Raw genomic sequence first — 111,292 nt, 5'->3', positions numbered from 1 at the left:
CCGTGCGCATGAACATCCGGATCATCCTGGAGACGCTGTTCGGAACCGCCGTGGACGAGGAACGCTCCGTCCGCCTGCTGGACCTGACGGACCGGGTGTTCGCCGGCATGACCCGGCGGGTCTGGACGTTCTTCGTACCGTCGTGGCTGCCGACCCCCGGCGCCGCGGCGTACCGGCGCGCCATCGAGGCGCTCGACCAGGAGATCTACGCTCTCATCGCCGCCCGCCGTGCGGCCCTGGCCGGCGGCGACGCCCAAGAGGACCTGCTGAGCATGCTCATCCAGGCCGAGGACTCCGAGACCGGCGAGCGGATGAGCGACCGTCAGCTCCGCGACGAGATCTTCACCATCTTCATCGCCGGCTACGAGTCGACCGCGACCGGCGTCGCGTGGGCCTGGCACCTGCTGTGCCGAAATCCCGAGGCCGCGACCCGCCTGCGGGAGGAGGTCGACCGGGTCCTCGGCGGCCGGGCCCCCGGCTATGACGACCTCACCGAGCTGACGTACACCCGGCGGGTCGTCGACGAGACCTTCCGGCTGTACCCGGCGTTCCCGATGTACTTCCGGGGCTCCGTCGAGGACGACATGGTCGGCCCGTACGCGATCCCCGGCGGCGCGAACATCATCCTCAGCCCGTACGCCACCCACCACGACCCGCGCTTCTGGGATGACCCGGAGGCGTTCGACCCGGACCGCTTCGCCCCGGACCGCTACGACTCCCGCGCCCGCGAGGCGTACTACCCGTTCGGGAAGGGACAACGCCTGTGCATCGGCGAACCGATGGCGCTCACGATCGCGCAGTTGCTGATCGCGACGATCGCCCAGGCGTACGAGGTGCGGACCGCGCCCGGCGTTCAGGTCACCGGCCACTACGCCATGACCTACCAGCCGAAACACGGCCTCCCCATGATCCTCACCCCCCGCTGATCGGCCGCGTCAGCCCGCCGCGCTCATCCCAACGACGCTCACCTCGACGCATTGACCGCCATTTCCGGCACTGTGACTGCTCTTTCTCCAGATGCTGCCGGTCACGTCCACTGTTCCTCCAGGATTCGGCCGATGAGCTCTTTCGACATCCCCACCGGGAGAGCTCTTGACCGGATGTCGTCGTATACCTCCGAGAGTAGGCGAATATCCTCCGCTTCGCTCACGGTGATGCCGCGCAGGGCGGTTTCTACGTACGCGAGTTCGGTTCGATCCCGCAGAGTTGCGAGGACGAAAGCTCCGGCGGTGTCATCCAGACGGAGAGGGCCCGGAACCACCTGGACCGATATCCGCGGCGAGGTGATGGCCATCAGGTGTTCGAGTTGACCGCGCATGATGTCGCGGTCACCGACCTGGTTTCGCAGGACGCCTTCTGCGAGCAGGGCCGATATTCGCGGCGGCGGCGGATCATCACGCGAGAGGACCGCCTGGCGCTTCATGCGAGCGGCCGTCGCTGCCTTGTCGCCGCCCAGCAGCGCTGAGGCGTAATCCTCGGTCTGGAGGAGGCCGTCGACGACCAGGCACTGGTACGTGCCGAGGAAGTCGGCCTCGGACTCGACCTCGGGCCAGTCGAACCAGACCGGGAAGGCGGCGTCGAGGACGAGTTCGTCCCAGAGGGACGGGAGGGCGCCGCGGGTGTCGAGGATCTCGTCGAGTTTGACGGCGATGGCCCGGTCGCAGCGCGTTTCACCGCGCTCGATCTTGCCGATGTGGGAGCCGCAGACGGGGACCTTCTCCCCCAGTTGATCCTGGGAGAGACCGGAGATCGAGCGGTACCGCTTCACCTCGGAACCGAACAGTTCGAGCGTCTTGGGGCGCTTCTTGCCGATCGCCATTCGCCACTCCTCCTCGGTGTCGCGACTCTTCACAACTCGCGGCGCGAGAGTCGGCACGTTCGCCCCTGGATACGACAGTCCTCACCAGCGGCATCTCTGTCCACAGACCATGTCACCACACGTCATCACGCGAATGCAGGGAGTTTTCCCGAAAGGACGCCGCATGGTCACGACAAGTCCGGACGAATGGGTCCCGCCACCCCGCCTCACCCTTGAATTGCACGCCTGCGCCGAGAATGTCTACTTGGTGCGCAACCTTGTCGATCAGGCCGCCGACTCCTGGAGCCTGTCGCAGGAAGTCCGTCACCTCGGCCGGCTGATCCTCACGGAGCTCACGACGAACGCCTGTCGGCTCTATCCGGGCAAGGTGATCCACACGTGGGTCGCCACTCCGCGGTACGGAGTCGGCGAGGTCGGCGTGTGGGATCCCGACAATGTCAACCTGCCTCGGATCATCGCCGCCGACGAGGCCGCGGAGACCGGGCGCGGCCTGTTCATCATCAACGAGCTCACCGGCGGCCGGCTCGGCTGGCATCCCTCCCGGGAGCGCCCGGGCAAGGTCGTCTGGGCTCGTTTCGGGCCCTGAGCGGTCCGGGGGGCGTACGCGATGCTCGGTGAACGTCCTGGCCGGGCCGCTCGGCGCCCGGACATGGGCGCTTCGCGGCGGCGTTCACCGAGCATTGGTCACACGGTCTCAGGCCCGCTTCGGCTCGTAGTGCATCGCGGTGATCCCGCAGTCGAACGGCGTGGCGGCGACGAGGTTCAGCCGCTGGACACCGTGGGCGTAGGGGAACACCGGCAGTCCGACGCCGATCGCGCTCGGGTTGACGAACAGGTGCAGCTCGTCGATCAGCCCCTGGCCGATCAGGCCCGTCACGAGCGTGCTGCCGCCGTAGACGATGATGTCCCCGCCCGGCTCGGACTTGAGCCGCTTCACGGTCTCGGCGAGCTCGCCGCCCGCGACGACGGCGTTCTTCCAGGGCGACTCAGTGAGGCTGTCGGAGATCACGACCTTCGGCGTGTTGTTCATCGCGTCGATGGCCTTCTGGTCCTCACCGGGAGGGCCCGCCTCCCACGCCGGGATGAAGCCCTCGGCGAGCCTGCGGCCCAGCATGATGGTGTCGACTGGCTCCATCAACGCCGTGATGTACGCCTTGATGTCGTCGGTCCACGGGAACGTCATCCAGTCCATTTCGCCGTTCGGGCCTCCCATGTAGCCGTCGGCGGTGGTCTGAACCTGGAGCTTGAGCTTGCGCACGGCTGCTTCCTCTCGGGTGATGCGTGGGAGCGGCGGCTCCGTCCGGCCCCGCCGTCCTGATGCGCCTTCAGCGTGGCCGAACCCGATTACGGAATCTTTACGGCTTCCCTCCGCCCCGGAAGCATCCGATCGGGGCCGAAGGTCCGCGCCACGTCCGGCATCGTCCGGGCGTCCCGGCGGCCGACCGCGATGCCGCGTCGCCGATCCGCCCCGGCACCGGCTTCGGGACGGGGTGGCGGAAGTGTTGACGCAGCAGGACCACGTGTCCGGCACCGAAACCGAAGAAGGCCACCAGACGGCGCGGCGTCCACCGACACATCGTGGAAAACACTGACTCTCCGGCATTCGGGCGACCAATAGCGGACGACAGATATAGCCGCACTCATGCTAATTTCGCGACTAGTTATCATCCATCCGCGAAGGGAACGGTCCGTGCGAAAAGTCCAAATGCTCATCGCCGTGCTCGCGGCCTTAGTCGCAACGGTCTGCGCGACCGCGCCGACCTCATCCGTCGCGAACGCCGCCACGACACCGTCCGCGTCTTCGGCGCCCGTTCCGGGAGACCTGCCCATAAGCGAGGCCGGCGCGAAGTGGTATCACCTCTGGGGGCCGGCTGCGGCCTGGACGAGCGGCACCTACAACTCGTGGCGCTCCAATCGTTTCAAGACCCGAAGTAAGGTCCTGGGCATCATCTTCAGATGCTGGTACTGGAGGGGCGGCGACACGATGTTCGCGGCGATCTACGGTGCCACAGTCCCCGTGAAAAGCCATAATATGCGCTGCGATGGCCACTGGAAGAACCTGGTCTTCAAACACGCGAACACCCGGTCGAACTACTACGTCGGCGTGTACGTGATCGGCACGAAGACACTGGTACAAGTGGGAGCCGAATACTACAAATAGCACACGAGGCGGACCACCACGTGAACAGATCGGTGTCGCCTCCAGGGCGCCATAAGGCACCGTTTCGAGGTCGGCGCCATTCCGCCGGCCCACGGCGCACCGTACACCGCGCTCTCGGACGCACGGCGTACGGCGCGCTGGTCGGTTAGGGTGTGGCGTGCAGCAGGTTCCGGCCGGAGGGTTCTCATCGTGATCGCCGGGAAGACAGCCGAGCACCACGGGGTCGCACCGCCCCCCTACGTCGAGCGCTTCCGGCGCTTCGGGCCCATTGCGTCGGTCGCCGCAGGCGGGGTCGCAATCGTGCTGTCGTCCCTTTGGCTCATTCAGGCCGCGCGCGGCGCACATCTGGATGACGGCCCGCCGGCTCTCGCTCTGCTCTGCACGGCGCTCGGGATGGTCGGCTTCGGTACGGTAAGACTTTCCCGGGGACACTCCAAGGGCCGGGTCGCCTTTTCCATCGATGCCGATGGGGTCTACTTCGCCGACTGCGTTCACCCGGGATCTGAACCCGATGGACAGGCACGACGGATTCCCTGGGACGAGATCAACGCGCTGATTCTTTTCTCCCGACGTACAGAGTTCCTTCGTGGCGCCGTCGAATGCGTTGGAGTTCGATTGAATTCATCCGCTGCCGGCTCTCCCGAAGACCATTTCGCACGCCTCAAGCAGATCCTTGCCAAGCCTGATATAGAACTCCACGTGTGGGAACAGCTCCGGGAGCTGGATCGTGACCTGCCGGAAGCACGGATGAAGACGGCGGTCAGCTTCCACACCGAAGTTCACGGGTGGAGCTACCGCCATTCCTCCGTGTTGGAGGCGGTGCGCGCCCACGCGCCTGGTGTTCCGGTCATCAGCTTCCCCGCGGATGACTATTACCACCTGGTGGGGTGGCGCGCGGACCAAGAGAAGTTGCGGCAGATCCTGCAAGACGCCGAGCTGCGCCGTTGGGGTTGGTGACGCGTCCGCTCCGGTAGCCCCGCAGCTCGAGACGGCGCGGCGCTGACGCCGAGATCGCCGACGCACTCACGTGCCTAATGATGCTAGGTTGAAACCTAGAAACTCTAGGGAGGGGTGGAGGCGGCGGCGCATGGTCAGGGCGGGGCTCAGTGCGGCGAAGTTGACGGAGGCCGCCGCGGAGATGGCGGACGAGGTCGGGCTCGAGCAGGTCACCGTCTCCGCGCTCGCACGGCGGTTCGGGGTCAAGGACGCCAGCCTGTACTCGCACGTCAAGAACCTGCGGGAGCTGCGCGTCCGGATCGCCCTGCTCGGCGGCGAGGAGCTGACCGACCGCATCGCGACGGAGGTGGCGGGCCGGGCGGGCAAGGACGCGCTCGTCGCCTTCGCGAACGCCTACCGGCGGTACGCGCTCGAACATCCCGGCCGGTACGCCGCGACCCAGATGCGGTTCGATCCGGAGGAGGTCGCCGGCTCCGTGGCCCTGCGCCGCAGCGTGGAGCTGACCTACGGCATGCTCCGCGCCTACGGCCTGACCGAGCCGGACCTGACCGACGCTGGCCGCCTGCTGCGCGCGGCCTTCCACGGCTACATCCACCTGGAGCTCAGCGGCGGTTTCGCACACCCCCGCGAGGTCGAGGACTCCTGGTCGCGCTCGCTGGACGCGCTCCACGTGCTCCTGGAGAACTGGCCGACGCACCAGCCGCACGGGGATACGCCCCGGCGACCACGACAAGCATGACGACCACGCAAGGACGGGAACAGTGGAGCGGTATCACGGATGGGCCGACGAGCGCTTCGGAGCCGTAGCCGACGCGTTCGCGCGTAACTTCGCGGACTTCCCCGAACTGGGCGCGGCGGTCGCGGTTTACGCCGGTGGCCGCAAGGTCGTGGATCTCTGGGGCGGTGTCGCGGACGAGCGGACCGGCCGGCCGTGGGAGCAGGACACGGTCGTGCCGGTGTTCTCCTGCGCCAAGGCCATCGTGAGCGTGTGCGTGCACCTCCTCGCGCAGGAAGGACGCCTCGACCTCGACGCACCGGTCGGCCGGTACTGGCCCGAGTTCGCGCGGAACGGCAAGGAGGCGATCACCTCCCGCATGGTGCTCGGGCACCGGGCGGGAGTCCCCGTCCTCGATGAGGTGCTCTCCTTCGCGGAGATCGCCGCCTGGACGCCGGTGATCCACGCCATCGAGGAGCAGCGGCCGCTGTGGGAGCCGAACACGGCGTACGAATACCACGGCCACGTCTTCGGCTTCCTCCTCGGCGAGGTGATCCGGCGCATCACCGGGCTGACGCCGGGCGCCTACTTCCGCAAGGCCGTGGGCGACCCCCTGAGGCTACGGGCCTGGATCGGCCTGCCGGACGAGGAGATGAGCGGCCGGGCCCGGCTCGTCGAAGCGGAGGGGCGGCCCGGGATGCCAGGGCCCGAGCACCTGCTCACCCGCATGGTGACGATGAACGGCGCGCTGGTCTTCCCCGGCCTGGACGAACCCCACGGCTGGAACGACCCGGCGCTGCTCGGGATGGAGCTGCCCGGCGCCGGCGCCACCGCGTCGGCGAGCGGGCTCGCCGGGCTGTACGCGGCGGCGGTCACCGGAATCGACGGCCGGGAGCGGCTGCTCACGCCGGACACCGTGACGGACGCGGTCCGCGAGGTCTCCGCCGGGAAGGGCTGGCTGGGCTTCGACGCCGGGGCGCGCTGGGGCTCGGGCTTCCTGCTCGACTCGTCCTTCCGGCCGATGCCGGGCCGGCGCAGCTTCGGCAACGACGGGGCCGGCGGCCAGTTCGCCTTCGGTGACGACGAGTACGGCGTCGGGTTCGCCTACGTCGCCAACCGCATGGTCGGCCACGGCGACGCCCGCGCCACCCGCTTGACCACCGCCCTGCGCGAGTGCCTGGACCGCTGACACCGCCGCGTACGCGACGCTCGGTCAAGGCAGGGAATGGGGCGTGATCCGTCCCGATGCGTCCGATCGGGGGCAGCGGGTTCACCGAGCGTTCTGTACGCCCCGCCCACGCTGTCCTGGCCCCCACGTGGACCGAGGCCGGCCACGCGGCTTGCGCGCGGGCATCGCTTCAGGACGGTTCTGGTCGCTGGAGCGAACATGCTGCAGCGGCAAGAGCCGGACAAAAGGAGGACGAAGATGACCGGTATGTCTGGAGCCGGGATCGACGGCATGGTCACCGGCGGCCTGGCCGCCATCGAGGTCGCCCGGAGGGGCGTCGTGGCCCATCAGGCCCGTCGGGGTCAGAGCAACGACAAGACCACGGGCGACGAGAAGGGCCGGACCAGCAAGAAGAAGAGCTGAGCACGGCGAGTAACCGACCGGCCTCCACCCCCTTGGGGTGGGGGCCGGCGTCATCGAGTCCCGGAGGTCCACTCGTTGCGGCAGGGTGTGCCGTCGCTTCGACGCCGCGTCGACGACGCGATCCCGATCGTGGCTGATGCGCCCGGGACGCGACGCCGTTCGCGTTCCGTCCACGCGCCGAAAGGCTCGGGAAAGAGTCCCGTCCCCACGGGGCTTATCACCCTTTAGCACCATCCATACGCCCGCACACGCAGCCTTCACCGAGCATTCTGCGCGCCCATCCGGGCGACGGCACCGGCCGCCACGAGGACGTTCGCCACGTCGGCGACCCGTCTGACGGCGAACTCTTCTACGATCGGCGTGCGCGTTGCCCGGGGGGCGTCGCACCGACCGGCCTCACGGGCGGCCGAGGATGAGGCCGCTGGTCGGGACGCCGGTGCCGGCGGTCACGAGGACGTTCGCCACGTCGGCGACCTGGTTGACGGAGGTGCCGCGGAGCTGACGGACGGCCTCGGCGATGCCGTTCATGCCGTGGATGTACGCCTCGCCGAGCTGGCCGCCGTTCGGGTTGACCGGCAGGCGGCCGCCGAGCTCGATGCCGCCGTCCGCGACGAAGTCCTTCGCCTCGCCCCTTTCGCAGAAGCCGAGTTCCTCGAGTTGCACCAGGACGAACGGCGTGAAGTGGTCGTACAGGATCGCCGCCTGCACGTCGGCGGGCCGCAGGTCCGCCTGCCGCCAGAGGGTCTCCCCCACACGGCCCATCGCCGGAAGGGTCGTCAGGTCGCCCTCGTAGTAGGAGAACATCATCATCTGGCCGGGCCCGGAGCCCTGCGCCGCCGCCCTGATCACCGCGGGCGGGTGGGGCAGGTCGCGGGCGCGTTCGGCACTCGTCACGACGATCGCGACGCCGCCGTCGGACTCCTGACAGCAGTCGAGCAGGTGCAGCGGCTCGACGATCCACCGGCTGGCCTGGTGGTCCTCCAGGCTGATCGGCCGCTCGTGGAACCACGCCTTCGGGTTGGTCGCCGCGTGGCGGCGCATGGCCACGGCGACCCGGCCGAAGTCCTCGCTGGTCGCGCCATACTCGTGCATGTACCGCCGGGCGTACATCGCGACCCAGGCGGCCGGGGTCGCGAAGCCGTACGGCAGGTGCCAGGAGAACTCCAGGTCGGTGGCGCTCGCGGCGTGCTCCGAGCGGGCCGCCGCCTGGCCGAAGCGCCGCCCCGAGCGCTCGTTGAACGCCCGGTAGCACACGACCGTCTCCGCCAGCCCGGTCGCCACCGCCATGGCCGCGTGCGCGACGGTTCCGCAGGCCGCGCCGCCGCCGTAGTCCACCCGGGAGAAGAAGGACAGGCCGGGGATGCCGAGCTCCCGCGCCACCGCGATCTCGGTGTTGGCGTCCGCCGTGAACGTCACGAGGCCGTCGACGTCGGCCGGCGTCAGCCCGGCGTCCTTGATCGCGTCGATGCACGCCTCGGCGGCGAGCTGAAGCTCCGAGCGGCCCGACTCCTTGGAGAACTCGGTCGCCCCGATCCCGGCGATCGCCGCCGTTCCGGAGATGCTCATGATCGTTCCTCGAGTCGTACGGTGGCGATGGCGTGGTCGCCGAGGCTCACGGCGCCGCGCACCTCGACGGTGCGGTCGTCGACCACGCGGCCGGTCAGGGTCAGGGTGTCACCGGCGTACGCGGGGACGCCGAGCCGTACGGAGATGCCCTCGATGACGGCGTCCGGCAGGAGTTCGAGGGCGTAGCGCTGGACCAGGCCCATCGTGGTGAGGATGTTCAGGAAGATGTCCTTGGACCCCTGCGCCCGGGCCAGCGCGGTGTCGTGGTGCACGGGCGTGAAGTCGCGCGTCGCGAGGGCGGTGGCGATGACGAAGGTCGGCGTCAGCTCGATGCTCAGCGCCGCCGGCCCCGCCTCGTTCTCCGTGCCTGACGCCGCCGACGTGTCCGACCGGAGCGGTGTGACCGGCTGCGGCGCGGATCCGGCGGGGCGCCACTGGGGCAGGGTGAGGTCGTCGTCGACCTCCTGGAAGGCCAGCTCGAGCGGCATGCCGATGCGGACCTGGTCGAGCGGGCAGTCGAGGAGGTCGCCGACGACGCGCACGCCCTCCTCCAGGTCGACGAGCGCGACGACGAACGGCGGATCGAGCCCGGGAACCGGCGGGTGGTGGTGGACGACGTAGCTGTGGAGCGTGCCACGCCCGCTTGCAACGACGTGGCCGCGCTTGGTGGCGTGGCAGTCCGGGCACATCGGGCCGGGCGGATGGCGCAGCCGCCCGCACTCGGCGCAGCGCTGGATTCGCAGCTCTCCGGCGCGTACGCCGTCCCAGAAGAACCGGGTGTCCGGGCCGATCGCGGGCCGGAGGCGGCGGCCCTTCGCGGCCCGGCCGCCCGTCGCGCGCGGGCGGAACTTCAGCACCCGGAACATCATCTCGGCGACGCGTTCGTCCCCCGCGTACCAGGTCTGGTGCCAGGTGACGAAGTAGCCCTCGCCCAGGCCGGTGCGCTTGGGACCGGTGACGCCACCGAAGCGCATCGTCGAGCGCAGCTCCTCGCCGTGCCGCAGGTACCGGTCGTAGGTCTGCTCGCAGTTGGTCGCGACCACGCCGGTGAAGCCGGCCTCGTTCAGCAGGGTCAGGATCCGGTCGGCGACCGTGCCGGGCTTGTCCCGGGCCAGGCCGGGCATCGACCAGACCTGGATCATCGCGGGCGGCGCCGTCTCGGCCCAGCGGGCGCGGTCGCCGAGCGCCTGGGTCCAGTTGCGGATCATCGCGGCGTTCACCGGGTCCGCGCAGGGCGCGGCGGGCCGCTCCCCCAGTGCGGTCAGCTCCTCCGCGAGGGCCATCAGCCGTTCGTGCAACGTGACTCCTTACCGGGGGGCTCGCGGCAGGCCGAGGCCGATCATCGCGATCAGCTCCCGCTGGATCTCGTTGACGCCGCCGCCGAACGTCAGCACGATCGCGCCCTTCACGCCGTGGTCGAGGCGGTCGATGAGGTCACGGGTCTCCTCGTCGCCGGGATCGCCGTACCGGGCGAGGACGTCGCCGACGACGCGGCCGACGTCCTGCATGCGCTCCGACCCGTAGATCTTGGTGGCGGACGCGTCGGGCGCGCCGAGCCAGCCGAGGTCCATGCTCGCGGCGACCTGCCAGTTGAGCAGCTCATTGACCCGTAGGTACGCGTGCACGCGGGCGACCGCGCGCCGTACGTCGGGGTGCTCGATGAGCGGACGGCCGTCGCGGCCCGGCTTCGTCCGCGCCCAGTGGGCGAACCGGTCGTAGGTGTGCCCGATGTTGCCCGCCGGGCCGAGCGTGACCCGCTCGTGGTTGAGCTGGTTGACGATGAGGTTCCAGCCCTTGTGCTCCTCGCCGACGAGCAGGTCGGCCGGGACCTTTACGTCCTGGTAGTAGGTGGAGTTGGTGTGGTGGCGGCCGTCCATGGTGACGATCGGCGTCCAGGAGAAGCCGGGGTCCCTGCAGTCGACGATGAGCATCGAGATGCCCTTGTGCTTCTTGGCGTCCGGGTCGGTCCGCGCGGCCAGCCAGACGTAGTCGGAGTAGTGCGCGCCCGAGGTGAAGATCTTCTGGCCGTTGACGATGTAGTGGTCGCCGTCCCGTACCGCCGTGGTGCGCAGCGCGGCCAGGTCCGTCCCCGCGCCGGGCTCGCTGTAGCCGATCGCGAAGTGGCACTCGCCGGCGAGGATTCCCGGCAGGAACCGCTTCTTCTGCGCGTCGGTTCCGAACTGCACGAGCGTCGGCGCGACGGTGTTCAGCGTGATGATCGGGTACGGGACCTCGGCGCGGGCGATCTCGTTGGCGAAGATCTGCTGCTCGACGGGGCCGAAGCCCCCGCCGCCGTACTCCTTCGGCAGCGCGATGCCGAGCATGCCGTCCCGCCCGAGCCGCCGGCAGTGCGCCATGTACGCGGTGCCGAACGGGTCGTCGGCGATGTCGTTCCGCTGGTCCTCGGTCAGGCAGGAGGCGAAGTACGCGCGCAGTTCGGAACGCAGCGCCTTCTGCTCGTCGGTCAGGTCGATGAACATCAGGCCACCAGAGCTCCAATCGCGTCCAACTGCGCCTCGGCGCCGCCCAGCAGGTGTGCGTGGTGTTTGGCCCAGGCGAAGTACCGGTGCAGCGGGTAGGTGACGTCCAGGCCGAGCCCGCCGTGCAGGTGCTGGCAGGTGTAGAAGGCCGCCAGCGCGGGTTCGCACGCGTTGTACGCGGCGACGGCGAGCACCTCGGCCGCGTCGTCGAGCCCCTCGGCGAGCCGCCACACGCCCGCCCACACGGCCACGTCGAGCGCCCGCTTGGCGATGTACACGTCGCCGATCTGCATCGTGACGGCCTGGAACTCGGCGAGCGGCCGCTCGAACTGCTCGCGGGTCTTGACGTGCGCGGTGGTCAGCGTGAGCGCCGCGTCGAGCGCGCCGGACACGACGGCGACCGCGCCCGCCGTGGCGTACCCGGTGAGGGTCTCGTGCGCGCCGCCGCCGAGCAGCGCGTCCGCGCCGACCCGTACGCCCTCCAGACCGGCCCGCGACAGCGGCTCGCCGGTGGCCGACGGCTGCGGGGTGAGCGCCATCCGACCGGGCTCGACGAGGAACACCCCGGTCTCCTCGCCCATCCGCGCCGGGACGAGGACGGCGTCGGCCTGCTCGGCGTACGGGACGAAGGTCTTGATCCCGTCGAGGACGTACGTGTCCCCGTCGCGGCGCGCCGTCGTGGCCACGCCGGGACCCGGTTCGCGGACCGCCATGCTCAGGACCGATCCGCCGGCGGCGAAGCCGGCGAGCCGCCCGCGTTGGTCGGCGGTGCCGTGCGCGGCCAGGGTCGCCGCCGCGACGAGGGAGCCGTACGCGGGAACCGGGGCGACATGCGCGCCGACCTGGCGCAGGATCACGGCGAACTCCACCGCCCCGAGCCCGGCGCCGCCCACGTCCTCGGGCAGGCAGGCGCCGAGCAGGCCCGCCTGCGCCATCGCCCGCCACAGCGCGGTGTCGTACGGCGCGCCCGACCTCTCGTGCGCCTCCACGCGCTCCGTCGTCACCTCGCGGTCGAACAGGCCGTCCGCCAGGTCCTGCAGCTCACGCGCGCTCTCGTCCAGGTCGAAGTCCACGGTCCCCCTCCTCACATCGTGATTCCCACGGCCCGGCCGCCGAGCCGGTGCTCCCGGCGGGCCACAGGTGTCCCCTGCCCCGGCTCTCGAACTCCGCGCGCAGCCGGGCGGCGTCCTCGCCGGTCAGGCGGCGGTACCGGAGCTCCCGGCCGGGCCGCCACCACACCGGGTCCGTGGTGTTCCAGGCGTCCGCCGCCAGCGTCCGCCGGACGACCTTGTTCGACGCGGTGGCCGGCAGCCGGTCGGCGACCCGGACGTAGCGCGGCGTCCACTTGGGGCTCAGGTCGGCGCGCCCGCGCAGGAACGCGGCGAACCGTTCCGGGTCGAAGGCGCCGACCAGTGCCACCATCACCTGGTCGCCGGCCGCGACGTCCGGCACGCCGTACACGGCGAGCGCCGCGACGCCGGGCAGCTCGCCGAGCGCCCGTTCGACCTGGACGGCGCCGAAGTTCTCCCCGTCCACGCGGAGGCGGTCGGCGTCCCGTCCGGCGAAGAACACGAAGCCGTCCTCGTCCCGGTAGGCGAGGTCGCCGCTCCAGAACATGCCGTCCCGGAGCCGGTCGTCGGCGCGTTCGTTGTAGTAGCCGTCGAACAGGCCGAGCCCGGTCGTGTTCACGAGCTCGCCGACGGCCTCGTCGCCGTTGAGGACGCGGCCGGCGGGGTCCAGCCGCGCGGGCGGGCACTCCCGGCCGGTGGCCGGATCGAGGATCCGCACGCCGTCGCCGAGGCGGCCGAGCGCCCCCGGCGGGCCGGCCGGATCGGGCGACAGCGCGATGGCCGTCTCGGTCGAGCCGTACCCGTCGACGACCGCGCAGCCGAACCGCTCGGCGAACCGCCGCTGCTCCAGCGGCGCGGCCTCGTTGCCGAACGCCACGCGGAGCGGGTTGTCCGCGTCGTCGGCGCGCTCGGGCGTCGCCAGGACGTACGACAGCGCCTTGCCGACATAGTGCAGGTACGTGCAGCCGTACCGGCGGACGTCGGGCAGCGTTCCGGAGGCGGAGAACCGCGGGCGGAGGACGAGCTGCGCGCCGGCGGCGAGCGCCGGGGCGTACGCCGCCATGACCGCGCCGGAGTGGAACAGCGGCATGGGGCAGTAGACGACGTCGTCGGCTCCCAGCAGACGGTCGGCCAGCACCGCGCCGGGGACGACGACCTTGCGGTGCGTGACGCGGACCGCCCGGGGCCGCCCGGACGTGCCGGACGTGAAGATCAGCATCAGGAGGGTCTCCGGCGCGACCGGCGCCGGCTCCCCGGTGGGCGCGGCACGCCCCGGCTCGGTGATCGGCAGGCCGGTGCGGGCCGCGACCCGTTCCGCGAGGGCCACGTGGCGCGGCTCCGTCACGATCAGGTCGCAGTCGGCGCGGGTCGCGTCACCGGCCAGCTCGTCGGCGCCGCGTGCCGTGTTCAGCGCGACGATCACGTTCCCGGACAGGGCCGCGCCGCCGAGCAGGAACACCATCTCGGGGACGTTGTCGAGCAGGACGCCGACGTGCAGCGGCCGCGTCCCGGGCTCGTGACCGGCGGTCTCGGCCATCCAGCCGGCGCGCTCGGCGCACTCGCCGGCGACCTCGCGCCAGGTCCAGGCGTCGTCGGCGGCGCGGAGCCCGACGCGGTCGTCGGCGGACCGCGCCCAGAGCAGCTCGGCCACCGTTCCGGACACCGCGTCACCTCCCGGACTCACCCGGAAGAAAACTAGAACAGATTCTAGTATGTGTCCACCACCGATGATCTCCGACCGGGCCGCCGACCGCGTCAGGCTCCGCTTACCTCGGTGGAACGAGCGATCATCCGACAGGTCGCGGCATGCATAACGTGTTATCGCCGGGCGGTACGCTGATCTCCGTAACGCGCGGGCGGGCACCGCGCCCGCAGTATGAGGAGTCGTCGTGACGGCAGAGTCAACCGCCGCCGGCCACCCGGGGGTCCGCTCCCGCAGCCAGCACCAGCGCCGCCGGCGCATCGTCCAGGCGGCCGCCGCCCTCGCCTCGCGCGGCGGGGTGGAGGCGATGCAGATGAGGACCGTCGCCGAGCGCGCCGGCGTGGCCCTCGGCACGCTCTACCGCTACTTCCCGTCCAAGATGGACCTGGTCGTCGCCGTCGTCAGCGAGGAGATGGACACCCTCGAGGGCAGCCTGGAGCGCCGCCCGCCGCGCTCGGCGACCGCGGCCGGACGCGCCGTCGAGGTGCTGATGCGCGCGACGCGGGGGTTGATGCGCGAACCGGAGCTGGCCGACGCGCTGATCCGGTCACTGCTCCTGTCGGACGTCAAGACCGACTTCGGCAACCGCATGACCGGCCTGCTGGCCCGCGCCACGGGGACCGACCCCGGCGAGGGCGAGGAGACCCGCGCCCTCCTGCGGTCGCTCGGCAGCGTGTGGGTGATGGAGATGATCGAGATGCTCCGCGGCCACTCCACGAACGAGGAGATTCAGGCGCGCCTGGAGATCGCGGCGGCCCGCCTGCTCGCCGACCTCTGAGACGGGGTCGGCGACGCGGGCCGCGTGGGGTGGAAGACTCAGGCCGCCGAACGCGGGCGGCGCGAGGTCAAAGGCCCAGGCCACCGAACGCGGGCGGCAGCGAGGTCAAAGGCTCAGGCCGCCGCCCAGAGCTGCCGGTACATTCCGGTCTGAACCAGGTAGAGGGCCAGCCGGGTCACAAGGGCCTCGACGAGCATCACGAGGGCCTTGGCGAGGACGGTCGTCACGAGGTCAGGCATGGGGCACCTACGGGGTTGAGTGGGGATACCTTCGCCTGAATTATGCCTCCTTGTCCGAATCGATGGTCGCGCTGGGAGGTGACGGATAGGTGAACATTCTCCCAAGTCAGACGCTGGGTCGCCGGATCCGGGTGAGCACGACGGCCGCCAGGGCCAGGCTCACACCCGATCCGAGGGCGATGGCCCAGGAGTGCGGGAACAGCGGCCGGCAGCCGAAGAAGTGACTGAGGCCCGGCACCTGCACGATGAACGCGAGGGCGCCGAGTGACGCGAGGCCACAGCCGAGCACCAGGGGATCACGTCCGCCCGCCACGATCGTCTGCGCGAGCTGGGTGGTGACGAGCGCGACCAGGCCCGTCGTGTCCGCCTGACCGCGTGTTCCGGAGGCCCGGGCCAGCACCCACGCCGCCAGCGCCGCCCCGGCCGTGGCGCCCGCGCGGACCGTGACGTCCCGGGTGAGCGCGCCGCCGAGCGACCGGTCCGGGCCTTCGGCCAGCAGTTCCTCGTTCGTCACCCCGGACGGCGGGCGGGCCGCCAGGGCGATCGCCGGAAGCATGTCGGTGAGCAGGTTGACCAGCAGGAGCTGACGCACGTTCAGGGGACTGCGCCCGCTCAGGAGCCCCGTCCCCACGGTGAAGGCGATCTCGCCGAGGTTGCCGCCCAGCAGTACCGCCAGGGCGTCCCGCGTCGAGCGCCACATCGCGCGGCAGTCCGCGATCGCGTCGGTGATCGTCTCGATCCGGTCGTCGGTGACCACCACGTCCGCCGTCTCACGGGCGGCGGGAGTGGCCCGCTCGCCGAGCGCGATGCCCACGTCGGCGAGCCGGATGGCCGGCGCGTCGTTGGCGCCGTCCCCGGTGACGGCGACCACCCGCCCGGCGGCGCGCAGGGCCTGGACGACACGGGCCTTCTGCGCCGGGCTGACCCGGGCGAACACCGCGACCCCGGACAGCGCGTCGGCCAACTCCTCGTCGCGCAGTGCGTCGAGGTCCGGCCCGGTCATGATCCGGCCGTTCAGCAGCCGCAGCTCGGCGGCGATCGCCTCGGCGGTGGTCGGGTGATCCCCGGTGATCATGACGACGTCGACGCCCGCCTTGCGCAGCCGGCCGACGGCCTCGGCGGCGGTGGGCCGCACCGGATCGGCGATGCAGAGCAGGCCGAGGAAGCCCAGCCGGTCGATGCGCTCCGCGGTGAGGTCCCGGCGTCCCGACGCCGCGCGCTCCCCGACCGCCAGCACGCGGTACCCGAGGCGGGCCAGCCGGTCGATCTCCTGGTCGACCTTCTCCCGTGCCTCCTGGTCGAACGGAACCGGCCCGTCGTCGTGCTGCCAGGTGTCGCAGGCCTCCAGGATGATCTCCGGCGCGCCCTTCACGCTCAGCCGCTGCCGGCCGTCCGTACGGCCGAGCACGGCGTGGTAGCCGCGCGCGGGTTCGAACGGCAGCTCGTCGACCCGTTCCCACGACCCGAGCCCCTCCGCGGCGTCCATGCCGAGCTTGCGGGCGGCCCTCATGATCGCCCGGTCGGTCGGATGGGGCAGCCGGCCGCCCCCGCGATCCGGCGTCGCGCGGACGGCGGCCGCGATGATCTCCCGGAACGCGGGCGACAGCCGCTCATCGGCGGGACGGGACACGATGCCGTCGGACACCTGCCCCAGCCGCAGCCGCCCCTCCGTGAGCGTGCCGGTCTTGTCGAAGCAGAGCACGTCGATCCGGCCGAGCGCCTCGATCGTGCGCGGGTTGCGGACGAGCGCGCCACGCCGCGACATCCGCCGCGCCGTCGCCAGTTCGGCCGCCGTCGCCACGAACGGCAGTCCCTCCGGCACGGCGGCGACGGCGAGGCTGACCGCCGGCCCGAGGGCCCGGGCCAGCGTGGCGCCGCGCAGCAGATCCGTCCCGAAGAGCACCACGCCGGCCCCCAGGGCGACCGGCAGGGTCACCTCCGTCAGCGCGCGCAGCCGCGCCTCGACCCCGCCCGGACGATCCTCGGCGCCGCCCTGGCGCGCCGTACGCCCCACCTCGGTCTGGGCGCCCGTCGCGACGACCACGCCGACCGCGTCCCCCGCCGCGATCACCGTCCCCTGGTACAGCATCGAGTGCCGGTCGGCCACCGACCGGGCCATGCTGGGCCGCGGGTTCTTCGTGACCAGTTGCGACTCGCCGGTCAGGCTGGACTCGTCGACCTCCAGGTCCTTGGCCGACAGCAGGCGCAGGTCCGCCGGAACCGCGTCCCCGGCGGTGAGGACGACGACGTCGCCGGGAACGAGCCGGTCGGCGGTCTCCTGCGGCTCGGCACCGCCCTCGCCGGGCCGCCTGAGCCGGACGCGCACCGCGCTCATGTCGACGAGCTGCCGCAGCGCGCGGTCCGCGCGGACCCGCTGCAGGCCGGACATCATCGCGTTCACTCCGAGGACCGCGCCGATGAGCGCCGCGTCCATGATCGAACCGACCACCGCGGACACCCCGGCCCCGGCCGCCAGCGCGGGCGTCAGCGGGTTGTCCAGTTCGTCGACGGTCACCTGGGCGAGGCCGGGCGGACTGATCACCTCACCCAGGTCCGAGCGGCGCCGGGCGGCCTCGTCCTCGTCGATGCCGGACATCGACGAGCCCAAGCGGGTGAGCACGGCCTTGGCCGGCCACGCGTGCCAGGGCGTACGGTCCTGGGGCACCGGAGCGGGTCGCCGGGCCAGCGCCCGGGCCGACAAGGTGCCCATGACGAACGCCGACACGGTGGCGAGGTCGATCGCCAGCCGCGCCCGCCGGGGCGCGCGTGCCGGCGATCCCGCCACGGCCAGCAGCGCCCCCGCCACCGACCCCACATAGGCGATCCGCGCGGCACGCGCGCTGGTACGCCCGGCCGACGGGATCGACTCGAGGAGCAGGACCGCGTCGGCCAGGCTCGGACCGCACAGCAGGTGCGCGCCCCAGGGCGGGCGGTGGCCGGGACCGAGCACCCCGATCCCCACGTCCGCCGCCGCGAGCGGCGCGCCATCGCGCGCGGCGACGAGCGCGACGACACGCCCGTCCTCCTGCGCCTCGCGTACGGAGTCAAGAAGCCGGTCGCCGCCGGGGACCGCGCTGTCGACGGACAGCCGCTGCGCCAGCACGGAGGCGCCGGCCACGGCCACCGACCCCACGCCCCTGGCGGCGTCGATCAGGGCCTCGGCCAAGGGGTCGAGCTCGGCCACGACGGAGACGAGGGCGGCCGGTTCACCGTCGCGGGTCAGCAGGAGCACGGTCGCGCCGCGCTCGCGGAGTTCGGCCGCGCGTTCGCGGGCGTCCGCCGGGAGAGCGGCCGGCCGCAGCCGGGAGATCGCCCAGGGGCCCTCCCGCCGCCGGGCCTCCGGGCGATCCAGGTCCACCAGGGCGTGGGCACGTTCGTGTGCTTCTTCGGCGGTGACCGACGACGGGAGGGAGACGACGTCCTCGATCACCATGTCGCCGGTGCGCAGCACCGAGGCGTCCACGATCACGTGGTCCACCCGGTCGAACCGGCGCAGGCTCTGCAGGTCCATGACGACGACGTCCCGGCCGGCGACGACCATGCCGAGCTGGGTGGCGAACGCCTCGCGGCCCATGCGCGCCGCCCTCGGCACGCCCGCGGCGAGCACTCCCTGCGCCCGCGTCGCGTCGCGGGTCAGGACGTACGCGCCCACCGCCGCGGTGATCGCCGTGGGCACCGTCCAGGCCGCCCGCTCCACCGGGCCGTACGGCAGGGGGACGGGCCGCTCCGGCACCTGCAGCGGCGGGGCCTGGAAGGCGCCCTTCTCACGGATCAGGTGCTCGACGCGCCGGTGCCACGCGGACCGGTACCCGCGCGCCTCCTCGGCGCGGGTCATCCGGTGCACGAAGCCGATGATCAGGCCGGTCGGCTGCTGCGCCAGCGCCTGCAGGCTCGCCACGCTGCCGCCGAGGAGGAGGTCGGTGGCCGGGCGCCCGATCAACCGCGTCAGCCGGTCCCGGACCTGAGGCGTCGCGTCGGCCATCGCGATCAGGGTCCCCACCGCCGGGGGGACCGGCACGGCCCGCAACACCAGTCTGCCCGTGATCGCGACGCTCGCGCCCGTCAGGTACGCGGCCATGATCGCGCTCTCCCGCAGGACCGCCTGCCGGTGGCCCGGGTCGGGAGTCCGGGCGTACGGATCCGAGGCGGCGTCGTGCCGCTCCTCGACCGCGTCGACCACGGCGGTCAGCTCCTCGACGGGAACGTCACCGTCGTGGACCACCGTCACGGTGCCGAGAACTCCGTTCACCTCGGCCCGCCGCACCCCCGCCACCTCGTTCATCCCGGTGACGAGGTCGCGCGCCATGTCGGTACGGCCGACGTGGTGCAGGCCGCGAACCCGGATGCTGGTCCGCTCGTCGCCGCGGTGCACCCGGCGTTGTTCCGCCGTCTCGACGGCGGAGCGCAGCGCGGCGCCCGGGTCCTGCAGGACCGCGTCCGACGCCCGCGCGGCGACCGCCGGAAGCCGCACCAGCGCCCCCGGAAGCCGCGACATCTCCTCCGACGCCCGGACCGCGAGTCCCGGCAGAGCGGCGACCGCGCCCGGCAGTCGCGCGGCCGCACCCGGCAGCCGACCCACCGCGGGCAGACCCACCGCGGCGCCGGGCCGCATCAGCGCCATCCCGGACAGGCCCAGCACCGCACCGGACGCGCGCAGCGCCACGCCGGGCACGCTCAGCGCCGCACCGGGTAGACGCAGCGCCACGCCGGGCAGGCCCAACGCGGCGCGCGGCAGGCTCAGCGCCGCACCGGGCAGGCTAAGCGCCATGCCGGGCACGCTCAGCGCGGCGCGCGGCAGGCTCAACGCCGCACCGGGCAGGCTAAGCGCGGCCCGCGGCAGGCTCAGCGCCGCACCGGGCAGGCTAAGCGCCGTCTGTGGCAGGCCCAACGCGGCCTGCAGGCTCGCCGGCGCGCCGGACCCGGCTGCGGCAGCCGGCAGGCCCAGCACCGCGCCGGACAGCCGCGCCGCCTCGCCCGAGGCGCGCCGTACCGCGTGCGGCACCATCCCCGACGCCCGTGCGGCCGTACCGGGCACCGTCGTGGTCATCTGCAGCAGGCCGGTCGCGGTACGGAGAATGCCTCGCAGCGGCATGAGTCGAGGACCCGGCCGTCAGACGCTCTTGGTGGCCGTGGACCGGCCAGAGGAACGAGGCGTGGTCGCGGTACCGGCGGTCTCGGCCCCCGCTCCGCTCTCGCCCGCGGCCGCCGTCGTACGGGACCGGCTCGTACCCGCCGTCGCCTTGGACCGGCCGGCACCCGTCGTCTTGGATCGGCCGGCACCCGTGGTCGCCCCGGTCCGGCTCGTGCCGGCCGTCGTCCGGGCCCGGCTGGTGCCCGCGGTCGTCCGGGACCGGCTCGTGGCCCGCGCCGGGGTCGCCTCCGCCGACGTCGCCCGCGCGCCCGCCGGAACCGGCCGGGCCTTCTCGCGTCTGCCGACGGCGCGGCGCGCCACCATCGTCCCGACGCCGACGGCCGCGGCCACCGGCCAGTCGAGGACTCCGAAGGCGGCGGCGGCCGCCAGGCCGCCGTAGAACATCAGCCGGTCCTTGGGCGGCAGGTACCCGGCGGCGACCCGCCCCATGTCGCCGACCATGGCGAGTCCCCGAGTGGGGAGGGGCACCCTCATGACCTTGACGTGCGGCGTTAGCACGGGGACGGGAACCGCCGCCCCGTGCTCTTCGCTCTTGGTCGTGTCCGCCGTCGCCGGGGTCGCCGTTCGACCGCGCCGTGCGGTGGCCGTGGTCGTCGCCGACGCCCTCCGCGACGCGGGCTTCTCCTTCGTGGCTGTGGCTCTTCTCTCCGCGGCCATGCCGACCATCCCCCGATCGTGCCGGAACACCGTTTGCGCTCTCGAAGGTCCACGTTGCTCCGCAAAGGGCCTCGACACAAGCCCACAATGGGAGATCCGGACGGACCTTTTCCCTGCTCAGGGTCATACGGTGGGCAAATTTGAGCGTGTTGCCGCGTACGCCCGACTTGGTGCCCGATCCCACACAGGCCCCTCGGGAAACGAGCACCACCCGCAGACCTTCCCGGCTCGAGCGGATCCCATACCACCGCCGGGCGATCCGGCCGATCCGGAGCGGCGGCGGGCGCCCCGGATCGGCGCGCACGAGCGAGCGGAGCGAGTGAATCAATGGGCACGGCGCCTCCGGCCTCTCCACCGACGAAGGAGGTCCCGCATGCCCACCTGCGAATACCGGGGATAGGGAGAGGCATCATCGAGGTGCGCCTCGACCGTCCTGAGGAGGAAGATGTCGGACGACGAACCCGGGCACGAGCCCGACTACCGGTTCTCGCTCGCCAACGAGCGGACCCTGCTGGCCTGGGTGCGGACGTCCTTCGGACTGGCCGCGCTGGGGATACCGCTCGCGGGCGGCATCCAGGGGGTGGCCCTCCCGGGGTGGCATCGGGAGATCGGCCTCGGCGCGATCGCGCTGAGCGTGGCGATCGCGCCCATCGCCTATCGCCGGTGGCGGCGGGCCCAGGAGGCGATGCGGCTGGGGGTGTGCCTACCGCGTGATCCCCTTCCCGCCGTCCTCACGGTAGGCGTGGGGCTCCTCTTCACGCTGACGCTCCTGAGCGGGATCGTGACCCGTTGAGCTCCGGCCTGCAGGCTCAGCGTACGGAACTCGCCTGGCTGCGGACGGCGCTGTCGTGCTGGGCGGTCGGCCTGCTCGCCGTCAAGATCGCATTTCCGGTCGGGGTCGTGGCGCTGCCCGGCCCGCTGGTCGTGACGGTCGTCGCGTATCGCAGGCGGCGGTGGCTGCGCGGCCCCGGCGAACCCCCGACGATGACACGGATGGAAGGAGTGCTCGTCGCCGGCGCCTGCGCGTGGATCGCGATCGCGGGCGCTCTCGTGCTCTGACCGCGGCCGACACCCATCACCCGCGCGCGGCGTTCCCGTACGCCCGCCGCAGCGGGTGAGGATCAGTAGCCGCCCCGTACGGTGAAGCTCGCCCAGACGACCTTGCCGTGGCCGTACAGCGGGGTCCAGTTCCACGAGTCGCTGACCGCGGCGACGAGGTAGAGGCCGCGCCCGCTCTGGGAGACGAAGTCGACCTCCCCCTGCATCGGGACTTCGTCGCTGGGGTCGGCGACCGCGCAGGTCAGCAGGCCGGCGGTGCGCAGCAGGCCGAGTCTGATCGGGGTGTCGCCGGGTCGCGCCGTCCCTCCGACCGCGTGCCGGATGGCGTTCGTCACGAGTTCGGAGACGACGAGGCCGACGTCGTCGTACCTGGCCGCCAGACCCCAGACCTTCAGCCCGTCGCGGGTGAACTCGCGCGCCTCTCGTACGGATTCGGGCACCGCCGCGAGGTCCTGCGTCCTGGCGTCCAGGCCCATCCTGGCGGGCGGGACCGCGTGGCCGGACCACGGTCCGCCACGCACGATCGCCGACAACAGCCACTCGTGCGCTTCGTCGACGCTCTCACCGGTCATCCAGCGCGCTCCGTGTGCTGTCATCGCGATCCTCTGGGAAGCAGTGATCGGCGTGCCTCGCGCGCTATCCTGCTCGACATGCCTTGCATATGCAAGGCCCGATGCACGTGCAGACGATCGTGCAAACTCTGACAGCGACGGAAGGGAGTGGCACACTGTGCGCTGACCGATGCTCATGGAGGTAGGGGTGGACACAGCGCAGCCCGCTGGGGGACCGACCGTTCTTCGCCGGCTCCTCGGCGCTCAGCTGCGCCGGTTGCGCGAGCGGCAGGGCATCACGCGCGAGGAGGCCGGATACGCGATCCGCGCCTCCGGTTCCAAGATGAGCCGCCTGGAGTTGGGCCGGGTGGGCTTCAAGGAACGCGACGTGGCCGACCTGCTCACTCTCTACGGCGTCATGGACGAGCGAGAGCGGGAGACCCTTCTCGAGCTGGCTCAGGACGCCAACACTCCTGGCTGGTGGCACAGGTACGGCGACGTTCTGCCGGGCTGGTTCGAGACCTACGTGGGGCTGGAAGAGGCGGCCGCGCTGATCCGCACCTACGAGGTCCAGTTCATCCCCGGTCTCCTGCAGACCGAGGATTACGCCCGCGCCGTCATCTCCCTGGGCAACTCGGCCGCACCTCCCGAAGAGATCGAGCAGAGGGTCAGCCTGCGGATAACTCGTCAGAAACTGCTCACACGAGGGGACGGTCCTCGCCTGTGGGCGGTCGTGGACGAGGCGGCGTTGCGACGCCCGATCGGGGGACGAGAAGTGATGCGCGGCCAGATCGAGCGCCTCATCGAGGCGACGAAGCTGCCGAACGTCATTCTCCAGGTGCTGCCGTTCCGGGTCGGTGGTCATACCGCCGAGGCCGGGGCGTTCACCATCCTGCGGTTTCCCGAATCGGACCTGCCGGACGTGGTCTACGTCGAGCAACTCACCAGTGCGCTGTATCTGGACCGACGCGACGACGTGGACGCCTACATGGAGGCGATGGAACGCCTCTGCGTGGTCAGCGCGCCTCCGGACAACACCGCCGAGATCCTCAGCAGGATTCTCCAGGAGACATGAATGCAGTACCGGGCGTACAACGGCATCCCCGCCACCGATCTCGCCGAAGTCCGATGGCAGAAGAGCCACCGGAGCAACTCACAAGGTAATTGCGTCGAGCTGGCCCAGCTCCCCGACGGCAGTGTCGCCGTCAGGAACTCCCGGCATCCGTCCGGGCCTGCTCTGGTCTACACGAAAGCGGAGATCAAAGCCCTCATCCAGGGCGCCAAGGCCGGCGACTTCGACACCCTGATCGCCTAAGGCCACGACATCACCCCGCCCCCGCCCGGGCGCGCTCGGCCGGGGGTTCGCGGCGGGCCGACCGCTGCGGGCACGCTCCCCGAATCAAACCGAACCAGAACAAGTTCTTCTCGACATTAGTCGATGCCGAGAGGCTTGCAACCGTCATATTAGAACGGGTTATAGTTCGGCGAAGCGTCGTCACCGCAGGAGGCCACATGGGCTCGCCGGTCATCGTTGAAGCCGTACGCACGCCGATCGGCAAGCGCCGCGGATGGCTGGCCGGGCTCAAGCCCCAGGCGGTGCTGGCCCATGCGCAGCGCGCCGTGGTCGAGCGCGCCGGAATCGACGCGGCCGAAATCGGCCAGGTCTTCGCCGGCTGTGTCACGCAGGCGGGCGAACAGGGCGGCCACGTCGGCCGTTACGCCTGGTTGTACGCGGGACTCCCCCACCAGGTCGGCGTCACGACGATCGACGCCCAGTGCGGGTCGAGCCAGCAGGCGGTCCATCTGGCCGCCGCCCTGATCCAGGCCGGCGTCGTTGAGGCCGCGATCGGCTGCGGCGTCGAGGTCATGAGCCGCGCTCCGCTCGGCGCCAACGTCGCGAGCACGGGCCCCTGCGCGGAGCCCGGCGGCCGTCACCCGTACGCCCGTTCCCGCCCCGACGACTGGTCGATCGACCTGCCGGACCAGTTCACCGCCGCCGAGCGCATCGCGGCAAGACGCGGCCTGACCCGCTCCGACCTCGACGCCTTCGGGCTGCGTTCCCAGCAACGCGCCGCCAAGGCGCAGGCGGACGGCCGCTTCGACCGCGAGATCGCGCCGATCGAGGCGCCGGCGCTCGACGACGACGGCGCGCCGACCGGAGAGGTCCGCACCGTCACCCGGGACCAGGGGCTGCGCGAGACGACGCTCGACGGGCTGGCGCGGCTGCGCCCGGCGGCCGCCGAGGGGCTGCACACGGCCGGCACGTCCTCGCAGATCTCCGACGGCGCCGCCGCCGTCCTCGTGATGTCCGAGGAGCGGGCCCGCGCGAACGGGCTGCGTCCCCGTGCGCGGATCCGGGCGCAGGCGCTCGTGGGCGCCGAGCCGTACTACCACCTGGACGGCCCGATCCAGTCGACGGAGACCGTGCTCGCCTCGGCGGGCATGACGATGCGGGACATCGACCTGTTCGAGGTGAACGAGGCGTTCGCCTCGGTCGTCCTGTCCTGGGCCGCGGTCCACGAGCCGGACCTGGACCGGGTCAACGTCAACGGCGGGGCGATCGCGCTCGGCCACCCGGTGGGCGCCACCGGCGCCCGGCTCATCACCACGGCCCTGCACGAACTGGAGCGCCGCGACGCCGCCACGGCCCTGGTCACGATGTGCGCGGGCGGCGCCCTGTCCACCGCCACGATCCTCGAACGCCTCTGACCACTCAGTGTCCCCGCCCTACGTGGGGACACTGACATCAGCCACCTGCCGCCGACGGGGACTTCCCGGAGGACGGCCGGTCTCGCGTTGCGGGCCGCCTTGGTCAACTCACCGTCGGGCCGGGGATCGACCACCCCGCCCCTCGGACGCCCCCGACCCCCTTTCCAGTGAGTGACAGTCACGTCGCAGAGGGTCGATGAGACGCGCGCCACTCCCCTGTCGACCTCCCTTATCTTGACCCGAGCGAGCGCTTGGTTTAGAACGTGTTTCAGACAAGGTGCCGCCCGAGGAGCGACGATGCCGATCGACATCATCACGCCGGAGATCTACGAGCGCGGGGGCTTCCCGGATGAGGGCTTCCGCCTGCTGCGGCGGGAGGCGCCGATCCACTGGCACGAGGATCCCGACGAGCGCTCGCCCGGCTTCTGGGCGGTGACCAAGTACGACGACGTGGTGCACGTCTCCCGCCACCCGGAGCTGTTCTCCTCGTACGCGCGCACGTCGATGTTCGAGGAGTTCACCGACGACGACATCGCGCTGTACCGGCTGATGATGCTGTTCATGGACCCGCCGCAGCACACCAAGCAGCGGAGCTACGTGAACAAGGGCTTCACGCCCCGGATGATCAAACAGCTCGAGGAGCACATCCGCGACGTCGGCCACCAGCTCATCGACGACGTCGTCGAGCGCGGGGAGGCCTGCTTCGTCCGCGACATCTCCGCGCCCTTCCCGCTCTACGTCATCTGCGAGCTGATCGGCGCGCCGGTGGAGGACCGCGGCCGGCTCTTCGACTGGTCGAACGCCCTGATCGGCTTCGACGACCCCGACTACGGCACCTCCGCCGAGCACGCGCGCGACGTCTCGGCGGAGATCCTCGCCTACGCCCACCAACTGGCGGCCTACCGCCGGGAGCACCCGGGCGACGACATCGCGACCAAGCTGCTGCAGCCCGACGCCGACGGCCGGGTGCTCAGCGCGGACGAGTTCGCGATGTTCATCCTGCTGCTGATCATGGCGGGGAACGAGACGACGCGGAACGGCGCGTCAGGCGGCATGCTGGCCTTCTTCGAGCACCCGGACCAGTGGCGGCGGCTGCGCGACAACCGGGCGCTGCTCCGGACCACCGCGGACGAGATCGTGCGCTGGGTCAGCCCGGTGAACCTCTTCCGCCGCACGGCGCTGCAGGACACCGAGCTGCGCGGACAGCCGATCAAAGCCGGCGACAAGGTGGTCATCTTCTACCCCTCGGCCAACCGGGACGAGGACGTCTTCGCCGACCCGTACAGCTTCGACATCGGCCGCGACCCGAACCCGCACATCGGCTTCGGCGGCGGCGGGCCGCACTTCTGCCTCGGCACCCACCTCGCGCGGCTGGAGCTGACCGTGCTGTTCGAGGTGCTCCTCGAACGCATGCCGGACATCGAGCAGGCCGGCCCGGCGCGGCGGCTGCGGTCCAACTTCATCAACGGCATCAAGGAGCTGCCGGTCCGGTTCACCCCGTCCGAAAAGCGTAGTTAGAACAGGTTCCATTCTGTAACGAGTTTCACTTATATTGGACGCGACATGCCGATACCCGGACAGGCCACCCCGGGTGATCGGCATGCCGTCGCGGAAGGAGCCGGATGGCCGCCACGGACAGGGACGTCTCGCTCGGGGGCAGGGTCGTCGCGGTGACCGGGGCCGGCAACGGCCTCGGCCGGGCGCACGCGCTCGAAGTCGCCCGGCGGGGAGCCCGGCTGGTCCTCAACGACCTGCCGGGCGAGGCCGTCCGGCGTACCGCCGAACTCGTGCGGGGGCAGGGCGCCGAGGCGGTGATCGCCGAGGGCGACGTCGCCGACTGGGCGGCGGGCGAGGCGCTGCTCAAGACGGCGCTGGAGGCGTACGGGGCCTTCGACGTCCTGGTCAACAACGCGGGGATCACCCGCGACCGGATGATCTTCAACATGTCCGAGGCGGAGTGGGACTCCGTCGTGTCCGTCCATCTCAAGGGACACTTCGTGATGGCGCGGCACGCGACGGCGTACTGGCGGGCCCGGTCGAAGGAGGCGGGCGGCCCGGTCTACGCGCGGATCGTCAACACGGCGTCGGAGGCGTTCCTGCTCGGCGCGCCCGGCCAGCCGAACTACGCCGCGGCCAAGGCGGGCATCGCCGCGCTGACCGTCTCCATCGCCCGGTCCTGCGGCCGGTACGGCGTGCGCGCCAACGCGATCTGCCCGCGCGCCCGTACGGCGATGACGGCGGGCGTCTTCGGGCCGCCGCCCGAGGACGGCCCCGACCCGCTCGCCCCCGAGCACGTGTCCCCGCTCGTCGCCTACCTCGCCTCACCCGCGGCCGAGGACGTCACCGGCCAGGTGTTCGTCACCTACGGCGGCACCGTCACGGTCATGGCGCCGCCCACGGTGGCACTGCGGGTGACCGGCTCGACCCCCGAGGCGCTCGCCGAAGCGCTGACCGGACTTCCCGCCGGAGGATTCCAGACCGCCGACCTGTGAGGGAGATTCGCGGATGGACATCGACCTGGTCGACCCCGACCGGTACGCGAACGCCGGTATCCCGCACGACCAGCTCCAGTGGCTGCGCCGCCACGACCCTGTCCATCGGCACCCCGGCGAACCGGACTTCTGGGCGGTCACCCGGTACGACGACGTCGTGCGCGTCTCCCGCCACCCCGAGATCTTCTCCTCCCATCGCCGGCTCTCGCTGTTCCCCGAGCCGACCGAGGAGCAGCTCGTCATGCAGCGGATGATGATGCTCAACCAGGACCCGCCGGAGCACACCCGCAAGCGGAGCATCGTCAATAAGGGCTTCACACCGCGGACGATCGGCCGGCTGGAGGAGCACATCCGGGAGATCTGCCGCGGCCTCATCGACGAGGTCGCGGGCCGGGGCGAGGCCGACTTCGTCCACGACGTCTCCGCGCCCCTCCCGCTGTACGTGATCTGCGAGCTGATCGGCGCGCCCGTCGAGGACCGCGAGAAGATCTTCGACTGGTCGAACCGCCTGATCGGCGAGGACGACCCCGACCTGCGCTCGACGGAGGAGGAAGAGGGCGCCGCGGCGGCCGAGCTGTACGCCTACGCCAACGAACTCGCCGAGCGACGCCGGAGGGAACCGAAGGACGACATCGTCACGACGTTACTGCGGCCGCACGACGGCGAGGAGCTGACGGTCGACGAGTTCGACCTGTTCATGATGCTGCTGGTCGTGGCCGGGAACGAGACGACCCGGAACGCGGCCTCCGGCGGCATGCTCGCCTTCTTCGAGCATCCGGACCAGTGGCACAGGCTCGTGGCCGACCGGCGGAACGGCGGCGACCTGGCGCGGACGGCCGCCGACGAGATCGTGCGCTGGGTCTGCCCGGTCAACCTGTTCAAGCGCACGGCGACCCGCGACACCGAGCTGGGCGGCAGGCGGATCCGCGCGGGCGACAAGGTCGTGGTGTTCTACGCCTCGGCCAACCGGGACGAGGGCGTCTTCGCCGACCCGTACGACTTCGACATCGGGCGCGATCCCAACCCGCACATCGGTTTCGGGGGCGGCGGACCGCACTTCTGCCTGGGCTCCCACCTGGCCCGGCTCGAGCTGCGGGTGCTGTTCGAGACGCTCGCCGAACGGCTGCCCGACATCGCCCTGGCCGGCGAGGCGCGCCGGCAGCGGTCCAACTTCATCAACGGCATCAAGCAGATGCCGGTGCGCTTCAGCGGGTGATCCGGCAACGTGTCACTTGATGCGACTGCTGCGACTGGTGCGACGAAAGTGGCCTTCGCCACCTTTTTAGACTCAATGGCTAATAGGGGGTCAGCCGTAACGGTTGTCAGGCTATGGTCTAACTTCACCAGCAGTGACACTTGCGGGAGGGGCAACGCGTGGGTGAGGTCGGCGAACCATTGCGCGTGGCCCTACTCTCCTATCGGAGCAAGCCGCACTGCGGCGGTCAGGGCGTCTACCTGCGGCACCTGTCCCGTGAGCTGGCCGAGCTCGGGCACCGCGTCGTCGTGTTCTCGGGCCAGCCGTATCCGGAGCTGGACCGCGACGACATCCTGCTGCGCAAGGTCCCGAGCCTGGACCTGTACGCCGACGAGAACCCCTTCCGCACGCCGGCCCTGTCGGAGTACCGCGACTGGATCGACGTCCTGGAGTTCGCGCACATGCGGACCGGCGGCTTCCCCGAGCCGCTGACCTTCAGCCTGCGGGTGCTGCGCGAGCTGCGGAAGTACCGCCACTCGATCGACGTCGTGCACGACAACCAGGTGCTCGGTTACGGCAACCTGGCCATCCCCCGGCTCGGCCTGCCCCTCGTCACCAGCATCCACCACCCGATCAGCGTGGACCGCCGGATCGAGATCGAGGCGGCCAAGACCCTCAAAGAACGGTTCGGCAAGCGCCGCTGGTACGGGTTCGTGAACATGCAGGCGCGGGTCGCCCAGCGCATCGGCCCGATCCTCACGGTCTCCGAGTCGTCCAAGCACGACATCATCCGCGACTTCCAGGCGCCGCCCGAGCAGGTGCACATCCTGCCCCTCGGCGTCGACACCCGCTACTTCCACCCGCGCGGCGAACGCGTCCCCGGTCGCATCGTCGCCGTCGCCAGCGCCGACTCCCCCCTCAAGGGCGTCTCCACGCTGCTGCGCGCGGTCGCCAAGCTCGCCACCGAACGCGACGTCCACGTGATCGTCGTCAGCAAGCCGACGCCCGGCGGCCCGACCGACAAGCTCGTCGGCGAACTGTCCCTCGGCGACCGCGTCCGGTTCGTGTCCGGGATCTCCGACAATGAGCTCGGCGAGCTGCTGGCCAGCGCCGAGATCGCGGTCGTGCCCTCGCTGTACGAGGGGTTCTCCCTGCCCGCGGTCGAGCACATGGCCTCGGGCACCCCGCTCGTCGCCAGCCGTACGGGCGCGCTGCCGGAGGTGGTGGGCGACGCGGCCGTCCTCGTCGAGCCCGGCGACGTCGAGGAGCTGGCGGGCGCGCTCGGCCGGCTGCACGACTCCGCCGAGGAGCGCGAGCGGGTCGGCGCGGCGGGCTACGCGCGCGTGCAGGAGCGGTTCACCTGGTCCGCCGTCGCGCGGGCCACCGTAGGCCACTACGAGGCCGCCATCGCCCGCCGCCGCGGGCACCGCCCGGAAGGAGCTTGACGTCCTCCCCCGTCTAAAGGCGGGGGATTCCAACCCGCTTCACCCGGAGGAGAGAACAGGTTGAGGTTCGCGGTTCGCAGCCCTGCCAAATGGCTGGGCTCCCCGCGCTGTCACCGTCCGTCCGACGGCGATGCCTCTGATGTTCTTGGCCGGCGAAGTCACGCAGCGCTTGCTGCTGCACCGTCTGGGAACCCGCCGCCGGCCAGGCGAACGCCTTCCGGGCTTCGGTCAACTGGCGGGACCGTTTCATACAGCCTGGCGCGCTCGCTCGCCCCGGCCGCCAGTACTGATGCCGCTCGACCGCGAGATTCCATACATATCGGGCGTGCGCACAGTGGTCCAGCAATGCCCGTTCTTGGGCGGGCGTGGGCGCAAGCCGGAAGCGCATGCCGACACGCTAACCACCACGACCGACATTCCGAGGAGGGAGCGGCGTGGAGACCTCGGCCCAACGGCTAGGCATTCCACGCTGCGGATGACCATGCTGACCGTGGACTTCGACAGGTTCCGCGTGTCGCCCGGCGAGCACGTGCTCGACATGGGGTGCGGCGCGGGGCGGCACGCGTTCGAGCTGTACCGGCGCGGGGCGCACGTCGTCGCGTTCGACCGCGACGAGGGAGAGCTCGCCGAGGTGGCGAAGATGTTCGGCGCGATGGAGCTGGCGGGCGAGCCGCCCGAGGGCGCCTCCGCGCGGACCGTCACCGGCGACGCGCTCAGCCTGCCGTTCCCCGACGACACCTTCGACAAGATCGTCGCGGCGGAGGTGCTCGAGCACATCCCGGACGACATGGCGGCCATGGCCGAGCTGCTGCGGGTCCTCAAGCCCGGCGGCCGGCTCGCGGTCACCGTGCCGTCGTGGCTCCCCGAGCGGATCTGCTGGGCGCTGTCGGAGGACTACCACACCGCTCCGGGCGGGCACATTCGCATCTACACCCGCGCCGAGCTGGAGGCCAAGCTCAAGTCGACCGGGTTCAAGGTCGGCGGTCACCACCACGCCCACGGCCTGCACGCGCCGTACTGGTGGATCAAGTGCGCGGTGGGCGTGAACAACGACGGCCACCCGCTCGCCAAGGCGTACCACCAGGTGCTCGTCTGGGACATCATGAAGCGGCCCCTCGCCACCCGGCTCGCCGAGCGGGTGCTGAACCCGGTCATCGGCAAGAGCGTCGTCGTCTACTTCACCAAGCCCACCGTCTCCGTGACGGAGGACCAGGAGCAGGCGCATGCGGCGGCCTGAGGCCGTACCCGGAATCCTGACCGCAGACGACATCCTCGCCACCGCCCGCAGCATCACCGCCCAGCAGGAGCTCTCGGGCGCCATCCCCTGGTTCGCGCCGACCGGCGGCGTACCCGGCCACGTCGACGCCTGGAACCACGTCGAGGCCGCGATGGCGCTGTCGGTCGTCGGCCTGCGCGACGAGTCCCGCCGCGCGTACGAGTGGCTGCGCGCGGGCCAGCGCGAGGACGGCTCCTGGCCCGCCAAGTGGGTCCTCGGCGAGGTCACCGAGCCGGGCGGCGAGTCCAACCACGCCGCGTACGTCGCCGTGGGCGTCTGGCACGAGCTGCTGCTCACCGGCGACCAGGAATTCGCGGCGCGCATGTGGCCGACGGTCCGCCGCGCGATCGAGTTCACGCTCGGGCTGCAGACCGCCCGCGGCGAGATCCTCTGGATCCGCCATCCGGACGGCTCCGCCGCCGACCACGCGCTGCTCACCGGCTGCTCCTCGATCCACCAGTCGCTGCGCTGCGCCGTCGCCCTCGCCGAACGCCTCGGCGAGCCGCAGCCCGACTGGGAGCTCGCCGCCGACCAGCTCGGCCACGTCGTCGCCGCCCACCCGGAGGCGTTCGCCGACAAGAGCCGCTTCTCGATGGACTGGTACTACCCCGTGCTCGGCGGCCCGCTGCGCGGCCCCGCGGCGTACCGCCGGATCGAGGAGCACTGGGAGACCTTCGTGGCCGACGGCCTCGGCTGCCGGTGCGTCTCCGACCAGCCGTGGGTGACCGGCGCGGAGTCGTGCGAGCTCGTCCTGGCCCTGGACGCGATGGGCGACACCGCCCGTGCCCGCGAGCTGTTCGCGACCATCCAGCACCTGCGGCACGAGGACGGCTCGTACTGGACGGGCTGGCAGTTCGCCAACCAGCGCCACTTCCCCGGCGACCGCTCGACCTACACGGCCGCCGCCGTCATCCTCGCCGCCGACGCGCTCGCCGACGCCTCCCCTGCCGCCCGCATCTTCAAGGAGGTCGGCGGCCGGCCGCTCGGCCCCTCCGAGCCCGCCGACCCGGTCGCCTGCGGTTGCGAGTCCCTGGCCGAGGCGCTCAGCTAGTTCGCGTCGGCGAACTCGCCGATCAGCTTGGCGAGCTCGGCGGGCCGCTCGGCGACCATCGCGTGGCTCGCGCCCTCGACGCGTACGACGCGCAGCGCGGGGTTGGCCCGCGCCGCCTCGGCCAGGCGCCGCTCGAACCCACGCCGGTAGGCGGCGTACAGCTCCTCGAACGGCCTCTGCTCCGGCAGGTCCTCGGTCGCGACGGCCACCAGCAGCGGGCACCGTACGTCCTGGTAGACGGGGATCAGGTCGAGCGCGTCCATCGCCGCACGGAGGCCGCCGAGGACGTCGGGCGACGGCCGCAGCCACGTCCGCCCGTCGCGGCTCACGAGATTGCGCCGGAAACCCTCGACGACCATCTCCTCTGACGCGCCGACCTGCCGCGCCATCGCCCGCTGCCCCTCCACGGCGGCCTCGACCTCCTCGGGCGCCAGCGGCCGGGCGTACATGGCCGACATCCCGTCGAAGGCGGCGCGCAGCCGGTCGAGCTCCGCCTGACCGTGTGCCGGATCCAGCCCGTCGAGCTGGTCCGGGTGAGCCGGCGGCGGGGTGCCGTCGACGCTCACCGCCATCGGGCAGGCCGGATGGCGCTCGGCCCACAGCGCCGCGAGCATGCCGCCCAGCGACCAGCCGACCACGGCGGGCTCGCCGAGTGACAGCTCGCCGGCGACCGCCTCGAGGTCGTCGAGCACCGCCGCCCAATCCCACGGCCCGTCCTCGGACCGGCCGTGCCCGCGCAGGTCGACCGTCACCACGCGGAACCGCGCGGACAGCTCCCGCGCGAACGCGGCCATGCTCACCAGGTTCGCGCCGGCCCCGTGCAGCAGGAGCAGCGGCGTCCCCGACCCGCCGAAGTCGTGGGTCGCTAGCCGAATGGCCATGGAATTCCTCTCATGAGGTCGGAGACCGCCGGTTCAGGCGGTCGCGTACGGACTCGGGCGTCACGCCGCCGTCCGGGTGGCGGTCGAGCTTTCCCCTGCTCACCAGGTCGTGCACGCCCTGCCGGGTGATGCCGAGCATCGCCCCGGCCACCGAGTACGAGACGGCGCGCGCGTAGGGGTGCCCGACCCGGCGTACGACGACCTGCCCCAGCGGCGTGCGCCACCACTCGGCGGGCGGGTCGAAGGGCTCGTCACCGGGGTAGAGCGTCGCCATCATCCGCGCGATGGTGTGCGTCGCCGTCGGCTCGTCACCGTCGAGCATCCGGTCCGCCCAGTCCGTCGCCCGGTCCCGCACGGAACGACGCAGCGCCCCGACCGCCTCGTCGCCGTCGAGCAGGATCTCCAGCGGATCGAGCAGCCTGACCTCGATGATCCGGACCAACTGGTCGATGAGCTCCCTACGGATGACCGGCTCCTCCCCCTCGTCCACGCATCACCTACTTGACGGAGATCGTCCAGTACTTGGCAGCCTTCGTCAAGCACTTGTCCCAGCCGGTCCTGATCGGCGAGAAGCCCGCCGGAGCGTACGGTCTCGGTCACATTCCGTCACAGCGCTTGACCATGCGTCGCCCCGGGTCGAGCTTTGAAAAGGAGGAGGCCGATGACGAAGAAGATCATTCCGCCAAAGCAGAAATGCTCCGGATGCAATGGTGAGGGCGGATACTGGGAGGTCGGCAACGGCGGGTCATTCAAGAAGCGCAAGTGGGTGACCTGCAAACTCTGCAACGGGAAGAAGTATGTCTGAGGTTCACACGGGCGGCCGTGGCCCCTGCCCGGCGTGCGGCGGCAAGGGCCGTCAAGGGCTCGGCCCCTTGTCGTTCCGTTGCAGCGAATGCGGCGGCTCCGGCTCGGTTGGCGGAGAGCATGGCGACGGCCGGGAGGCCGGACACGAGTACGACCCCGTGGCGGACGGCCCGGTTTCGCCGGTCGGGCGTCATCCGGCGGTCGAAGCCCTCGGCGTCTGCCCTGTCTGCCTCGGAGCCCGGAAGGTCGTGAACCTCGGCGGGACCGGTGAGCCGACCGGCAAGCTGATAGAAGCACCTTGCCCAGTGTGTGCCGCCTGACGGACGGCCGAGCGGCGCTCACTCGGCCGCTTCCGCGGCCTGTAACGCATAGTTCGTCGCACGAATTATGGGAGTTCTCGGTGTTACCCTGGCCGGGTGAGCAAGCCTGACGATGGCCGGATCGGGATCGTGGCCGCACTGGTGCGGTCCTCGTTCCTGGTGAATTCCGTGTACGCCGAATCCAGTCGCGAGTACGGGCTGACCCCGCAGCAGGGGCAGTTGCTGTGCGTCCTGATGCCGCAACCACGCGGCATGAGCGAGTTGGGGGCGATGCTGAGGCTGGCCAAGTCGAGCCTCACCGGCCTGGTGGACCGCACCGAGCGCAACGGCCTGGTCCAGCGGGAACCGGACCCGCGGGACACGCGTGCCGTCCGGGTCGCGCTCACCGCGCACGGCGCCAAGCTGGTGGAGGAGTTCTACGCCGAGACGTGCCGTCGGGTCGCAGAGTTGCCGGGCGATCTCGATCCGGCCGACCGCGACACGCTCGCCGACCTGCTGGGCCGCGTCGTGCTGGCCAACGAGGTGCCCGCGGTCTTCCTGGAGCCGGACGAAGGAGTCTCCGCCGCCCACGAACACTGACGCGCGGCATCACACTCCCGGAAAGGTTGCTGTTCGTAGTACGAACTAATATGGTTCGCACTACGAACTCAGCCTTCTTTAGAGGAGCGTGCATTCATGAGTCGTACCGTCGCGGTCATCGGTGGAGGCTACGGGGGCGCCGCGGTCGCCAAGGCGCTGGAGTCCGAGGCCGACGTCATCCTCATCGACCCCCGTGAGGCGTTCGTCAACGCGGCGGCGTCGCTGCGGGCGCTGGCCCGGCCGGACTGGGCGGCCAACGCGTTCTTCCCCTTCGAGACGCTGCTCACCAAGGGCGCGGTGATCCGCGACCGCGCGGTCTCGGTGGACCTCGGCGGTGTCACCCTGGCCTCGGGTGAGCGCGTCGCGGCCGACTACCTGGTGCTGGCCACCGGCTCCAGCTACGCCTACCCCGCCAAGCCGGGCTCCGACTCGATCGGTGCGGCGCTGGACGACCTCCGCCGGACGCACAAGGAACTGCGGCAGGCCGACAACCTGCCCTTCCCCGTGATCATTCTCCCGCTCGGCTCGAAGGGCGGTGTCGGGCAGTTGCCCTCTCCCGAGGGCCCGTCCGTCGCCTCGGCGTCGGTGGTCGCCGAGTACAAGGGCACGGACCTGTTCACCGCCCGTTTCGTCGAGCAGTTCGGCCCCACCGCCTGAGACCGCGCACCCAGACCATCGAAGAAAGGCAGAACATGTCTCTGGAACAAGTCGTCTTCGGCTTCGGCGCGCACAGCGGCATCGATGAGATACCGGAACTGCTGGGCATGGCCGAACAGGCCGACCGCGACGGGCTCGACCTCTTCTCCCTGTCGGACCACCCCTACATCGGCGGCCGGGCGGACGCCTACGCCTCCCTCGGGTTCGTCCTCGGGCGTACGCAGCGCCTGGCCGGCTTCGCCAACGTCACCAACCTGCCGACCCGGCCCGCCCCCATGCTGGCGCGGACGGTGACGACGCTGTCGGCGCTGTCCGGCGGACGCGTCGTGCTCGGCATGGGCGCGGGCGGGCTGTGGGACCGGATCGCCGACATGGGAGTGCCGCGGCTGTCCCCGGCCGAGGCCGTGGAGCTGTTCGAAGAGGCGATCGTCCTGGTCAAGAAGCTGTCGGGCGGCGGACCTCCGGTCACCCACCAGGGCCGCCACTACCAGGTGAACCGGATCGAGCCCGCTCCCGTGGCCGCGCCTCCCGTATGGACCGGATCGGTCGGCCGCAGATCCCTGGCCGCCACCGGCCGCGTGGCCGACGGCTGGATCCCCGGCCACGCGGCGGACTGGCTCAGCGAGCGCTACCGGACGTCGCGGCCGATCATCGACGAAGCGGCGGCGGCCGTGGGCCGCGATCCGCGCGAGATCCGCACGGTCTTCAACCTCCCCGGGCTAATCACCGACCGGCCCCTGCCCGCCACACGCGACCCCGGAGGCCGCTGGATCGGCGGCTCCGCCGACCAGTGGGCCGAGGAACTCACCGGGGCCGTACTGGAGCACGGCGCGTCGGGCTTCATGCTCTTCTCCCCCGAAGGCGGCACGCCGGACCTCGTCTCCCTGACCCGCTGGTCCAGAGACATCGTCCCGGCCGTACGCGAAGCGATCGCTAAGGAGAACGGGTAGTCGGCGGTCGGCGTGGAAGCCCGGAGCCGAGGGCAACCGGGCTTCCACGCCGCGTCACCTCACCGGCGATCGCGGACCATGCTCAGTCGGCGATCATGCCGCCGCTGAGGTTGGCGATCGCACCGGTCATCGCGGCGGCCCTGTCCGAGGCGACGAAGACGGCCACGTCGGCGATCTCCGCGACGGTCGGCAACCGCTTGCGCAGGGTCCGGTCCGCCATGCGGGCCTCGAACGCCTCGCGGCTGATGCCGTACGCGTCGGCGTGCAGTCCGTAGACCTCGGTCAACTGCGGGGTCTCCGGCATCCCCGCCGCGTTCAGGCACACCACCCGGACGCCGTGCGGTCCGAGTTCGGCGGCCAGGCCCCGGGACAGCGACTCGATCGCCGCCCAGGCCGGTGCCATGCCGCCCATCAGAGGGACGGCCGTCCGCGACGGACTCGCCGTGATCGTCAAGATGACGCCTGATCCCTGGCCGGTCATGCGCCGGGCCGCGGCCTTGGCGGTCAGGAAGTTGGCCTTGGGGTAGGTCGCCATCGGCAGGTCGAATCCCTCAGGCGGCAGGTCGGCCAGCGCGGTGCCCTGGATACCGGTCTGGGGCAGGCTGACGACGTTGAAGGAGATGTCGAGGGATCCGGCGGTGGCGACCACCGCGTTGGCGTGCGCCTCGACGGCGTCGTGATCCAGCACGTCCACCGTGGCGACGTCGGCGACGCCGCCGGCGGCCTGGATCTTCTCCGCGACCACCTCCAGCGTCGCGCGGGTGCGCCCGGCCAGGAAGACCCGCGCCCCCTCCGCGGCGAAGGCGTGCGCGACCGCGCTCCCGATGGAGCCACCGGCTCCGTAGATGATCGCGTTCTTGTTCTCCAGCAGCATCGTCACTCCCGAAAGGTGGTTGTCGCCGACGGCGTTCCGTCACCCCTATCGACTCGCGGGCCCGCCGACAGGAATCGGTCCGCCCACCGGCCACCGCGGCCGATTCCTTTCGGCGGGCCGCCGGTCCGTACCCACATGGACAGACGATGGGTCCTGGGGCTCGCCTCCGCGGCCTCGGTGATGGTGGCGCTGGACGCCACCGTCGTGACGACGGCACTGAGCCGGATCCGCCTGGATCTCGGCACCTCGATCGAACAACTCGAATGGACGGTGAACGCGTACAGCCTGAGCTTCGCCGTCCTGCTCATGACCGGTGCGGTGCTGGGCGACCGGCTCGGGCGGCGGCTCGTCCTCACGGCCGGGCTGACGCTGTTCACCGCCGCCTCGGTGGCCTGCGCGCTCGCGCCGAACGTGGGCTGGCTCATCGCGGCGCGTACGGTGCAGGGCGCCGGTGCCGCACTCGTGATGCCGCTCGCCATGGCGTTGCTCAGCGCGGCCTATCCACCACCGGACCGGCCGAGGGCGCTGGGGATCTTCGCCGGTCTGACCGGGCTCGCGGTGGTCGCCGGTCCGGTGGTGGGCGGCGCCGTCACCCAGGGACTCGCCTGGCAGTGGATCTTCTGGCTCAACCTGCCGATCGGCCTGGCCGTCATCCCGCTGGTGCTGCTGCGGGTCCCCGAGAGCCGCGGCGCCGGTGGCGGAGGCGTGGACGCCGGCGGGCTGGTCCTGGTGACCGGCGCCGCGCTGGGGCTGGTGTGGGGGCTGGTCCGGTCGAACGCCGCCGGGTGGGGCAGCGCCGAGGTGGTCGGAACGCTGGTCGCCGACGCGGTCTGCGGCGCCGCCTTCGTGGCCTGGGAACGGGCCGTCAAGCGGCCGATGGTGCCCCTGGGGCTGTTCCGGCTCCGTGGCTTCGCGGCCGGTAACGCCTCCGGCCTGTTCCTGTACGCCTCGCTCTACGGCTCCCTGTTCTTCGCGGCGCAGTACTTCCAGGTCGGGCGTGGCGATCGGCCACTGGCCGCCGGGCTGCACCTGCTGGCCTGGACGGCCTCGGTGACGTTGGTGGTGCCGTTGGCGGGCCGGCTGGTCAACCGGGTCGGCGCACGGCCGCTGGCCGCGCTCGGGCTGGCTCTGCAGGCGGCCGGGATGGGGTGGCTCGGGCTCATCGCGACGCCGTCCGTGCCGTACTGGGAGTTGATCGCGCCGATGCTCATCGCGGGGGCCGGGGTGAGCATGGCGATGCCCGCCGCTCAGGCCGCCGTGCTCAACGCGGTCACGCCCGAGCAGATCGGCAAGGCCTCCGGGGTGTTCAACACCGGGCGGCAACTGGGCGGGGTGTTCGGGGTCGCGGTGCTGGCCCTGGTGTTCAGCGAGGCCGGCGGCTACGCGGGACCGGCCGCCTTCACCGATGGGTTCGCCCCGGCGATCGCGGTCAGCGGCGCGCTGTCGCTGGCCGGGGCGTTCGCGGCGCTGGCCATCCCGGGCCGCCGGATCACCCGGACCCCGGCACCCGCCGCACCGGCGCTCACCTCGAGCCGCTGATCGGCAGGACCATCGGCCGCGAAACGGCGCGCCTGGCACGGGACACCACCGTGCCAGGCGCGCCGGTCGGCCGCCCGCCGCGAGCCGATGGCCGGACCGTGGCGAGCGGGAACGTCAGGACGTCGGCCGACCCGGCGCGGACGAGCCGTTGGCCGACGCTTCGGCCGGAGCGGGCCCGAGCGTCGGCGGGAGTCCGAACTGCTCGAACAGGCCGGGGTCGCGGCACGCCACGATGTGCGTGATCCCCGCCTCGGAGGCCGACAGGACCATCACCGCGTGCGCGTGATGGACGCCGTCCGGGCGGCGCTGGTACATGGCGAACGCGGGCTGCCCGTTGGCCGCGGTCGGAACCATCTGGAAGAGACCTGGCGCGGTGAGGACCCTGGACGCGAAGAAGCGGCCGATGGACTCACGCCCGGCGAACCAGGTCGGGGTAGGCGGCATCTCCAGGACGGCGTCCTCGGTCAGCAGCCCCATCAGCGCTGTGATGTCGGCGTTCTCGAAGGCCGTGGCATAGCGGTCCAGCAGTTCCCGCTGGCGCGCGCCGGACGCCTCGGTCGCGTCGTCTTCGGAGGGCGCCACTTGGTCGAGCCGGGCTCGAGCGCGTTGCAGGATGCTCTTGACCGCCGGGACGGAGATGTCGAGCAGCTCGGCGACCTCTACCGCGCGCAGCGCCAGTACGTCGCGCAGGATGAGGACCGCACGCTGACGCGGGGGCAGATACTGCAGGGCGGCGACCAGGGCGAGCCGCAGGCTCTCGCGCGCCGCGACGATGGTGGCGGGATCGTCCGAGCCGACGCGGACCAGCCGGTCGGGCAGCGGCTGCAACCAGGTCACCTCCGGCGGCGGCGCCACCGGGCCTTCCGGATCGTCGGCGGGACCGCCGAGGCCCGACGGCAGCGGCCGGCGCTCGCGGCGCTCGAGTGCGGTGAGGCAGACGTTCGTCGCGATCCGATAGAGCCAGGTGCGCAGGGACGCCCGACCTTCGAACGCCTCGTACGACCGCCACGCCCGCAGATAGGTCTCCTGCACGAGATCCTCGGCGTCGTGCACCGAACCGATCATGCGATAGCAGTAGGCCAGCAGCTCCGCCCGGTACGGCGAGGCCAGCCGGGCGAAGACCTCGTCGGCCTCGACCTCGGGGTGGGCCATCTGCGTCATCGTACGGCTCCGGGCCGGGCGGCCAACTCGACGATCTGCACGTAGTTCCCGACCGGGTCCTCCACCGTCGCGATGCGGCCCGCTCCGAAGCCCTCCACCGGGCGGATCCACCGGGTGACGCCGAGCGCCTTCAGGTGGGCCGCGACCGCCTCGATGTCCTCGACGTAGAAGTTGATCAGTATCCGGCCGGGCTCCCGCGTGCTCTGCTCGAGATCGTCACGGCGGTCGAAGACCAACCGGCCGTCGCCCACCATCAGGACGATGCCCGGCTCCGCCGACGGCGCGAACGCCGCCCGGTACCAGGCGCTGAGCCGCTCCGGGTCGTCGCTGCCCAGCACCAGACCACCCAGCCGAATCCCCATCGTCTCTGCCATGACCAGTCCTTTTCGGTCGTCCTCGGAGTCCATCACACCTACGGACTCGGTATGGCACCGAAAGGAATCGGTCATGGGCGTCCCGGCGTCGGCGCCGGACCGCCCGTCGGGCGGCAAAGTCCGGCGGCGATTGGCCTCGGCGAGACTGCGGGGGCTGCGGTACGCAAAACGCTCGGTGAACGCATCCCACACGGGTTCGCGAAAGTGGGCGTTTCCGGCAACCGGGGCTGATCGTTGGCCGCTTTCCGAGACTTCTGTACGTCGCAGCCTGGAACTGCCATCCCCGCCGAGGACAGTACCCCCTCGTCTGCCGGAAGGCTTGGTGGCATGTTCGTGATCCTCGGCTGAGGCCGGAACGATTTGCTCGGAGGATGCCGGGCTTGCCAGCATCGGGCGGTATGCGCGTCGATGACCTGATCCCGCTCGAAGAACAGGGCGAGCTGCCGGAGCTGTTGCTGTTCTGGGGGCACCGGCCGCCGAAGGGCGGTGGCGTCGGGAAGGGGTGCCTGAGCCAGTGGTATCCGGCGCCCTTCACGGTGGACGGCGTGCGGTACGCCACCGCCGAGCACTACATGATGGCCGGCAAGGCGCGACTGTTCGGGGACGCCGCGGCGGAGCAGCGCGTGCTCGCCGACGACGACCCGGGCAAGGCCAAGGGCGCCGGGCGCAAGGTCCGCGGGTTCGACGAGGACGTCTGGAGCGAGCACCGGTACGGCCTGGTCGTCGCGGCGAACGAGGCCAAATTCGGGCAGCACTCCGGGCTGCGGAACTTCCTGCTGGCCACCGGCGACCGGGTGCTCGTGGAGGCCAGCCCGTACGACACCGTGTGGGGCATCGGCCTGTCCGCGTCACAGCCGGAGGCGGCCCGCCCGTCCGCCTGGCGCGGGCTGAACCTGCTCGGGTTCGCGCTGATGGACGTTCGCACCGCTTTGCGCGGTTGACCGGTCGCGGGACGTCGCAGCCTCGATAATGATCGGGCCCCGGTCATCGATCGATGATCGGGGCCAGGACCGACCAGCTCCGATCGACCCCATTCGGAGGACGGATGACGGCTGCGCTGCTCCCGAGCGACCCCACGCGGCTCGGCGCCTACACGGTCACCGGGCGTCTCGGAGAGGGCGGCCAGGGGGTGGTCTATCTCGGGGCGGACGCGTCCGGGCGGCAGGTGGCGATCAAACTGCTGCGCGCGCAGCTGAGCGGCGACGCCAAGGCGCGTTCGCGGTTCATCCGTGAGCTGTCGGCCGCCGAGCGGGTCCCCGGCTTCTGCACCGCGCCGGTGATCGACGCGGACGTCGCCGGCGACCAGCCGTACATCGTGAGCGAGTTCGTGCCCGGTCCCGCGCTGCAGGACGTGGCCTGCCCGCTGCCCGAGCCCGAACTGCTGCGGCTGGCCATCGGCACCGCCACCGCGCTGGCCGCCGTCCATCAGGCCGGGATCGTGCACCGGGACTTCAAGCCCGCCAACGTGATCATGGGCCCCGGCGGCGCGCGGGTCATCGACTTCGGCATCGCGCGGGTGCTGGACTCCGACGTCACAATGACGAGCCAGGTCGTCGGCACGCCGGCCTACATGGCGCCGGAGCAGTTGGCGGCCGGTCCGATCGGGCCGGCCGCGGACCTGTTCGCGTGGGGTCTCACGATGGTCTTCGCGGCGACGGGACGCCGGGCCTTCGCCGGCGACTCGGTGCCGTCGGTGATGAACGCGATCCTGCACGGCGTCCCGGACCTGAGCGGGCTGCCGCCCTGGCTGGGCGGCCTGGTCGCCGCCTGCCTGGAGAAGGATCCACGGCGCCGGCCGACCGCCGTCCAGGCGCTGCTGCACCTGCTGGGCGCCCCGCCCGGCGCACCGCAGGGCGACGTGCGGACGCTGCTCACGCAGGGGGCGTCCGCCGCGACCCGCCACGGAGCGCCGCCGTTCCAGCCGGCCCCCGGGCGTGCGCCGTCGCGCGGCGTTCCGCCGCTCGCGGCCATCGGGGTGATGCTCGGCGTGCTGGCGAACTCGCTCACCGCGAGCGGAGTGAATCTCGCCCTCCCCACCATCCAGCGGGACCTGGGCGCGAGACTCACCGGCCTGTCCTGGGTGGCGAACGCGTATCTGCTCGGGCTCGCGCTCAGCGTCGTCGCCGGCGGATGGCTCGCCGACCGATTCGGGCGAAAGAAGCTGTTCGTCATCGGCACGGCCGCGTGCGCGGTGGCCACGCTCCTCGCGTTCCTGTCGCCCACCGTCGGGGTACTGATCGTGCTGCGCGGCGTGGCGGGCGTGGCTGCGGGTCTGGCCCTGCCGGCCGGTCTGGGGCTCGTCCGCGAGGCGTTCTCCGGGGTCCGGCTGATCGTCGTCACCGGGGTCTGGGGTGCCGTGGCCGGTAGTACGACGCTGGCCGGGGTCTTCGCCGCGTGGCCGGTGCTCGAACAGGTCTCGTGGCGGTTCGTGTTCGTCCTCCCGGCGGTACTGGGCGTCCTCGCCGCCGTGATCGTCCTGGCCGCCGGCCGGGAGTCGCGCGGTGACGCCAACGCGTCGCTGAGCCCGCCCGGGATGATCTTCCTGTCTGCGGCGCTGTTCGTCCTGACCTTCGCGATCACCCGGGTCCAGTACTCGGCCGGCGTGGTGACGGGCGTGCTGCTGGCCGGAGCCGCGCTACTGGTCGGGATCTTCTGGATCGTGGAGTCGCAGATCCGCCGGGGCCGTCCTCCCGTCCTGCTCGCCTCGCCCTCGCTGCCGGCGGCGATCGGCCTGACGGCGATCGGCTTCGCCGGGCTGAACGGCCTGTATCTGCTGCTGGCCATCTACCTGCAGATGGTGGGCGGCAGGTCGCCGCTGGGGACGGCGGTCGCCACGCTACCGATGACACTGGCGTACATCGTCGGCGCGGCGATCGCGGCCGCCGTCGGCGGCCGGGTGGGCCCGCGGCCGCTGCTCGTGATCGGGCTGCTGCTCACCATGGCGGCGGCGTTCGGCCTGTCCCTGGTCGGGACGCACTTCTCCTACGTGTCCGTGGTGCCGTGGCTCCCGGCGGCCGGACTCGGCCTGGGGCTCGTCATCCCCACCGCGGCCGCGGCGGTGCTCGGACACGCGCCCGCGCGTCTCGGCGGCGCCGCCGCCGGGCTGCACCAGGGCGGGCAGTTCCTCGGGGGCGCCGTCGGGACATCCGTCTTCTACGCCCTGGCCCTTCCCCGCGACGTGACCCCGTTCCGGAACACCGGACCGACGCTGGTCGCCGGGATGCACACCCAGCTCGTCGTCATCGGCGCGATCACGCTGGTCACCGCGGCGTTCGCGGTGTTCGTCAGGCGCCCCGAAGCCTGAGCGCGCCGGGGATCAGGACGCCGTGCGTTCGAGGACGCGGAGGGAGCCCTCGACGCGGCGCTCGCTCCACTGCCCGGTGGCCACAGCGCGCTGGTAGACGCGGTACGGCGCCTGCCCGCCGTCGGCGGGGTCGGGGAAGATGTCGTGGAAGACGAGGGCGCCGCCCGGCATGACGTGCGGCGCCCAGCCGTCGTAGTCGGCCTGGGCGAGGTCCTCGGCGTGCCCGCCGTCGATGAACACCATGGCGAGCGGCCGGCCCCACAGCGCCGCGACGGTGGTGGACTCGCCGACGACCGCGACGACGTGGTCCTCCAGGCCGGCGGCCGCGATCGTCCGGCGGAAGACGGGGAGCGTGTCCATCCGGCCCGTGGTGGGGTCGACGAGGGACGGGTCGTGGTACTCCCAGCCGGCCTGGTTCTCCTCCGAGCCGTGGTGGTGGTCGACGGTGACGACCGTGGAGCCGGCCGTACAGGCCGCGGCGCCGAGGTAGACGGCCGACTTCCCGCAGTAGGTGCCGACCTCCAGGATCGGGCCGCGCGTGCCGTACTCCAGCGCCGTCTCGTACAGCGCGAGGCCCTCCGGCACCGGCATGAAGCCCTTGGCGGCCTCGGCGGCGCGGCGGAGCTCGGGCGGCATTGGCGCGTACTTCGTCGCCTGGCTGGTCACGCCCGGCACCCTACCCGCGTCTCCCGATGACCCCCAGTCGCCCCAGGCGTGACCCAAGTCACGTAGAGATCATGTAATCGTTTCCATACACTCCCGTGTAATCGTTTCCACGCTCGCCGATCAGGAGGCCCGATGGCCGGCATCAAGGACGTCGCCGCACACGCCGGCGTCTCCGTCGCCACGGTGTCACGGGTGCTGAACGACAGCCCCAGGGTCAGCGAGGAGACCCGGGAGAAGGTCCAGGCGGCCATGCGGGCGCTGCGCTACCGGCCGAACGCCGTCGCCCGCTCGCTGCGCACCGAGGCCACCCAGACGCTCGGGTTGATCATCGGCGACATCCTCAACCCGTTCTTCGCCGTCCTGGCACGCGCGGTGGAGGACGAGGCACGGGCGGCCGGCTACACCGTCGTCATCGGCAACGCCGACGAGCGCCCCGAGCAGCAGGACCACTACGTGCGCACGCTGCTGGAGCAGCAGGTGGACGGCCTGCTGATCTGCCCGACCGCCGAGGCCACCCCCCTCGTCGAGGACTGCGTGCGCTCCGGGAGCCCCGTCGTCTTCCTCGACCGCACGCTCCCGGGCCTCGAGGTGCCGTCCGTGCGCGCCGACGGCACCGCGGCCATCCACGACCTCGTCCGGCACATCCAGCGGCTCGGCCGCCGGCGGATCGCGTTCATCTCCGGGCCGGAGCTGCTGTCCACCGGCCGGGAGCGCACGCGGGCCTTCCACAAGGCGATGCGCGCGTGCGGCCTGGAGGTGCCCGGCGAGTACGTCGAGGCCGGCGACTTCCAGGAGGCCAGCGGGCGCGCCATCGCCGCCCGATTCCTGGACCTGCCCGAACCCCCGGAAGTGATCTTCGCGGGAGACAACCTGATGGCACTCGGCGCCCTGGACGAGATCCGGGCGCGCGGGCTGCGGATCCCCGACGACGTCGCGCTGGCGTCGTTCGACGACGTGGCGTGGTTCCTGCACCTGGACCCGCCGATCACCGCGATCGCGCAGCCCGCCGAAGAGCTCGGGCGCCGCGCGGTGCGCGTGCTCCTGGACCGCGTCGAGGGCCACCCCGTCGAGTCGGTCGTCCTGCCGGCCCGGCTCGTGATCCGCCGCTCCTGCGGAGAAACGGAGAGCAATTGACGTCCTCCCCCGCCTGGCGGCGGGGGATCCCAACCCGATCTACCCGGAGGTGAGAACAAGTTGAGGTTCGCGGTTCATAGCCCCGCCCAGCGGCTGGAGGGCTCCTCGCGCTGTCACGGCACGTCCTGCCGCGATGTTTTTGGCCGCGTTCACATCCGCGTGATCGGTATGCCCGCAGGCGCGACAACGAAAAACCGCTTGGCTCTCACGGCTCTCTGCGGCGCACTGCCCACAGGCATGACAGATCTGGGAGGTGTGCGCAGGGTTGATCTTTTCGACCCGGCCTGGCGCCTTCTGTTCCATACGCTTCACCAGCAGGCCCCAGCCGGCCGCGTGGATGGATCGATTGAGTCCGGCCTTGGCCCGCACGTTCTTCCCCGGCGCGTCCAGGGTGCCGCGCGCGGACCGCACCATGTTCTTGATCTTCAGGTCTTCGACCCGAATGAGGTCGAAACGGCGGACCAGATATGTGGAGGTCTTCTCCGCCCAATCCTTACGCCGGTCGGTCTCACGGGCCTTCAACCGGCCGACCGCGATCTTGACCCGTGCCCGCCGGTTCGACCCCGGCTCCGCGCGCGCCAGTCTGCGCTGCAGACGTCCCAGACGCTCGGCTTCGGTGTCGCGCAGGCCGGGCACGGACAACCGCTCACCGGTCGACAGGGCGGCCGATACGGCCACACCGCGATCAACTCCGACAACCTCCCCCGTTCCCGGCCCGATGACCGGGGGCGGGATAACCGGGAAGCACACGTGCCAGCGGCCCGCCCGATCCCGATTCACCCGGAAGGACTTGGCCGCATCGGGGACTTGACGGGACCAGCGGAACCGCACCCAGCCGACCTTCGGGACCCGTACCTCCCCGACCTTGCGGGACAGCCGCCGCACATCCCATTGCAGGCCGCGACGCCCGACGATCCGGAACCCCTCATGTACGCCCGCTTTGCGCCAGGTCGGCCGCCCATGAGTTCCGGCGAAGAAGTTGCTCATGGCCTGGGCGAAGTCCCGCAAGGCCTGCTGTTGCACCGTCTGAGAGCCCGCCGCCAGCCAAGCGAACTCTCGTCTGGCTTCGGTCAGCTGGCGGGACTGCTCGACATAGCCCGGCGCGCTGCTGCGGCCAGGCCGCCAGTGTTGATGCTGCTCGACCGCAAGATTCCACACATATCGGGCGTGCGAGCAGTGGTCCAGCAGCGCCTGCTCTTGAGCGGGCGTGGGCGCAAGCCGAAACCGCATGCACGCAACCTAACCACCACCACCGACAATCCAAGGAGGGAGCGGCGTTCCCTCCCCGGCCTCACGGCCGGGGTCTCCACGCCGCACAGCCGATGACAGAGGAGATCCTGCGGGTACGCGGCCTGCGCAAGCGGTTCCCCGGGGTCGTGGCGCTCGACGGCGTCGACTTCGACCTGCGCCCCGGTGAGGTGCACGTCCTCCTCGGCGAGAACGGCGCGGGCAAGAGCACGCTGATCAAGATGCTGTCCGGCGCGTACCACCCGGACGAGGGCACGATCTTCGTCGACGGCCGCGAGACCGCGATCCGCACCGCCGAGGACGCCCAGCGGCTCGGCATCGCCACGATCTACCAGGAGTTCAACCTGGTGCCCCAGCTCACCGTGGCGGAGAACCTCATGCTCGGCCGGCCGCCCCGGCGCTTCGGGTTCGTCGACAAGAAGGCGATGTACCGCCACGCCCGCGAGCTGCTCGACCGGGTCGGCGTGGACGCCGACCCCCGCGCGCCGCTGGAGAGCCTCGGCATCGCCCGGATGCAGATGGTGGAGATCGCCAAGGCGCTCGGCCTGCGGGCGCGAGTCCTGATCATGGACGAGCCGACGGCGGTGCTCACGACGTCCGAGGTGGAGCGGCTGTTCGAAATCGTCCGGCAGCTCAAGCGGCAGGGCGTGGCGATCGTCTTCATCACCCACCACCTCGAGGAGATCGCGCAGATCGGCGACCGGGTCACGGTGCTGCGCGACGGCGCCTCGGTCGCCGAGGTCCCCGCCGACACGCCCGAGGACGAGCTCGTACGGCTGATGGTCGGCCGCTCCATCGAGCAGCAGTACCCACGGGAACGTTCCAGCCAGGGCGCGCCCCTGCTGGAGGTCCGGAACCTCACGCGCAAGGGCATCTTCGAGGACGTCTCCTTCGAGGTACGCGCCGGCGAGGTGGTCGGCGTGGCCGGCCTGGTCGGCGCGGGCCGTACGGAGGTCGTCCGGGCGATCTTCGGCGCGGACCCGTACGACTCCGGCGAGGTCCTCGTGGACGGCCGGCCGCTGCCGCGCGGCAAGGTCACCGCCGCCATGGAGGCCGGGCTCGGCCTGGTGCCCGAGGACCGCAAGGGCCAGGGACTCGTCCTCGGCGCGAACATCCGGGAGAACCTCGGGCTCGTGACGATGCGCCGCGCCACGAAGGCGGGGTTCGTCGACCGGGCCGGGCAGGCCAAGGCCGCCGCCCGCGTCGCCGAGCAGCTCGGCGTCCGGATGAGCGGCCTCGGCCAGGAGGTCCGCACGCTCTCCGGCGGCAACCAGCAGAAGGTCGTCATCGGCAAGTGGCTGCTCGCCGACGCGAAGGTCCTCATCCTCGACGAGCCGACCCGCGGCATCGACGTCGGCGCCAAGGTCGAGATCTACCAGCTCATCAACTCGCTGACCGCCAGCGGACACGCGGTGCTCATGATCTCCAGCGACCTCCCCGAGGTGCTGGGCATGAGCGACCGGGTGCTCGTGATGGCGCGCGGCAGGCTCGCCGGCGAGCTCGACGCCGCCGAAGCGACCCAGGACTCGGTGATGGCACTCGCCGTCGGCGAATTGGAGGAAACAGCATGACGACCGGAACGCTGCGGCTGCGCAAGGGCAGCGCGGTACTGAGCGAGAACGGCTCGCTCCTCGGACTCGTCGTCCTGGTCGTCGCCCTGACGCTGCTGTCCGGCGACTTCCTGACGGTCACCAACCTGCTGAACGTCGGCGTCCAGGCGGCGGTCACCGCGATCCTCGCCTTCGGGCAGACGTTCGTCATCATCACCAGTGGCATCGACCTGTCGGTCGGCGCGGTCGCCGCCCTGTCGGCAGTCGTGCTCGCCTGGACCGCGACCAGCCACGGCATGCCCTGGCCGCTGGCCACCGGCTTCGCGCTGATCGTCGGCATCGCGTGCGGCCTGGTGAACGGCGCGCTCATCACGTACGGGAAGCTGCCGCCGTTCATCGCGACGCTCGCCATGCAGGGCGTGGCGCGCGGCCTCGGCCTCGTCATCTCCCAGGGCAGCCCGATCGCGCTGCCGGACTCGGTGTCCCACCTCGGCGACACGATCGGCAGCTACCTGCCGGTGCCCGTGATCGTGATGATCGTGATGGGCGTCATCACCGCCGTCGCGCTGAACCGGACCTACTCCGGGCGCGCGATGTACGCGATCGGCGGCAACGAGGAGGCCGCCCGGCTGTCCGGGATCAAGGTCACCCGGCAGAAGCTGGTCACGTACGCCCTCGCGGGCGGCTTCGCGGCCGTCGCCGGCATCGTCCTGGCCAGCCGGCTCGCCTCGGCCCAGCCGCAGGCCGCCGCCGGTTACGAGCTGGACGCGATCGCCGCCGTCGTCATCGGCGGGGCGAGCCTGTCCGGCGGCAAGGGCAAGGCCCTCGGCACGTTCGTCGGCGCCCTCATCCTCGCCGTGCTCCGCAACGGCCTGAACCTCCTGTCCGTCTCCGCCTTCTGGCAGCAGGTCGTGATCGGGGTCGTCATCGCGCTCGCGGTGCTCCTCGACACGCTGCGCCGCCGCCAGGCCCGCTGAAGAAACACATCGAAAGGTCTCACCACCATGCAGTTCACCAAGCCGGCCGCGGTCGCGGCCGCCGGTGCGGTCCTCGCCCTCGGCCTCACGGCCTGCAACAACAACAGCGGTTCGTCCTCCGGCGGCGGTGGCGGCGACATCAAGATCGGCCTGTCCGTCTCCACGCTGAACAACCCGTACTTCGTGCAGCTCCGTCAGGGCGCCGAGGCCGAGGCGAAGAAGGAGGGCGTCAAGATCACCACCACGGACGCCCAGAACGACGCCTCCCAGCAGGTCAACCAGGTCCAGAACTTCGTCAGCCAGAACATGAAGGCGATCATCCTGAACCCGGTCGACTCCGCGGCCGCCGCACCGGCCGCCAAGGCCGCCGACCGCGCCAAGATCCCCGTGGTCGCCGCCGACCGCGGCGTCGACGGCGCGACCGTCACCCAGACCGTCGCCTCCGACAACGTCGCCGGCGGCAAGCTGGCCGCCCAGGAGCTCGGCAAGGCGCTCGGCGGCAAGGGCAAGGTCGCCGTCCTGCAGGGCACGGCGGGCACGTCGGCCGCCAACGACCGGCAGAAGGGCTTCACGGAGGGCATCAAGGCGTTCCCCGGCATCCAGGTCGTCGCCCAGCAGCCCGCCGACTTCGACCGGACCAAGGGCCTGGACGTCATGACCAACATCGTGCAGGCGCACTCCGACATCACCGGGGTGTTCGCGGCCAACGACGAGATGGCGCTGGGCGCGATCAAGGCGCTGGGCGCGAAGGCCGGCAAGCAGATCAAGGTCATCGGCTTCGACGGCACCCCCGACGGGCTCAAGGCCATCCAGGCCGGCACGCTGACCGCCGACGTCGCGCAGCAGCCGGTGCTCCTCGGCCAGATGGCCGTCCAGGCCGCCGTGAAGGCCGCGAAGGGCGACAAGATCGACGCTACCGTGGCGGTCCCCGTCAAGGTGGCCACGAAGGACAACGTGGCTCAGTTCACGAATGGATCCTGATGCCGGACAAGACCTATGACGTCCTCGTCGTCGGCTCGGTCAACGCGGACCTCGTCGTCCGCGTCGACCGGCGCCCGGCGGCCGGGGAGACCGTGCTGGGCTCGGACCTGGCCACGTACCCGGGCGGCAAGGGGGCCAACCAGGCCGTCGCCGCCGCCCGGCTGGGCGGCCGGGTGGCCTTCCTCGGCCGCGCCGGAACCGACGGGCAGGGCGACTTCCTGCGGGACGCCCTGCGCGGCGACGGCGTGGACATCACCCACCTGATCACCACGCCGGGCCCGAGCGGGGTCGCGCTGATCACGTTGGGCCCCGACGGGGACAACAGCATCATCGTCTCCCCCGGCGCCAACGGCCGCGTGACCGCGGAGGACGTGGCGGCGGCCGGGCCCCTCTTCGCGGCCGCGGCGGTGGTCTCGATGCAGATGGAGGTGCCGCTCGACGCGGTACTGGCCGCCGCGCGCGCCGCCGAGGGGGCCGGCGCGCGGGTGGTCTTCAACCTGTCGCCGCCCGCCGCCGTCCCGGACGAACTGCTCGCGCTGTGCGATCCCCTGGTGGTCAACGAGCACGAGGCCGCGTTTCTCGGCGCGAGCGACCCGGCCGGGCTGCTGGCGCGCGGGCCGCGCTCGGTGGTCATCACCAAGGGCGCGGACGGCGCGGTCGTCGCCGACGGCGACGGCGTGGTCGAGGTCCCGAGCCCGCGTGTCGAGGCCGTGGACACGACGGGGGCCGGGGACGCGTTCACCGGCGCGCTGTCCTGGCGGCTGGCGCGGGGCGACGACCTGGCGACGGCGGCGCGCTTCGCCGCGCGCGTGGGCGCCGCAGCGGTACGCGTCGCGGGCGCGCAGAGCTCGTTCCCGCGGCCGGCCGATCTGGAGGAAATGTGACATGAAACGCGGGGGAATCCTCAACGGCGCCCTGTCGGGCGCCCTGGCCCGGCTCGGCCACACCGACCAGGTGCTGATCTGCGACAGCGGGATGCCGATCCCGGCCGGCGCCGAGGTGGTGGACCTGGCCTTCACGCTCGGCATCCCCGGCTTCGCCGAGGTGCTGGACGGGATCCTGACCGAGCTGGTCGTCGAGGGCGCGGTCGCGGCCGAGGAGGTCGTGGGCGGCAACCCGGAGTGCCACGCCCTGCTCGACGACCGGCTGCCCGCCCTCACGTACGTCCCGCACGAGGAGCTCAAGCTGCTCGCGCACGCGGTGAAGCTGGTCGTACGGACCGGTGAGGCGACGCCGTTCGCGAACGTCATCCTCCGGTGCGGCGTGGCGTTCTGACCCCTGCGCAGGCCGCCCGGCGCGACCTTCCGACCCCTGCGCAGGCCGCCCGGCGCGGCCTGGTGATCCCCGCCCGGGCCGGCGGCGCCCCGCGCCGTCCGGTTCCGGCCGCGCCCGCCCGCACTTGCCCACGCTTACTGAAACGTGTTCTACTTTCTGGCGTGAGTCAGCGTTCCCGTGTCGCGATGACGGACGACGAGGTCGCCGCGCTCCTGCAGGAGAGCAAGAAGCTGCAGCTCGCGACCATCAACCGCGACGGCACCCCGCACCTCGTGACCATGTTCTACGGCCTGGTCGACGACAAGATCGCCTTCTGGACGTACCGCACCTCACGCAAGGCGCACAACCTGCGCCGCGATCCTCGGGTGACCTGTCTCATCGAGACGGGCGAGGACTACTTCGAGCTGCGCGGGCTGATGATGTACGGCACGGCGCGGACCCTTACCGAACCGAACGACATTCGGTATGTTGGCTGCGAAGTGGTCCGCCGGATGATGGACCTGAAGGACGATGACGCCATCGCCTCACTCGTCGACCAGACTGCGGCCAAGCGGCACGCGTACATCGTCGAGCCGACGGGCATCGCGTCCTGGGACCATCGCAAGCTCACCTGAGCGAGGAGCCATGGAAGTACGAGTCGACCCGCTGGTCTGCGAGGCCAACGGCGTGTGCGTGGGCCTGGTGCCCGAGGTGTTCGACCTCGACGACGATGACGTCCTGCACATCGTCGAGCCGCACCCGTCCGCCGAGCTGCTCGACCGCGTCCGCCACGCCGTACGCTCCTGCCCCAAGGCCGCGCTGACTCTGGAGGAGTAGCCCCGGCGCCGCCCGGCGCCATCACGTCGTCCGGCGCCCGCCCGGGGCGCCGCATCCTCGGCCGGCGCTCCCGTCGGCCCTGCCATGGAGGTGTGCACGGTGCGAGCCGCGGTCCTACGTCAGGTCGGCGACCAAGAGGTCGAGCTGCGCGACGACGCCACGACCACCGAGACCGGACCCGATCAGGTGAAGGTGAAGGTCCGGGCGACCGGCGTCTGCCACTCCGACCTGTCCGTCCTGACGGGCGTGCTGCCGATGCCGATCCCCTGTGTCATCGGGCACGAGGGCGCGGGCGAGGTCGTCGAGGTGGGCGAGCACGTCACCAACGTCGGCCCCGGCGACCACGTCGTCATCAACTGGACGCCGGACTGCGGCACGTGCGCCGAATGCGTCCGCGGCGAGCCGTACCTGTGCATGACGTTCATCGCGCAGACGTTCGGCGACCCGAGGTTCCGCCTGGGCGGCGACGCCCCGGCGTACGGCATGGCCGGGTGCGGCACCTGGGCCGAGGAGCTCGTCGTGCCGTGGCAGGGCGTCGTCAAGGTGGCCGAGGACGTGCCGTTCGAGTACGCCGCGCTGCTGGGCTGCGGCATCCCGACCGGTGTCGGCGCGGTGTTCAACACCGCGAAGGTACGGCCCGGCTCGAAGGTCGCCGTCGTCGGCGCGGGCGGCGTCGGCCTGTCGGTGATCCAGGGCGCCCGGATCGCCGGCGCGGCCACCATCCTGGCGGTCGACCCGAACGAGGCCAAGCACCCGATCGCCAAGCAGTTCGGCGCCACCCACACGGCCACGCTCGACGACCTGCAGGAGGTCAGCGGCCTGCTGACCGGCGGCCAGAACTTCGACTACGTCTTCGAGGTCGTCGGCAAGGCGGCGGCCATCGAGACCGCCTGGAAGGCGACCCGGCGCGGCGGCGACGTCATCGTGGTCGGCGCGGGAGCCGTGGACGACAACTTCCAGATGAGCGCCTTCTCCCTTCTGTTCGAGGGCAAGAACCTCAAGTCGTCGCTGTACGGCGGGAGCGACCTCAAGCGCGACATCCCGATCTTCGTCGACCTGTGGCGCAGCGGGAAGCTGGACCTCGAGGGCCTGATCACCCGGCGCATCCGGTTCGAGGACCTCAACGACGCGATGGCGACCCTGCGGCGCGGCGACGCGATCCGCCAGGTCGTGGTGTTCGACTAGGGACGGGTCCGAGGGCGGCCGGCGGGCGCTGCCCGGCCGCCGGCCGCCCCGCCGCGACCCGTGACTCCCTGACCCAGTGAGGGGAGCGCGGGTCGCGCCGTGATGAGGTGTCCCGGACCGGGACGCCGGTCACCCTTTCGCGGTGACCCACCTGCTTCATCGCTGCGAGTGGCGAATTCGCTACACACTTTTCCGGCGAACGTCAAGCAGCGAAAGTTTTATTTGCCGCATATCGGGCATCTGGCGGGCGTTCAGCTCGGAACCAGGAGGCTCCAATGCGAATAAGGGGCGGCATCAGCTTCGTCGGCCTGATTTACATATTGATCGGGATCTTCGTGGCCTGGGACCACGACTACATCACGGTCGGCCTGCTCAAGCGGGTCCTCAGCGCCGTACTGGCGATCTTCCTCTGGATCCTCATTCTCCTCGGCGTCGACCTGCACATCAGCTGACGCCCCGGAACGCCATTGCGGCCGCCCTCCCGACAAGGGCGGCCGCAATGGCGTTCTCATCCGACCGGATCGACTTTCCGGTCAGCTCGGCTTAGGGAATAGGGGTGCGCCAAAGGGTGGGCACGTCGCCGGACGCGTCTCCGGTGAAACCGACGCCCACCAGCGTGCCGCCCACGACGGTGAGCCCGGCGAGCCGCTGGGTGCCGAGCCCGTCCAGCCCCAGACCGTGCGGCCGCGACGCCCGCCAGGTACGGCCGTCCGGCGAGGTCCACAGCACCACGTCGGAGCCCGTCGTACCGGCGAGGACGAAGCCGTGCGCCGTCGCCGTCACCGCTGTCACCGCCGTGCCCTGCCCGGCCCCGGGCAGGGAGACGGGCTGCCACGTCCGCCCGCCGTCCGCCGAGACCGCGGCGAAGACCGCCGAGCCCGGAGCGCCCGCCGCAGGCGGGCCGGTCACGCCCGCCGCGCCGGTCACGCCGGTCGCGACCAGCGCCCCGCCACGCGCCACGACCGAGGTCAGCGAGCCGGCGGTGGCCCCCTGCGGGAGCGCCGGCGCGCTCGCGGACAGGGTCCACTTCTTCCCGTCCGGGGAGGTCCAGATCGCCGGCTGGGCCGTCTTGTTCCTCGTCTGGCCGCCGACCGCGACGAACCCGGCCGACCCCGCCGTGACGTCGGCCGTCCACCTGGGGGCGTCCGCGGACCCCTCCAGGTCGCCCTTTGCCGCGTCGCCGGCCCCGGCCCAGGTCTTCAGGTCCGTGGAGTACCAGGCCGCGGCGCTGTCGCCGCGCCGGCCCACGATGACGTACGCGCCGGCGTTCGCGGTGGCCGCCACCGGAGTGAGGCCCGATCCGACGAACACCTTCCCGCCCGGCACGGCCTGCCAGGAGCCGCCGTCCGCGGACATCAGGGTCAGCGGGCGGTCACCCGCGCGCCCGACCGCGAGCCAGCCCGCGGCCCCGTGCACCACGTCGGCGAGTTGCCGGGGAGGCGTCCCGGCCGGAAGCGTCGCGCGGGTCCACGCCGAGCCGTTCGGCGAGGTCCACAGCGCGGCGTCGCCGTTCGAACTGCCGACCGCCATGACGCGGCCGGCGTCGGCGACCACGCCGGTGAGCGTCAACTCGGGGTGCACCGCGCCCGGAATCGCGCCGAGGTTCACGTCGCCCGCCCCGGTGACGGTGAGGTACGCGTCGGTCGCGCCGAGCCGTCCGGTGACCACCGCGCCGGCCGTCGCCGGCGCGACGTCGGTGAGGTCCCGGCCCGGCGGAACGTCCCCAGCGTGCTGCCAGCTCTTGCCGTCCGCGCTGGTCAGCACGGCCGTCTTGCCGCCGCCCACCGGCACGAGGGCGGCCAGGCCGGTGTCGGCGCCGCGCAGCGCGCTCAGGCGCGAGTAGCCGGCCATGCCGAGCCGGCCCAGCGGCGCCCAGGTCTGCCCGTCGGCGGAGCCGAAGATGACCGCGAAGGACGTCGTCCGGCGGTGCTTCTTCGACCCGGTGGTCTGCGATCCCTCACGGGCGGCGAACAGCCCCGAGCGGGTCCCCACGAGTGCGACGACGTTGCCGGACGACCCCTGGGCCTGCGCGATCGTCACCGGCGCCCAACTGCGCCCGGAGTCGGGCGACCGCCAGACGGCCTCCCGGTCGACCGTCTGCGTGACCTTCCGCTTCTTCTTCTTGACCTTCTTGGTGACCGTCACGGTGGTCCGCAGCGTCCCTTCGGCGACCACCGTTTCGCCGTACGCCGCGGCCGAGGAGACGCGGATCGGCACGCCGCCCCCCTGCGGCGTGAGCTGCTCCGGGCCCACGCGTGTCCAGGAGCGGCCGTCACGGGACGTCCAGACGATCCCCTGAGTGCCGCCCTTCACCGTGGCCGACCCGACCGCGACGAACCCCGAACCGGTGCGGACGAGACGGCTGACCTTGTCGCCCGGACCGAACGCGCCGACGATCGCCGCGCGCGTCCAGGACCGGCCGTCGCGGCTCGTCCACGAGACCGCGCCCGCCGTGGTGAGGCCCAGCGCCGCCCACCCGCCGGTGTTCCCGGCGATCAGCTGCGGGTACTCCCCCGGCGGCGGGTCGCCGCCGTCGGCCCCGCGCACCGACGCGACCCGCCAGGAGCGGCCGCCGTCGGCGGAGGTCAGGAACTGCGCGCGCGAATAGACGCCGCCCTGCTCCGAGCCGATCGCCACGACGGAGTTACCGGCCCCGGCCACGGCGGTCAGCGCGTGCGACCGGCCGCTCGTCTTGGCCGCCGGGTCCGGGGCGAACAGACGGTCGGCGGCCACGGGCACGGGAGCCGACGGCTTCTTCGGCTCGTCACCACCCGTGCCGAACAGGGCGTAGGTGCCCCCACCGAGGACGACGACGACCGCGGCGGCGATGGCGACGGGCCGGAGCGGCACCGACGGCAGGCCGCGGGCCCGCTTCGGCGGCGTCCACGGCTCGTCGTCCGCCGCACCGCCCGGTGGAACCGTGGGAGGAGCCGTGGGAGGCGCCGCGACGGGAGCGGCCGCGGCGGGAGCGACGACGGAGGAGGCGACCGGCGCCGGGGCCGGGGCCGTGGGTCGCGGCGCGGTGCTCGTGGGGCTCGCGGGGCCCGGGTACGCCGCGGCACTGACCGCCACGGGGACGCTGGGCGCGGTCGACGGGCGGCGCTCCGGCTCGGCGCGGCTCCAGTCGATCCCGGCGCGGTGCCAGACCGCGTTGGACCGCTGCCAGGGCGAGGAGTTCGGCACCCCGGGGACTCGGCGGCCGTCCGAGGCCTCGTCCGCCGCCTCCGCGAGCCGTTCGCTGATCCGGCGGCGCTCGTCGCGGCCGGAACGCCTGGGGTTCTTCTGGGTCGGGCGGACGGCACTGCCGCCGAAAGGCTCCCCGGGGGGCGCTCCGCTTCCGGTCGTGGTCACGCTCACCTCTTGTCAAAGACCGTTCGTGCAAGGACCTATCAAACCGCTATTCGGCCCGAAAGGGGGCGCAGATGAGGCCGTCCCGGCTTCGTTCTCCCGGTCGTGGACGGCGCGTCACCGGCCCGTTCCCTTCCGTCGGCGACCGCGCGGAGGCTGTCGTCACCGTTGAGCCATAGACGTTCCCGGCAGGGCCTGCCTAGCGTCCCCTTCCGGAGGTGGTGACATGTCCCTGACCGTTTCCCCCGAGCTCCTCGACCGCGCTCAGCGGGACGAACTCGACGACGCGGCCTTCGTCGAGTGCATCCGCACGTCCCTGCCGTACGCCTGGCAGGTCGTCGAGGGGCTGATCGGCGAACTCCGGGCGGGCGGCACCGACTTCACGGCCAATGAGGTGCCGCCCCCCGATGAGGCCGCCCGTGGCCAGCTGCTGCGCATGCTGGCCAGCGACGCGATGCGCGGAGCGCTGGAACGCCATTACGGCGTCCGCCTGGCGTTCCAGAACTGCCACAAGCTCGCGGTGTTCCGCCCGGAGGCCGATGAGGCGTACCGCGAGTTCGTCACCCCGCGCGCCCAGATCCTGAATCAGCGGCCCGAACTCGTGGACTGCTGAGAAAGGCGAAACGGAGCCGTACGCCCACGCGTACGGCTCCGTCTCAGGGTGCTCAGGCCGGCGCCTTGCCCCGCAGGTAGACCTTGGTGTTCAGCGGCAGCAGCTTGGCGACGATGTCCGCCGTGTGCATCGGCGTCCGCACGCAGCCGTGCGAGGCCGGGTACAGCGGCACCTCGGGCTCGCCGTGGATGGCGTAGCCGCCGTGGAAGTAGTTGGCCTTGTAGAGCTTGCCGAGCGGGCCGGTCTCCCAGCCCTTGGCCTTCCGGTACACGTAGTAGTTGCCGGTCGGCGTCCGCGCGTTGATCTTGCGGCCGTTCTGGTAGTAGTACGCCCGGCCGCTGGAGATGTGGCTGATGAGGACCAGTTTGCCGCTCTTGTAGATGTAGAGCAGCTGGTGGGTCAGGTCCACCTCGGCGCGGTTCGCGGCGCCGCCCTTGACGAGGGCCTTCGGGACCTTCGGGTGCGCCAGCGCGGCCCAGGTCTTCGAACCGACCGGCGCCGACTGGTTCGGGTGCATTCCCTGGGCCTTCTGGAACGCCCACACCGCGAACCGGGTCTGGCTGCCGTACTGCCCGTCGACCGTCCCCGGGTCGTAGCGCAGGGCGACCAGGCGCTGCTGCAGACGCGTGACCGCCGCGCCCTTGTCACCGTAATGGAGCGTCGGGTTGGCCTGCGCCTGCACGGGGGATGTGGCGGCGGCGGCGAACGCCGTCGCGGGGGCGGCCACAGCCGGGACGAGGGCCATTGCCGACAACGTCCCGATGGCGGCGGCCTTCCCCAGGCTCATTCGCATACAGCTCTCCCAAACATTGACAGATTGCACGAGCCAACCTGTTTTACCTCATGCGGCCGATCATTACGATGCTTTTGCCACCGCAAAGGTTCGTTCGGGTGCTGTGGGAGATGTCACCGCCGCCGACCGGAAAGACCGGCGCGCGGACGTCATCCCAGACGGGCGGTCGAACGTCGCGCGCCCGGCCGCCGGTCAGGGGCGTGCGCCGGGACTCAGCGTCGAGGCATGGTCCGGACGTCGACCCGGCCCTTGTAGGCGAAGCCCCGGATGTGCACGACCGGCGCGTCGGCGGCCAGGTCACCGGTCCAGTCGCCGTCGCGCGTGACGCCGAAGCCGCTCGCCTCGACCCGGACGCCGGGCGGCACGAGAAGCTGGAGATCCGACTTGTAGGCCACGGCGAGGATCGTGGTGAGCGCCTCGGTCAGCTCCGCGGCCCGCAGGTCGATCACGCCGCCGCCCTTGTAGACGAGCGCGCGGTAGGTCCCGGGCACCCGCCAGCGTCCGGCCTGCCGCAAGGTGTTCTTGTAGGCCACCGCGTAGCGCCCCGGCTTCGGCAGGTGCGCGGGCGCCGCCGGCCGCGACGCGGCCGGTGCGATGGGCGCGGTGGCCGCCGGCAGGTCGACGAGCAGTTCGGCCAGGTCGCCGTGGGTCCGCGCGGAGAGCGCCCCGCGCATCCGCTCGTCGAACTCCCCGTCGGTGAGACGCCCCTCCGCGAAGGCCACCTGCAGCCGCTGCACCGTCTCGTCGCGTTCCTGGTCGGAGGCGCGCATGCTCGGCCGTCCCGGCGTCGCCTCGTGGTACGGCTCCATCGGCAGACCCCTTTCAAGTCGAGATGCATCTTAACCTAATGTCTCTCTAACTCCGAGACCTGTTTCCGTGACACCGGATCGCGGCCCGGCCGGGTCCACCGACGGGAGGGCTCACCGGACTACGGTGGAACGGTGCTCCTACTTACGACACTCGACGCGTGGCGCGCGGACCCGGACGAGCCGTTCCGCAGCGAGACGGCCGCGTACGCACCGGAGGAGGACGCCGCCGCGCTGGCCACCGAGCACTTCGGCGACGAACAGGTGATCGCGCTGGTCTTCGACCATCCGCGGCTGATGCTGCCCGGCGCGGTCGACCGCGAGATCGTCCGGGAGATCCGGTACGGCCGCCGGAACCCGGGCGGCAGGGTCACCGGCTTCGAGGTCAGACCGCCGGTCGCCGAGTCCCTCGACCTGTTGCCGCACCCGGAGGGCGGCTGGTTCCGCGAGACCTGGCGGACCACCGTGCCGGTCGCGGCACACGGCGGCGAGCGTCCGACCGCGACCGGCATCTACTTCCTGCTCGGGCCGGGCGAGGAGTCGATGTGGCACTCCGTGCGCTCGGACGAGCTGTGGCTGTGGCACCGCGGAGGCCCGCTGGAGCTGATCTTCGGCGGCGAGGCCGACACGCCCGGCCGGCAGACCGAGACCGTCATCGTCGGCCCGGACGTCGAGAACGGCCAGCGGCCGCAGGCGCTGGTGCCCGCGGGGGTCTGGCAGGCCGCCCGGCCCGCCTCGGACCGGGAGGTCCTGGTCAGCTGCGTGGTCTCCCCCGGCTTCGACTACGCCGACTTCCAGGCCATCTGACCCGGCCGGGCCGCCGCCCGGCGGGGGCGATCATCCGGCGGGGGCGACCGCCCGCACGCGCGCGGATCAGGCGGGCGGCCGGGCCTCCCGGAGGCGTTACTGCAGGGCCTGGAACAGCGCCGTGGTCTGCTCGCCGATGTTCTTGGGGACGAGGTACGGCTCCGCCGCGTTGACCTGCTGCCAGTTGTCGCGGACGTCCTCGACGCTCAGCCCGTCCTTCTTGGTGAAGCCGGCGACCTCGGCGACGAACACGCGGGCGACCTTGCCGCCGCCGACCGTGTAGGTCTCGCCGGTGCTCTCGTTGCTCTCATGGGCCAGCCAGGCGACCACCGGCGTGACGTGCTCGACGCTGAGCCGGTCCTGGAACTCGGCGGGGAACAGGTCCTCCGTCATCCGGGTCCAGGCGATCGGGGCGATGGCGTTGACCTTGATGTTGTACTTGGCGCCCTCGGCCGCGAGCGTCTTGGTCAGGCCGACGAGGCCCATCTTCGCCGCCGAGTAGTTCGCCTGGCCGAAGTTGCCGAACAGGCCCGCCGGCGAGGACGTCATGACCACCCGGCCGTACGCCTGCTCCCGCAGGTGCGGCCAGGCGGCGTGCGTGACGAGGAAGGATCCGCGCAGGTGCACGGCGATGACCTGGTCGAACTCCTCCGGCGACATGTTCTTGAACGACTTGTCCCGCAGGATGCCGGCGTTGTTCACGACGATGTCCACGCGGCCGAACGCGTCCAGCGCGGTCCGTACGATCGCCTCCGCGCCCTCCGTGGTGGCCACGTTGTCGGTGCTGGCGACGGCCTCCCCGCCGTTCTTCGTGATCTCGGCGACCACCTCCGCCGCCGGACCGGTGGAGGCACCGGTGCCGTCGAGGGCGCCGCCGAGGTCGTTGACGACGACCTTCGCGCCGCGCGCGGCCAGTTCGAGCGCGTGCTGCCGCCCGAGGCCCTGGCCCGCTCCGGTGACGATCGCCACCCGTCCGTCGAACCGCAGTTCCGCCATTCTCCGCACCCTCCTCGCGACCTGAGCTCGTGAACCTGGGTCCACCGTGACCCCAGTGTCCAACACCCGACCGAATCCCGCTCGGTCGGGGACGCCCGAAGTCACGGAAAGGCGTCGGCCCGCGGGCCGTTCTCGGATCGCGGGCCGTTCCGCGTCCGCGTCAGACCGGTCCGCGCCAGGTCAGCCGCAGTGCGAGCAGCCGGAGACCCAGACGTTCCAGCCGAGGTCGGACGCGCATGGTGATCATCGTCACGGTACGGGCGCCGATCTCCGGCGGCCTGAGCGCGCGACGTCGCGGCCGGTCAGGGGGCGCGGTCGGGCACCGGCTCCGGCTCGTCGGCCGAGGCGGGCTCCGCCTCCGGCGCGTTCTCCCGACGCTTGCGGCGCACCGACCAGACGACGAACGCCACGATCGCGATGGCGGCCACCGCGATCGCCAGCACCCGGCCGGCCCACTGGGCCACCTGCTCGAAGGCGGTGCCGACCAGGAAGCCGCCGAGCGTGAAGCCGACCCCCCAGGTGATCCCGCCGAGCGCGTTGAACGCCAGGAACCTGCCGTACGGCATCTTGGCGCTGCCGCACAGCGCGGGCATGAGCGCGCGGAGCAGCGCGGTGAAGCGGCCGATGAAGACGGCGGAGGCACCGCGCCGGCGCAGCAGGGCGTGTGCCTTGTCCACCTTCGGGCGGTGCTTGTGCAGCGTCCGCATGCCCAGCAGCCGGTCACCGTAGCGGCGGCCGATCTCGTAGCCGACCGAGTCGCCGACGACCGCCGCCAGCACGATGACCACCAGCAGGACGGGAAGCGAGACCCGGTGCTGGCTGGCCAGCACGCCGGCCACGACGATGGCGGTCTCCCCCGGGAAGACGAAGCCGAAGAACAGCGCCGCCTCGGCGAAGACGAGCGCCGCGACGACGCCGTAGATGACCGGACCATGAAGGTCGAGGAGAGCATGCGTGATGGAGCCCACAGGCGATCAACATCCCAGTTTCGGGGTCGGCACCTCGTCATCGTATGAGCCCTGGTCCACCCGTGAATCGTTCTGAGGTGGGAGAGCGGGTCATTACTTTGGATCAGTAGGGAAGGTGGCACACCGTGGACGACTTCCTCATGACGCTGCACGGCCGGTTGCCGGCGGAGGCGAATCTCGTGTGGTCGCCGTACTCCGTGGCGTCGGCGCTGGCGCTGGTCGCCGCGGGCGCGCGCGGCCGGACCCGGGAGGAGCTGACGCGAGTGCTCGGCGCGCCACCGGAGCGGCTCCGGCTCGCCGGAGCCGCCGCGCCCGGCGACGCCGAGATCCGTGTGGCCAACGTCCTGTGGGCCCGCGCGGGGCTCCCCGTGAAGGACGCCTACCGGCAGGCGATCGCGGACCTTCCCGGGGCCGCGTTCCGCGTCGCCGACTTCGCCGGTGACCCGGACGCCGCGCGCCGGGTCGTCAACGCCGAGGTGGCGAAGGTCACCGAAGAGCTCATCCGGGACCTGCTGCCGCCCGGATCGGTCGACCGGCGGACCGCCGCCGTCATCGCCAACGCCCTGTACCTGAAGGCCGCCTGGCGCAGCCCGTTCGCCGAGCGGGACACCCGGCCGGAGCCGTTCCACGGCGTACGCGGGCGGAAGCGGGTGCCGATGATGCGGCGGACCGGGCGGATGGCGTACGCCGAGGCCGACGGCTGGCGGATGGCCTCCCTGGCCGCCGACGGCGAGGTGGCGGTCGAGGTGCTCGTCGGGCCGGACCCCGTCGGAGCGCCGCCCGGCCCGGGCCTCCTCCGGCGGCTGCGCGACTCGGCACGGCACGTCAGCGTGGCGCTGTCCCTTCCCCGGTTCCGCGTGGAGAGCCGGGTCAGCCTGGGCGAGACGCTCGACTCGCTGGACGCCGGGACCGCCTTCACCAGCGACGCCGACCTGTCCGGGATGTCCGCGGAGCCGGTCCACCTCGACCGGATCGAGCACAAGGCCGTGCTGGACGTGGACGAGGCGGGCTTCGAGGGGGCGGCCGCGACGGCCGTGGTGATGACGCTGTCGGCGTTCACTCCCGGGCGTCCCGTGGAGTTCCGGGTCGATCGGCCGTTCCTCGTGCTGGTCCGCCATCCCAGCACCGAGGCGATCTACTTCGCCGCCCGGATCACCGACCTATGAGATCGAAATCACACAGGAGCCGGGCCAAAACTTAGTTTTTACCCTCATCTCGCCCAAAGCACACGTCCGTTTTGGCGGAGATCACCGGCCCGTCCCGGAGCTTTGCCCCGCCGAGGCCCTTAGGCCGGTAGCCTTGTCAAGGTTACTGATCCACCTGCGAGCCGCGGAAGAGGGCGATCGCCGCCGTGTCGACCCAGTCGTCGCGATCCTCCGCCGACCTGAACACTCCCGACTTCGGTCCCAACGAGTGGCTGGTCGACGAGCTTTACCAAAAGTACCTGGAAGACCCCAACTCGGTTGACCGAGCGTGGTGGAACTTCTTCGCCGACTACCAGCCGGATCGCCCGGCCAAGGCGCCCTCCGGCGCCGACGGCGCGGCGCCCCCGACGACACCGCCCACCCCCACGGCTCCCACTCCGAAGCAGACACCCGCCGCGCCGGCCACCACGGCGAAGCCCGCCGAGGCCGCCAAGCCGGCGCCCGCGAAGAAGCCCGCCCCCGCCCCCCAGGTGCCCGGCGGCGCGGAAGAGGTGCGACTGCGCGGCGTCGCCGCCCGCACGGTCACCAACATGGAGGCCAGCCTGGCCGTGCCGACCGCGACGAGCGTCCGCGCGGTCCCGGCCAAGCTGCTGATCGACAACCGCATCGTCGTCAACAACCACCTGAAGCGCGGCCGGGGCGGCAAGGTCTCCTTCACCCACCTCATCGGCTATGCCATCGTCCGGGCGCTGCAGGCGATGCCGGAGATGAACGCCTCGTACGCCGAGGTCGACGGCAAGCCGACGCTGATCAAGCCGGAGCACGTCAACTTCGGCCTCGCGATCGACCTGAAGAAGGACGACGGGCAGCGGCAGCTCGTCGTGCCGAACATCAAGGCCGCCGAGACGCTCGACTTCCGCCAGTTCTGGGCGGCGTACGAGGAGCTCGTGCGCAAGGCGCGGGCCAACAAGCTGACGATCGACGACTACGCCGGGACGACGATCAGCCTCACCAACCCGGGCACGATCGGCACCGTCCACTCCGTGCCGCGGCTCATGCCCGGCCAGGGCTCGATCATCGGCGTCGGCGCCATGGAGTACCCCGCCGAGTACGCCGGCACCTCCGAGGAGGCGCTCGCCCGGCTCGGCATCAGCAAGGTCATGACGCTGACCTCGACGTACGACCACCGCATCATCCAGGGCGCCCAGTCGGGTGACTTCCTGCGGATGGTCCACCGGCTACTGCTCGGCGAGGACGAGTTCTACGACGAGATCTTCGAGGCGCTGCGGATACCGTACGAGCCGGTCCGCTGGGTGCAGGACATCAGCGCCACGCACGAGGACGACGTCGCCAAGGTCGCCCGGGTGCACGAGCTGATCCACGCCTACCGGGTGCGCGGCCACCTCATGGCCGACACCGACCCGCTGGAGTACACCCAGCGCCGGCACCCCGACCTCGACGTCCTCAAGCACGGGCTGACGCTCTGGGATCTCGAGCGCGAGTTCGCGACCGGCGGCTTCGGCGGCAAGCCGACGATGAAGCTGCGCGACATCCTCGGCGTGCTGCGCAACTCCTACTGCCGGACCGTCGGCATCGAGTACATGCACATCCAGGACCCCGGCGAGCGGGCCTGGATCCAGGGCAAGGTCGAGGTCCCCCACGACAAGCCCGACCGCGAGGAGCAGCTGCACATCCTCGGCCGGCTCAACACCGCCGAGGCGTTCGAGACCTTCCTGCAGACGAAGTTCGTCGGGCAGAAGCGGTTCTCGCTCGAGGGCGGCGAGTCGCTGATCCCGCTGCTCGACTCGGTGATCACCGCGGCGGCGCAGGACCACCTCGACGAGGTCGTCATCGGCATGGCCCACCGCGGCCGGCTGAACGTCCTCGCCAACATCGTCGGCAAGTCCTACGGCCAGATCTTCGGCGAGTTCGAGGGCAACCTCGACCCGCGCAGCGCGCAGGGCTCCGGCGACGTGAAGTACCACCTGGGCGCCGACGGCGACTTCGTCGCCCGCGACGGCTCGAAGATCCGTACCTCGCTGGTGGCCAACCCGAGCCACCTGGAGACCGTCGACCCGGTCGCCGAGGGCGTCGTCCGCGCCAAGCAGGACCTGCGCGACGTCGGCGAGGGCGGCTTCACCGTGATGCCGATCCTCATCCACGGCGACGCGGCGTTCGCCGGGCAGGGCGTCGTGGCCGAGACCCTCAACCTGTCCCAGCTGCGCGGCTACCGCACCGGCGGCACCGTGCACATCATCGTGAACAACCAGGTCGGCTTCACGACGGCGCCGGAGTACTCCCGCTCCAGCGTGTACGCCACCGACGTGGCCCGGATGATCCAGGCGCCGATCTTCCACGTCAACGGGGACGACCCCGAGGCGTGCGCGCGGGTGGCCCGGTTCGCGTTCGAGTACCGCCAGGCGTTCAACAAGGACGTCGTCATCGACATGATCTGCTACCGGCGGCGGGGTCACAACGAGAGTGACAACCCGTCGTTCACGCAGCCGCTGATGTACGACCTCATCGACGCCAAGCGGTCGGTCCGCAAGCTCTACACCGAGGCGCTGATCGGTCGCGGCGACATCACCGTCGAAGAGGCCGAGCAGGCGCTGCGCGACTACCAGCAGCAGCTGGAGCGGGCGTTCAGCGAGACCCGGGAGGCCACCAAGCAGCAGCCGCCCGCGGGCTTCACCAAGCCCGACGTCGAGCGCATCCCGGTGGACCACGCGGGCGTCCCGACCGCCGTCTCCGACGAGACGATCAAGCGGATCGTGGACACCCAGCTCAACCTGCCGGAGGGCTTCACGCCGCACCCGCGCGTCCAGCCCCTGCTGGCCAAGCGCGCGCAGATGGTGGAAGAGGACGCGATCGACTGGGCGACCGGTGAGATGTTCGCGTTCGGCTCGCTGCTGATCGACGGCCGCCCGGTGCGGCTCGTCGGCCAGGACAGCCGGCGCGGCACCTTCGGCCAGCGGCACGCCGTGGTCTTCGACCGCAGGACCGGCGAGGAGCACACCCCGCTCAAGCAGTTCGGCAAGGGCACCTCGAAGTTCTACGTGCACGACTCGCTGCTCAGCGAGTACGCCGCGATGGGCTTCGAATACGGCTACTCGATGACCCGCCCGGACGCGCTGGTCTGCTGGGAGGCGCAGTTCGGCGACTTCGCCAACGGCGCGCAGTCGATCCTGGACGAGTACATCTCCTCCGGCGAGCAGAAGTGGGGCCAGCGCTCCAGCGTCGTCCTGCTGCTTCCGCACGGCTACGAGGGCCAGGGGCCGGACCACTCCTCCGCGCGCATCGAGCGCTACCTGCAGCTGTGCGCCGAGGACAACATGACGGTGGCGCAGCCGAGCACCCCGGCGAACTACTTCCACCTGCTGCGCTGGCAGGCCCTGTCGCCACGGGAGAAGCCGCTGATCGTCTTCACACCGAAGTCGATGCTCCGGCTGAAGGCCGCCACCTCGGCCACGGCCGACTTCACCTCCGGCTCCTTCCAGCCGGTGATCAGTGACCCGAAGCAGCTCGGCCAGGTCCGCCGCGTCGTGCTCACGACCGGCAAGCTGTACTACGACCTGGCCGCCGCTCGGGAGAAGTCCGGTGACACGTCGGTCGCGCTGGTCCGCGTCGAGCGGCTCTACCCGCTGCCCGTGGACGAGATCAAGGCCGAGCTGGCGAAGTACCCGGCCGACGCCGAGCTGGTCTGGGCGCAGGATGAGCCCGCCAACATGGGGGCGTGGCCCTTCATGGCGCTGAAGCTGCCGCCGCACCTGGAGGGCCGGGAGCTCAAGCGGGTGTCCCGCCGGGCGAGTTCCTCGCCCGCCGTCGGGTCCGCCAAGATGCACGCTCTGGAGCAGCAGGGCCTGGTGGCCGCGGTCTTCAGCGAGTAGCGGTCACATCCGGCGCACGGCGCTCCACACGGTCACGTGTGGAGCGCCGTTCCGCTCGCAGGGCACGAACGACAGCGAAAGAGAACGATTGCCATGTACTTCACGGATCGGGGGATCGAGGAACTCGCCGACCGCCGGGGCGAGGAGGAGGTCTCCTTCGTCTGGCTGGCCGACCGGCTACGGGAGTTCGTCGATCTGAACCCCGAGTTCGAGACCCCGGTCGAGCGGCTCGCCACCTGGCTGGCCCGGCTGGGTGACGAGGACGACGACTGACCCGTCGGCCGTCTCGCGGCGGCGGGCTGCGGGACGGCGGTCAGGCCGGTCCCCTCGTCGGGTCGTAGATCCTCGCCCGCCTTCCCGGCGATGTCACACGATACATCTTGACTTTCGCATAACACGACATATCTTGTTAACAGCGAAGCCTCCCGACGGAAGGGAATCGTGCCGTGGCGCGCTGGACCGTGGATGAGCCGACGAAACTCGACTTCGACGGCGTGGTGGCCATCAAGGCCAATATCGTGGCAGGAACCATCTCGATCCTGCCGAGCGACGAGCGACCCACCCTCCAGGTCGGCGAGATCTCCGGACAACCTCTCGAGATCGTGCACGAGGCCGGGATGCTCAACCTCAACCACAAGAGCGCCGGCTGGGACGGCGTCCTCAAGTGGCTGCAGAACACCCGGGGCCGGGTCAGCGTGACGATCACCGTTCCGCCCGACTGCCCGGTCACCCTCAACCTCGGCACCGCGAACGCGATCGTCACCGGCCTGGCCGGACGGGTGTCCGTCAAGACCGCCTCGGGCGACGTCACCCTCGACGGCGTGACCGGGTCGATCGACGCCAACACCGCTACGGGGGACATCGAGGCACAGGGGCTCGCGGGCTCGGTCACCTTCAACTCCGTCTCCGGGAGCCTCTCCCTCGCCGGCGGCAGCCTCGACCGGCTGACCGCCCATTCGGTCGCCGGGAAGGTCACCACCGACGTCGACCTGCGCACCGGCAGCCGCGCCCAGGTGAGCACCGTCTCCGGCGAGGTCACCATGCGGCTGCCCGAATCCAGCTCCGCCAAGGTGTCGCTCAACTCCATGACCGGCCGCGTCGACGCGGCCTTCGTCGAGCTGACGCGCACGCGGCCGGACCGCCCGGTGGGCAAGTACGTGAGCGGTACGCTCGGCGACGGCGATGCGTCCCTCACGGTCAACTCGGTCTCCGGTGCGATCACACTGCTCAGCCGACCGGATCCAGAGGAACTGACGCGATCGGCGAGCGAGTGAGAAGGGAGAGCGAGTAATGAGTCCAGTGTTCGGGCATGGTCGGCTGCGGTTGTACCTGCTGAAGATGCTCGAGGAGAGCCCGCGACACGGCTATGAGGTCATCCGGCTGCTCCAGGACCGTTTCCTCGGCGTCTACTCCCCCTCCCCCGGCACCATCTACCCGCGGCTGGCCCGGCTCGAGGAGGAGGGCCTGGTCACCCACGAGGTCGTGCAGGGCAAGAAGGTCTACCGCCTCACCGACGCGGGCCGCGCCGAGCTGGAGCGCCGGATGGACGAGCTCGCGGAGCTGGAGGAGGAGCTCACCGAGTCCGTACGCGACATCGCCCGCGAGGTCCAGGAGGACGTACGCGACACCGTGCGGTCGCTGCGCGAGGAACTCACCCAGGCCGCCCGGGAGATGCGCCGGCAGAACCCGGTCGGCGCGGCGCAGAACCTGAAGGAGACGACGCGTCGGCAGAAGGACGAGTGGCAGCGGCAGAAGGCGCAGTGGAAGGAGCACAAGCGCGCGCTGCAGGAAGAATGGCGGACCACCTGGGACGACGCCTGGGCCACCGCCACCGGCACGCAGGAGGACGCGGTCCGCGTCAAGCTCGACCGGGCGCTGCGCAAGTTCGTCGACGACATCCGCACCGCGGCGCGGGACGGCGTCGACGAGGAGCAGGTCACCGCGGCCCGTGCGCTCCTCGCCGAGACGTCCGAGCGGCTGCGCACGGAGATCCTGGGCAAGGGCTGACCGCGCGCCGGCCGGCGCCGGTCAGGCCGTGAAGACGATCTTCCCGAAGACGTCGCCGTCGATCATCGCGGCGAAGCCGTCGCGGGCCTGCCGCAGCGGGATCGCACGGTCGATCCGCGGGCGCACGCCCGTCTTGTCGAGGAAGCGCGCCAGCCGGACGAGCTGATCCCGGGTGCCCATCGTGGAGCCGACCACCGACAACTGCAGGAAGAACACGCGGCTCAGCTCGGCCGGCGGCACCTGGCCGCTGGTGGCGCCGGACACGACGATCCGGCCACCGGGACGCAGCGACTTCAGCGAGTGCGACCAGGTGGCCTGGCCGACGGTCTCCATGACCGCGTCGACCCGCTCGGGCAACCGCGCGCCGGACTCGAAGACCTGGTCGGCGCCCAGTTCGAGGGCCCGCTTGCGCTTGTCCTCGGTCCGGCTGGTCGCCCAGACGCGGTACCCGGCGGCCGCGCCCAACGCGATCAGCGCGGTGGCGACCCCGCCGCCCGCCCCCTGGACCAGGATGGTCGAGCCCGGCTGCAACCCGGCCTTGTCGAACAGCATCCGGTACGCGGTGAGCCACGCGGTCGGCAGGCAGGCCGCCTCCTCGAACGAGATCGAGGCCGGTTTGGGCACCAGGTTGCGGCGCGGCACGGCGACCTTCTCCGCGAAGGTCCCGTCGTAGGACTCCGACAGCAGCGAGCGCTTCGGATCGAGCGTCTCGTCGCCCCCGCCCCGCTCCGGATCGCCGATGACCGAGTGCACGATCACCTCGTTGCCGTCCTCGTCGACACCGGCCGCGTCGCAGCCCAGGACGATCGGCAGCCGGTCCTCCCGGATCCCGACGCCGCGGAGCGTCCAGACGTCGTGATGGTTGAGCGCGGCCGCCTTGACGGTGACGGTCGTCCAGCCCTCGGGAACCGTGGGATCGGGACGCTCCCCCAGCTCCAGCCCGTTCAGCGGATTGTCGGCATCGATGCGTGCGGCGGTGACGGCGAACATGCCCGCAGCCTAACCCGGTGACTTCCGACCGATCAGTTGAGGGGATGCCGCCACCGCAACCCCGGGAAGCGAACGAAATCCCGATCAGCCGTCACGAATTCGCATCCGTGCTCGATGGCCAGGGCCGCCAGGTAGGCGTCCGGCACGAGGTTGGCCTTGGCATCGATCTGCCGGCACAGCCGACTGAAGATGCCCCAGAAACGCGGACCCGGAGCGATCACGACGGCGTGTGGCTGGTTCCGCATGACCTCACCAAAGCGCAACGCCTCTTCGATCGAGCTCGGCGGTCCCCAGACTCGCCGATTGGTCACCACCCGCACGAATCCGTTGATGACGAAATCCGAGACCGCGTAAGCCTCGTCCCCGTGCACGAGATCATCGACGAATGCCCGATATGCCTTGTGATCGACCGCCTCACGCCGGTGGGCGTTGACCAGCACGTTCACGTCGAGCAGCCTCATCACGCTCTACCTTTCGGTACCGTTCGATGTCCTCGTCGAGAAGGAGCCGCTTGAGGCCCTCTGGGCTGACGTCGACGAGAGGCCGGCCACCCTCTTCGCCGCAGACCGGTAGCTCGACCCTTGGCCGCGCGCCGGCTGCTTCCGTCCGGTTCAGCATCTGACGCAAGGCGTCCTCCACGACTGAGTTGAGACTTCGGCCATGCTGAGCCGCGAACGCCTTGGCGTCCGCGAGTAGCTGATCGTCGATCCGCACCGTGGTCCTCCGCATGCCTTCAGTGTCGGCAGCGTGACATAAAGATGTCAATGATCACAACCGGTTTCACGGTGATTACCGTGCGCGGTCACCATCGCGTAGAACATGCCGCGGCCCGCGCGCCTGGTGAGGTGCGCGGGCCGCGGCGGTGCGTCCGGGGGTCAGAGGCGGGCGACGCCGTCCTTGCGGGCCTGGTCGGCGACCGCCTGGGTGACGGCGGGCGCGACGCGTTCGTCGAACGGGCTGGGGATGACGTAGTCCTCGGACAGGTCGTCGCCGACCACGTCGGCCAGCGCGCCGGCCGCCGCGAGCTTCATCCCCTCCGTGATCGTGTGCGCGCGGACGTCGAGGGCCCCGCGGAACACCCCGGGGAACGCCAGCACGTTGTTGATCTGGTTGGGGAAGTCGCTCCGCCCGGTCGCGACCACCCGGGCGTGCCGCCGGGCGATCTCCGGGTGGATCTCCGGCTCCGGGTTGGAGAGCGCGAACACGATGGCGTCCTCGGCCATCACGTCGAGGCAGTCCTCCGGGATGGTCGCGCCGGACAGGCCGATGAAGACGTCCGCGCCGTGCAGGGCGTCCTCGGTCGAGCCCTGCAGCCCGGCGCGGTTGGTCTCGCGGGCGAGCGCCTGCTTGATCGGGTTCAGCCCCTCACGGCCCTCGTGGATCAGGCCCTTGCTGTCGGAGAGGGCGATGTCGCCGATCCCGGCGTTCAGCAGGATGCGGGACACGGCCACCCCGGACGCGCCGGCTCCGGCCACGACCGCGCGCATCTTCGCCAGCGGCTTCCCGGTGAGGCGCGAGGCGTTGCGCAGCGCGGCGAGCGCCACGATCGCGGTGCCGTGCTGGTCGTCGTGGAAGACCGGGATGTCGAGGGCCGCCCGCAGCCGGTCCTCGATCTCGAAGCAGCGCGGCGCGCTGATGTCCTCCAGGTTGATGCCGCCGAAGCTCGGTGCGAGCCGGGTGATCGTCTCGACGAGCTCGTCGGTGTCGGTGCAGTCGAGGCAGATGGGCACGGAGTCGACCCCGGCGAACTCCTTGAACAGCAGCGACTTGCCCTCCATCACCGGCATGGCCGCGGCCGGGCCGATGTCGCCGAGACCGAGCACGGCGGTGCCGTCGGTGATGACGGCCACGACCTTGGAGGTCCAGGTGTAGTCGTAGGAGAGCTCCGGGCGCTCGGCGATCGCGGAGCACACGCGCGCGACGCCGGGAGTGTAGGCGAGGGCGAGGTCGTCGTTGTCCCGGACCGGGACGGTCGAACGGACCTCGAGTTTGCCTCCGCGGTGCAACGCGAAGGCCGGATCAGCATCGTAATTGTGTGGTTCGACAGGCTCAACGGCCACAGCGACCCCTGCTACTAGTGGAAATACGGGCAGACGACCGCATTTGCCTCCGGGTCAATGGACAGCGCGGCCGTCTCTCGATGTGCGTACGGGGGTCACCCGTCGACCAATTGTCCCACACGCCGAGGCGGCCTCCAGTCAGGGGGGCGCAACGGGCGGGTCACGGCATCGCCCGTTATCCATTCGTGTCATTGTTGATCACCATCCGGGCGGGAGTAGGCCAAGATGTCGTCTGACTCCCCCGTACGTACCCACCTCCGCCCCGAGGAGGAGCACTGCGTCCCCGTCCCTTCGTCCGCCGCCTGATCGCGGCGGGCCTCACCGCACTCATGACGGCCCCCGCGCTCGCGGCCTGCGAGAACGCCGACCCGGCCAGCGCCCTCGGCCGCGTCAGGAAGGCGGACAAGATCGTCATCGCGACCGACGCCCTGTACCCGCCCAACGAGTTCAAGCAGGGCGAGCAGATCGTGGGCTTCGACATCGACCTGGGCACCGCCATCGCCCGGAAACTGGGCGTCAAAGTGGAGTTCCAGGACGTGAAATTCGAGTCGATCATGCCCGCGCTCAGCGAGGGCAAGTACGACATCAGCCTCTCGTCGTTCACTGACACCCGCGAAAGGGAGAGCCAGCTCGATTTCGTCACATACCTGTCCGCGGGCACGATGCTGCTGGTCCGGAAGGGCAATCCGAAACGGCTACAGCCGGACGGCCCGTCCCTGTGCGGCCGCCGGATCGCCGTGGAGCGGGGCACCACACAGGAAGACGAGCTCACCGCCCCCAGCCCGGCCAAGCCCAACGCCGGTTCGCGGCTGAGCGCGTGCCGGAACGCCGGCCGGCCGGTGCCCGTCCGTCTCTCGTTCGACGACCAGGCCGCCGCCAACACCGCCCTCGCCAAGGGGCACGCCGACGGGGTGCTCGCCGACGCGCCCTCGGCGGTCTACGGCGCGAAGCAGGCCGCCGACCGCTTCGAACTGTCGGGGCAGCCGTACGGCACCGCGCTGTACGGGATCGCCATCCCCAAGCACCACGACAACCTGCGGGACGCGGTCTTCAAGGCGATGAAGGACCTGATCAGCGACGGTACGTACCGGCAGCTCACCGACAAGTGGGGCATCTCCGCAGGAGCCGTCCGCGAGCCACGGATCAACGCCGGAGTCTGACGGCCCAGTACCAAGATCATCGGCTGTTGTGGGATTGTTTCACGGCAGTAATCGCACTTCGGACAGGGTTGCGCCAAGATGTCGGGCAACCACCGTGCAAACAACCGGGGCGTGACGCCCCGTAAGCCTGGAGGAGGACGCCGTGCACAGCGGTCTTCGCCGTCACGCCCTTGGGGCGGGCATCACAGTCCTGGCGGCGGCCCTCGCCATGTCCGCCTGTGGATCCAGCAAGACGGGAGGGAGCGCGCCGGCCGGCGGCAAGAACGTCGGCGACATCTTCTCTTCGATCAAGCAGGATCCCAAGCTCAACGCCATGCTGCCCGCCAACATCAAGAGCGCGGGCAAGTTCACGGTCGCGGCGGACCCGTCGTACGCGCCGAACGAGTTCTTCGACACCGACAACAAGACGATCATCGGTTTCGACGTCGACCTCGGTAAGGCACTCGGTAAGAAGCTCGGCGTCGAGTTCACGTTCCAGCAGGCGGGCTTCGACGCGATCATCCCCGGCATCACATCCGGGAAGTACAACCTCGGCATGTCGTCCTTCACGGACAACACGGAGCGCGAGAAGGTCGTCGACTTCGTGACCTACTACATCGCGGGCTCCTCCCTGATGGTCAAGAAGGGCAACCCGCAGGGGCTCAAGCCGGACGACCTGTCCCTGTGCGGCAAGAAGGTCGCCGTCGAGAAGGGCACCGTGCAGCTCGACGAGCTGTCCGCGACCATCGACGCCAAGAAGGGCCTGGGCGCCCGGACGAAGAAGTGCAAGGACGCCGGCAAGCCGGCGCCGATCGCGCAGCCGTACCCCGACCAGGCCGGCGCCAACCTCGCCCTGTCCACCGCGCGCGCCGACGCCGTGCTGGCGGACTCGCCGGTCATCGACTACGCGGCCAAGCAGTCCAACGGCCAGTTCGAGGTCTCCGGCGCCGCGTACGACACCGCCCCGTACGGCATCGCGGTCGGCAAGGACCTGGGCCAGAGCAAGGACGCCATCCTCGCGGCGCTGAAGGCGCTGCAGTCGGAGGGCACGTACAACAAGATCCTCGAGAAGTGGGGCATCCAGGACGGCGCCAACACCAACCCCGTGATCAACGGTGCCAAGGGCTGACAGCATGACCGTTTCCGACGAGACGGTGAGCGAGGGACGGCAGGAGGAGATCCGGGCCGTCCCCGTCCGCCACTACGGACGCTGGATCGCGGCTGTCCTGATCACTTACGTGGTGGTCTGGATGGCCTGGAGCGTCGCGCACAACGAGCGGCTCCAGTGGGACGTCATCCGGCAGTACCTCACGATCGACGCCGTCGTGCAGGGCGTCGGCGTGACGCTGGAACTGACCGTCATCGCGATGGTCATGGGCATCGTGGGCGGCGCGCTCCTCGCCGTGATGCGGCTGTCGCCGAACCCGCTGATCTCCGGCATCGCGTGGGTGTACGTCTGGTTCTTCCGCGGCACCCCGGTCCTGGTGCAGATCCTGGCCTGGGGCTTCATCAACGCCTTCATCCCGCAGTTCTCGATCGGCATCCCGTTCGGCCCGACGTTCGCGCACTTCAGCGCGAACTCGGTGATCACGCCGTTCATCGCGGGCTGCCTGGGCCTCGGCCTCAACGAGGCCGCGTACATGTCCGAGATCGTGCGGGCCGGCATCCTGTCGGTCGACCCGGGCCAGGACGAGGCCGCGACCGCGCTGGGGATGAGCCGGGGGCAGACGCTGCGGCGGATCGTCCTCCCGCAGGCGATGCGGGTGATCATCCCGCCGACCGGCAACGAGGTCATCTCGATGCTGAAGACGTCCTCGCTGGTCAGCGTCATCGCGGTCTCCGATCTGCTGTACTCCGTGCAGATCGTCTACGGCCGTACGTACCAGACCATCCCGTTGCTGCTCGTGGCGTCGCTCTGGTACCTCGCCATGACGTCCATCCTCAGCGTCGGCCAGTTCTACCTCGAGCGTCGCTTCGGCCGCGGCACGGCCCAGCGGCAGACCATGCTCGAACGGTTCCTGACCAAGCTGAAGGCGCAGCGCTCCACAGAGCAGGGGGCACAGTGAGCGAGGTCGACGCCGTTCCCACGCCGATGGTCAAGGCGGAGAAGGTCCACAAGCGGTTCGGCCGGCTGCACGTCCTGCAGGGCATCGACCTGGAGGTCCAGTCCGGCGAGGTGATGTGCGTGATCGGGCCGTCCGGCTCCGGGAAGTCGACCTTCCTGCGGTGCATCAACCACCTGGAGAAGATCGACGGCGGGCGGCTGTGGGTGGACGGCCACCTCGTGGGCTACCGCCAGCGCGGCGAGCGCCTGCACGAGATGCGCGAGAAGGAGATCGCCGCGCAGCGCCGGGACATCGGCATGGTGTTCCAGCGGTTCAATCTCTTCCCGCACATGACGGCGTTGGAGAACGTCATGGAGGCGCCGTGCCGGGTCCGGCGCGAGTCGAAGCGCGCGGTCCAGGAGCGGGCCGTGCAACTGCTCGAGCAGGTCGGCCTGGCCGAGAAGGTGAAGGCCTACCCGGGGCAGCTGTCCGGTGGCCAGCAGCAGCGGGTGGCCATCGCGCGGGCGCTGGCCATGCAGCCGAAGCTCATGTTGTTCGACGAGCCGACCAGCGCCCTCGACCCGGAGCTGGTCGGCGACGTCCTCGACGTGATGCGGCAGCTCGCGGAGGACGGCATGACCATGGTCGTGGTCACCCACGAGATGGGCTTCGCCCGCGAGGTGGGCGACTCGGTGGTCTTCATGGACGGCGGCGTCGTCGTGGAGGAGGGCGACCCCCGCGAGGTGCTGACCAACCCGCAGCACGCCCGGACCCAGGACTTCCTGTCGAAGGTCCTCTGAGTCAGGAATCGCTCCGCGTCCGCGCGCTCCGGCCTCGCCGGGGCGCGCGGAGCCGTATGGCGGGCCGGGGCCAGTAACGGGCGATGACGCGCCCGAGGATCAGATCGTCCGGTACGGCACCGAAGTCCCAGCTGTCCTGCCGGCCCGCGGCCCGCTGGTTGTCGCTCTCCAGCCACCATCCGTCGCGGTCGCGCCAGGCCACCCGCTTGACGATCAGCCGGGCCTCGCGGGGATGCCGTGCCACGACGATGTGCCCGGGAGCGAGGCGGGCGCCACGGCGTACGAGGAGCCAGTCGCCGGGCCGCAGCACCGGCAGCATCGACTCGCCCGTGACCTCGACCGTCTGCACGTGGGTTACCTCTCTGCGCGCGGGAAGGGTACCAGGAGTAGTGTCTGCCAACGGAGCATGATCCGAAACAACGGAAGGGACACGCAGGTGCTTGCACGACTTCTGCGCCCCAAGACCACAGTGTCGGCCCACTGCGACCTGCCCTGTGGCGTGTACGACCCGGCGCAGGCCCGCATCGAGGCCGAGTCGATCAAGGCGATCATCGAGAAGTACCAGTCCAACGACGACCCGGTGTTCCGCGCTCGGGCTCTGATCATCAAGGAGGAGCGGTCCCAGCTGGTCAAGCACCACCTGTGGGTGCTGTGGACCGACTACTTCAAGCCCCCGCACTTCGAGAAGTACCCGCAGCTGCACCAGCTGTTCAACGAGGCCACCAAGCTCGCGGGCGCCGGCGGCACCAAGGGCACTCTCGACGTGGCCAAGGCGGACGAGCTCCTGGCGAAGATCGACGAGATCGCCAAGATCTTCTGGGAGACCAAGAACGCCTGATCCGGGCCTCTTCTCGGCCAGGATCGGACAGTGGCGGGTCGGCCGTTCCCCTCGCGGGATCGGGCGATCCGCCACACGCCTTTTTCCACCGCCGGACCGCCGCGCGACGGGCGCGACAAGGCCCGGTCGGCGGCCGCGGCCGCGGGAAACGCCGTGCCCACGGGTCTCCGGCGACCGCCGGCCGTACGGACGACCCCGGCTTTCGCGGACACGCCGCCCGACCTCTACGATCATCACTTCGACGACCGAGCGCGGCGGATGCGCGCGCAGGTGCGTTGAAGCGGTAGTTTCGACATCAGCGGGTAGCCCCAACGAGGGAGTGACGTGACCGAGGAAACCGCGGCCAGGCCGGCGAGTGTGTCCGACGTGCGCGACGTCGTGACCGTGCGGCTGCCGGCCGACAGCGCCTACCTTTCCGTGCTCCGCACGGCCACGGCCGGGCTGGCGGCACGCCTCGACTTCAACCTCGACGAGATCGAGGATCTGCGGATCGCGATCGACGAGGCGTGCGCGATGCTCCTGGCCCAGGCGGTGCCGGGCACGGATCTGACCTGCGAGTTCGAGTTGACCGAGGACGCGATGAGCATCTCGGTCTCGGTCCTGACCGTCGACGGCCTGGAGCCCAGTCGCGACACGTTCGCCTGGACCGTCCTGAGCTCGCTCGCGGGTGACGTCGACGCCAAGGTCGGCGTCGACGACCGGGTGACCATCGTCATGAACAAGCGGCGCGGGAAGACGTCGTGAACGCCGCGATCCCTACGGCACTCGACCACCGCCCACGCGGCTGCGGGCCGCTGAGCGAGGTGGACGCGTGACCGAGAAGACCACGGTGGCCGGCAACGAGCACGGCGTGCCCGACCGCGCTCGAGCGCGTCGGCTGTTCGAGCGGCTCGCCACCCTGCCCGAAGGCGACCCGGAGCGCCAGCGCATCCGGGACGAGCTGGTGGAGCTGCATCTGCCGCTCGTCGAGTACCTCGCCCGCCGGTTCCGCAACCGCGGCGAGTGGCTCGACGATCTCGTCCAGGTCGCGACGATCGGGCTGATCAAGTCGATCGACCGGTTCGACCTGGAGCGTGGCGTGGAGTTCTCCACGTACGCCACGCCGACGATCGTCGGTGAGATCAAGCGGCACTTCCGCGACAAGGGCTGGGCGGTCCGCGTGCCGCGCCGGCTCCAGGAGCTGAAGCTGTCGCTGACCAAGGCGATCAGCGACCTCGCCCAGCGCGAGGGCCGGGCGCCGACCGTCAGCGAGCTGGCCGAGCACCTGCAGATGAGCGAGGAGGAGGTGCTGGAGGGTCTGGAGTCGGCGAACGCCTACTCCACCGTGTCCCTCGACGCGCCCGACTCCGGCGACGAGGACGCCCCGGCGGTCGCCGACTCCCTCGGCATCGTCGACGACGCCCTCGAAGGCGTCGAGTACCGCGAGTCGCTCAAGCCACTGCTGGAGAAGCTCCCGGCCCGGGAGAAGCGCATCCTGCTGCTGCGGTTCTTCGGCAACATGACGCAGTCGCAGATCGCCGCCGAGCTCGGCATCTCGCAGATGCACGTGTCCCGGCTGCTGGCCCGCACCCTGGCCCAGCTCCGCGACGGCCTGACCGCCGACGACTGAGGCCCGAGACACGAACCAACGAACGAACGCGCCCGCCGAGACGACAGCGTCTCGGCGGGCGCGGCGTTTGCGGGCTATTCGTCGATGAGGGCGCGGGTCGTCGGGGGGCTGAGGAGGGCGGCGGCGCCGACGACGGCGACCACGACGAGGACCACCCCGAGGACCTGTCGGTGGCTCTGGAACATCGACACGGCGATGATCAGCGTGAAGATCTGCGTGAGCAGGGCGGGGGCGCGTCCCCAGCGGCGTACCTGCCACAGTCCCCAGCCGACCGCGATGATGCCGGCGCCGCCGAGGACGGCCATGAAGGCGAGGGCGACCGCGCTCGCGAGGTCGTGGGGGCGGCCGATGACGGCCTCGATGCCGACGTACAGCCCGACGGCCAGCACGGCGACTCCTTCCAGGGCCTCGACGACGGCTGCGGCGCTCAGGGTGGCGGGACGTGTGGACACATCCAGGAACACTAGTCGGGCGCGACCCGCCGTGATGCCCAGCCCGCGCCTTCCGGTGGTCTGCGGTGAAGCTACCCTTTTTGCGTGCGCGCTCTCTTGATCGCCAATCCGAAGGCGACGACCACGTCACGGCGAGCCCGGGACGTGCTGATGCGCGCGTTCGCCGGCGAGGTACGGCTGGAGCTGGCCGAGACCCAACGGCGCGGGCACGCGATGGAGCTGGCCGAGCAGGCGGCCGGCGAGGGCTACGACGTGGTCATCGCGCTGGGCGGGGACGGCACCGTCAACGAGGCCGTCAACGGGCTGCTCGCCGCGGGTCCGTCGGCGGACCTGCCGGCGCTGGCGGTGGTCCCCGCCGGCAGCGCGAACGTCTTCGCCCGGTCCCTGGGGCTGCCGAACAACGCCCTCGACGCGGCCGGGCAGGTCCTGGAGGCTCTTCGGGCCGGGCGGCACCGCACGGTCGGCCTGGGCATGGCCGACAACCGTTACTTCACGTTCTGCGCGGGTCTGGGGCTGGACGCGGAGGTCGTCCACGCCGTCGAGCAGCTCCGGGCCGCCGGCTCCCGGGCGTACTCCACGCTGTACATCCGCGCGGCGCTGCGCCAGTTCTTCGTGCTGACGGACCGGCGCCGCCCGGCGCTCACCCTCGAGGTGCCCGGGAAGCCGCCGCTCGGTCACATCTTCCTGAGCATCGTGTCGAACACCTCGCCGTGGACGTACGCGGGCCCCTGGCCGGTCGACCCGAGCCCGCGGGCGGCGTTCGCGACGGGGCTGGATCTGTTCGGGCTGCGGCGGCTCGACGTGCTGTCGACCCTGAACGTGCTGTCGCAGATCCTGCCTCCGTTCCAGCGGCAGCCGCGCGGCGGCCACGTCCTCGGTCTGCACGACCTGACGGAGTTCACGCTGCGGTCGCATCGCCCGATCGCGTTCCAGGTCGACGGGGACTACCTGGGACAACGCGAGGCGGTGACCTTCCGGTCCGTTCCCAAGGCGGTGCGCGTCGTGATCTGAGTCACGAAGTGACGTTCATGTTTCGGTCATGTGACACACGCGACAGCCATACTTTGCGAAAAGTTTCTCAAAGCTCTTGCGCCCTCTCTGACGCCCTGGGAATCTCTAAGTGGCGCGCGGCATCGGGTATCACCCCTGGTCGAGACCGCCATGAACACTTCCCGGACCTTACCCACGGTCCTTGGACTGTTCGCGACATCGTGAAACCGTTCACAAGTGGAGTCGACACTTCACGCGCTACGAAGGAGTGGACCGCATGGACTGGCGCCACCGCGCTGCCTGCCGTGACGAGGACCCCGAGCTGTTCTTCCCGATCGGGAACACCGGCCCCGCGCTGGTACAGATCGAAGAGGCCAAGCAGGTATGCCGCCGCTGCCCGGTGACCGACGCCTGCTTGAACTGGGCACTGACCTCCGGCCAGGACGCCGGGGTCTGGGGCGCCATGAGCGAAGACGAGCGCCGCGCCCTGAAGCGCCGCAACGCCCGTGCCCGCGCTCGCGCCCACGCCTGAAAGACGACGACGCCGCATCGTGGCTCGCAGATCGGCCCACGACATCCGCCGGCTCCGACGCCCGTGACCCCAGGTCACGGGCGTCCACGTTTTCCGGGCGCGAATCGGCTCAGGCGGGCGGAGCGGTCCGCGGCCCCTGGTCCAGCGGGATGTCCAGGGCGACCTCCGTGCCCCCATTCTCGCGCGGCCGCAGGTCGATGACCCCGCCCAGCTCCCCCACGATCAGGGTGCGGACGATCTGCAGGCCCAGACTCGCCGCCGACTCGACGTCGAAGTCTTCGGGCAGCCCGCTCCCGTTGTCGGCGACCAGGACCTTCAACCGCTCCTCGCCGCGCGTCACCACCACCTCCAGCGACCCGGGGCGGTTCGCCAGGCCGTGCTCGAGGGCGTTCTGCAGCAGTTCGGCGAGCACCATGGCGAGCGGCGTGGCGATCACCGCGGGCAGCACGCCGAAACCGCCGATCCGCTTCGGGCGCACCCGGGTCTCCGGCGCCGAGACCTCTCCGGCCATGGCCATCACCCGGTCGGCGATGTCGTCGAAGTCGACCAGTTCCTCCGGCGTGTGCGAGAGCGTCTCGTGGACGATCGCAATCGAGCCGACCCGGCGTACCGCCTCCTCCAGGGCCGCCCGCCCCTCCGGCACCCGCAGCCGACGGGCCTGCAGGCGCAGGAGCGCCGCGACGGTCTGCAGGTTGTTCTTCACCCGATGGTGGATCTCCCGGATCGTGGCGTCCTTGCTCATCAGCGCCCGGTCGCGCCAGCGCAGCTCGGTGACGTCCCGCAACAGCACCAGGGCGCCCGTACGATCTCCCTCGACGATCAGCGGGATTGCCCGGAGCTGCACGATCGCTCCGTTCGTCTCGATCTCGGTCTCGCTCGGGGCGCGTCCGCCGGCGGCCACCGCCAGCGAGTCGTCCACCGCGGTGTTCATCAGCCGGGCGGTGGTCTCCCCCAGCAGCGTGCCGACCAGGTCGGTGGCGAGCCCCAGCCTGCGGTACGCCGACTGCGCGTTCGGGCTGGCGTAGAGCACCCGCCCGTCCCGGTCCACCCGGATCAGGCCGTCGCCGACCCGCGGCGAACGGGCGAGGTTCGGCTCCACCTCCCGGAACGGGAACCGCCCCTCATCGATCATCTTCGCCAGGTCGCTGGCGCTCTGCAGGTACGTCAGCTCCAGGTGGCTGGGCGTACGCGCCGAGCTGAGGTTCGTGCTCCGCTGGATGATGCCGAGGATCCGGCCGTCCCGGCGTACGGGGATGGCCTCCTCACGCACCGGGATGCCGCTCCCCCACTCCGGGTCGCCCTCCCGGCAGATGCGCTCCTCCCCCCAGGCAACATCGATCAGGCCGCGCCCGCCCGGCTCGACGACCAGGCCGACGAGGTCGTCCGTGTACGCGGTCGGGCCGGTCGTCGGCCGGATCTGGGCGATGGCCACCCAGCCTCCGAGGTCGCCGGGACTGCCGCCCCTGCGCGCGCGGCGCCTGGTCAGCGGGACCCAGAGCACCAGGTCCGCGAACGAAAGATCGGCCAGCAGCTGCCAGTCCGACACCAGCGCGTGGATCCATTCGAGGTCCGCCGCGTCCAGATCGGTGTGCTGCCTGGTGAGGTCGGTCAAGGTGGGCACGTCTGCATAATCGCAGGCGGGGCTGGAATGATTTCCGGGTGGACCCACTTGAGCGGCTGACGACCGCGACCCGCGACCGTACGGCTGCCGGCCTGCGCCGCACGCTCCGCCCGCGCCCGCCCGGCCCGTCGCTCCTCGACCTGGCCTCCAACGACTATCTCGGGCTGTCCCGTGACGCCCGGCTCGCCGAGGGGGCGATCGAGGCCGTACGGAAGTGGGGGGCCGGCTCGACCGGGTCCCGCCTCGTCACCGGGACGACGGAACTGCACGCCGAGCTGGAGGACCGCCTGGCCGAGTTCACCGGCATGCCGTCCGCCCTCGTCTTCTCCTCGGGCTACCTGGCCAACCTGGGGGTCCTCACCGCGCTGCGGCCCCGGCTGATCGTCTCCGACCGGGGCAACCACGCGTCACTGATCGACGGTTGCCGGCTGTCCCGGGCGACGGTCACCGTCACCCCGCACGGAGACGTCGCGGCCGTGGACGCCGCCCTGGCCGGCGCGCAAGACGCGATCGTCGTGACCGACGCGGTCTTCTCGGTGGACGGCGACCTCGCCCCGCTCCGTGAGCTGCACCGGGTCGTCCGAGGCCACGGCGCCGTCCTGGTGATCGACGAGGCGCACGCGCTCGGCGTGGTCGGACCGGGCGGGCGGGGCGCGGCGTACGCCGCCGGGATCGCCGGTGAGCCCGACGTCGTCCTCACCGCCACCCTGTCCAAGGCACTCGGCACGCAGGGCGGCGCGGTCCTCGGCGCCCCGGAGGTGATCGAGACGCTGGTCGACACGGCCCGTTCGTTCGTCTTCGACACCGGGCTGGCACCGGCGTGCGCCGGCGCGGCCCTCGCCGCGCTCGACGTGCTGGCCGCCGAGCCGGACCTGCCGGAGCGCGCCCGTGCCCACGCCGTCCGGCTCGCCGGTGCGGCCCGCGAACTCGGGCTCGCGACGACCGAACCGGCCGCGGCCGTCGTCCCGGTGATCATCGGCGACCCGCATGAGGCCGTCCGCGCCGCGGACCTGTGCGCGGATCACGGGGTCCGGGTCGGCTGCTTCCGGCCACCGTCCGTACCCGTGGGACGCGCCTGTCTGCGGCTCACCGCCCGCGCCGACCTGGGCGAGGCGGATCTCACAGCGGTCACGAAGGCACTGGCTACTGTCAAGAAGCGGACCAGACCGTACCCTGCTCCTAACGCCGGAGGGACGCGGCGGTGAACATGAGGAGAGCGCGTGACGGCTGAGCAGGCACCTGAACTCGGGGCCGAGCCACGGATCCCGAAGTACTACCGGCTGAAGAAACGCCTCATCGAGCTGACCGAGGCGCTCACGCCGGGCAGCCCGCTGCCGCCGGAACGCACGCTCGCGGAGAAGTACGGCACCTCCCGCACGACCGTCCGGCAGGCCCTCGCCGAGCTGGTGATCGAGGGACGCCTGCAGCGGATCCAGGGCAAGGGCACGTTCGTCGCCAAACCGAAGGTCGCCCAGGAACTCCAGCTGGTCAGCTACACCGAGGACATGCGGCACCACGGCCTCAACCCCGAGACCCGCATCCTCGACATCGACTACGTCACCGCCGACGAGCGGGTCGCCGGCCTGCTCGGCATCCGCCCCGGCGGCCGCGCCCTCCGCATCCACCGGCTCCGCCTCGCCGACGGCGAGCCGATGTCGATCGACACGTCCCTGCTGCCCGCCCGCCGCTTCCCCGGCCTCCGCAAGGAGCTGCCGCGCCACGGCTCGCTGTACGAAACCCTCGCGACCGCGTACGACGTGCACCTCGCCGAGGCGGAGGAGACGATCGAGACCGTGCTGGCCACCCCCGACGACGCCCAGCTCCTCGGCGTCGACGTCGGCCTGCCGCTCCTCCTGCTCTCCCGGCACGCCTTCGACGTCGACGGCCACCCCGTCGAGTGGGCCCAGTCCTTCTACCGCGGCGACCGCTACAAGTTCATCACCCGCCTCCGCCGCCAGGGCCAAACCCCCTGACCCGTTCCTGCCCGAACAGCGGGGCCGAAGAATGTACGGTTCTGCATACGGACAGTGAGCAGTATCCCTACGATGACCGGAGCTGATCGTGAGGGAGGAGTCACGCATCGTGAGCGCGGTGGCCCATTACTACACGCTCCCGGACACCCCGTACGACCTGTGGGTCCGCGGCGAGCTGGCCGACTTCCTCCACCTCCCTGACGACGGCACGAGGGTCGAGGTCATCGGGGGGGAAATCGTCGTGTCACCGGGTCCGACGGTCGGCCATAACGGCATGGTGCAGGACATCGCCGACAGCATGGTCGAAGCGCGGATCGCGGATCCGGCCTTTCCGTGGCGCTGCGTTCAGGTGACCGATCTCAACCTCAGCGACATCCACGACGGCTATGTCCCGGATCTCATCATCCTGGACGTCGGCGTGCACGACGACGCCCGCAAGGCCGATGCCCGGCATCTTCTGCCCGGCCAGGTGAGCCTGGTCGTCGAGGTCACCTCGCGCTCCAACGCCGGCTGCGACCGCCGGCCGGGGCCGCGACGCGGCGCCGCCACCAAATGGAGCGGCTACGCCCAGGCGGGAATCCCGAACTACCTCTTGGTCGACCGGGATCCGCGCGCCGCACAGGCCCTGTTCTTCTCCAACCCCGATCGGAGCAGCGGCACGTACCAGCACCTGCGCTCATGGGAGTTCGGGGAGACGATCAGCCTGCCGGATCCGTTCGGCTTCACGGTCGAAACCGACAAGTGGGAACCCTGGGACGACTGACCCGCCAGAGAACGTCTGTGCCGAGGATCGGTGTCGCCAGGGGGACGGAAATCCTCGGCGTTGAGACGGTCGTCGGCCTCCGCTACTCGTTACCCTCGCTCAGGTGAGTGTGCTCGTGGTCAGCGGGACGGATACCGAGGTCGGCAAGACGGTCGTCACGGCGGCCCTCGCGGCGTTGGCGCGGGCCCGGGGGGCGTCGGTCGCGGTGGTCAAGCCGGCGCAGACCGGGGTACGGCCCGACCAGGCCGGGGATCTGGACGAGGTCCGGCGGCTCGCGGGCGTCGGCGACCTGCACGAGTTCGCGCGCTACACCGACGCGCTCTCCCCGGCCGCGGCCGCCCGGCAGGCCGAGCTGCCGCCGCCCGACCTGGTCGCCGCCGCCGAGCGGATCCGCGCGCTCGACCGGGACCTGGTGATCGTCGAGGGGGCCGGTGGGCTGCTGGTGCGCTACGACGAGGACGGCGCCACGCTGGCCGACCTGGCGCACTCCCTGCGGGCGCCCGTTCTGGTCGCCGTGCGGCCGGGGCTGGGCACGCTGAACCACACGGCGCTGACGCTGGAGGCGATGGCGAACCACGGGCTCGAGCTGGCCGGGGTCGTCATCGGGGCCTGGCCGCGCCGGCCCGGCCTGGACGACCTGTGCAACGTCCGGGACCTGGAGACGATCGCCGCCCGCCCGCTGTCCGGGGCGCTGCCCGAGCGGTCCGGGCGGCTGTCCGGGCCGGAGTTCCTGCTCGCCGCCCGGGCCGGCCTGGCCCCGCATCTCGGCGGTGTGTTCGATGCGGCGGCCTTCCGCGCGGACTGCGCCGCCCGCGCCCGTGGCTGGGATCTCATACCTTGACCCCTCGCGTACGACCCGCTCCCCCCGACCTGTCAGGGAACCGCGCGGCCTCGGGACACGTCTGAGTTCCGGGGACGCGCCACGCATTGAGGAGCGATCACCTATGAAGGCCATGGTCGTGGTGGCCGCCGCGCTGCTGGCGGCGGGCTGTGCCGGACGTTCGGAGGCCAAGCTCGATCCCACGCCGGCGCCGTCGGCGTCCGTGTCGACGGGCACCGGGCTGGTGCTGCGGACGAGCACGAGCGGCGGCATCGCCGGGCTGGGCGGTCCGGGGAGCCTGCCGGACTTCTCGTTGTACGGCGACGGGCGTGCCATCGCCGGCTCGTCCGGCACGCTGACCGAGTACCGGCTGACGCCGCAGGCGGTGCGGCGCATCGTGTCGGCGGCTCAGGACGCCGGGCTCGCGACGCCGCGGACGGTGGAGAGCCCGAACACGGCCGACGCCATGTACGCGGTCGTCACCTTCGTCGCCGACGGGCGCCCGCGTACGACCCGGTTCGTCGAGCCGGTGAGCGACACGAAGGCGGCGGCGGTGCTCGGCATGCTCAATCCGTCGACCTGGGCGCGCGGCGATCTGGCCGCCGCGCCGCGTCCGTACCGCCCGGCCAAGGTCGCGGCGCTGGCGCTCCCCGGGTCCGCGACCGGGGCGCCACGGTGGCCGTACGCCACGCCGCTCGGCTCCGGGACGCGGGTGGGCACCCGAACCTGCACCGTCCTCACCGGCGCGGCCGCCCGCAAGGCGCCGATCGGCCGGTGGCGCGACTGGGCGGATCACGGCCGGTCCTACCGGGTGCTGCTCCGGCCGCTGTTGCCCGACGAGGCGGACTGCTCGGCGCTCGGGTGACGCCCCACACATGATCAAGCGGCCGGCCCTTCCCGAAGTCGGGAGGCCGGCCGCTGCCGGATCATCCGCCGATTACGGCCAGCCGATGTCCCCGAACGTACCGAACATCTGCACTTCGGGCGTACCGCCGAGCGCCTTCACATCACTCCGTCCCGGGTCAGTCAGGCGATCCGGAAGCAGGACTCATCGACCTGTTCCGAGCCCGTCATCGGGGCGCACGGCTGCGGCACCGGGAGGTTCAGCCACCCTCCCCGCTGGACCCTCTGCGGTCCGGCGAGGTCGACGTCGCGCTCCTGTGGCTGCCGGTCCGCGAACCCGACCTGACCGTCGGCCCGGTGACACACACCTCTCCTGTGCTGCTGATGGTCGCCGCCGACCATCCCTACGCCCACCGCGACGCGATCGACCTGGAAGACCTCGGCGACTGCACCCTGGTGACGGGCCACTCCATCCCCGCCTACATGGAGGAGACCCTCGCCCCCCACCACACTCCTGCCGGACGCCCGATCCGTCGCGGCCCCGGGGTCACGACGTGGCAGGAGGTGATCAGCGCGGTCTGCTCCGGTGAGGCCGCCGCAGGAGTCGCCGCCGAAGCCGCCCGCTTCTACCCCTGGCCGAACCTCGTCTTCGTCCCCATCCGCGACGCCACGCCCTGTCAATGGGCTCTCGTGTGGCGTACCGCCGACAAGAGCCCGCTGATCCGCGCCTTCGCCCAAGCCGCCGCAGAGCTGGGTGAGACGAGCCGGCCGCTCTGACGGACCGTTCCGCCATCGCGTGACCGGTCAGGGGGTCGCCCCCGGCTTGACGCTCGGAGACCCGCCCGCCTTCGCCTCCTTGCTCTTCCGCAGGTCCGACGGGTCGACGGACCGTGGCGACTCGGGAACCGTCTTCTTCCGCGTCGGCACGCGCGGCGGCACGTACGGGCGTGCGGCGGGTGGTGAGGTCGGCGGGGTGGGGCTCGGTGTGGGCGTCGCGAAACGGCGGGTCGTGCCGACCCAGGCGGGCGGCGGGAAGTCCTCGACGGGCCGGTCGGCGACGGCGGTGGTCATGACGGCGTTCCAGATGGCGGCCGGCAGGTCGGCCGCCTCCCGCAGGGGCGCGTCGCCGCGGTTGATCAGCGGCCGGTTGCTGGCGCGGTAGGTGCCGACGGCGGTGGCCACGCTCGGGGTGTAGCCGCAGTACCAGGCGGCGGCGTTGGCGTCCGTGGTGCCGATCGCGCCGGCCGTCGGGCGGTCGAGCACGGGCCGCGTGCCGACCGCCTTCGTGTCGAGCACGGGCCGCGCGCCGGCCGCCTTCGTGTCGAGCATGCGCCGCGCAGCGTCCGCCTTCGCGCCGAGGCCGAGGGCGAAGGTGACGTCCGCCGCGACGCCCGGGGACAGCGCCCGCCGCACGCGGGGCCGTACGGTCAGCAGCGTCTTCCCGGACGAGTCGGTGACACGGGCGATGATGTGCGGTTCGGCGTACCGGCCGTCGGCCAGGGCCGCGTACGCCGCGGCCTGGTCGATGGCGTGGATCCGCGGCGGCGCGGGCCGGGTCGGGAGACCGACGCGGCCGGCGGCGGAGGCACCCGTCTTGAGCAGGAGCCGCGCGAACACGGTGTTGTAGGAGTTGGCGGCGGCCGTGAGCAGGTTCGGCGCGTCGGCCTTCGCGTCGTCGTCGTTGCGGACGTCCTTCAGGGGCGAGCCGTCCACCACGCTGCGCAGGCCGACGCCGTCCTGCAGCGCGGTGGCCAGGATGAACGGGTGGAAGGAGGAGCCTGCGGGCAGGTCGGCGAGGAAGGCGTTGTCGTACTGGTGCTTGAGGTAGTCCCGTCCGCCGTACGTCGCGAGGATCTCGCCGGTGCCCGGCCGGACCGAGGCGAGGCCGGTCTCGATGTCCTTGTCCCCGCCGACCGCGTCGGCCACCGCGCGCGGCGCCTCGTCCTGCGTCGCGCGGTCGAGGGTGGTGGTCACCCGCAGGCCGCGCCGGTAGATCGCGTCGTCGTCGAACCCCCGCCGGCGCAGTTCGCTCGTGATCCGCTCGATGAGGTAGCCGCGCTGCCCGCCGTACAGCGGGTCGGTGTGCGCGGGCGCGACCCGCGGGAACGCCGGCCGCGGTCCCTTCGGGAGCACGCCGGTGCTCATCATCCCGTCGATGACGTACCGCCAGCGCGCCTGCGTCTGCGCGGTGTGCCCGAGCGCGGGGTCGAGGTACGACGGCGCCTGGATCACCCCGGCGAGCAGCGCGCTCTCGGCCGGTGTGAGCGCGCCGACGTCCTTGCGGAAGTACGCCTGCGCGGCCGCCTGCACCCCGTACGCCCCGCGCCCGAAGTAGACGGTGTTGAGGTACTGCTCGAGGACCCAGTCCTTGGACCGGGACCGGTTCAGCTTCACCGCGATGAACAGCTCCTTGACCTTGCGGGTGAGCGTCTGGCGGGGGTCCAGGTAGGCGACCTTCACGTACTGCTGGGCGATGCCGGAGCCGCCCTGGCGCGCTCCGCCGGACACCGCGGCCCACACGGCCCGGGTCAGTCCGGTGGGCGAGACGACGGGCTCGTGGTAGTAGCCGCGGTCCTCCGCGGCGAGGACCGCGCCGCGCAGGTGGGCCGGGACGGCCCGCAGCGGTACGGCGACGCGGTTCAGCCGCCCGACCTGGGCGATCGGGGTCCCGTCCCGGTAGTACAGGATGCTCGCCTGCGCCCGCGCGGCGGCGCTGACCGGCGGCACCTTGACCTGCGTGTAGACCACCCACAGGCAGATCCCGACGAGCACGACGAGACCGCCGAGCGCGTACCCGGCCCGCCGGACCAGCCGCAGCCTGCGGCCCTTGCGCGGTACGAGGCCCCCGAGGCCCCGTACCGCGATCCCGGCCCATCGTCTCCGCTCGCGTCTGCGCCGTCCCGCCATGTCGATCAACCCTGGTCGAGAAGCGTCATCAAGCTGTCGGGGTGCGGTCCCGCTTTCCGGACAATGTCCGGATCCCGTGACAGAGTCCCGCCCGCCGGACCGGCCACTCGATAATGGGCCGATGGTCGCGATCTTGCTCGTGGAGGACGATCCGTCGGTCCGTACGGGTCTGGAGCTGGCCCTGACCCGTCAGGGACACTCGGTCACCGCACGGACGACCGGTGAGGAGGGGCTCGAATACGCGCGGGCGCGCCGCCCGGAGATCGTGATACTCGACGTCATGCTGCCCGGACTGGACGGCGTGGAGGTCTGCCGTCGCCTCCGCAGGACCGACGAGATCCCGATCATCCTGTTGACCGCGCGCGGCGAGAGCCTGGACGTGGTCGTCGGGCTGGAGGCGGGCGCCGACGACTACGTGGTCAAGCCCGTCGAGCCCGCCGTCCTGGACGCGCGGATCCGCGCCGTCCTGCGGCGCGCGGAGAAGACTCCGATGAGTCGTTCGAGCTTCGGCGACCTGGTCATCGACCGCGCGGCGCTGCGCGTCACGAAGGCCGGGGCGGACGTGCACCTCACCCCGACCGAGCTGCGGCTGCTGCTGGAGCTGACCCGTCACCCCGGACAGGCGCTGACCCGCGGCCACCTGCTCCGGGAGGTGTGGGACCACGGCTACGCCGGCGACTCGCGCCTCGTGGACGCCTGCGTGCAACGGCTGCGCGCCAAGATCGAGACCAACGCGGCCGCGCCGACGCTGATCCAGACGGTGCGGGGGTTCGGCTACCGGTTCACGGCCCCGTGATCAGCGGACTGCGCGGGCGCCTGTTCCTCGCGTTCGTCACCGCCTGCCTCGCCTCCACCGCGCTCGTCGCCGGCATCGGGTACGTCTTCGTCCGCCGGGCCATCCTGCAGCGGGCGCAGGACGCCGTCCTCATCGACACCCGCGAGACGCTGGCGCACAACGTGCCCGGGGACCTGACCGCCCCGGTGCCGGAGCGGACGCTGAGCGACGTGGCCTCCGGGCTGGTCCGGCCGGACCGGTACGTGGTCGTGACCGACGGCACCACGTCGGTCGCCACCGGCGAGTTCGGTCTGCGCGACGTGCCCGCCGGTCTGTCCGCCCACGCCACCGATGGGCTGTACTTCCAGCGGGTCGTCATCCACGGGACGCCCTGGCTGGTCGCCGCCACGCGCGTGCGGGGCCGCGACGGTGCACCGCTGCCGCTCACCGTCTTCGTGTTCGCGTCCCTGGCCAAGGAGAGCGCCGACCTGCACGGCATCCAGAGCGCCCTGACGCGCGCGGGCGCGCTGACGGTCATCCTGGCCGTGGTCCTCGCCGCGCTGCTCGGGCGCAGCGTGCTACGGCCGCTGCGCCGCCTCGCCCGGGCCGCCCGCTCGCTCGGCAAGGGTCATCTCGCCGCCCGCGTCGACGTGCGCGGCCGGGACGAACTGGCCGACGTCGCGCGGATCTTCAACGAGAGCGCCGCCTCTCTGCAGTACACCGTCGGAGAGCTGCGCCGTCTGGAGGCGACCGCCCGGCGGTTCGCCGCCGACGTCTCACATGAGCTGCGCACCCCCATCGCCGCCATGACCGCCGTCACCGACATGCTCGAGGAGGACGCCGCCCGGCTCCCCGCGGACACCGGAACGGCGGCCCGGCTGGTCGCCGAGCAGACCCGGCGCCTCGGCGCCCTGGTGGAGGATCTCCTGGAGATCAGCAGGATGGACGCCGGTACCGCCGACCTGACCCTGGACGACGTGCCGCTCGCCGCCCTCGTCCGCGAGTGCGTGACCACCCGTGGCTGGGCCGACCGGGTCGTCATCGAGATACCGCCCGGTCTGCGCGTACGGCTCGACCCCCGGCGGTTCGACGTCATCATCGCCAACCTGGTGGCCAACGCGCTCCGGCACGGCGCCCCGCCCGTGCGCGTCACCGCACGGCCCGGACTGGAGGTACGGGTGATCGACAGCGGTCCCGGCATCCCGGATGACGTGCTGCCGTACGTGTTCGACCGCTTCTTCAAGGCGGACCCGGCGCGTCCGGCGGGGAAGGGCACCGGGCTCGGCCTGTCGATCGCCCAGGCGAACGCCGCCCTGCACGGCGGGCGCATCGAGGCCGGCAACGCGCCGGGCGGCGGCGCGGTCTTCACCGTACGGATCCCGGCATGACGCGGGCCGTGCGCGCGGCGTCCGCGGCGGCGGCGGTCTGCGTGCTGGCGGGATGCGGGGTACGCCCGACCGGCGTCGTGAGCGCCGGGGAGGCGCCGACCGCGACCGCCACCTCGCTGCCCAAGGCGCAGGTCTTCTTCCTCCTCGGCGGCACGCCGGAGCCCGTGGAACGGGCGGTGCCGCCGTGGGACACCCAGGCGGTGTTCGACGCCCTCCTGGCCGGCCCGACCGCGCAGGAACGCGAACGCGGCCTGCGCACGGAGCTGACGCCGGACGTGACGGTCCGCGCGATCGGCACACGGACGGTCTTCGTCGAGTCCCGGCGCCAGCAGATGTCCCACCAGGAGATCGCCGGATACCTGCAGATCTCCTGCACGGCACGCCTCCTGCCCGGCGCGCCGCTCGTGAAGGCGCCGGACCGCCTCGACCAGAGCGTCCTCGCCAAGGTGTACCAGGCGGATGGGTGCCTGACGGGCGGCGACCCGGCCGGGGCCCGGCCCGACGGCCCGGCCGGGGTGCCGTCCCCGACCCCGAGCGGTTCCCCGTACACCGGCGGGATCGGGTCCTCGCCCACCGACGATCCGACCACCCCCGTCGGCCAGAAGAGGCCGCCCTGGCCCCGGAACGGCGCTCCCTCGGTCGTGAAGCCGACGGGCTGAGCGCCGGGACGTTACCCGTTCGTTATCGGGACGCCGCAGGCCGAGATCTGATCGTGACCGGATGGCAGCACAGTGGCGGGAGCGAAACTTTGTTCCGAAGGGGCCCGACATGCCGAACAAAGCCGCCCAACCGACCCGTCCCCTCGTACGGGTCGTGATCGCCACCCTCCTGATCGCGCCGTTCGTCATCTACCTCGCCGTCCCGAGCTACGCGCGGATCAAGCCCCGCCTCGGCGGCTTCCCCTTCTTCTACTGGTGGCAGCTGGCCTGGGTGATCCTCACGGCGGCCTTCATCGGCATCGCGTACGCCCTCACCCGCCGCGGCGGCGGCGCGCCCTCCCCCGACCAGGCCGACGAGAAGGGCGAGTGAGGTCCCATGGACAACGTCAACGGCGTCGAACTCACGGTCTTCGTCTTCTTCATCGCCCTGGTCACCGTGGTCGGCTTCGCCGCCGCCCGCTGGCGGCGCGGCCAGACCCTCCTGCACCTGGACGAGTGGGGCCTCGGCGGGCGGAGCTTCGGGACGTTCGTCACCTGGTTCCTGCTCGGCGGTGACCTCTACACGGCCTACACGTTCATCGCGGTGCCCGCCGCGGTGTTCGCCAGCGGCGCGATGGGCTTCTGGTCCCTGCCGTACGCCGCGATCGCCTACCCCATCGTCTTCCTGATCGGCCCTCGCCTGTGGTCGGTCTCCCACGTGCACGGCTACGTCACGCCCGCCGACTTCGTCCGCGGCCGTTTCGGATCCAAGAGCCTGGGCCTGGCCGTCGCCCTGACCGGGATCCTGGCGATGATGCCCTACATCGCGCTGCAGCTCGTCGGCATCCAGGCCGTCCTCACGGTCATGGGGGTCAAGGGCTCCGGCCTGGCCCGGGACCTGCCGCTGTTCATCGCCTTCGCGCTCCTGGCCGCCTACACCTACACGTCCGGCCTGCGCGCCCCGGCGCTGATCGCCTTCGTCAAGGACGCGCTGATCTACCTCGTGATCATCGTGGCGATCATCTACATCCCGACGAAGCTCGGCGGCTGGGGTCACATCTTCGACAGCGCCCAGGCGTCCCTCACCAAGGTCAACCCGGCGACCCACAAACCCGGCGGATCGATCGTCACCAGCGACCTGAACCACTGGGCGTACGGCACGCTGGCCCTCGGCTCCTCCCTGGCGCTGTTCATCTACCCGCACACGGTCACGGGGGCGCTCGCCGCCGGCCGCCGCAACGTGATCCGCCGGAACGCCGCGCTGCTCCCGGCGTACTCCCTGCTGCTCGGGCTCCTCGCCCTCCTCGGCTACATGGCGCTGGCCAGGCCCGACGTGGCCGCCGCCGTCAAGGCCGCGAAGAACCCGCAGCTGGCCGTGCCGACGTTGTTCGACCACGTCTTCCCCAGCTGGTTCGCCGGGGTCGCGTTCGCCGCGATCGGCGTCGGCGCGCTCGTCCCGGCGGCGATCATGTCGATCGCCGCGTCGAACCTGTTCACCCGCAACGTCTACAAGACCTTCTTCCGGCCGGAGGCGTCCCCCGCGGAGGAGACGCGGGTGTCGCAGTTCGTGTCCCTGCTGGTGAAGGTCGGAGCGCTCATCTTCGTCCTGGCCTTCGACAAGTCCCTGGCGATCAACCTGCAGCTGCTGGGCGGCATCTGGATCGTGCAGACCTTCCCGTCGCTGGCCCTCGGGCTGTTCACCCGGTGGTTCCACCGCTGGGCGCTGCTGGCGGGCTGGGCGGTCGCCATGGTGTACGGGACCGTCACGGCCTACCGGCAGCCGTCGCCGACGCAGAAGCACTTCGGCCAGCCGATCGCCGACATCCCCCTCATCCACCACACCGGGTACATCGCGCTGACCGCGTTCGTCCTCAACATGCTGGTCGTGGTGGCGCTCACCGTCCTGCTCAGAGCGGTGAAGGTCGCCGACGGCGTCGACGAGACCAGTCCGTCCGACTTCCTCGCGGACGCCGAGGACCCGCGCGTCCGTGACCTCCCCGAACTGACGACCGGCTGAACGCCTGCGGCGGTCTCCCCGAGACCACCGCAGGCCATGGGGTACATGGTCGCTTTTGCGGTGTTCTAAGCTTCCCTCGTGAGCCAGGAAACGCCTCCGGTGCTGGGCTCACCGGGGGAACCGCCCGCAGCCGAAAAGCCGGCCGGCGTGGAGATCCGCGTCGCTCGTCCCGACGAGCTGCGCGCGATCGGCGAGCTCACCGCGGCGGTGTACGTCGCCGCCGGATACATCAGCCCGAACGGCAGCTACGTCCCGCACCTGCGCGACGCCGCCGCCCGCGCCCGCGAGGCCGAACTCGTCGTCGCCGTACGGGACCGCGAGCCGATCGGGACCGTCACCTACTGCCCGCACGAGAGCGCGTGGGCCCAGCTGGCCGGACCGGACGAGGCGGAGTTCCGCATGCTCGCGGTCAGCCCGATGGCCCGCGGCCTGGGCCTGGGCGAGGCCCTGGTCCGGTACTGCGTCGGCCGGGCCCGCGAGGACGGCTGCACGACCCTGCGCCTGTCGACCGAGCCCGTCATGCACGCCGCGCACCGGATCTACCGCCGCCTCGGCTTCGTCCGCACCCCCGACCGCGACTGGACCCCCGCCCCCGGCGTCGACCTCCTCACCTACGCCCTGGCCCTCTGAGCTGGGCCGTCACCCGGCGCGGCCACCCGCGCCCCGGCGACCGCCGGCCGATGAGCGCTTTTCGGACGGCGCGCGGGCGTTCCGGTGGGGACGCTCGCCGTTGAGGGGCGGACCGAAGTCTCGGTGAAGGCGGGTGGCGGAGGGGGCGAACTCGGCGAAGCCGCGATCGGGAGCGGCGGTTCGCCGAGTGTTCTGCTCGGCCGGCGGGCTACTCGATGACGGCGATCAGGTCGCCTTCCTGGATGACGTCGCCCTCGGCGACCTTCAGGGTCGTGATCGTGCCGGAATCCTCGGCGAGCACCGGGATCTCCATCTTCATCGACTCCAGGATGACGAGGGTGTCGCCGTCCTCGACCTGGTCACCCTCACTGACGAGCACCTTCCAGACGTTCGCCACCATTTCCGCGCGGACCTCAGCCACTGCGGCTCCTCTCTCAGACGCCGGCTTGCGCCGGACGCACGTTGTTCATCGGACGAAGGTTCTCGTTCGCGTCTTGGCAGTGTGCCGTACGGTCCATCACCGGGCGCGCATCCGGTCCACGAGGCCGGTGTCGTACTCGCCGGTGGTGAAGCCGGCGTCGTCCAGCAGCTCGACGAAGAACGGCAGGTTGGTCTTGAGGCCCTCGATCCGGAAGTCCGCCACCGCACGGCGGGCGGCGGCCAGGGCCTGGGCCCGGTCCGGGCCGTACACGCAGAGCTTGGCCAGCAGCGGGTCGTAGAACGGGGTGACCTTGTTGCCCGCGCGGTAGCCGGAGTCGACCCGGACGACCTCGCCGGTCGGCTCCTCCCAGACGGTGATCGTGCCCGGGCTGGGCAGGAAGCGCTTCGGGTCCTCGGCGTACACGCGGAACTCGATGGCGTGGCCCCGCGGCTGGACTGAGGTGAAGGACACCGGCTCGCCGGCCGCGATCAGCAACTGCTGTTCGACCAGGTCCAGGCCGGTGACGAGCTCGGTGATCGGGTGCTCGACCTGGAGCCGGGTGTTCATCTCCAGGAACACGAAGTCCTGCGCGACCGGGTCGACCAGGCACTCGACCGTGCCGGCGCCGCGGTAGCCGACGGCCTCACCGGCGCGGACCGCGGCGGCGAGCATGCGGGCCCGCAGCTCCGGGCCGACGGCGGGCGACGGGGTCTCCTCGACGATCTTCTGGTGCCGGCGCTGCACGGAGCAGTCGCGCTCCCCCAGGGCCACGACCGTGCCGTCGGCCAGGCCGAGGATCTGCACCTCGACGTGCCGGGCGTGCTCGATGTACCGCTCCAGCAGGATGTCCGGGTTGCCGAAGAACCGCTCCGCGCGGGTGCGGGCCGTGTCGTACGCCTTGCGCAGCTCGGCCTCGTCGCGGGCGACGCTCATCCCGATGCCGCCGCCTCCGCCGGCCGCCTTGACCATGACCGGATAGCCGATGCCCGCGGCCACCGCCGCGTCGGCGTCGGGGACGGGCTCGCGGGTGCCGGACGCGACGGGCACGCCGGCCTTCTCCATGAGGTTCCGCGCGTTGATCTTGTCGCCCATCGCGGCGATCGCCTCGGGCGGCGGGCCGATCCACACCAGTCCCTCGGCGATCACTCGCTCGGCGAACGCGGCGTTCTCCGCGAGGAAGCCGTAGCCGGGGTGGATCGCCTGCGCGTTGGTGCGCTTGGCCGCCTCCATCACCGCGTCCACGTCGAGGTAGCTCTGGGCCGGCTGGGCGGGCCCGATGAGGATCGCCTCGTCCGCCTCATCGACGTACGGCAGATCCGCGTCGGCCTCCGAGTACACCGCGACGGCCTTGATCCCGAGGGCACGCACCGTGCGGATCACCCGTCGGGCGATCTCTCCGCGGTTGGCCACCAATACGGACTCGAACACCGATCCTCCTCATTCGCACTCGGCCCAGCGAGAATAACCACGCGATGCCCGATGTACCGTCGCGCGCGGCGACAAAAACCCGTGGGGTCGACTTGTCACCGCATGCGGTCGACAGCGTGGCCGAGCGCCTCGATCACCGTGGGGTCGTACTCCGCCGCCGAGTCGAGGCGCAGCCGCTCCAGCACGGCCGCCGACCGGTCGCGGTCGGCCGAGTCACCGACGAGATCATCGTAGGCGTTCGCCACCTTGATGACACGGCTCGCGAGGGGTGGCGCCGAACCGTCGCTCACGCGGTACGGGTCGGACTGGCGGCGCACGATCTCGGCGACCTCGTCCAGCACGCCCGTCTTGGTGATCACGCCCGCGCCGAGCTCGGCGATACGGCGCTGCTCCTGGGGGGAGGCGAGGACGGTCGCGCCGCCGGGGATCGGGTCGCGCAGCGAGAGCTGCCCGATGTCGTGCATCAACGCGGCGTACTCCAGTTCGAGGAGCGCTTCCTCGGTCATGCCGAGCTCTCGGCCCATCGCGACGGCGAGCCGGCTGACGCGCCGGGAGTGTCCCGCCTCGACGTACCCGCCGACCTCGGTGACCTGGGACAGTGCCCGGACGGTCTGCAGGTAGGTCGCCCGGATCCCGGCGAACCGCCGGAACGCCACCTGCGTGACGAGGATCGGCGCGGTGAAGACGAGCAGCGCGGCCGGGCCCATGACGAACGTGCTGACCGCGAGGAGCATGCCCGTCGCGCCCGAGGCGGCGCACAGCGGCCCCATGGCCCGGATCTCGTCGCCGAGCGCGATGCCGAACCGCGCGCGCACCGCCTCCGCCCGGATCACCGCCGCGACGCTGATGTCGACGACGCACGACAGGATGACGGTGAGCACCATCACGGTGATGAGCGCCGGCCAGTACTCACGCAGCGAGGAGTCCATGATCGGCCGGAAGATGAAGGCCACCACCGAGGGGGTGAGGATCCGCCGGGCCAGCGCGTCGAGCCGGGGAATCCGGCCGACCGCGATGTGCGGCAGCGCGCCGGCGAGGGTCCCGCAGGCGGTGACGGTCACGACCTGGAAGGCCGAGTGGACGGCGGACTCGGCGCCGACCTTCAGCAGGAGCGCGTATCCGAGGGCGCCCGCGCTGGCGATCGGCGCGACCTCGCGGTTGCCGGGCACGAGCATGCGCAGCAGCTCGCCCACCGCGATCAACGCGCCGAACAGCACGGCGGTGCGGGAGTCGACGACGCCGACCGCGGCGACCTGGGTGACCGAGCCGATGACGAGCAGTCCCGTCACCGCGATCAGCAGGAGCTGCGCGGAGTCCAGCGCCGGGCCGACGGCGCGTCGACGCGCGCGCGCCGACGCGCTCATGGGCGCCTCCTCATGTGGGGCCTCCCACTCGAAACCGCCCGGTCACGAGCGGACGCCTTCACCCGCGACGCGCAGCGGCACGCTGGGGTCGTCGTGGTCCTGTTGGGCCGTCTCCTCGCCCTCGGGCGGGGCGACGGGATCGGGCCGGTTCCAGCCGTCGCGCTCGACCGCGGTGACGAACGCCTCGACCAGCGCGGGGTCGAAGTGGGTGCCCGCGCAGCGCCGCAGCTCGGTCATGCCGGCCTCGAGGGACATGGCCGGGCGGTAGGACCGGGTGGAGGTCATCGAGTCGAACGCGTCCGCGACCGAGATCACCCGGGCGAACTCGGGGATCTCCGACCCGGCCAGGCCCATGGGGTATCCGGTGCCGTCCATCCGCTCGTGGTGGTGCATGATCCCCGCCAGTGCCTCGTCGAGGAAGCCGATGTCGCGGACGATCTCCAGGCCGCGCATCGGGTGCAACTGGATGGCGGCGAACTCCTCCTCCGACAGGGCGCCGGACTTTTGCAGCACCTTCGTCGGCACGCCGAGCTTGCCGACGTCGTGCAGCATGCCGGCGTACCGGACCGCGCCGACCCGGTCGGGTCGCATCCCGATCTCCTTGGCGATCATCGACGCGCCGCGGGAGACCCGCTCGCTGTGGCCGCGCGTGTAGTAGTCCTTGGTCTCCACCGCCTGGCACAGCGCCGCGATCGTGGCGGCCTGGGCCTCCTGCTGGGCCTGGGTCTGCTCGAGGGCCCACCGGGCGATGAACATCGGCAGCAGCACCAGCACCGCGGAGAAGGGGCCGACGACCCCCCACGGCGCGGCGATCAGCAGGCCGAACATGCCGTACGCGAGCTGACCGATGGCGAGCTGGCCGACGGGTCCCCAGCGGAACCCCCACATGGGCGCCTGCTTGATCAGCACGAGGATGATGGCCATCAGGCCGAGGTTCACGGCGACGTAGGTTGCCAGCGCCGCGACGTAGGGCGGGATGATGCCGGGGAACGATCCGTCGGACGGCTTGCCGACCGTGCCTCCGGCCGCCCGGTAGACCACGCCGGCGAGGTATCCGGAGAGGGCGAACTGCGCGCCGTTGAACACCCTCTTGACGAGGGCGACGTCGCGCCGTCCGGTGACGACGGCCGAGGCGCCCACCAGGGCGGCGCCGACGGGGCCGAGGAGCACGACCGAGGCCAGGCCGGCCGAATAGCTCAGCGAGACGCGGGCGCTGGCGCTGCTGAGCAGCGCCGGCACCGACTCGCAGATCACGGAGAGCACCGCAAGCACCGCGAGCGTCGTCCAGTGGATGTGGTGGAACGACGAGAGAGCGATGCATGAGGTGCCGAGCGCGACGACCGTACAGACGTAAGCCCATGCGGCCAGGGGTAGTCCACGCAATGCCGCCCCCACGAGGTAATGGGCTAAGCCCAGGACACGCCTACTCGCATGTGTTTCTGCCTCCCCTGTCGTGCCTGGGCACCTGGACGGTGCGGCGGCCCGGCTACGACTCGACGATGCCCGAATGATCGGGGGTAAGCCTAACCCGAGTGTGACAGGTCACGCAGACGCCCGCGGAAACGTGAGCAAAGCGTGAACCAATCGTCACCTACGGTCCCGATCCGCCTTACTCGGTCAGTGAGGAGCGGACCTGCTCGATGCGCCCCATGACCTTCGACCGCAGATCCGGCGGCACGGGGTCGCACCCGCACGACTTGTGCACGAGCTTCTTCACGGCCTCCTCGAGGCCGTACTCCCGCAGGCAGGGCCCGCACTCGTCGAGGTGTTGCCGGATGTCGGAGCAGCCGCCCTGGTCCAGCTCGCCGTCGAGGTAGTCGTAGATCCGGCCCAGCACCTCAGAGCAAGGGGTCTCGTGCGGCTTACCGCAGCTCATGACTGGTCCTCCCTACGCTGTCCGCCGTTCGCGCGGGCGAGGCCGTGCTCACGCGCGTAGTCCTCGAGCATCGAGCGCAGCTGACGCCTACCGCGATGCAGCCGGGACATCACCGTACCGATCGGAGTGCCCATGATGTCGGCGATCTCCTTGTACGAGAAGCCCTCCACGTCGGCGAAGTAGACCGCCATGCGGAAGTCCTCGGGCAGCGCCTGCAGGGCCGTCTTCACGTCGGAGTCGGGCAGGTGCTCGAGCGCCTCGGCCTCCGCGGACTTCAGCCCGCTCGAGGTGTGGGACTCGGCCCGCGCGAGCTGCCAGTCCTCGATCTCCTCGGCTGCGGACTGCTTGGGCTCCCGCTGCTTCTTGCGGTAGGAGTTGATGAACGTGTTGGTGAGGATCCGGTAGAGCCAGGCTTTGAGGTTCGTACCCTCCTGGAACTGGTGGAAGGACCCGAACGCCTTCGCGAAGGTCTCTTGAACCAGGTCCTCGGCATCGGCCGGGTTCCGCGTCATCCGCAGCGCGGCCGAGTAGAGCTGGTCCAGGAACGGCAGCACGTCGCGCTCGAAGCGCCTGGTCCGCTCCTCCAGTGTCTCCACAGCCTCGGGAACCTGACCCACCTCCTCCATCCGGCCGGCGTCGGCATCGGAACCGTACGCACCAGACGATAGCGGGTCCGCCGGCGACGCCTGCCGACGGTCCGCGAGCAGAAGGCTCATCATCACCTCGAACTAATCCATGTCACCGACCGTTATGACGCAGTGCAACACCTCGCATGGCCGCGGGATTCCCGGGAAAGAGGAATGCTCGGTCACCAGTGACAACGGGTGAAGCGATGCCGTCGACAGGGAAGGATTGGGATAAATGCATCCCCGAGGAGCCGCCGTGCTGTCGATTCCGGCGAAGCATCCCGCTGTCGGCGAGTCCGAGTCGCTCGCGAGCTACTGGACCTTCTACTGGGCCGTCGCCGCCGCCCAGCTCTCCCGCTGGCTTCCGCGACGGCCGTCCCGCGTGCTCGATCTGTCGGGTCCGCAGGCCCGCTGCGCGCCGCAGGCGGCCGCGGCGGGCCACACGGTCGTCGAGGTCCGGGAGACACCGCGCAGCGGGCCGCACTCACGGCGGGTACGGCCGGTGGTGGCCGATCCCGCCTCGCTCGGGTTCCTCGCCGACGGCTCCTTCGACGCCGTGGTCGCCGAGGGCCGCGTCCTCTCCCGGCACCTCGTCACCGAGAACGTCGTGGCGGAGATCTCGCGGGTGCTCCGGCCGGGCGGCCGCGTGCTCATGTGCGTCGACTCGCTCGTGCTCGGTATGGCCATCCTCGCCGAGCAGAACTTCTGGGCGCACCTGTCGGACGTGCCCCGCTCCGAGGTGGTTCTGGTGCCCTGGCCGGACGGCTCGATCACCCGGTGCTTCGGCGCCGAGCAACTGCGCGAGCTGCTCACCGACAGCGGGCTGGAGCTGGAGTGGATCAGGCCGCGGACGACCCTGTCGCCCTCGACGGTCGAGCACGTCCTGAGCACGAGCCCGCAGGCGCTCCCGCGGCTGGTCCGCGCGGAGCTGACGGCGCCGCTCGGCGACGAGCCGGTCGGCATCCACCTGGTGGCGAGCGCGATCAAGGGCTTCTGAGGACCGCGCGGGTACGGCCGCCCGATCGGGGGCGGCCGGGACCCGCGCGGGCCCCGAGGGAAGTCTCAGCGCCGGAAGCGGTCGTGCTTGGCCTGGCAGGTGACGCAGCGGGCGGCGGCGGGCCGTGCCTCCAGCCGCCCCTCCGGGACCGGCCGGCCGCAGTCGACGCACTTGCCGTACGTGCCCGCCCGGGCACGGGCGAGGGCGGCCAGCACCTCGGCGCGCTCGCGGCGCATGGCGTCCAGCGCGGCCTCCGCCCGGTCGGTGGCGGACAGGCTCGCGCCGGCGTCGGCGGTGTGCTGGTCGGCCTCCGGGTGTTCGCTCCGTAGGACGGCGATCGCCTGATCGAGATCGGCGAGCATGTCCTCCAGGCGCCTCTGCGCCGTGTCCACGACCATGCGTACCTCCCGGCGAGGCGGTCAGAACAGCGTGGGGGTCTCGCCTGGAGAGATACCCAGATCGGACAGTGGTTTGACCAGTTCAGGCCCGTTATTTCGGACTTTGTTCACTGCCGTGGAGACGGGGTACGCCTCCAGTCGGCCTGCGGCGGCCGGCACCAGCAGGGACCGGACCTCCTCCGGGGTGGTCAGCTCCGGGTCGAGCCACGCGCCGAACCGCTCCGGCTCGACCAGCATCGGCATCCTCTCGTGGATGCGGCCCACGTCGTCGCTCGCCTCCGTGGTGATGACGGTGCAGCTCAGCAGCCACTCCTCCTCCGGCGCCTCTGTGTCTCCCCCGACCAACCGACCCCGACCGACCTCCCGGCCAGGCCGCCAGACCTCGTACAGGCCGGCCATCGCGAGCATGCTCCCGTCGGAGGGCCGGATGAAGAACGGCTGTTTGCCGCCCTCCTCACGCGTGTACCACTCGTAGTAGCCGTCGGCGGGCAGCAGGCAGCGGCGCCGGGCGAAGGCCCGCCGGAAGGCGGGTTTCTCGTGCACCGTCTCGACCCGCGCGTTGATCATCCGGGAGCCGATCGCCGGGTCCTTCGCCCAGGACGGCACCAGGCCCCACCGCGCCACGTGGAGCTCGCGGACGTCCCGCGTCAGGATCATCGGCACCGGCTTGGTGGGTGCGACGTTGTAGTCGGGTTCGAGCGCGTCGGTCGTGTCGCGCTCGACGTCGAAGGCGTCGATGATCTCCTCGCGCCCGCGCGCCGTGGAATACCGCCCGCACATGGCTCCCCGCGTCCCCTTCCCGTCCGTACGGCGCACCGCGCGCCGGACGCGCCAAGCTTGCCAAAGAGGTGGGCTTGGTCGCGCGTACGGTGGGCATGACGGGTGTCATGCAACCCATCAGGACTCTCGCTCGTCCCCTCATGGCGGCGCCGTTCGTCGTGACGGGCATCGAGACGCTGCGCGATCCCGGCTCCCGCGCCGAGAAGATCGCCCCCGTGATCAAACCCCTCGCCGACCGTGTGTCCTGGCTCCCCACCAAGGATCCCGAGTCGCTCGTACGGTTGCAGGGAGCGGTATGCCTGAGCACCGGCGCCCTGCTGGCCCTCGGCCGGTTCCAGCGGCTGTCGACGCTCGTCCTCGCCGGCCAACTGGTCCCCAGTCTCCTGGCCGAGCACCGGTTCTGGGCGGAGGACGACCCGGAGCGGCGCGCCACGGAGCGGTCCCAGTTCTTCAAGACCGCCGGGCTGTTCGGGGCGCTGCTCGTCGCCGCGACCGCGCCGAGCAAGTACCGCCCGATCAAGACGGCCCGCGCGGGCGCGCACGAGGCGAAGCTGCAGGCGGCGCTCGCCCGGTCGGAGGCGAGCCGCAAGGCCGAGCGCGCGCGGCGCAAGGCCGCCAAGCGCGTGACGAACACCCGTAAGAAGGCCGCTGCGAAGGTCGGCCACTGACACCGGTCACCGCCGGGGCCGCCGCAGCGACTTCGGACGCCCGCGACGGTCAGATCTCCAGGACCTCGTCGACGTGGCGGAGGATCGGCGCGGCCCCCGGCAGGACCGTACGGTGCATGATCAGCAGGAGCGTACGGCCGTCCGTCGCGGCGATCAGCTCGGCCAGCGCCGCGTCCGCGGCACCCGATTCGGTCTCCTCCGGACCGGTGTCCGGTTCGTCGAGGATGAGGATCGGCAGGTCGGCCAGGAGGGCACGGGCCAGGGCGATCCGGCGGCGTCCGGCGCCGACGACCACGCTCTGATCGTCCACGCGGGTGTCGGGCGGCAGGTCGACCCCCGCCTCGGCGAGCGCGCGGGCGACGTCCTCGTCCGTGGCGTCCGGCCGGGCGACCCGGACGTTCTCGGCGATCGTGGTGTCGAAGAGGTGGGCGTCGTGCGCGCACAGCCCGATGACCCCCCGGACGTCCTCGTCGGCCAGATCGCGGAGCTGCACGTCGTTCAGCGTGGCGACGCCCTGGTAGTCGAGGAATCCCAGCAGCACCGCCGCCAGCGCCGAGGCGCCCACGCGGCTGCGGCCCAGCAGCGCCACCCGGCGGCCCTGCGGCAGCAGCAGGTCCGTGTCGCCGAAGCCGATGACCTCACCGCCGGGCCATCGGGTCCGCAGGTCGGCGAGCCGCAGTTCGTACGGTCCCGGGGGAAGCGGCACCGATCGCCGTCCGGCCGCAGGCGTGTCCGGGTCGGCCTGCGCACGCCGGGCCCGGCGTCGTGACCGTGGCGAAGCGTCCACAGTCCTCCTGTCGATTGGTCGCTCAGCCCTCGGCTCGATGGTCGCGTGAGCTTCGTCGTTCGTTCGATCCGGCTGCCGTCAACATAACGACCGGTCAGAGCCGCCCGCCGGGAGATCTACCGGCGCGTTCACCTTCCGCGACGGTCTCGGCACCAGCGCTTTACCCGCCGTTCGCGGGCGGCCGCGACCGGTACCCTTCAGTCATGCATCCTCTGTGGTCCGCACCCGCCGCCGACGGGCCGGTCGACGCCGTCGTCGCGCTGCCGGGGTCCAAGTCGATGACCAACCGCGCGCTCGTCCTCGCGGCGCTGGCCGACGAGCCCTCGCTGATCCGGCGCCCCCTGCGCAGCCGCGACACCCTCCTCATGGCGGGCGCCCTGCGCGCGCTGGGCGTGGCCGTCGACGAGGCGGCCGAGGGCGCCTGGCGCGTCACTCCGGATGAGCTGCGCGGCCCGGCGACGCTCGACGTCGGGCTCGCCGGCACGGTGATGCGGTTCGTCCCCCCGGTCGCGGCACTGGCGACCGGCGCGATCGCCTTCGACGGCGACCCGCACGCCCGGAAGCGGCCGATGGGCCCCATCCTGGCCGCCCTGCGCGCGCTCGGCGTGGACGTGGAGGGTGACGCGCTTCCGTTCACCGTGCACGGCACCGGCGCGGTGCCCGGCGGTTCGGTGACGATCGACGCCTCGGGTTCGTCGCAGTTCGTCTCCGGCCTGCTGCTGGCCGCCCCGCGCTACGCCAAGGGGATCGAGGTCCGCCACGAGGGCTCGCCCGTGCCCTCGGCGGCGCACCTGGCGATGACCATGCGGATGCTGGCCGACCTGGGCGTCTCCGTCGAGAGCGCCCGGGACGTCTGGCGGGTCCACCCGGGCGGCGTGCGCGGCGGCGAGGCCGACATCGAGCCGGACCTGTCGAACGCCGCGCCGTTCCTCGCGGCCGCCCTGGTCACCGGCGGTCGGGTGACGGTCCGCGACTGGCCGGCGGAGACGACCCAGCCCGGTGACGCGCTGCGCCACCTGCTGGCCGACATGGGCGGCGCGGCGGCGTACGACGGGGGCGACCTGACCGTGCGCGGCGGCGGCGCGATCCACGGCATCGACGTCGACCTCGGCGACGTCAGCGAGCTCACCTGTGTGATCGCGGCCCTCGCCGCGCTGGCCGACGGCCCGTCCCGGCTGCGCGGCATCGCCCACATGCGCGGCCACGAGACCGACCGGCTCGCCGCGCTGACCACGGAGATCAACGGGCTCGGCGGTGACGTGCGAGAGCTGCCCGACGGCCTGGAGATCCGGCCCAAGCCGCTGCGCGGCGGTGTCTTCCACACCTACGACGACCACCGCATGGTGATGGCCGGGGCGGTCCTCGGCCTGGCCGTGCCCGACGTCGAGGTGGAGAACCTCCCGACCGTCGGCAAGACGCTCCCCGAGTTCGGCGAGCTCTGGACGGAGATGCTCCGGTAACCCATGGCGCGCGACTGGGGAAAACTCGACGAGGACGACGTTCGGGTGCGCCCGGGCCGCGGCTCCCGGCCGCGGACCCGCCGACGCCCGGCCCATGAGGACGCCGTCGGCGGCTTCGTGATCGCGGTGGACCGCGGCCGCTACACCTGCCTCGTCGGCGGCGACGGCACCGGTCGCGCCGCGCGAAAGAAGGGCGACGGCCCGCGTACGGTCACCGCGATGCGCGCCCGCGAGCTCGGCCGCAAGAGCGTCGTCGTCGGTGATCGCGTGCGGCTGGTCGGCGACGTGTCCGGCCACGCCGACGCCCTCGCGCGGGTCGTCCGCATCGAGCCCCGCACCTCCACCCTGCGCCGGACCGCCGACGACACCGACCCGGTCGAGCGCGTGATCGTCGCCAACGCCGACCAGCTCGTCATCGTGACCGCCCTCGCGGATCCGCCGCCGCGCCCGGGGATGATCGACCGGTGCCTGGTCGCCGCCTACGACGCGGGCCTGGAGCCGCTGCTGTGCCTGACCAAGGCCGACCTCGCGGCGCCGGATCCGCTGCTGGAGACGTACGCGCCGCTGGGCATCCCGTACGTCGTCACGCGCAAGGACGAGCCGGTCGACCACCTGGACGAGCGCCTGGCCGGGCGGCTGAGCGTGCTGGTCGGGCACTCGGGCGTCGGCAAGTCGACCCTGGTGAACGCCCTGGTCCCCGACGCCGAGCGCGCCGTCAGCGAGGTGAACCCGGTGACCGGGCGCGGCCGGCACACGTCGTCGTCGGCGGTCGCGCTGGAGCTGCCCTCCGCGGATGGCTGGATCATCGACACCCCGGGCGTGCGCAGCTTCGGCCTGGCCCATGTCACGCCCGATGACATCCTGGGCGCCTTCCCCGACCTGCTCGAGGGCGCCGCTGAGTGCCCGCCGCACTGCACGCACCTACAGGACGACTGCGCCCTCGACGCGTGGGTCGCGGCGGGGCACGCCGACGCGGCCCGCCTCGACTCGCTGCGCCGTCTGCTCGCGGCCCGCGAGGGCGACGACACCGACTGACCCGGCTCCGGCCACGCCTGCGGAGGCGGGCCCACCGTTCCTGGGTCCGGCAGGGCCACCCTGAAAAGGTGGATCTCTCGGATGCTGGACGGCATGGACAAGCGAGCCGAGCTGACGGAGTTCCTGCGCACCCGGCGGGCGCGCCTGCGGCCCGAGGACGTCGGGCTGCACCCGTACGGCGGCCGGCGGCGGGTTCCGGGGCTGCGCAGGGAGGAGCTGGCACAGCTCGCCGGGGTGAGCGTCGACTACTACGTACGCCTCGAACAGGGCCGGGCGGTCAACGTCTCGGAGGAGATCCTCGAGGCCGTGGCCCGGGCCCTCCTGCTGGACGACGACGAGCGCGCGTACCTGCGCAACCTCGCCAAGCCCACACGGTCCCGGCGGCGGCCGCCGCGGACCGAGCGCGTACGGCCCGGGGTCCGGCGGCTGGTCGACATGGCCGGAGACGTCCCGGCGTACGTCGTCGGGCGGCGCTGTGACGTCCTGGCGTGGAACCGCCTGGCGGCGGCGTTGTTCACCGACTTCGACGCGCTCACGCCGCCGCAGCGCGACTGGGCCCGGCTGATCTTCTTCAACGAGGACGTTCAGGCGGTCTTCGACGACTGGACGGTGAAGGCGCGGGAGACCGTCGCCTACCTTCGGCTGAAGGCCGGGGAGCACCCCGACGACCCAGAGCTGGCGGCCCTCGTCGGGGAGCTGTCCGTCAAGAGCGAGGACTTCCGCCGCTGGTGGGCCGACCACAACGTCAAGGACAAGAGCAACGGCCGCAAGATCCTGCACCATCCGCTGGTCGGCGACCTCATTCTGGACTACGAGTCGCTGCGGCTGCCGGACGATCCGGACCAGGTCCTCGTGCCTACACCGTGGAGGCGAACTCCCCATCGGAGACGAACCTGCGCCTCCTGGCCTCCTGGAACACCGAGGCGCCGGTCGGGTGACCGGACCCGGCGCCCCGCCGACCGGACCCGCCCGACCGGCGAGTGCCCGTCGACCGGCCGCCGCGAGCCGAGCCGCCGGTGTTCGCCGGCCGGTCGCCGCCATCCGGTCGCCGCGGGTCGAGCCGGCGCAGGTCAGGTCGCCGCGGGTCAGGTCGTCTGCCGGAGGCCGAGTTCGTCGATGCGGGCCAGTAGGTCGGCGGGGTCGGCGTACACGCGGAAGGCGCCCGTCCGCTCGAGCTCCTCACGGCCGTAGCCGCCGGACTGCAGGCCGATCCCCAGGGCCCCGGCGCGGCGTGCCGCGAGGAGGTCCCACACGCTGTCACCGACCACCATGGTGTGCTGCGGATCGACCCCGACGAGGGCGGCCGCGGCGAGGAAGAGGTCCGGGTCGGGCTTGGCGAACCGCACCATGTCCCGCGTGATCATCGGCGTGTCCTCCGGCAGCCCGAGCATTCCCAGCGCCGTGTGCGCCGTCTCCATCCGGCCGCTCGTCGCGATGGCCCACGGCACACCGCGATCGGTGAGGAAGCCCAGGAGGTCGGCCGCGCCCGGCAACGCTCGTACGGAGTCGACCTGGTCGAGGTAGGCACGGGCGTGCAGATTCTGCAGCTCCTCGATCTCCGCGGGGGTCAATGACACGCCCGTCTCGCGCAGCAGGGCCGACACGAACAGACCACCGCTCATGCCGATGCGCCGATGGATCCGCCACACCGACAGGTCGATCCCCACGACCGTCAGCGCGTTACGCCAGGCGATCACATGCTGGTACACGCTGTCGATGAGAGTTCCGTCAAGATCGAACAGCAGCGCCGGCGTCGGAGGTTCGGGCATCGGCCTGGACTCGGAAGATATTAGGGTGTTCACGCCGTCTAGTGTCTCTGCCACGGGCGCTGTCGCGATACCGTTGCCCTTCGTGGCGGACTATTCGGATGACCTGCGACTGGCACACGTCATGGCTGACGCGGCCGACGACGTCGCCACGCGACGGTTCCGGGCCCTTGATCTGCGTGTCGAGACCAAGCCCGACCTCACCCCGGTGACCGACGCCGACCGGCTCGTCGAGGAGTCACTGCGCAACACGCTGAAGCGGGCCCGGCCGCGGGACGCCATTCACGGCGAGGAGTACGGGCGCACCGGCTACGGCCCGCGCTGCTGGGTCATCGACCCGATCGACGCGACCAAGAACTACGTGCGCGGCGTGCCCGTCTGGGCCACGCTGATCGCCCTCATGGAGGGCGACGAGGTCGTCGTCGGGCTGGTGTCCGCTCCCGCGCTGAACCGCCGCTGGTGGGCCGCTCGGGGCGGCGGCGCCTGGACCGGCCGCAGCCTCGCCAAGGCCACCCGCTGCCGCGTGTCGGGCGTCACGGAGCTGGAGGACGCGTCGTTCTCCTACTCGAGCCTGACCGGCTGGGAGGAGCAGGGCCGCCTCGACAAGTTCGTCGACCTGGGCCGCAAGGTGTGGCGCACTCGGGCGTACGGCGACTTCTGGTCGCACGTGATGGTCGCCGAGGGCGTCGTGGACGCCTCGGCCGAGCCCGAGGTCTCCCTGTGGGACGTCGCGGCCGTGCAGATCATCGTCGAGGAGGCGGGCGGGATCTTCACCGACCTGTCCGGCGTGCCCAGCCCGGACGGCGGCAGCGTCGTCTGTAGCAACGGCCTGCTGCACGCCAAGCTCCTCGAGCAGCTGGGCGGCGGCCCGCTCACCCTCCGAGTCTGAGCCGCCCGGAGGAGTTCCCGGGGCGTACGGCGCCGCGTGAGCACGTTACGGCGCCGCGTGAGCGCCTCTGAGGGCCTCCTGACGCCCATGTGGGGTGCCTGACCAGGTCGGCGCAGGTCGATTCCTCGGCGGGGCCCTCCGAAGTCCGGCCGCCCCGCGACGATCACCTTTCGAGAGGCGTACACCCAGGCCGAAGAAGACGCCCCCGACCATGCGGCGCCGCGCCGCCCGGCGCCGGCGCAGCCACCGGCCGATCCGTCCGGGGAGTATGCCGACGGGGCCGTTCAATCGGGTCATCGCGTCCTCCGACCGGATCGATCAGCCACTTTGACGTCGGTGTCGACGTAGCAGGCCCGGCATACCGGTCATCGCCCCGTCAACGTTGACGGCAATGTGACCACAACGGCGGCAACGTCACCGCAGAGGGGGCATGTCCCGCCACGACCAACTCCATGCCACCAGGCCAGCGGTGCTGCACAGCGACGTCTACGGTCTGCTGCTTCGGGGGGTATGGGCGGCGATCGCACTCGTGCTCGTGACCGCCGGGATTGGCGTGGTCGGTGTTGTCGCCGCGATCAAGGTGTTCCGTGGTCTGCGGGAGAATGAACCTCGGTCGGCGCGGCGCCCACCACCACCGAGGTCACCTCGGGCGTCGGCATCGCCGTCAGCGGCCCCTCCCGGGTGGCCGGCCGCCGCCGTACGGCCATGCCATCCAGGAAAAGAAGATATATCGCGGATTCCGGAACACCGGTCGCGGTGGTAGTCGTTCTTCTAGACGAAGTCCTCGGAACGGAGGCTGTCGTGGGACGCACCGGATATGTCGTAGGCGGAGTGGCCGTGGCGCTGATCGCCTGGTGGCTGCTGCCCGGATGGGTGACCCTTTTGATCGTGCTCGGCCTCATCGCCGCGCCGGTCGCCGGCTACCTGATGCTCGACCCGTCCCAGCGACGGCGGCTGCGCGGGCAGGCCCGCAAGCGGCTCGGGAGCTGAGCGACCGTCCCGGCCACAGCGGAGCAGAGGCCGCGGTCGACGGTCGGCCCGGCGGCCAGGTCGTCGACCGGCCGCCGGGGCGTAGCGCTCCTGGGCGCCGTACGCGAGCAGGAGCGAGGTGCACGCCGAGCAGTGCCGGACGCGCGGGTCAGCGCGCGAAACGCTCGTCGAGCCCCTCGCGCATGTCCTCTGGCAGGTCGTGTTTGCCCGCCTTGATGCGGTCGAGAAAATCACGCCATGCGCTCACGCTGAAGAACAGTTTTGGACCGTCAGGGTCCTTGCTGTCGCGAACCGCGATGACGCGCTCGCCCTGGCCCTCGTTGGACACCACGCACCTCAGTTCCCCGGGCGGTCGGATGACCGCTGACGCACCGCCTGCTGAACGGCACGGCTAAAACCTAGCAGGCACCGACCGTATCGAACCCGCTCTTCCCAGTTCCGGACCGGCTCGAAAGGGCGAATTCGGCAGGCCACCTGACGCGGCGTGCGGAAGATCGTAAAGGCTCGCCGCAGGCCGGCACGCGCACCCGCGAGTAGGCCGTCGAAGTAGGGAGACCGTCGTTCATGGCCTGAACGCAGGAAAGCCCGCCAGATACCTGGCGGGCTTTCCTGATCTATGTAAGTGTCCGGCGGCGTCCTACTCTCCCACACCGTCTCCAGTGCAGTA

General features: G+C 71.4%; 115 protein-coding genes (1 of these 115 cut by a window edge). 71 read left to right on the top strand and 44 right to left on the bottom strand.

The window, feature by feature from the left end; translation table 11 throughout:
* Positions 1–926, top strand: partial view of a cytochrome P450 gene (locus AB0K82_RS14380; protein ID WP_364396614.1) — the 3' portion only. Its footprint begins 439 nt before the window's first position; only the last 926 of its 1,365 coding nucleotides appear in the window; its start codon lies off the left edge, out of view; its stop codon occupies positions 924–926.
* A 9-nt stretch (positions 927–935) separates the two neighbouring features.
* On the opposite strand, the gene AB0K82_RS14375 is transcribed toward AB0K82_RS14380, so the two are convergent.
* Both AB0K82_RS14375 and AB0K82_RS14370 read right to left on the bottom strand, forming a co-directional pair.
* On the bottom strand, positions 936–1,031 hold the full coding sequence (locus AB0K82_RS14375) for a DUF397 domain-containing protein (RefSeq protein ID WP_364396612.1): 96 nt from the start codon (positions 1,029–1,031) through the stop codon (positions 936–938).
* Entirely contained in the window at positions 1,028–1,819 is a 792-nt protein-coding gene (locus tag AB0K82_RS14370) for a helix-turn-helix transcriptional regulator (RefSeq protein WP_364396609.1), read from the bottom strand. Before AB0K82_RS14370 ends, AB0K82_RS14375 begins: the two co-directional genes overlap by 4 nt.
* Before the next feature lie 163 nt (positions 1,820–1,982).
* Here AB0K82_RS14370 and AB0K82_RS14365 point away from each other — a divergent pair, with 163 nt between their 5' ends.
* Positions 1,983–2,405 carry an ATP-binding protein gene (locus tag AB0K82_RS14365; RefSeq protein WP_364396607.1) on the top strand — a complete coding sequence of 141 codons (423 nt, stop codon included), beginning with the start codon at positions 1,983–1,985 and terminating at the stop codon, positions 2,403–2,405.
* A 108-nt stretch (positions 2,406–2,513) separates the two neighbouring features.
* Here AB0K82_RS14365 and AB0K82_RS14360 read toward each other — a convergent pair whose 3' ends face one another.
* Positions 2,514–3,077 (bottom strand): dihydrofolate reductase family protein, encoded by a 564-nt coding sequence (locus AB0K82_RS14360; RefSeq protein WP_364396604.1) that lies wholly within the window; start codon positions 3,075–3,077, stop codon positions 2,514–2,516.
* A 447-nt stretch (positions 3,078–3,524) separates the two neighbouring features.
* Between AB0K82_RS14360 and AB0K82_RS14355 the strand changes: the two genes are divergently transcribed.
* The 5 genes from AB0K82_RS14355 to AB0K82_RS14335 all read left to right on the top strand — a co-directional run bounded on the left by AB0K82_RS14355 (position 3,525) and on the right by AB0K82_RS14335 (position 7,243).
* A complete protein-coding gene (locus AB0K82_RS14355) occupies positions 3,525–3,980 on the top strand; it encodes a hypothetical protein (RefSeq protein WP_364396602.1) in 456 nt (151 codons plus the stop codon).
* 189 nt (positions 3,981–4,169) lie between these two features.
* Positions 4,170–4,937 (top strand): hypothetical protein, encoded by a 768-nt coding sequence (locus AB0K82_RS14350; RefSeq protein ID WP_364396599.1) that lies wholly within the window; start codon positions 4,170–4,172, stop codon positions 4,935–4,937.
* Between the two features lie 130 nt (positions 4,938–5,067).
* Entirely contained in the window at positions 5,068–5,676 is a 609-nt protein-coding gene (locus AB0K82_RS14345) for a WHG domain-containing protein (protein WP_364396596.1), read from the top strand.
* A 22-nt stretch (positions 5,677–5,698) separates the two neighbouring features.
* On the top strand, positions 5,699–6,841 hold the full coding sequence (locus AB0K82_RS14340; protein WP_364396594.1) for a serine hydrolase domain-containing protein: 1,143 nt from the start codon (positions 5,699–5,701) through the stop codon (positions 6,839–6,841).
* A gap of 237 nt (positions 6,842–7,078) precedes the next feature.
* Positions 7,079–7,243 (top strand): hypothetical protein, encoded by a 165-nt coding sequence (locus AB0K82_RS14335; RefSeq protein WP_364396591.1) that lies wholly within the window; start codon positions 7,079–7,081, stop codon positions 7,241–7,243.
* A gap of 396 nt (positions 7,244–7,639) precedes the next feature.
* Here AB0K82_RS14335 and AB0K82_RS14330 read toward each other — a convergent pair whose 3' ends face one another.
* The 5 genes from AB0K82_RS14330 to AB0K82_RS14310 are packed head-to-tail and all read right to left on the bottom strand — an operon-like array spanning position 7,640 to position 14,022.
* On the bottom strand, positions 7,640–8,809 hold the full coding sequence (locus AB0K82_RS14330; protein WP_364396588.1) for a lipid-transfer protein: 1,170 nt from the start codon (positions 8,807–8,809) through the stop codon (positions 7,640–7,642).
* A complete protein-coding gene (locus tag AB0K82_RS14325; RefSeq protein WP_364396585.1) occupies positions 8,806–10,107 on the bottom strand; it encodes an OB-fold domain-containing protein in 1,302 nt (433 codons plus the stop codon). Before AB0K82_RS14325 ends, AB0K82_RS14330 begins: the two co-directional genes overlap by 4 nt.
* Before the next feature lie 9 nt (positions 10,108–10,116).
* Positions 10,117–11,289, bottom strand: coding sequence for an acyl-CoA dehydrogenase family protein (locus AB0K82_RS14320; RefSeq protein WP_364396583.1), 1,173 nt, complete (start codon positions 11,287–11,289; stop codon positions 10,117–10,119).
* On the bottom strand, positions 11,289–12,362 hold the full coding sequence (locus tag AB0K82_RS14315; RefSeq protein ID WP_364396580.1) for an acyl-CoA dehydrogenase family protein: 1,074 nt from the start codon (positions 12,360–12,362) through the stop codon (positions 11,289–11,291). Before AB0K82_RS14315 ends, AB0K82_RS14320 begins: the two co-directional genes overlap by 1 nt.
* Positions 12,331–14,022 carry an AMP-binding protein gene (locus tag AB0K82_RS14310; protein WP_364396577.1) on the bottom strand — a complete coding sequence of 564 codons (1,692 nt, stop codon included), beginning with the start codon at positions 14,020–14,022 and terminating at the stop codon, positions 12,331–12,333. Before AB0K82_RS14310 ends, AB0K82_RS14315 begins: the two co-directional genes overlap by 32 nt.
* A 226-nt stretch (positions 14,023–14,248) precedes the next feature.
* On the opposite strand from AB0K82_RS14310, the gene AB0K82_RS14305 reads away from it, so the two are divergent.
* Positions 14,249–14,839 carry a TetR family transcriptional regulator gene (locus tag AB0K82_RS14305; RefSeq protein ID WP_364396574.1) on the top strand — a complete coding sequence of 197 codons (591 nt, stop codon included), beginning with the start codon at positions 14,249–14,251 and terminating at the stop codon, positions 14,837–14,839.
* Between the two features lie 113 nt (positions 14,840–14,952).
* On the opposite strand, the gene AB0K82_RS14300 is transcribed toward AB0K82_RS14305, so the two are convergent.
* From AB0K82_RS14300 to AB0K82_RS14290, 3 genes are all read right to left on the bottom strand, one after another.
* Positions 14,953–15,078 carry a hypothetical protein gene (locus AB0K82_RS14300; RefSeq protein WP_345356909.1) on the bottom strand — a complete coding sequence of 42 codons (126 nt, stop codon included), beginning with the start codon at positions 15,076–15,078 and terminating at the stop codon, positions 14,953–14,955.
* Between the two features lie 106 nt (positions 15,079–15,184).
* Entirely contained in the window at positions 15,185–20,170 is a 4,986-nt protein-coding gene (locus AB0K82_RS14295) for a cation-translocating P-type ATPase (protein ID WP_364396572.1), read from the bottom strand.
* 18 nt (positions 20,171–20,188) lie between these two features.
* Entirely contained in the window at positions 20,189–20,698 is a 510-nt protein-coding gene (locus tag AB0K82_RS14290; protein ID WP_364396570.1) for a hypothetical protein, read from the bottom strand.
* A 634-nt stretch (positions 20,699–21,332) separates the two neighbouring features.
* On the opposite strand from AB0K82_RS14290, the gene AB0K82_RS14285 reads away from it, so the two are divergent.
* Both AB0K82_RS14285 and AB0K82_RS14280 read left to right on the top strand, forming a co-directional pair.
* Positions 21,333–21,680 carry a DUF202 domain-containing protein gene (locus tag AB0K82_RS14285; protein WP_345356900.1) on the top strand — a complete coding sequence of 116 codons (348 nt, stop codon included), beginning with the start codon at positions 21,333–21,335 and terminating at the stop codon, positions 21,678–21,680.
* Complete coding sequence (locus tag AB0K82_RS14280; protein WP_364396569.1) at positions 21,677–21,946, top strand: DUF202 domain-containing protein; 270 nt, start codon at positions 21,677–21,679, stop codon at positions 21,944–21,946. Before AB0K82_RS14285 ends, AB0K82_RS14280 begins: the two co-directional genes overlap by 4 nt.
* 62 nt (positions 21,947–22,008) lie before the next feature.
* Here the strand turns inward: AB0K82_RS14280 and AB0K82_RS14275 are convergent, their stop codons facing one another.
* Entirely contained in the window at positions 22,009–22,542 is a 534-nt protein-coding gene (locus AB0K82_RS14275) for an ATP-binding protein (protein ID WP_364396567.1), read from the bottom strand.
* 163 nt (positions 22,543–22,705) lie between these two features.
* Between AB0K82_RS14275 and AB0K82_RS14270 the strand changes: the two genes are divergently transcribed.
* From AB0K82_RS14270 to AB0K82_RS14240, 7 genes are all read left to right on the top strand, one after another.
* Positions 22,706–23,572, top strand: a complete 867-nt coding sequence (locus tag AB0K82_RS14270; protein WP_345356891.1) for a helix-turn-helix transcriptional regulator — start codon at positions 22,706–22,708, stop codon at positions 23,570–23,572.
* Positions 23,573–23,812, top strand: coding sequence for a DUF397 domain-containing protein (locus AB0K82_RS14265; protein WP_345356888.1), 240 nt, complete (start codon positions 23,573–23,575; stop codon positions 23,810–23,812).
* A 197-nt stretch (positions 23,813–24,009) separates the two neighbouring features.
* Positions 24,010–25,206: a steroid 3-ketoacyl-CoA thiolase gene (locus AB0K82_RS14260; protein ID WP_364396564.1), complete on the top strand. Its 1,197-nt coding sequence runs from the start codon at positions 24,010–24,012 to the stop codon at positions 25,204–25,206.
* 297 nt (positions 25,207–25,503) lie between these two features.
* On the top strand, positions 25,504–26,724 hold the full coding sequence (locus tag AB0K82_RS14255; RefSeq protein ID WP_364396561.1) for a cytochrome P450: 1,221 nt from the start codon (positions 25,504–25,506) through the stop codon (positions 26,722–26,724).
* Positions 26,725–26,828: 104 nt separating this feature from the next.
* Entirely contained in the window at positions 26,829–27,698 is an 870-nt protein-coding gene (locus AB0K82_RS14250; protein ID WP_364396558.1) for an SDR family NAD(P)-dependent oxidoreductase, read from the top strand.
* 13 nt (positions 27,699–27,711) lie between these two features.
* Entirely contained in the window at positions 27,712–28,914 is a 1,203-nt protein-coding gene (locus AB0K82_RS14245; RefSeq protein ID WP_364396555.1) for a cytochrome P450, read from the top strand.
* Positions 28,915–29,072: 158 nt separating this feature from the next.
* The gene (locus AB0K82_RS14240) at positions 29,073–30,338 is read left to right on the top strand and encodes a glycosyltransferase family 4 protein (protein ID WP_364396552.1); all 1,266 of its coding nucleotides are present in this window, start codon (positions 29,073–29,075) and stop codon (positions 30,336–30,338) included.
* Between the two features lie 13 nt (positions 30,339–30,351).
* On the opposite strand, the gene AB0K82_RS14235 is transcribed toward AB0K82_RS14240, so the two are convergent.
* Positions 30,352–30,726 (bottom strand): helix-turn-helix domain-containing protein, encoded by a 375-nt coding sequence (locus AB0K82_RS14235; RefSeq protein ID WP_364396549.1) that lies wholly within the window; start codon positions 30,724–30,726, stop codon positions 30,352–30,354.
* A gap of 93 nt (positions 30,727–30,819) precedes the next feature.
* Here AB0K82_RS14235 and AB0K82_RS14230 point away from each other — a divergent pair, with 93 nt between their 5' ends.
* Together AB0K82_RS14230 and AB0K82_RS14225 are read left to right on the top strand one after the other, a co-directional pair.
* Positions 30,820–31,575: a methyltransferase domain-containing protein gene (locus AB0K82_RS14230; protein WP_364396756.1), complete on the top strand. Its 756-nt coding sequence runs from the start codon at positions 30,820–30,822 to the stop codon at positions 31,573–31,575.
* On the top strand, positions 31,562–32,665 hold the full coding sequence (locus AB0K82_RS14225; RefSeq protein WP_364396546.1) for a prenyltransferase: 1,104 nt from the start codon (positions 31,562–31,564) through the stop codon (positions 32,663–32,665). The genes AB0K82_RS14230 and AB0K82_RS14225 overlap by 14 nt, the downstream gene beginning before the upstream one ends.
* Here the strand turns inward: AB0K82_RS14225 and AB0K82_RS14220 are convergent.
* Positions 32,662–33,546, bottom strand: coding sequence for an alpha/beta hydrolase (locus AB0K82_RS14220; protein ID WP_364396543.1), 885 nt, complete (start codon positions 33,544–33,546; stop codon positions 32,662–32,664). The two genes, AB0K82_RS14225 and AB0K82_RS14220, sit on opposite strands and share 4 nt — an antisense overlap.
* A gap of 10 nt (positions 33,547–33,556) precedes the next feature.
* Positions 33,557–34,036 (bottom strand): hypothetical protein, encoded by a 480-nt coding sequence (locus AB0K82_RS14215; protein WP_364396540.1) that lies wholly within the window; start codon positions 34,034–34,036, stop codon positions 33,557–33,559.
* A gap of 32 nt (positions 34,037–34,068) precedes the next feature.
* Between AB0K82_RS14215 and AB0K82_RS14210 the strand changes: the two genes are divergently transcribed.
* The 4 genes from AB0K82_RS14210 to AB0K82_RS14195 all read left to right on the top strand — a co-directional run bounded on the left by AB0K82_RS14210 (position 34,069) and on the right by AB0K82_RS14195 (position 36,856).
* On the top strand, positions 34,069–34,260 hold the full coding sequence (locus tag AB0K82_RS14210) for a hypothetical protein (RefSeq protein ID WP_364396537.1): 192 nt from the start codon (positions 34,069–34,071) through the stop codon (positions 34,258–34,260).
* 506 nt (positions 34,261–34,766) lie between these two features.
* Positions 34,767–35,249 carry a MarR family transcriptional regulator gene (locus tag AB0K82_RS14205; protein ID WP_364396534.1) on the top strand — a complete coding sequence of 161 codons (483 nt, stop codon included), beginning with the start codon at positions 34,767–34,769 and terminating at the stop codon, positions 35,247–35,249.
* 96 nt (positions 35,250–35,345) lie between these two features.
* Entirely contained in the window at positions 35,346–35,906 is a 561-nt protein-coding gene (locus AB0K82_RS14200) for an FAD-dependent oxidoreductase (RefSeq protein ID WP_364396531.1), read from the top strand.
* Between the two features lie 35 nt (positions 35,907–35,941).
* On the top strand, positions 35,942–36,856 hold the full coding sequence (locus AB0K82_RS14195) for an LLM class flavin-dependent oxidoreductase (RefSeq protein WP_364396528.1): 915 nt from the start codon (positions 35,942–35,944) through the stop codon (positions 36,854–36,856).
* Between the two features lie 82 nt (positions 36,857–36,938).
* Here the strand turns inward: AB0K82_RS14195 and AB0K82_RS14190 are convergent, their stop codons facing one another.
* Entirely contained in the window at positions 36,939–37,730 is a 792-nt protein-coding gene (locus tag AB0K82_RS14190) for an SDR family oxidoreductase (protein WP_364396753.1), read from the bottom strand.
* Between the two features lie 135 nt (positions 37,731–37,865).
* Between AB0K82_RS14190 and AB0K82_RS14185 the strand changes: the two genes are divergently transcribed.
* Positions 37,866–39,269: a DHA2 family efflux MFS transporter permease subunit gene (locus tag AB0K82_RS14185; RefSeq protein ID WP_364396525.1), complete on the top strand. Its 1,404-nt coding sequence runs from the start codon at positions 37,866–37,868 to the stop codon at positions 39,267–39,269.
* Between the two features lie 114 nt (positions 39,270–39,383).
* Here AB0K82_RS14185 and AB0K82_RS14180 read toward each other — a convergent pair whose 3' ends face one another.
* A complete protein-coding gene (locus AB0K82_RS14180; protein ID WP_364396522.1) occupies positions 39,384–40,430 on the bottom strand; it encodes a sigma-70 family RNA polymerase sigma factor in 1,047 nt (348 codons plus the stop codon).
* On the bottom strand, positions 40,427–40,804 hold the full coding sequence (locus AB0K82_RS14175; protein WP_364396520.1) for a VOC family protein: 378 nt from the start codon (positions 40,802–40,804) through the stop codon (positions 40,427–40,429). Before AB0K82_RS14175 ends, AB0K82_RS14180 begins: the two co-directional genes overlap by 4 nt.
* 398 nt (positions 40,805–41,202) lie before the next feature.
* On the opposite strand from AB0K82_RS14175, the gene AB0K82_RS14170 reads away from it, so the two are divergent.
* Positions 41,203–41,745, top strand: coding sequence for an NADAR family protein (locus tag AB0K82_RS14170; protein WP_364396518.1), 543 nt, complete (start codon positions 41,203–41,205; stop codon positions 41,743–41,745).
* Positions 41,746–41,849: 104 nt separating this feature from the next.
* A complete protein-coding gene (locus tag AB0K82_RS14165) occupies positions 41,850–44,108 on the top strand; it encodes an MDR family MFS transporter (protein ID WP_364396515.1) in 2,259 nt (752 codons plus the stop codon).
* A gap of 12 nt (positions 44,109–44,120) precedes the next feature.
* Here AB0K82_RS14165 and AB0K82_RS14160 read toward each other — a convergent pair whose 3' ends face one another.
* Positions 44,121–44,744 carry a class I SAM-dependent methyltransferase gene (locus AB0K82_RS14160; RefSeq protein ID WP_364396750.1) on the bottom strand — a complete coding sequence of 208 codons (624 nt, stop codon included), beginning with the start codon at positions 44,742–44,744 and terminating at the stop codon, positions 44,121–44,123.
* A 162-nt stretch (positions 44,745–44,906) separates the two neighbouring features.
* Here AB0K82_RS14160 and AB0K82_RS14155 point away from each other — a divergent pair, with 162 nt between their 5' ends.
* Positions 44,907–45,908, top strand: a complete 1,002-nt coding sequence (locus tag AB0K82_RS14155; protein WP_364396512.1) for a LacI family DNA-binding transcriptional regulator — start codon at positions 44,907–44,909, stop codon at positions 45,906–45,908.
* Positions 45,909–45,947: 39 nt separating this feature from the next.
* On the opposite strand, the gene AB0K82_RS14150 is transcribed toward AB0K82_RS14155, so the two are convergent.
* Positions 45,948–47,138: a transposase gene (locus AB0K82_RS14150; protein ID WP_364396509.1), complete on the bottom strand. Its 1,191-nt coding sequence runs from the start codon at positions 47,136–47,138 to the stop codon at positions 45,948–45,950.
* 92 nt (positions 47,139–47,230) lie between these two features.
* On the opposite strand from AB0K82_RS14150, the gene AB0K82_RS14145 reads away from it, so the two are divergent.
* The 9 genes from AB0K82_RS14145 (at position 47,231) to AB0K82_RS14105 (ending at position 54,392) form a co-directional block, all read left to right on the top strand.
* Complete coding sequence (locus AB0K82_RS14145; protein WP_364396506.1) at positions 47,231–48,727, top strand: sugar ABC transporter ATP-binding protein; 1,497 nt, start codon at positions 47,231–47,233, stop codon at positions 48,725–48,727.
* Positions 48,724–49,683: an ABC transporter permease gene (locus tag AB0K82_RS14140; RefSeq protein WP_345356810.1), complete on the top strand. Its 960-nt coding sequence runs from the start codon at positions 48,724–48,726 to the stop codon at positions 49,681–49,683. Before AB0K82_RS14145 ends, AB0K82_RS14140 begins: the two co-directional genes overlap by 4 nt.
* A 27-nt stretch (positions 49,684–49,710) precedes the next feature.
* Positions 49,711–50,664 (top strand): substrate-binding domain-containing protein, encoded by a 954-nt coding sequence (locus AB0K82_RS14135; RefSeq protein WP_364396503.1) that lies wholly within the window; start codon positions 49,711–49,713, stop codon positions 50,662–50,664.
* On the top strand, positions 50,664–51,548 hold the full coding sequence (locus AB0K82_RS14130; RefSeq protein WP_364396500.1) for a ribokinase: 885 nt from the start codon (positions 50,664–50,666) through the stop codon (positions 51,546–51,548). Before AB0K82_RS14135 ends, AB0K82_RS14130 begins: the two co-directional genes overlap by 1 nt.
* 1 nt (position 51,549) lies before the next feature.
* Positions 51,550–51,939, top strand: a complete 390-nt coding sequence (gene rbsD / locus AB0K82_RS14125; protein ID WP_364396497.1) for a D-ribose pyranase — start codon at positions 51,550–51,552, stop codon at positions 51,937–51,939.
* 161 nt (positions 51,940–52,100) lie between these two features.
* Positions 52,101–52,553, top strand: coding sequence for a pyridoxamine 5'-phosphate oxidase family protein (locus AB0K82_RS14120; protein ID WP_364396494.1), 453 nt, complete (start codon positions 52,101–52,103; stop codon positions 52,551–52,553).
* A gap of 10 nt (positions 52,554–52,563) precedes the next feature.
* The gene (locus tag AB0K82_RS14115; RefSeq protein WP_364396491.1) at positions 52,564–52,755 is read left to right on the top strand and encodes a ferredoxin; all 192 of its coding nucleotides are present in this window, start codon (positions 52,564–52,566) and stop codon (positions 52,753–52,755) included.
* Between the two features lie 99 nt (positions 52,756–52,854).
* Entirely contained in the window at positions 52,855–53,940 is a 1,086-nt protein-coding gene (locus AB0K82_RS14110) for a Zn-dependent alcohol dehydrogenase (protein WP_364396488.1), read from the top strand.
* A gap of 275 nt (positions 53,941–54,215) precedes the next feature.
* Positions 54,216–54,392: a hypothetical protein gene (locus AB0K82_RS14105; RefSeq protein ID WP_364396485.1), complete on the top strand. Its 177-nt coding sequence runs from the start codon at positions 54,216–54,218 to the stop codon at positions 54,390–54,392.
* Between the two features lie 91 nt (positions 54,393–54,483).
* On the opposite strand, the gene AB0K82_RS14100 is transcribed toward AB0K82_RS14105, so the two are convergent.
* Entirely contained in the window at positions 54,484–57,291 is a 2,808-nt protein-coding gene (locus tag AB0K82_RS14100) for a hypothetical protein (protein WP_364396483.1), read from the bottom strand.
* 223 nt (positions 57,292–57,514) lie between these two features.
* Here AB0K82_RS14100 and AB0K82_RS14095 point away from each other — a divergent pair, with 223 nt between their 5' ends.
* Positions 57,515–57,901 carry an SCO5389 family protein gene (locus AB0K82_RS14095; protein ID WP_364396480.1) on the top strand — a complete coding sequence of 129 codons (387 nt, stop codon included), beginning with the start codon at positions 57,515–57,517 and terminating at the stop codon, positions 57,899–57,901.
* A gap of 52 nt (positions 57,902–57,953) precedes the next feature.
* Here the strand turns inward: AB0K82_RS14095 and AB0K82_RS14090 are convergent, their stop codons facing one another.
* Complete coding sequence (locus AB0K82_RS14090) at positions 57,954–58,694, bottom strand: L,D-transpeptidase family protein (protein ID WP_364396477.1); 741 nt, start codon at positions 58,692–58,694, stop codon at positions 57,954–57,956.
* Between the two features lie 212 nt (positions 58,695–58,906).
* Entirely contained in the window at positions 58,907–59,503 is a 597-nt protein-coding gene (locus tag AB0K82_RS14085) for a DUF1707 domain-containing protein (protein WP_364396474.1), read from the bottom strand.
* 132 nt (positions 59,504–59,635) lie between these two features.
* Between AB0K82_RS14085 and AB0K82_RS14080 the strand changes: the two genes are divergently transcribed.
* A complete protein-coding gene (locus AB0K82_RS14080; RefSeq protein WP_364396471.1) occupies positions 59,636–60,307 on the top strand; it encodes a cupin domain-containing protein in 672 nt (223 codons plus the stop codon).
* A 96-nt stretch (positions 60,308–60,403) separates the two neighbouring features.
* On the opposite strand, the gene AB0K82_RS14075 is transcribed toward AB0K82_RS14080, so the two are convergent.
* Both AB0K82_RS14075 and AB0K82_RS14070 read right to left on the bottom strand, forming a co-directional pair.
* Complete coding sequence (locus tag AB0K82_RS14075) at positions 60,404–61,303, bottom strand: SDR family oxidoreductase (protein WP_364396469.1); 900 nt, start codon at positions 61,301–61,303, stop codon at positions 60,404–60,406.
* A 302-nt stretch (positions 61,304–61,605) separates the two neighbouring features.
* Positions 61,606–62,271, bottom strand: a complete 666-nt coding sequence (locus AB0K82_RS14070) for a DedA family protein (RefSeq protein ID WP_364396466.1) — start codon at positions 62,269–62,271, stop codon at positions 61,606–61,608.
* Between the two features lie 125 nt (positions 62,272–62,396).
* Here AB0K82_RS14070 and AB0K82_RS14065 point away from each other — a divergent pair, with 125 nt between their 5' ends.
* From AB0K82_RS14065 to AB0K82_RS14045, 5 genes are all read left to right on the top strand, one after another.
* On the top strand, positions 62,397–63,437 hold the full coding sequence (locus AB0K82_RS14065; RefSeq protein ID WP_364396463.1) for a serpin family protein: 1,041 nt from the start codon (positions 62,397–62,399) through the stop codon (positions 63,435–63,437).
* A 185-nt stretch (positions 63,438–63,622) separates the two neighbouring features.
* Entirely contained in the window at positions 63,623–67,303 is a 3,681-nt protein-coding gene (locus AB0K82_RS14060; RefSeq protein ID WP_364396460.1) for a multifunctional oxoglutarate decarboxylase/oxoglutarate dehydrogenase thiamine pyrophosphate-binding subunit/dihydrolipoyllysine-residue succinyltransferase subunit, read from the top strand.
* Between the two features lie 93 nt (positions 67,304–67,396).
* Positions 67,397–67,576: a DUF6104 family protein gene (locus tag AB0K82_RS14055; RefSeq protein ID WP_252775676.1), complete on the top strand. Its 180-nt coding sequence runs from the start codon at positions 67,397–67,399 to the stop codon at positions 67,574–67,576.
* 173 nt (positions 67,577–67,749) lie between these two features.
* On the top strand, positions 67,750–68,577 hold the full coding sequence (locus AB0K82_RS14050) for a DUF4097 family beta strand repeat-containing protein (RefSeq protein WP_364396457.1): 828 nt from the start codon (positions 67,750–67,752) through the stop codon (positions 68,575–68,577).
* A 16-nt stretch (positions 68,578–68,593) separates the two neighbouring features.
* Positions 68,594–69,310: a PadR family transcriptional regulator gene (locus AB0K82_RS14045; protein ID WP_364396454.1), complete on the top strand. Its 717-nt coding sequence runs from the start codon at positions 68,594–68,596 to the stop codon at positions 69,308–69,310.
* A gap of 21 nt (positions 69,311–69,331) precedes the next feature.
* On the opposite strand, the gene AB0K82_RS14040 is transcribed toward AB0K82_RS14045, so the two are convergent.
* The 4 genes from AB0K82_RS14040 to AB0K82_RS14025 all read right to left on the bottom strand — a co-directional run bounded on the left by AB0K82_RS14040 (position 69,332) and on the right by AB0K82_RS14025 (position 72,360).
* A complete protein-coding gene (locus AB0K82_RS14040; protein ID WP_364396451.1) occupies positions 69,332–70,300 on the bottom strand; it encodes a zinc-binding dehydrogenase in 969 nt (322 codons plus the stop codon).
* 32 nt (positions 70,301–70,332) lie between these two features.
* Entirely contained in the window at positions 70,333–70,761 is a 429-nt protein-coding gene (locus AB0K82_RS14035; RefSeq protein WP_364396448.1) for a type II toxin-antitoxin system VapC family toxin, read from the bottom strand.
* A complete protein-coding gene (locus AB0K82_RS14030; RefSeq protein ID WP_364396445.1) occupies positions 70,715–71,029 on the bottom strand; it encodes a DUF6364 family protein in 315 nt (104 codons plus the stop codon). The genes AB0K82_RS14035 and AB0K82_RS14030 overlap by 47 nt, the downstream gene beginning before the upstream one ends.
* A gap of 146 nt (positions 71,030–71,175) precedes the next feature.
* Positions 71,176–72,360 (bottom strand): NADP-dependent malic enzyme, encoded by a 1,185-nt coding sequence (locus AB0K82_RS14025; RefSeq protein WP_364396442.1) that lies wholly within the window; start codon positions 72,358–72,360, stop codon positions 71,176–71,178.
* Between the two features lie 329 nt (positions 72,361–72,689).
* Here AB0K82_RS14025 and AB0K82_RS14020 point away from each other — a divergent pair, with 329 nt between their 5' ends.
* The 4 genes from AB0K82_RS14020 to AB0K82_RS14005 all read left to right on the top strand — a co-directional run bounded on the left by AB0K82_RS14020 (position 72,690) and on the right by AB0K82_RS14005 (position 76,344).
* Positions 72,690–73,520 carry an ABC transporter substrate-binding protein gene (locus AB0K82_RS14020; RefSeq protein ID WP_364396439.1) on the top strand — a complete coding sequence of 277 codons (831 nt, stop codon included), beginning with the start codon at positions 72,690–72,692 and terminating at the stop codon, positions 73,518–73,520.
* Between the two features lie 142 nt (positions 73,521–73,662).
* Positions 73,663–74,628 carry an ABC transporter substrate-binding protein gene (locus AB0K82_RS14015; RefSeq protein ID WP_364396436.1) on the top strand — a complete coding sequence of 322 codons (966 nt, stop codon included), beginning with the start codon at positions 73,663–73,665 and terminating at the stop codon, positions 74,626–74,628.
* 4 nt (positions 74,629–74,632) lie between these two features.
* A complete protein-coding gene (locus AB0K82_RS14010) occupies positions 74,633–75,565 on the top strand; it encodes an amino acid ABC transporter permease (protein WP_364396433.1) in 933 nt (310 codons plus the stop codon).
* Between the two features lie 26 nt (positions 75,566–75,591).
* Complete coding sequence (locus AB0K82_RS14005) at positions 75,592–76,344, top strand: amino acid ABC transporter ATP-binding protein (RefSeq protein ID WP_364396747.1); 753 nt, start codon at positions 75,592–75,594, stop codon at positions 76,342–76,344.
* Position 76,345: 1 nt separating this feature from the next.
* Here the strand turns inward: AB0K82_RS14005 and sodX are convergent, their stop codons facing one another.
* Positions 76,346–76,825: a nickel-type superoxide dismutase maturation protease gene (gene sodX, locus AB0K82_RS14000; RefSeq protein ID WP_364396430.1), complete on the bottom strand. Its 480-nt coding sequence runs from the start codon at positions 76,823–76,825 to the stop codon at positions 76,346–76,348.
* Here sodX and sodN point away from each other — a divergent pair.
* The 3 genes from sodN to AB0K82_RS13985 all read left to right on the top strand — a co-directional run bounded on the left by sodN (position 76,781) and on the right by AB0K82_RS13985 (position 78,791).
* The gene (gene sodN / locus AB0K82_RS13995) at positions 76,781–77,182 is read left to right on the top strand and encodes a superoxide dismutase, Ni (RefSeq protein WP_345356731.1); all 402 of its coding nucleotides are present in this window, start codon (positions 76,781–76,783) and stop codon (positions 77,180–77,182) included. The two genes, sodX and sodN, sit on opposite strands and share 45 nt — an antisense overlap.
* A 324-nt stretch (positions 77,183–77,506) precedes the next feature.
* On the top strand, positions 77,507–77,926 hold the full coding sequence (locus AB0K82_RS13990) for an anti-sigma factor (protein ID WP_364396429.1): 420 nt from the start codon (positions 77,507–77,509) through the stop codon (positions 77,924–77,926).
* Positions 77,927–78,032: 106 nt separating this feature from the next.
* Positions 78,033–78,791 carry an RNA polymerase sigma factor SigF gene (locus tag AB0K82_RS13985; RefSeq protein WP_364396744.1) on the top strand — a complete coding sequence of 253 codons (759 nt, stop codon included), beginning with the start codon at positions 78,033–78,035 and terminating at the stop codon, positions 78,789–78,791.
* A 74-nt stretch (positions 78,792–78,865) separates the two neighbouring features.
* Here AB0K82_RS13985 and AB0K82_RS13980 read toward each other — a convergent pair whose 3' ends face one another.
* Positions 78,866–79,243: a hypothetical protein gene (locus AB0K82_RS13980; protein WP_364396426.1), complete on the bottom strand. Its 378-nt coding sequence runs from the start codon at positions 79,241–79,243 to the stop codon at positions 78,866–78,868.
* Between the two features lie 84 nt (positions 79,244–79,327).
* On the opposite strand from AB0K82_RS13980, the gene AB0K82_RS13975 reads away from it, so the two are divergent.
* Positions 79,328–80,254 carry a diacylglycerol kinase family protein gene (locus AB0K82_RS13975; protein WP_364396423.1) on the top strand — a complete coding sequence of 309 codons (927 nt, stop codon included), beginning with the start codon at positions 79,328–79,330 and terminating at the stop codon, positions 80,252–80,254.
* 256 nt (positions 80,255–80,510) lie between these two features.
* Complete coding sequence (locus AB0K82_RS13970; protein ID WP_252809415.1) at positions 80,511–80,765, top strand: WhiB family transcriptional regulator; 255 nt, start codon at positions 80,511–80,513, stop codon at positions 80,763–80,765.
* Between the two features lie 109 nt (positions 80,766–80,874).
* On the opposite strand, the gene AB0K82_RS13965 is transcribed toward AB0K82_RS13970, so the two are convergent.
* Positions 80,875–82,386 carry a histidine kinase N-terminal domain-containing protein gene (locus AB0K82_RS13965; RefSeq protein ID WP_364396420.1) on the bottom strand — a complete coding sequence of 504 codons (1,512 nt, stop codon included), beginning with the start codon at positions 82,384–82,386 and terminating at the stop codon, positions 80,875–80,877.
* A 38-nt stretch (positions 82,387–82,424) separates the two neighbouring features.
* Here AB0K82_RS13965 and AB0K82_RS13960 point away from each other — a divergent pair, with 38 nt between their 5' ends.
* The 6 genes from AB0K82_RS13960 to AB0K82_RS13935 all read left to right on the top strand — a co-directional run bounded on the left by AB0K82_RS13960 (position 82,425) and on the right by AB0K82_RS13935 (position 87,562).
* Positions 82,425–83,591: an 8-amino-7-oxononanoate synthase gene (locus tag AB0K82_RS13960; protein ID WP_364396417.1), complete on the top strand. Its 1,167-nt coding sequence runs from the start codon at positions 82,425–82,427 to the stop codon at positions 83,589–83,591.
* Between the two features lie 15 nt (positions 83,592–83,606).
* Positions 83,607–84,359 carry a GntR family transcriptional regulator gene (locus AB0K82_RS13955; protein WP_364396414.1) on the top strand — a complete coding sequence of 251 codons (753 nt, stop codon included), beginning with the start codon at positions 83,607–83,609 and terminating at the stop codon, positions 84,357–84,359.
* 109 nt (positions 84,360–84,468) lie between these two features.
* Entirely contained in the window at positions 84,469–85,122 is a 654-nt protein-coding gene (locus AB0K82_RS13950) for a Uma2 family endonuclease (protein WP_364396411.1), read from the top strand.
* Positions 85,123–85,225: 103 nt separating this feature from the next.
* Positions 85,226–85,963: a dethiobiotin synthase gene (gene bioD, locus AB0K82_RS13945; RefSeq protein ID WP_364396408.1), complete on the top strand. Its 738-nt coding sequence runs from the start codon at positions 85,226–85,228 to the stop codon at positions 85,961–85,963.
* Positions 85,964–86,066: 103 nt separating this feature from the next.
* Entirely contained in the window at positions 86,067–86,807 is a 741-nt protein-coding gene (locus AB0K82_RS13940; RefSeq protein ID WP_364396405.1) for a hypothetical protein, read from the top strand.
* A 53-nt stretch (positions 86,808–86,860) separates the two neighbouring features.
* The gene (locus AB0K82_RS13935; RefSeq protein WP_364396741.1) at positions 86,861–87,562 is read left to right on the top strand and encodes a LysR substrate-binding domain-containing protein; all 702 of its coding nucleotides are present in this window, start codon (positions 86,861–86,863) and stop codon (positions 87,560–87,562) included.
* Positions 87,563–87,589: 27 nt separating this feature from the next.
* Here the strand turns inward: AB0K82_RS13935 and AB0K82_RS13930 are convergent, their stop codons facing one another.
* The gene (locus AB0K82_RS13930; RefSeq protein WP_364396402.1) at positions 87,590–89,692 is read right to left on the bottom strand and encodes a transglycosylase domain-containing protein; all 2,103 of its coding nucleotides are present in this window, start codon (positions 89,690–89,692) and stop codon (positions 87,590–87,592) included.
* A 121-nt stretch (positions 89,693–89,813) separates the two neighbouring features.
* Here AB0K82_RS13930 and AB0K82_RS13925 point away from each other — a divergent pair, with 121 nt between their 5' ends.
* The 6 genes from AB0K82_RS13925 to AB0K82_RS13900 all read left to right on the top strand — a co-directional run bounded on the left by AB0K82_RS13925 (position 89,814) and on the right by AB0K82_RS13900 (position 95,140).
* The gene (locus tag AB0K82_RS13925; RefSeq protein WP_364396399.1) at positions 89,814–90,488 is read left to right on the top strand and encodes a response regulator transcription factor; all 675 of its coding nucleotides are present in this window, start codon (positions 89,814–89,816) and stop codon (positions 90,486–90,488) included.
* The gene (locus AB0K82_RS13920; RefSeq protein ID WP_364396396.1) at positions 90,485–91,855 is read left to right on the top strand and encodes a HAMP domain-containing sensor histidine kinase; all 1,371 of its coding nucleotides are present in this window, start codon (positions 90,485–90,487) and stop codon (positions 91,853–91,855) included. The genes AB0K82_RS13925 and AB0K82_RS13920 overlap by 4 nt, the downstream gene beginning before the upstream one ends.
* Complete coding sequence (locus AB0K82_RS13915; RefSeq protein ID WP_364396394.1) at positions 91,852–92,514, top strand: hypothetical protein; 663 nt, start codon at positions 91,852–91,854, stop codon at positions 92,512–92,514. Before AB0K82_RS13920 ends, AB0K82_RS13915 begins: the two co-directional genes overlap by 4 nt.
* A gap of 109 nt (positions 92,515–92,623) precedes the next feature.
* Entirely contained in the window at positions 92,624–92,884 is a 261-nt protein-coding gene (locus tag AB0K82_RS13910) for a DUF3311 domain-containing protein (protein WP_364396392.1), read from the top strand.
* Positions 92,885–92,890: 6 nt separating this feature from the next.
* Positions 92,891–94,510: a monocarboxylate uptake permease MctP gene (mctP, locus tag AB0K82_RS13905; RefSeq protein ID WP_364396389.1), complete on the top strand. Its 1,620-nt coding sequence runs from the start codon at positions 92,891–92,893 to the stop codon at positions 94,508–94,510.
* A 78-nt stretch (positions 94,511–94,588) separates the two neighbouring features.
* Positions 94,589–95,140, top strand: a complete 552-nt coding sequence (locus tag AB0K82_RS13900) for a GNAT family N-acetyltransferase (RefSeq protein WP_364396386.1) — start codon at positions 94,589–94,591, stop codon at positions 95,138–95,140.
* A 208-nt stretch (positions 95,141–95,348) separates the two neighbouring features.
* Here AB0K82_RS13900 and AB0K82_RS13895 read toward each other — a convergent pair whose 3' ends face one another.
* From AB0K82_RS13895 to AB0K82_RS13870, 6 genes are all read right to left on the bottom strand, one after another.
* Complete coding sequence (locus AB0K82_RS13895) at positions 95,349–95,561, bottom strand: biotin/lipoyl-binding carrier protein (protein WP_345356671.1); 213 nt, start codon at positions 95,559–95,561, stop codon at positions 95,349–95,351.
* 96 nt (positions 95,562–95,657) lie between these two features.
* Complete coding sequence (locus AB0K82_RS13890) at positions 95,658–96,989, bottom strand: biotin carboxylase N-terminal domain-containing protein (RefSeq protein ID WP_364396383.1); 1,332 nt, start codon at positions 96,987–96,989, stop codon at positions 95,658–95,660.
* 95 nt (positions 96,990–97,084) lie between these two features.
* Complete coding sequence (locus AB0K82_RS13885) at positions 97,085–98,353, bottom strand: HD domain-containing phosphohydrolase (RefSeq protein ID WP_364396380.1); 1,269 nt, start codon at positions 98,351–98,353, stop codon at positions 97,085–97,087.
* Between the two features lie 42 nt (positions 98,354–98,395).
* Positions 98,396–99,736 (bottom strand): HD-GYP domain-containing protein, encoded by a 1,341-nt coding sequence (locus AB0K82_RS13880; protein ID WP_364396378.1) that lies wholly within the window; start codon positions 99,734–99,736, stop codon positions 98,396–98,398.
* Positions 99,737–99,962: 226 nt separating this feature from the next.
* On the bottom strand, positions 99,963–100,229 hold the full coding sequence (gene rsrA, locus AB0K82_RS13875) for a mycothiol system anti-sigma-R factor (protein WP_364396375.1): 267 nt from the start codon (positions 100,227–100,229) through the stop codon (positions 99,963–99,965).
* Positions 100,226–100,855, bottom strand: a complete 630-nt coding sequence (locus AB0K82_RS13870) for a sigma-70 family RNA polymerase sigma factor (protein ID WP_345356657.1) — start codon at positions 100,853–100,855, stop codon at positions 100,226–100,228. Before AB0K82_RS13870 ends, rsrA begins: the two co-directional genes overlap by 4 nt.
* 235 nt (positions 100,856–101,090) lie before the next feature.
* Between AB0K82_RS13870 and AB0K82_RS13865 the strand changes: the two genes are divergently transcribed.
* Complete coding sequence (locus AB0K82_RS13865; RefSeq protein WP_364396372.1) at positions 101,091–101,852, top strand: methyltransferase domain-containing protein; 762 nt, start codon at positions 101,091–101,093, stop codon at positions 101,850–101,852.
* Between the two features lie 65 nt (positions 101,853–101,917).
* Here AB0K82_RS13865 and AB0K82_RS13860 read toward each other — a convergent pair whose 3' ends face one another.
* Both AB0K82_RS13860 and AB0K82_RS13855 read right to left on the bottom strand, forming a co-directional pair.
* Positions 101,918–102,250 (bottom strand): TraR/DksA C4-type zinc finger protein, encoded by a 333-nt coding sequence (locus AB0K82_RS13860; protein WP_364396369.1) that lies wholly within the window; start codon positions 102,248–102,250, stop codon positions 101,918–101,920.
* Positions 102,251–102,271: 21 nt separating this feature from the next.
* Positions 102,272–103,030 (bottom strand): SOS response-associated peptidase, encoded by a 759-nt coding sequence (locus tag AB0K82_RS13855; protein WP_364396366.1) that lies wholly within the window; start codon positions 103,028–103,030, stop codon positions 102,272–102,274.
* Between the two features lie 107 nt (positions 103,031–103,137).
* Here AB0K82_RS13855 and AB0K82_RS13850 point away from each other — a divergent pair, with 107 nt between their 5' ends.
* Positions 103,138–103,698: a DoxX family protein gene (locus AB0K82_RS13850; protein ID WP_364396363.1), complete on the top strand. Its 561-nt coding sequence runs from the start codon at positions 103,138–103,140 to the stop codon at positions 103,696–103,698.
* A 49-nt stretch (positions 103,699–103,747) separates the two neighbouring features.
* Here the strand turns inward: AB0K82_RS13850 and AB0K82_RS13845 are convergent, their stop codons facing one another.
* Entirely contained in the window at positions 103,748–104,404 is a 657-nt protein-coding gene (locus AB0K82_RS13845; protein WP_364396360.1) for an ATP-binding cassette domain-containing protein, read from the bottom strand.
* A 284-nt stretch (positions 104,405–104,688) separates the two neighbouring features.
* Between AB0K82_RS13845 and aroA the strand changes: the two genes are divergently transcribed.
* From aroA to AB0K82_RS13830, 3 genes are all read left to right on the top strand, one after another.
* Positions 104,689–105,945 carry a 3-phosphoshikimate 1-carboxyvinyltransferase gene (gene aroA, locus AB0K82_RS13840; protein ID WP_364396357.1) on the top strand — a complete coding sequence of 419 codons (1,257 nt, stop codon included), beginning with the start codon at positions 104,689–104,691 and terminating at the stop codon, positions 105,943–105,945.
* Between the two features lie 3 nt (positions 105,946–105,948).
* Positions 105,949–106,980 carry a ribosome small subunit-dependent GTPase A gene (gene rsgA, locus AB0K82_RS13835; protein ID WP_364396354.1) on the top strand — a complete coding sequence of 344 codons (1,032 nt, stop codon included), beginning with the start codon at positions 105,949–105,951 and terminating at the stop codon, positions 106,978–106,980.
* A gap of 93 nt (positions 106,981–107,073) precedes the next feature.
* Entirely contained in the window at positions 107,074–108,171 is a 1,098-nt protein-coding gene (locus AB0K82_RS13830) for a helix-turn-helix transcriptional regulator (RefSeq protein WP_364396351.1), read from the top strand.
* Here AB0K82_RS13830 and AB0K82_RS13825 read toward each other — a convergent pair.
* Positions 108,066–108,749 (bottom strand): HAD family hydrolase, encoded by a 684-nt coding sequence (locus AB0K82_RS13825; protein ID WP_364396348.1) that lies wholly within the window; start codon positions 108,747–108,749, stop codon positions 108,066–108,068. The two genes, AB0K82_RS13830 and AB0K82_RS13825, sit on opposite strands and share 106 nt — an antisense overlap.
* Before the next feature lie 82 nt (positions 108,750–108,831).
* Between AB0K82_RS13825 and hisN the strand changes: the two genes are divergently transcribed.
* Both hisN and AB0K82_RS13815 read left to right on the top strand, forming a co-directional pair.
* Positions 108,832–109,635: a histidinol-phosphatase gene (hisN, locus tag AB0K82_RS13820; protein WP_364396345.1), complete on the top strand. Its 804-nt coding sequence runs from the start codon at positions 108,832–108,834 to the stop codon at positions 109,633–109,635.
* An 801-nt stretch (positions 109,636–110,436) separates the two neighbouring features.
* Positions 110,437–110,625: a hypothetical protein gene (locus tag AB0K82_RS13815; protein ID WP_364396342.1), complete on the top strand. Its 189-nt coding sequence runs from the start codon at positions 110,437–110,439 to the stop codon at positions 110,623–110,625.
* Positions 110,626–110,773: 148 nt separating this feature from the next.
* On the opposite strand, the gene AB0K82_RS13810 is transcribed toward AB0K82_RS13815, so the two are convergent.
* The gene (locus AB0K82_RS13810; protein ID WP_345356623.1) at positions 110,774–110,953 is read right to left on the bottom strand and encodes a DUF397 domain-containing protein; all 180 of its coding nucleotides are present in this window, start codon (positions 110,951–110,953) and stop codon (positions 110,774–110,776) included.
* Positions 110,954–111,292 lie beyond the last annotated feature (339 nt).

It is taken from the genome of Actinoallomurus sp. NPDC052274, assembly GCF_040679475.1.
In the GTDB taxonomy this organism is placed as follows: domain Bacteria; phylum Actinomycetota; class Actinomycetes; order Streptosporangiales; family Streptosporangiaceae; genus Actinoallomurus; species Actinoallomurus liliacearum.
The sequence above is the reverse complement of the archived record's forward strand: the minus strand, read 5'-3'. Positions and strand labels throughout refer to the sequence as shown.

Bases quoted from the DNA above. Each gene is read 5' to 3' on its own strand.
- AB0K82_RS13850 (WP_364396363.1), top strand. From the start codon at position 103,138: ATGCAACCCATCAGGACTCTCGCTCGTCCCCTCATGGCGGCGCCGTTC.
- AB0K82_RS14155 (WP_364396512.1), top strand. From the start codon at position 44,907: ATGGCCGGCATCAAGGACGTCGCCGCACACGCCGGCGTCTCCGTCGCC.
- AB0K82_RS14220 (WP_364396543.1), bottom strand. From the start codon at position 33,546: ATGGCCATTCGGCTAGCGACCCACGACTTCGGCGGGTCGGGGACGCCG.
- AB0K82_RS14140 (WP_345356810.1), top strand. From the start codon at position 48,724: ATGACGACCGGAACGCTGCGGCTGCGCAAGGGCAGCGCGGTACTGAGC.
- AB0K82_RS13830 (WP_364396351.1), top strand. From the start codon at position 107,074: ATGGACAAGCGAGCCGAGCTGACGGAGTTCCTGCGCACCCGGCGGGCG.
- AB0K82_RS14020 (WP_364396439.1), top strand. From the start codon at position 72,690: ATGACGGCCCCCGCGCTCGCGGCCTGCGAGAACGCCGACCCGGCCAGC.
- AB0K82_RS14295 (WP_364396572.1), bottom strand. From the start codon at position 20,170: ATGCCGCTGCGAGGCATTCTCCGTACCGCGACCGGCCTGCTGCAGATG.
- AB0K82_RS14370 (WP_364396609.1), bottom strand. From the start codon at position 1,819: ATGGCGATCGGCAAGAAGCGCCCCAAGACGCTCGAACTGTTCGGTTCC.
- AB0K82_RS14300 (WP_345356909.1), bottom strand. From the start codon at position 15,078: ATGCCTGACCTCGTGACGACCGTCCTCGCCAAGGCCCTCGTGATGCTC.
- AB0K82_RS14345 (WP_364396596.1), top strand. From the start codon at position 5,068: ATGGTCAGGGCGGGGCTCAGTGCGGCGAAGTTGACGGAGGCCGCCGCG.
- rbsD (WP_364396497.1), top strand. From the start codon at position 51,550: ATGAAACGCGGGGGAATCCTCAACGGCGCCCTGTCGGGCGCCCTGGCC.
- AB0K82_RS14275 (WP_364396567.1), bottom strand. From the start codon at position 22,542: ATGACAGCACACGGAGCGCGCTGGATGACCGGTGAGAGCGTCGACGAA.
- AB0K82_RS14165 (WP_364396515.1), top strand. From the start codon at position 41,850: ATGACGGCTGCGCTGCTCCCGAGCGACCCCACGCGGCTCGGCGCCTAC.
- aroA (WP_364396357.1), top strand. From the start codon at position 104,689: ATGCATCCTCTGTGGTCCGCACCCGCCGCCGACGGGCCGGTCGACGCC.
- AB0K82_RS14085 (WP_364396474.1), bottom strand. From the start codon at position 59,503: ATGGAGCCGTACCACGAGGCGACGCCGGGACGGCCGAGCATGCGCGCC.
- AB0K82_RS13915 (WP_364396394.1), top strand. From the start codon at position 91,852: ATGACGCGGGCCGTGCGCGCGGCGTCCGCGGCGGCGGCGGTCTGCGTG.
- AB0K82_RS13925 (WP_364396399.1), top strand. From the start codon at position 89,814: ATGGTCGCGATCTTGCTCGTGGAGGACGATCCGTCGGTCCGTACGGGT.
- AB0K82_RS14335 (WP_364396591.1), top strand. From the start codon at position 7,079: ATGACCGGTATGTCTGGAGCCGGGATCGACGGCATGGTCACCGGCGGC.
- AB0K82_RS14260 (WP_364396564.1), top strand. From the start codon at position 24,010: ATGGGCTCGCCGGTCATCGTTGAAGCCGTACGCACGCCGATCGGCAAG.
- AB0K82_RS13970 (WP_252809415.1), top strand. From the start codon at position 80,511: ATGGACTGGCGCCACCGCGCTGCCTGCCGTGACGAGGACCCCGAGCTG.
- AB0K82_RS13885 (WP_364396380.1), bottom strand. From the start codon at position 98,353: ATGAGCGCGTCGGCGCGCGCGCGTCGACGCGCCGTCGGCCCGGCGCTG.
- AB0K82_RS14150 (WP_364396509.1), bottom strand. From the start codon at position 47,138: ATGCGGTTTCGGCTTGCGCCCACGCCCGCTCAAGAGCAGGCGCTGCTG.
- AB0K82_RS13860 (WP_364396369.1), bottom strand. From the start codon at position 102,250: ATGGTCGTGGACACGGCGCAGAGGCGCCTGGAGGACATGCTCGCCGAT.
- mctP (WP_364396389.1), top strand. From the start codon at position 92,891: ATGGACAACGTCAACGGCGTCGAACTCACGGTCTTCGTCTTCTTCATC.
- AB0K82_RS14175 (WP_364396520.1), bottom strand. From the start codon at position 40,804: ATGGCAGAGACGATGGGGATTCGGCTGGGTGGTCTGGTGCTGGGCAGC.
- AB0K82_RS14045 (WP_364396454.1), top strand. From the start codon at position 68,594: ATGAGTCCAGTGTTCGGGCATGGTCGGCTGCGGTTGTACCTGCTGAAG.
- AB0K82_RS14115 (WP_364396491.1), top strand. From the start codon at position 52,564: ATGGAAGTACGAGTCGACCCGCTGGTCTGCGAGGCCAACGGCGTGTGC.
- AB0K82_RS14320 (WP_364396583.1), bottom strand. From the start codon at position 11,289: ATGTTCATCGACCTGACCGACGAGCAGAAGGCGCTGCGTTCCGAACTG.
- AB0K82_RS13940 (WP_364396405.1), top strand. From the start codon at position 86,067: ATGAAGGCCATGGTCGTGGTGGCCGCCGCGCTGCTGGCGGCGGGCTGT.
- AB0K82_RS14285 (WP_345356900.1), top strand. From the start codon at position 21,333: ATGTCGGACGACGAACCCGGGCACGAGCCCGACTACCGGTTCTCGCTC.
- AB0K82_RS13870 (WP_345356657.1), bottom strand. From the start codon at position 100,855: ATGGAGGAGGTGGGTCAGGTTCCCGAGGCTGTGGAGACACTGGAGGAG.
- AB0K82_RS13825 (WP_364396348.1), bottom strand. From the start codon at position 108,749: ATGCCCGAACCTCCGACGCCGGCGCTGCTGTTCGATCTTGACGGAACT.
- AB0K82_RS14105 (WP_364396485.1), top strand. From the start codon at position 54,216: ATGCGAATAAGGGGCGGCATCAGCTTCGTCGGCCTGATTTACATATTG.
- AB0K82_RS14185 (WP_364396525.1), top strand. From the start codon at position 37,866: ATGGACAGACGATGGGTCCTGGGGCTCGCCTCCGCGGCCTCGGTGATG.
- AB0K82_RS14330 (WP_364396588.1), bottom strand. From the start codon at position 8,809: ATGAGCATCTCCGGAACGGCGGCGATCGCCGGGATCGGGGCGACCGAG.
- AB0K82_RS14055 (WP_252775676.1), top strand. From the start codon at position 67,397: ATGTACTTCACGGATCGGGGGATCGAGGAACTCGCCGACCGCCGGGGC.
- AB0K82_RS14355 (WP_364396602.1), top strand. From the start codon at position 3,525: ATGCTCATCGCCGTGCTCGCGGCCTTAGTCGCAACGGTCTGCGCGACC.
- AB0K82_RS14250 (WP_364396558.1), top strand. From the start codon at position 26,829: ATGGCCGCCACGGACAGGGACGTCTCGCTCGGGGGCAGGGTCGTCGCG.
- AB0K82_RS14180 (WP_364396522.1), bottom strand. From the start codon at position 40,430: ATGACGCAGATGGCCCACCCCGAGGTCGAGGCCGACGAGGTCTTCGCC.
- AB0K82_RS14030 (WP_364396445.1), bottom strand. From the start codon at position 71,029: ATGCGGAGGACCACGGTGCGGATCGACGATCAGCTACTCGCGGACGCC.
- AB0K82_RS14235 (WP_364396549.1), bottom strand. From the start codon at position 30,726: ATGCGCTTCCGGCTTGCGCCCACGCCCGCCCAAGAACGGGCATTGCTG.
- AB0K82_RS14200 (WP_364396531.1), top strand. From the start codon at position 35,346: ATGAGTCGTACCGTCGCGGTCATCGGTGGAGGCTACGGGGGCGCCGCG.
- AB0K82_RS14265 (WP_345356888.1), top strand. From the start codon at position 23,573: ATGCAGTACCGGGCGTACAACGGCATCCCCGCCACCGATCTCGCCGAA.
- AB0K82_RS13865 (WP_364396372.1), top strand. From the start codon at position 101,091: ATGCATCCCCGAGGAGCCGCCGTGCTGTCGATTCCGGCGAAGCATCCC.
- rsrA (WP_364396375.1), bottom strand. From the start codon at position 100,229: ATGAGCTGCGGTAAGCCGCACGAGACCCCTTGCTCTGAGGTGCTGGGC.
- AB0K82_RS14135 (WP_364396503.1), top strand. From the start codon at position 49,711: ATGCAGTTCACCAAGCCGGCCGCGGTCGCGGCCGCCGGTGCGGTCCTC.
- AB0K82_RS14160 (WP_364396750.1), bottom strand. From the start codon at position 44,744: ATGCCGCCCGAGCTCCGCCGCGCCGCCGAGGCCGCCAAGGGCTTCATG.
- AB0K82_RS14075 (WP_364396469.1), bottom strand. From the start codon at position 61,303: ATGGCGGAACTGCGGTTCGACGGACGGGTGGCGATCGTCACCGGAGCG.
- AB0K82_RS13910 (WP_364396392.1), top strand. From the start codon at position 92,624: ATGCCGAACAAAGCCGCCCAACCGACCCGTCCCCTCGTACGGGTCGTG.
- AB0K82_RS14230 (WP_364396756.1), top strand. From the start codon at position 30,820: ATGCTGACCGTGGACTTCGACAGGTTCCGCGTGTCGCCCGGCGAGCAC.
- AB0K82_RS14035 (WP_364396448.1), bottom strand. From the start codon at position 70,761: ATGAGGCTGCTCGACGTGAACGTGCTGGTCAACGCCCACCGGCGTGAG.
- AB0K82_RS13930 (WP_364396402.1), bottom strand. From the start codon at position 89,692: ATGGCGGGACGGCGCAGACGCGAGCGGAGACGATGGGCCGGGATCGCG.
- AB0K82_RS14090 (WP_364396477.1), bottom strand. From the start codon at position 58,694: ATGCGAATGAGCCTGGGGAAGGCCGCCGCCATCGGGACGTTGTCGGCA.
- AB0K82_RS14365 (WP_364396607.1), top strand. From the start codon at position 1,983: ATGGTCACGACAAGTCCGGACGAATGGGTCCCGCCACCCCGCCTCACC.
- AB0K82_RS14170 (WP_364396518.1), top strand. From the start codon at position 41,203: ATGCGCGTCGATGACCTGATCCCGCTCGAAGAACAGGGCGAGCTGCCG.
- AB0K82_RS14005 (WP_364396747.1), top strand. From the start codon at position 75,592: ATGGTCAAGGCGGAGAAGGTCCACAAGCGGTTCGGCCGGCTGCACGTC.
- rsgA (WP_364396354.1), top strand. From the start codon at position 105,949: ATGGCGCGCGACTGGGGAAAACTCGACGAGGACGACGTTCGGGTGCGC.
- AB0K82_RS14145 (WP_364396506.1), top strand. From the start codon at position 47,231: ATGACAGAGGAGATCCTGCGGGTACGCGGCCTGCGCAAGCGGTTCCCC.
- AB0K82_RS14130 (WP_364396500.1), top strand. From the start codon at position 50,664: ATGCCGGACAAGACCTATGACGTCCTCGTCGTCGGCTCGGTCAACGCG.
- AB0K82_RS14195 (WP_364396528.1), top strand. From the start codon at position 35,942: ATGTCTCTGGAACAAGTCGTCTTCGGCTTCGGCGCGCACAGCGGCATC.
- AB0K82_RS14255 (WP_364396561.1), top strand. From the start codon at position 25,504: ATGCCGATCGACATCATCACGCCGGAGATCTACGAGCGCGGGGGCTTC.
- AB0K82_RS13855 (WP_364396366.1), bottom strand. From the start codon at position 103,030: ATGTGCGGGCGGTATTCCACGGCGCGCGGGCGCGAGGAGATCATCGAC.
- AB0K82_RS14010 (WP_364396433.1), top strand. From the start codon at position 74,633: ATGACCGTTTCCGACGAGACGGTGAGCGAGGGACGGCAGGAGGAGATC.
- AB0K82_RS14095 (WP_364396480.1), top strand. From the start codon at position 57,515: ATGTCCCTGACCGTTTCCCCCGAGCTCCTCGACCGCGCTCAGCGGGAC.
- AB0K82_RS14225 (WP_364396546.1), top strand. From the start codon at position 31,562: ATGCGGCGGCCTGAGGCCGTACCCGGAATCCTGACCGCAGACGACATC.
- AB0K82_RS14040 (WP_364396451.1), bottom strand. From the start codon at position 70,300: ATGTTCGCCGTCACCGCCGCACGCATCGATGCCGACAATCCGCTGAAC.
- AB0K82_RS14245 (WP_364396555.1), top strand. From the start codon at position 27,712: ATGGACATCGACCTGGTCGACCCCGACCGGTACGCGAACGCCGGTATC.
- AB0K82_RS14190 (WP_364396753.1), bottom strand. From the start codon at position 37,730: ATGCTGCTGGAGAACAAGAACGCGATCATCTACGGAGCCGGTGGCTCC.